Below are 115,343 nucleotides of genomic sequence, written 5' to 3' on the forward strand. Positions count from 1 at the left end.
CCGGGCGGGACTGTCCCGGACACCGGACGTAGCAGGGGAAGTCGCATACGGGGGGCGGCTGCAGATGTTGACATAAGTCCAGTTTGCCACGGCTTCGCGGGATTTTACCCGGCTTCAGGGATTAATCAGGGATAAATCAGGGACAACCCCCATAGCCACAGCGCGACACTGCGACCATGATGGAATCATGAACGAAAATATGGATTCAGAGCATCTCTCAAACTCAGTTCCCCCCGTCGGGGGCGAACCTCGCGATGGTGGCGAACCTGCCGGCACAAACCCTGCTGCCGGCGCGACCCCGCCTGGTGCCACGACGCCAAATGGGACTGGTAACACCGGATTTAGCGCACCTTATCAGGGTGCGCCTAACCCAGACGGTACCAGCTACCGTCCTGCGGGCCACCCCGGTTCCGGCAATTTTTCCAACAACGGCGCAAACTATGGCACCACGGGCGCGGGAGGCTACCCCGGAGGTCCAGATTCCGCCGGATCGGCATGGATGCGGTCCCCCAACCGGGTCATCGGCGGAGTTTGTGCAGGAATTGCCTCACGCCTGAACATCGACCCCGTAATTGTGCGCGGTTTGGCAGTGGTCGGTTTGCTGTTCTTTGGGTTTATTCCCCTGCTCTATGGGACGCTTTGGCTGTGGATGCCCAGCCAAACCACCGGACGCAGCTTGTGGACCGATTGGCGCGCCGGCTTACTCAATCAGGGCGGTGCCGTCACCGGTGCGATTTTGTTGATGTGTTTCGGGGCGATGCGGATGCTGCCCCAGGGCATTTTTCTGTTCAACATATTTGATATCTGGGACAGCGGGGACGGTTTTGACGATTTACTCGCTTTCTTTTTCATAGTTCTGGTTTTGTGCCTGATGCTGGCGCCTCTAGTAGTGATAGTGCTGGTCATCGTTCACGTTGTAAACCAGAGCAAGACCGGCACCTCGCCAGTCACGAACACTTACGTTCCCGGACCGACCGGCTTCGTTCCCACCCCACAGGCACCCACACCTACCATGCCCAACCCCACAGACGGGCTTATGAACACCCCCGTCTCTCCCGCCACGACCGCCGCTGGCTTTACGCAACCAACCACCGGATTTGCGACCCCCAGTGCCGACTTCACCGTCCCCCCGGCTGCTGCCACGCCACCCTTCAACAGCGCCACAACTATGTCTGCGCCACCGTATCCGCGACCGGGCGCTCCCCTCAAGCCGTTGATTCCCGGACCGAGCCGCGCCCTCAGTCTCACGGTTTGCGGACTGGCGCTGCTGTCGATTTTCACCGGCGTCTTGTTGCCTCTGATTGGAGTACTCGATGCGCTCAGTTCCGCGCTTTTGGCAGTCGGGCTGCTGACAATGGTGTTGGGGGGTGGCATGTTGATAGCCGCCCTGCAAAAGCGCCGGACGGGCTGGCTAGCCGTCGTCACCCCGTTGGTGATTTTGTTCGTGACGCTGCCTCTGGCAACAGTGGGAATGTCCGTGATGCCCCAGCTGCGCGTGCTGCGTTCCAGCATGGACTGGGGCGATTTTCCCGAAACGTTTAGCTACCAAAGCAATGAGTTACACCCCGGCGATGAACTCAGCGCCATGCGGGGCGGCGCGGACATCGACCTGCGTGCCACCACTCCAGGGAAACCCATCAAAGTCAATCTGGCGAACGGGGATGTTTCGATTTATACGCTCCCGGAGCAAAACGTTGACTTGAAAATCAACCTGGCACAGGGCAAGGTGCGGACGTCTACCCTCAAAAACAGCAAATGGAACATGAGTGAAGCCTTCCTCAAGTCCTCGTCCAAAGACAAGCACCGCCCGCAATACTTCACGATGGACGGCAATCAGCGAGTGGAATTCATAGATCGAACCAAGGAATATGAGGCTGCCAGTATCAGTCTGGGCAGTTCGGATGTGACGAAACTGAAAATTCGTCACCACGTCCCGCTGTCGGACGGCTCGCGAAACATTAAGACGAAATCCCAAACTATCGAAATCAATCTGGCACAAGGAAGTGTGTCACTCTATGAACGTCCCGCCATGGACTTATGGAACGGTGCGGTACTGCCTGACGGGCATTTCCTGGTCAACTACGTGTTGAACGGTCGGACTTTGATGACTGACGAATTGGAGGAATATAACAGCACTGAAACTGGCGCCGAGGGCGAGAGCGGGGTCGCGCTGCAAGAGTTTCGCCGCCGTGCCGTATCCGGGGACGGAGTTATAGACGTCAAAACTGCAGGCGGAGATGAAAGCGTAGCTCTGGCACTGAACGGAAAAGATGTATCTGAATTAGACCTAAACAACACGCTAACCCTCGCTGACGTGCAGGCAGGCAAGACCGGTCCGTGGAAGGATGTCAACCAAGACGGGTTCAATGACCTGTTCCAGCCCGGCGGCAGCTTGTGGAAACCCGGCGATAACCTGTTCGACCCGGTAAACGGAACCCCGCGTTCCGCGGGAATGTCCAACGGAACACCGAGCATACCTGCGACACCGGTTCCCCCGGATTCATCCACAACGCCTTCCCCGTACCGCACTCCCGACATTGAGAACAACTAACAGGTGACAACTATGGAAAACACGACAGAAACTATCCCCCTCACTGCCAACCTAAAGGAAGAAAACACTGCGGAGACTCCCTCGAAGCCACCCTTGGAACCCCGCCGTGAACATCGCAGCCTGGCAGCCATCGCTTTCAGCGTGGTATTTATCCTGATTGGATTAATCGTTGTCGGGTCTGCCTTGGGCGTCATCGTGTCACTGTGGACGCTAATCCTGCTGATATTTGGAACGTCCGGAATCGCCTTGCTAATCGGCGCCCTGGCGGAATCACGCCGCTAAACCGCGCAGAGGCTAGCGTTGCGCGCGCAACTGGACGGTATCGAAAGAATCACGCCCCTGTGCCTCTAAGGCATCCAGCGGATAATAGTGCTTGAACTTAGACCAATGCCGCTGGGTGGACAGCCACACATAGAGACGCCGCCGCAGGTACCGCAGGGAAAACTGTCTCTCTGCCGGAGCCAGCAGCGGATTAAAGACTTTACCTGCCCGATGCAGCGACTGGACTTGGTGGCGCACCGGACCCGTCGTGTACTTCAAAATCAGGCGGATGGGCAACACGGTATAGAGAATCGTGTCAAAGTGACGCGCCGGCTCCGTAGGCTGGTGATAGATGATGTCATTGATCAAAGCCGGCAGCGGGTTGTTCCCGGCGGCGGTGTTGTAATAGAGATTCCTGCCGATACGGGGGTTCACCTCAAAGAAATAGGCCTGACCGGTGGCACTGTCGACCTTGACATCAAAGTTCGCGAACCCATGCCAGTCGATGCCAATCAGGAAATCGCTGACCTGACGATACAGGTCCGGGTAACTTTCTGTAATCATCGCCGCCGGGTTACCCAAAGCGGTCGGAACGTGGTCTTCCAGCAGTACATGCGCCGACCCGAGGAAGCTGACCCGTTTTTCTGAATCTACATAAGCGGTGATGGACAGGCTGTGCGTGTCGTTTCCAGACACCCGGGGCTGCGCCACGAACCGACGCGCCTCCGGGGTACCAGCAGTGTGTGTTTCCAAATCCTGCAGGATTTCTCTGGCTCGGGTCGGGTTCTCCGCAGTATAAACCTTAGATTTACCAGGCCAGCGCAGTCGCTCATAGCCGTAAGACTGGCAGGGCTTAATAATCAGTGGGTATTTGTCCCGCAGAGTTGCGGTGATGACATCCATCAGCGCGTCCGTGCCGGAATCAAGATGGAGCTCCACAGTCGTGGGCACCCGCAACCCGTACTTTTCGGCAGCCTGAGCAAAATGCGCCTTATCATTGGTGAGCTCGATGGCATCCACGCTGGGGAAAGCAAAGCGATAGTAAGGAGCTAGCCGGGAAGCGTTCTTTTGGATATTCACCACGTGGGTATCTTGGTTCGCCACCAGCACCAGCGGGGTGTCCGGGTAACGCGCCGCCAGTTCGGGACCCATCTCTATGAGTTTTTCAATGAATACACTGAGGTTCGGGTCAATGCTGCTTTCATCTATCGTTATCGCGTCAAGCAGACGGGAGTGGCGAATCGGCCCCAGCACCTGAGGGGTAATTATCAGAGATTTCACATGCCATTGCTCATAAAATGACCGCGCAAACGCATACGTTCCAATGTCGCCGGACAGGATAATTGGCAAAAACGGCGCATCGGACTTTTCAGCTGTGTTCATTGAGACTCTCCTCTAATAGGTGACCCGGCGAGGGAATGTCCCCCGCCGAGCCACCGTAGTTTTCAATAGCGTTACTCTATGAGAAATCGCGATCGTCCTCGCCGCGAGAACGATGCGTCCGTCGGCGGGCCCGCTCCCGTGGACGGCGCGGTTCGCTGCTATCACGAGGGTCACGGTGTTCACGGTCACGCGGGTCCTCCGCACAAGCTGCGCAGGAGGCAGATTCCGAATCTGCTGCGACTTCGCCGTCCTCATCGTCCACCACGGCGTGCAGGGAAAGCTTGCCGCGCTGGTCGATTTCGGCGACCTCGACCTGAACTTGCTGACCGACCTGGAGCACGTCCTCGACGTTTTCCACACGTTTGCCGCCGACCAGGCGACGAATCTGGGAGATGTGCAACAGACCGTCCTTGCCGGGGGTCAAGGAAATGAACGCCCCAAAGGTGGTGGTTTTCACCACGGTGCCCACGAACCGTTCTCCGACCTCAGGCATCTGGGGGTTCGCGATTGCATTCACGGCATCACGAGCGGCTTCTGCCGCCGGACCGTTATCTGCCCCGATGTAGACCGTGCCGTCGTCCTCGATGGTCAGCTCGGCGCCGGTGTCCTCTTGAATCTGGTTAATCATCTTTCCTTTCGGTCCGATAACCTCACCAATCTTGTCCACCGGGATATTCACGGTGAGGATGCGCGGCGCGGTCGGAGCCAGCTCATCGGGTCCGTCGATAGCGGCGTGCATCACGTCCAGAATCTTCAGTCGAGCGTCGCGAGCCTGACCCAGGGCACCCTTCAAGACATCAGCAGGAATGCCATCAAGTTTCGTATCCAGCTGCAGGGCGGTAATGAAGTCCTGGGTACCGGCGACCTTGAAGTCCATGTCACCGAAAGCGTCTTCCGCTCCCAAGATGTCAGTCAGGGTCGCAAACTGGGTGCCATTTTCACCCGGTTCACTCATCAGACCCATAGCGATGCCGGCAATCGGGGCGCGCAGCGGCACGCCCGCATTCAACAGGGACAGTGTAGAGGCACAAACCGAACCCATCGAGGACGAGCCGTTTGAGCCCATAATCTCGCTGACCTGGCGAATCGCGTAGGGGAACTCCTCGCGAGCCGGAATGACCGGCTCCAGAGCCATCTCTGCCAGGTGTCCGTGACCAATCTCGCGGCGTTTAGGCGAACCAACTCGACCCGTCTCACCGGTGCAGTAGGGCGGGAAGTTGTACTGGTGCATGTATCGCTTATGCGTGGCAGGACTCAAGTTGTCCAACTGCTGTTCCATGCGCAGCATATTGAGCGTGGTCACACCCAAAACCTGAGTTTCCCCGCGCTGGAACAGAGCCGAACCGTGAACCCGAGGCAGCACCTCGACCTCGGCGGACAGGGAACGGATGTCTTTCAGCCCGCGTCCGTCGATACGCTTGCCTTCGTGCAGCACCCGGGCGCGCACCAGTTTCTTTTCCAAAGCCTTGAATGCGGCCTTCAGTTCCTTTTCCTGCTCCTCGAACTCGCCACCTTCCACCGCAAGTTTCTCGATAGCGGCATCGCGAATTTCAGTCTCGCGATTCTCTCGAGTCAGCTTGTCAGCAATCTGAATAGCCGCGAGCAAATCCGCTTCTACCTCTGATTTCATCGCCTCGAAGTGGTTGTCTTCATAGTCGGGGAACAGCGGATATTCCTGAGTTTCCTTGGCAGCCTTGGCAGCCACTGCGGATTGGGCGCGGCACAGTTCCTTAATGAAGGGTTTGGCGGCATCCAGCGCGCTGGCCACGACATCCTCGGTCGGAGCCTGTTTGCCCTCTTGAATCAAATCCCAAGCGTATTCACCACCGCCGGCTTCCACCATCATGATAGCGACGTCCTCTTCGGGGGTGCCCTCGTTGACGACACGACCGGCAATGACCATGTTGAATGTGGATTGTTCCATCTCGGGGTAGGTCGGGAATGCCACCCACTGTCCGTCAATCAGGGCCAGGCGGGCGCCACCGATGGGACCGGAGAAAGGCAGCCCAGCCAGCTGGGTCGCCATCGAGGAGGCGTTAATCGCCACTACGTCATAAGCGTGGTCGGGGTGGATTGACAGGACGGTGTCGACGACCTGCACCTCGTTGCGCAGCCCTTTTACGAAAGCCGGGCGCAGCGGACGGTCAATCAGGCGCGCCGCCAGGATTGCCTCGGTACCGGGGCGACCTTCGCGACGGAAAAACGATCCGGGAATACGTCCCGCGGCGTATTGCTTTTCCTCAACGTCTACGGTCAAGGGGAAAAAGTCGAATTGATCTTTCGGTTGCTTGCCAACCGTGGTGGCTGCGAACACAACGGTCTCACCGTCTAGGGTGACCATTGCCGAACCGGCAGCCTGCTGAGCCAAAAGACCCGTCTCAAAGCGCAGGACGCGCTTGCCAAATTTACCATTGTCGATGACGGCTTCAGCCGCCGTGATTTCGGGTCCCTCCAAGGGATCCCCCTCTCTTTGTTCAGCGCGGCGGTCATCGATCGAGGTCCACTGGACTGGTCCTCCGCAAATCTCACCGGGCAGACCGAGACATTCGCGAAAGGTCCAGGAGACCACTACCGAGGACCGATTAACGCTGGGTTCCTACATATACCAGCCGGAAATACCGGCATGAAAAGAAAGCTGACCGGGTATCCGGCCAGCTTAGTTGCTATTTACGCAAACCGAGGCGCTCTTTGAGGCTGCGGTAGCGTTCGATGTCAATGTCCTGCAAGTAGCCCAGCAGACGCTTGCGCTGACCGACCAGCAGCATCAAACCACGACGGGAATGATGGTCATGTTGATGAGTCTTGAAGTGCTCGGTCAAGTCCTTGATTCGCTTGGACAGCAGAGCGATTTGCACTTCGGGGGATCCCGTGTCCCCGGGATGAGTCGCGTATTCGTTGATGATTGCTTGCTTTTCTTCCTTGGTCAGAGCCACAGGTTCTCCTTTTTACTAACTCGTTGCGCGCAGCGCCCAGGCTTTTCCTGGACCATCGGTAGCGCGGCCGACATGACGGCTGTACAAGTCTAGCAAAAACCCGCAACTCCCGCGAATTACACAGATTCTGCACGAACGACTTTTACGGGAGAGACGACAAATTCATCAGACAGGTGGCAGGTTGCCGTCGCGCTCAAATTCCAGCCCCGGAGCCACAGTCGGTTATTGACGAGCCCGCGTTCACGACTCGGTAAAGAGCACTATTTTTCCCAAGGGTCGTGCCGTGGCTTTGGCCAGGTATTTGTGCGCGCGTTTTGCTTTGGAAAATGCCAACGTATGAGCGATAACCGGACGTATCCGTTGCGCCTGAACCAGCGGCCAGACGTGTGTCCCCACGGCACGCACCAACCTGACTTTTGACGCCACATCGAGACCACGAATGGTAGAACCCTGAATCCGCGCCGATTTGGACAAAACTTGACCCAAATCCAGCTGGGCATGACGCCCCTTTTGCAGACCGATAATGTTGAGGATTCCAGATGGGGCGAGCAGTTCCAGATTAGTCTCCAAGCCTCCCGCCCCGGCTACGTCCAAGATTAGGTCAAAGCCACGCCCTGCGGTCAGTTCCTGTTTCATCCGCAACAGTCCCTCCGGGTCGTGATAATCCGCGGCCGCGTCTGCCCCCAAAAGGATCAGTTTGTGGCATCTGTCGGGTTCCCCCGCGGTCGTCCCCACGGTGGCTCCCAAAGCCTTAGCTAACTGCACCGCTACCGTGCCCACTGCCCCCGAACCGCCGTGAATCAGCACGGCACGCCCCGCCCCCGAATCAGCGGGGAATCCGCAGTCCACCAGGTTGTGCCACGCAGTCACCGCCGCTTCCAGCAAGGCAGCCCCCGCAACATAGCCGTTGAGCCGCCCGGAAACAGGTAGAGGCAAAGCCAATTCCGCATTGGCGACACAGAACTGGGCTTGTGCCCCGCCCTCGACCAAAGCCACCGCGGCACGCCCCAGCCACGCCGGGTCAACACCTGGACCAACTTCCACGACAGTGCCAGCAGCCTCCAGACCAAGTGTCTGCGGCGCCCCTGCAGGCGGCGGATAATGACCCTCGACCTGCAGCAAGTCTGCCCGGTTCACGCCCGCCGCCACTACTTCAAGCAGAATCTCACCGGCTCCGACCGGGGGACGTTCGACCTCAACCAGAGCTGGCACGCCGTCAACGCCCTGCACGCTCCACATAAATCCCCCTTCTATTTCGTGTAAAGCCAGTGTAGAACAAGGGTACGCCAACGTGCATTCACCTCGGGCGGGACCGGGAGAGACGGAATCCGGAAGGATAGCGTCATGCTAAGGTTGGGGGGTGCAAATATTTCGTGACAAACCGTCAAATTTCGGACCGAGTATCGTAACCATCGGCACTTTTGACGGGGTTCACACCGGACACAAACGAATCATTGAAAAGGTCGTGACACTGGCTCACCAGCACGAGGTGGCATCCGTCGTGTTGACCTTCGACCCGCTGCCACGCCAGGTTCACCATCCCGACCCAAAGAACAAGTTGATTTGTTCCCTGCCAGATCGCCTGACCCGCATTGAACAGCTGGGGGTGGATGCGACCTGGGTTCAACAGTATGACCTTGATTTTGCCGCCCAATCCCCCGCTGAATTTGTCCACAACTACCTGGTCGCTCCGCTGCGTCCGGAAGTGGTCGTCATCGGGGAAGATATGCGTTTTGGCGCCCAAAACAGCGGAGATGCCCAGACTTTACGGGAACTGGGCGAAGAATTCGGTTTCACTGTCGAAACGGTGTCAAACATTGTCGATCCGATATTTGGACGCCGCTGGTCCTCGTCTTGGGTGCGCGAGCTCCTGGCACAAGGGCGGGTCGACCAGGCAGCTTACGTGTTGGGGCACGCTCACTCGGTGCGAGGCACAGTGGTTCACGGCAAGCGGCGCGGACGCGAACTGGGATTTCCCACCGCTAACCTGGATGCGGATTTTATAGAGGCAATTCCCGCTGACGGGGTTTATGCGGGTTGGTTGCGGATGCCCTACCCTCCCCACTCAAAAACACCAAGTTCCCTAGAGGTGGTGCCCGCCGCGATTTCGGTGGGGACTTCCCCGCATTTCGGCGATGTGGGACGTACCGTGGAAGCTCACGTTTTAGGGCGGGCGGACCTGGATTTGTACGGGGAAGAAGTTGTAATCGAGTTCGTCCATCGGATTCGTGACAACCTGGCTTTTGATTCTTTGGACGCACTGCTGGAACGCATGGATCGTGACCTGTGGGAAACTGCCGTAGTTCTGGGGGTTCCCAAAGCTCAGCGCATCGACCCCGCCGCGGTAACAGCCTGAGCATGATTGAATCGCCGGGGTGTTGATATAAAAGTACCATGGGAAACAGACAGATTACCCGCAAAATTAGCTACGCTGCCGCGACTACCCTGCTGGTGTTGGGCGGCGCCTGGGGGCTGACGGGCTGCGAAGGTGCTGCCGGAAAAACTGCCGCCAAAGATGTACCCACCAAGACTTCCCTGGTGAAGGTCAAACCAAAACCAACCGCCACCCAACCCGCGGAAATGACCTTTACGGTTGCCGCTACGGGCGATGCTCTGACACACGATGCCCTCATGCCAGACGTGTCGCGTGATACCGCGGGGAATACGCACTTCACCAATCTGATGGCAGGGATCAAACCGTTTCTCGAGGGGGCTGACCTGGCGATTTGCCATCAAGAGATTGCTTTCGCCGCAGACGGGGCTGCTTACCAGGGGTTTCCTAACTTCGCCATGCCGACGGGCTGGGCGCAAGACATGAAAGACTTGGGCTACGACGGCTGTTCCACCGCTTCGAACCACACTACTGACCAAGGCATCGAAGGCGTGTATCAGACGCTCAACGTGCTGGAAAAAGCCGGTCTGGGAGCTACCGGTTCACGGCGCAGTGCAACAGAAAAACCCTACCAGATGTATCAGCTGACGAAAGACGGTCGCACCATCAAAATTGCGCACCTGTCCCTAGCGTGGGGGAAACTGGGCGGGATGCCCTACATTAGAGAAAAGCCTTGGTTGGTCAATGTAGACAATATGAGTGAAATCCTCAAGTGGGCGGCCGAAGCTCGTCAAGAAGGCGCTAATGTGATGATTCTGTCCGGTCATAACGGGCTGGAATACGAACTGCAGCCCTCCAGCTGGGCGCGCCAATGGGCACAAGAAGCTGCTGCTAGCGGGCTGATTGACCTCTATATCGGTCATCATCCGCACGTGCCCCAAGGCATTGAGAAACTGCCCGGTGGCGTGGATGGCAAAGGCATGTGGACGTATTGGAGCGTGGGGAATGTCATTTCGGATATGCGTCCCCTGGCTACCATGCACACCGACTCGGAACAAATCGCCTGGGCGACGATTAAGGTTCCCGCGCAGGGCAACGCCGAAGTTATTTCAGCCCAGTGGGTAGGGATTGGTCTGGAACCCGATTCGCATATGGTGGTACCGCTAGCTGCCGCTGCGCGAGGACAAATCCCGCCCGGCAGTGCCATGAGTGCGAGCAAAGCCACAAAATACCGAGAGTTTTTACAGTCCCTGGTGGGTCCCGAAACTCCTGAGCTGACTGAGCCGCCCGCAACTCCCTCCCCTGCCCAGATTAAGGCGCTGCCAAAGCAATAACCGTCCGTGCCTTCCGTCGGGGGGGCACAAGGGCGGGGCGGAAAGTTTACCGGGATTCTCGCAGTTTCGGGTCGCGCTTTAGGTAGGCTCTGGTTTCGTGAGCAATCAGACCCGAAGCGAGAATCAGCCCAATCAAGTTCGGCAGAGCCATCAACCCGTTCGTAATGTCCGCCAGTGTCCACGCCACTTTCAGCTCGGTGATGCAGCCCACGAAAATAACTATGGCAAACAATACGCGGTAGACGGTGACAGCGTTTAAACCAAACAGACGTTCTACACAACGTTCCCCGTAATACGCCCAGCCCAGCACCGTGGAAAATGCGAAAAATACCAGGGAAATTGCGACCACAAAGTGACCCTGTCCGCCGGGGAATCCCAGGTTGAATGCCTCAGCGGTGAGAGGCGAACCGTCTAGCGGGTTACCGTCAGCATCGGTGGCTTTCCAAGCTCCCGTGACCACGATGACCAGTGCCGTCATAGAGACCACGATTATGGTGTCGATGAAGGTTTGCGTCATGGACACCAGACCTTGCCGAACCGGTTCGCGAGTGCGTGCCGCAGCCGCAGCAATCGCAGACGTGCCCATCCCGGACTCGTTTGAGAAGATTCCTCGAGCTACCCCGTACTGAACCACTATCATGAACGTGGAACCCACAAAACCGCCTGTGGCAGCGGTACCCGTAAAGGCATCGTGAAAAATCAGAGCCAGCGCGTCAGGGATTTCCGCCAGGTGCAGCCCCAACACAATCAGTGCGGCTCCCACGTAGAGAATAATCATAATCGGGACAAAAGCCGAAGTCACCCGACCGATGGACTTCACTCCTCCCAGCAGCACAATGCCGGTCAGCGCCGCCATGAACAGCCCTGTCATCCAGGGGTTAATCCCGAAAGAAGCCTGTAGCTGAGTCGCGACCGAGTTTGCTTGGGTCAGGTTACCGGTGCCAAGCGAGGCAATAATCGCAAAGACCGCAAAAGCAACCGCTAAAGTCCGCCCCAGCCACTTCACGTTCGTGACTTTTTCCAGATAATACTGCGGACCGCCGCTCATCTCTCCCTTGGCGTCCTTGGTGCGGAAACGTACCGCCATGAAGGCTTCGGAATACTTCGATGCCATCCCCAACAGCCCCGTAATCCACATCCAGAACACTGCCCCCGGTCCACCAATGTGGATGGCAGTGGCGACACCGGCAATGTTTCCGACCCCAACGGTAGCTGCCAGGGCGGTGGTGAGAGCTTGGTAGTGGGAAATGTCGCCCTCGATAGTGTCATCGAGCGGTTGTTTCCCCGCGGCGCTTTCCCCCGCTCCTTCATCACGTTTCAGCAAGGCGAGGTGCATGGCAGGTCCCAGCTTGCGGAATTGGAGTCCTGCCAGGCGGATAGTAAGCCACAGTCCGGTCCCCAGCAGCAGGGGGATCAGGAAAAACGGACCCCAAACGAAAGAATCTACCGTGCTGAGTACCTCTAAAAACTTGTCCATAGTCTATTGCCTCAATGTTGTCGGAAACGAACTTGGAGCAAGTTTAGCGAGTCAGCCCACGTTATCCATAATTTGACGCCGCTGCTCAAGCTTGGAGACGAGCAACAGACCCCGGTAAAATTCGGGATTTTGTCGGTTACCGTGCCGTCAGCAGGGCGCCAATCTGGTTTGCCACGCCACGAGACACCGCCCCGGCACCACCGACGATGGTATAGGAAGCTTGGGGATGAGCCTGCACGAAACTTTGCAGACTCGAGTCCAGGGTGGCAGGGCGGCTCAGCAGGATAGCTTGGTGATTTGCGTGCGCATAGCCCGAGCCTGCCAAACCGTCAGCAAAAACCATACCGGAAGCAACCAGGTATCCCCCAGCGCTAGGGAAGAAGTTTTGCGCCAACTGGGTGGAGGTCTGGAAACGATTTTGCCCCACGATAGTCTTTACCTCACTGACGGCACCTTTCCACGCCGCGTCCGCGTGAGCGGCTTGAGTGGTAACGGCTGTGGCAGCCCCGCCACCTATACCCCACAAGCGCAGTTTGCCCCCCTGCTGGGTCACGGTGCGCCCCAGGTCAGAAATTGCTTTCTGAGTAGGAGCAGGGATGGTGTTTGCGCGCGTAAAGAGAATGACCCCGTGCGCGTTTGCCACAGCAGGACCGGCAGCAATTGCATCAGGAATGTTCGGGTCGCTGGTGGCATCGACCAGGAACACGTCAAGGACTTTCGTGTGGGCAATCACTGAGGCATTTTCCTGCGCCGCACGGGCAGCGACTCGACCCGCCGTGTCGAAGCGATCGGATCCCGCCAGGTCGGTGATGGTCACTCCCGCCTGTTGTAATTCGGCGCGTTGGGCAGCCGAGAGTTTCACTCCCCCGCCGACCACGTACAGAGTCTTACGCGGGGAAGCCTTAATGGCAGAAATTACCGCCGGTTCCACCGGGCTGGACACGGTGAGCAGCACCGTCGCTCCGCGCGCGCCCACCAAAGCTGCTGAGCTCAACGCATCCGGAGCGAGACGACCGGTGGTCAATACCATCGCGTCCCCACTGGTGCCACTCGCCGCGTGCAACGCCAAAGACGTCGAGACACGATCAGCTCCAGCAATTCGGTTTAATCGCGATTCATAAGGATATTCAGCCGTTTGTGGAGAAGGCGAACCCAAGGTCAAGCCGGTAATATCTTTTAGCCAAGAAGCCAAAGGAATCACGGATCCAAAGTAGGCACCCTGATCATTGCCCCCAATCAACGTACCTATGACTTGATTACCCACCACCAGGGGACCACCGGAGTCACCGTGTTCAGTTTTCACTCCCGGCCAAGAAGTCTTGTAGCTGAGCTGACCGGGGGCGTTTGCGACACCGCAGTTCGCGGAGAATTCACCCTGTCTAGCTCCCTGTACCACCGTGAAACAGGTCGCCACAATCCGCTGCGACGATGACATGAGTGCCTTCGAGGTGCCACCCCAACCATATTCCACTGCCACATCGCCAACTTTGGCTTGACCAGAGGCTAAAGTGATGGGGGTGATTCCATAAACCGGGTCTTTTAGATGCAACAGCGTCGCATCGTACTGGGGATTGATCTTGTAGTCATTGACGGCAGTATTTGCTTGCCGGGTCGGTCCGAAAGTCACGTTGATGTATTTGGGTCCGTTGGCGACACAATGACCCGCGGTCAAAACCCAAGAGGGGTCAATGAGCATGCCGGTACAGATAGCGCCGGTGTTGTCCCGATTGCTGATACTGATATATGCGACCCAATCGGCCTGCGCTGCGCTGGCGGGGGTTCCCCCTCCAATCATCAAATCACCGTAGTCAGAACCCCCGGAGGGCTCACTACCGGCAGACAGTTCGGAGTCGGTGAGAGAAGTGAAGTTCTCAGGAAGTTCAGGAAATTCACCGGTTTCATCCGCAGCCGGAACTGTCGCTGCCGCCGTGCTGGAAACTGCGGGAGTATCCGCCGGCGCAACCGGACTGGCGAGACTCATTTCCGCGGGTCCGGCGAGCAGACCCACAAATCCCAACAAACCGAGTGTAACCATCGGCCACCATGATTTGAGAGACGCGTTTTGTTTCATTTCTTCACTTTCCCAAAATAAAATCGGCTCTTAACTATTTTATGTCTCGACAGCTCAAGATTTTGCAGGTCTCAGCACCCAGATTGGTTTCAGCCTGTCACGATTTCGCTCCGCCAACGCCACGACGCGTTTATCTCCCGCTTCTGGTTCAGTTACTGGTTCGGTTACCGCCAGCAGCGCACCGTCGGACGTATTGGGGCACGAATTTGCGTTCTCAGGGGGGGTGCTTGGGGCAGCGTGGGTCGAGTCCCGCAGCGCTGGTGCTTGTCCGAAAGACAACGCCCGCACCTGGGTTTCGTCTCCGAGAAATTCAGGGAAGATTCCCAATATCGCGGCGTCCAACCCCACGGGGCGCAGCACTCCGTAACGGCGAACTTCGGTCCCCAACTCGGACAGACTGTGTGCTTGGTCCAGCCCGTATGACCCGACCGAGATACGTCGCAATGCAGTCAAATGCGCCCCCACACCCAGGTCCGCGCCGAGATCTCGAGCCAAGGAACGCACGTAGGTTCCTGCCGAGCAGCCCAATACAATGTCCGCATCAGTGACCTGCACCGGAGGGTTAGAATCGTCTCCCGCCACCGTTTCGAGGACTGGCGCACCGCGCAGTTCGAGCCGGTGAATGGTCACCGGGCGGGGCTGAATTTCCACGTTTTTTCCGGCACGTGCCAAGTCATAGGCACGTTTTCCACCAATTTTAATGGCAGAAAACTTGGCTGGAATTTGGTCGACTGCCCCGCGCCACGGTTCCAGCGCTGCCATGATTTCCGCCGTGGATAAGGCAGCTCCCGCACGGGATATAACCTGTCCCAGCGCGTCATCGGTATCTGTAGAGATACCGAATCGTACCCGCGCGGTATAGACCTTGTCATGAGCCGTCAGGTATTGCAGCAGGCGGGTGGCTTTACCGATGGCACAGATCAGGATTCCCGTGGCCAGCGGGTCAAGGGTGCCGGCGTAACCGACTTTCTTTTGACCTGCCAACCGGCGAATCCGTGACGCTACCGCGTTAGAGCTCAACCCCCGTGGCTTATCCACAACGACCAGTCCGGGCGGGCAAATTTCGCCCTGAGGTAAATCCTCAGGGCAGTCAGGCAAAAAGTCTGGCGCGTCAAACATCGTAACCTGCCCCGGAACCCTTGTGAACCAGACATCCCCCACTAACGGTGTCCTCCGGAGCGTGCCCGGCGAAAGTTTCCCCACGGACAGTCCCCTGCCCCGCCAGGTTAGGAGTCCTGGTCATCTTCAGTTTCACGAGGAGTCTTATAAGGATTAGCTTCTCCGGCATACTGGGTGCCTTTGCGCGCTGCCAACTCGGCGTCTGCCGCGCGAGCCTCCGCGAGGGCTGATTCCAAAGCCGCGGCTTGCTGAGGCACCGGATCGGAGACAAATTCCAAGGTCGGAGTCAGGCGGGTGCCTAAATTCTTGCCGACGCGGGAGCGAATCAGTCCTTTGGCAGATTCCAAAGCCGCCCCCGAAGCGGTGCGTTCCGTGTCGCTACCATAAGCTGTGTAATAAACTTTGGCGTGTTGCAAATCACCCGTGACCTCGACCGAAGTAATGGTGACGAAGCCTAATCGCGGATCTTTAATCTTGCCAGCCAACATGCTGGCCACGGTGGTCAAAATGTTTGCGGCGACTTTTTCGCGCCGAGTATCGTCCATTGTTTCTCTCAATCTGCTGTGTTATCACGGCGCCCCAGCCGAGCCCCGGCGGTAAACCGCCGCAGCCCGACCGGGACACCGGGTTGATTAGGAATATTAGTCGCGTGGGATTTCGCGCATTTCCCACGTCTCGATGCGGTCGCCCACCTGGATGTCCTTGAACTCCAGACCGATACCGCACTCGAAGCCTTCGCGGACCTCAGTGACATCGTCCTTTTCGCGACGCAAGGAATGAATCTCCAGCTCTCCGTTGACGACCACACCATCGCGAACCAAGCGGGCTTTGGCGCCGCGTTTGATAGTGCCCGACTTAATCAAGCAGCCCGCGATATTGCCGAACTTGGAGGACTTAAAGACCTGGCGGATCTCGGCGGTACCGAGTTCGTGTTCCTCATAAATCGGCTTTAGCATACCCTTCAAGGAGTTCTCGACATCCTCAATGACCTGGTAGATGACGGAATAGAACTTCATCTCCACGCCTTCGCTATCTGCCAACTCTGCCACGCGCTCGGCAGGACGCACGTTGAATCCGATTATGATGGCGTTGTCCACGGTAGCCAGGTTGACGTCGTTTTGGGTAATCGCACCGACGCCGCGGTGAATGATACGCAAACCGACTTCCTCGCCCACGTCAATCTTTAGCAGGGAGTCTTCCAGAGCTTCGACCGAGCCGGACACGTCACCCTTGATAATCAAGTTCAGCATGTCTACCTTGCCGGCCTTTAGGGCTTCGTCGAAGGATTCCAGCGTCACGCGCTTGCGGCGCTTGGCCAGCAGTGCCGCACGTTCCGCAGCAGCGCGTTTGTCCGCAATTTGGCGTGCCGTCCGGTCGTCTTCAGCGACCAGGAAGTTATCACCAGCTCGCGGCACCGAGGTTAGCCCCAGCACCTGCACCGGTGTGGAGGGGGTGGCCTCTTCTACATTTTGACCACGTTCGTTGAACATGGCACGCACCCTACCGTAGGCAGTTCCCGCCACGATGGCGTCGCCGACGCGCAAAGTACCACGCTGCACCAGCATGGTGGCAACCGTACCGCGCCCCTTGTCGAGGTTCGCTTCAATAGCGACACCGCGGGCAGGCGCATGCGGATTAGCTTGCAAATCCAGCACTGCGTCAGCAGTCAACAGCACCGCGTCCAGCAGGTCCTCAATACCCATCCGCTGCTTAGCCGAAATCGGCACAAACATGGTGTCACCGCCGTATTCTTCGGGCAGCACCCCATATTCAGACATCTGGGCTTTGACCTTATCCGGGTTAGCGGTCGGCTTATCAATCTTGTTGACTGCCACCACAATCGGCACGTTCGCAGCCTTGGCGTGGTTGATTGCCTCTACGGTCTGCGGCATCACGCCGTCATCAGCGGCGACCACAATAATCGCAATGTCGGTGACCTGGGCACCACGGGCACGCATCGCGGTAAAGGCTTCGTGACCCGGCGTATCAATAAAGGTGAGTTTGCGACCCTTATCAGCCTTTTTCAACGTGACCATGTAAGCGCCAATGTGCTGGGTAATCCCGCCATACTCGGTATCAATCACATCAGTATTGCGGATGGCGTCCAACAGCTTGGTCTTACCGTGGTCGACGTGACCCATCACTGTCACCACCGGAGGTCGGGGTTCCATTGCCTCGATGTCATCGAGTTCTTCTGCCTCTAGGTCAATGTCGAAGGATTCCAGCAGTTCGCGGTCTTCATCCTCCGGTGAAACCACCTCAATCTCGTAACCGAGTTCCGCTCCCAGCAGCTTGAAAGTGTCTTCGTCCAAGGACTGATTGGCAGTGACCATCTCGCCCATGTGGAACAGCACCGTCACCAACGCAGCAGGATTGACGTGAATCTTGTCTGCAAAGTCGGCAACCGACGCTCCGGAACGAATCCGAATCTCTTGACCGTTGCCTTTCGGGACGGTGACACCGCCAATGACGGGTGCATTTTGCTCTTCGATTTCCTGACGTTTAGCCCGACGGCTCTTGCCTTTTCGAGACTTGCCATGACCGAAAGCGCCCTGGGTAAAGCCGCGTCCACCGCGACCGCGAGGTGGCGAAGGCGGACCGCCAAAAGCCGGAGCGCCACCAAAACCGCCCCCTGCTAATGCTTCAGGGCTGGGGCGAGAACCACGACCGCCGCGTCCACCGCGACCCGCGGGACCGGAGTCACCACGCAGGGAACCCATACGGTCTCCCGGCTTGGGACGCGGACCGCCGCCCTGACCGGGACGGGGAATCCCTTGGCTCATGCCCTGCGCAGAAGCGAACGGGTTGTTACCCAACCGCCCTCGGCGCGGACCCGGCTTCGCTTTAATCCCACTGGTACCACCGGGACGTGGCATTCCCTGCGCAGAAGCGAACGGGTTGTTGCCCGGACGCGCGCCCGGCTTGGGAATCCCGGCTCCTGGCTTGGGAATATCAGGGTGCGCACTCGGCTTCGCCTGCAGTTTGGCAGGGCTGGGACTCGAGTCTGTTTTTTCCGGGGTCGGTTGAGGGGCTGCGGGAGTCTCCGGCGCTTCGGGTGTTTTTGGAGTTGCGTCATCCGGAGTGACCGCCGTCTCTGGAGCCGTTGGCTCAGCAGGGCTGACGGGTGATGGAGATTCTGTTTCCGCAGGATCCGCATCCGCAGTTTCACTCTTTGTAGTCGTCTTGGCAGCTGGCTTCTTCGCTTTCGCGGTCGCTTTTTCGGCTTTCTCAGCGGCCTCCGGGCTGAACTTGCCCAGTTTTTCCTCTGCAAAGCGTTCCATCATCCGCTTCACTACGGGGCTTTCCACCACGGAGGATGCAGATTTCACGAACTCTCCAGCGTCTTTCAGATACGCCAGCATTTCCTTGGATTCAATACCGAGCTCTTTCGCAAGCTCGTGCACGCGCATTCGTGCCACTTTTCTCCTGTCCTTCGCCACTCCACCCGGCGAAGGGTGAGAATGGATTAATCGTTGGTACTCATCGGGTACTCATCGGGTGCCCAACATCTTCCAACCCGCTCCTAGGTCATTGCGAACACAGTGCCGCCGGATTAATGAAAAACCGCAAGCCGCAAAGTATCCTCAGCTGATAAGTTCCTGTGCCCAAACGCGACTGTTGGAGCCGCGCAAAGCACCACTTTTGATTATACCCGACTTTTCTCTATGCACCTGAATCGAGCCCTCTCATCAGGCAAAACTTAGGGGGTGGAGCCGTCCGTGACAGCTCCACCCCCTAAGTTATAGGCAAAATCAATACCAGCCGCGGGCACAGAATTTCGCCCAAGCTCCAGCGGGACTGCCGTAGCGTCCCTTAATGTAGCTCAAGCCCCAGCGGATTTGGGTAGCCGGGTTCGTAGCCCAGTCCGCACCGGCAGAAGCCATCTTGCGACCGGGGTTAGCCTGCGGGATACCGTAGGGACCGCCACGACGTCCGGCATTCGTACGCCATCCGGATTCCCGATTCCACAAGTTCACCAGGGGCTGCATCTGATCGGGTCCCCAGCCGTACTCGCCCAGCATGTCATAGGCGATACCCTGCGGAGTACCGGCTCCCCACGGATTTGCGGCCCGCGCGGCGGCTTCCCGTGCTGCCTGTTCTGCCGCTGCCTTTTCTGCGGCAGCCTTCGCAGCTGCCGCGGCTTCCTCGGCCGCCTGCTGTTCACAGGTCTTCGCCGCGAAATTGTCGGCAATAGCGCCCGTACCGCCGATGGCGGTGAGATGCTTACCCGCCAGAGCCCCCAGCACGGTTTGCGGAACGCAAGAGGTCTGAATCAACACGACCGAGGCATTATTCCGTTTCGCCAAGGGAGCCAAAGTCAGCGCATCGACCGGATTCTTGCCATTGACCAGCAGGTAGTTGTGCGAACCCATAACCTGCGCGACTGCCAGCGCGGTGGTGTACCGGTTATCTCCCGCAATCCGGGAAACCTTTTTCCCAGTCAGTTCTTCAATCTGGTTTTTAGTTTGTTCATTCACGACCCCGGTCCCCCCGATAATCGTGATATTCTCCGGATTCAACTCGGAGAGAGCTTTTGCAGCGTATTCACCCAGCTGATTCGGCTCGGACAGCAAGAGGTTTGCCTCCAGATTCGCCGCATAGGATGTAGCTGCCAAAATATCTACATCTGAGCGACCGTTGGCGATGACCAAGGGGGCATCCGCGTCGCCTGCCACAGCCACATTTGCGGCGGACTCGTAACGGTTGACGCCTCCCAGAGAGGGCGCCTTCGGACTCATCACCGCAGATTTGTCATCATTAGCAGCCTGCAGGGAAGCAATGAGCCCGTCAGGAGACTTATCACTGACTAACACGGAGTCCAACGAAGTTGCCGCGGACACAGCTTGAGAAGTCTCGTAGCGATCAACACCCGCCAAGCGAACCTTGGCACTGACAGTTTGATTTGTAATGGTTGCGGAGCCCCCATCTTCCGCATTGGCAATCGGAGCAACGCCCGCTACACCGATTCCAGCAATTGCAAATGAACTTGCCATCAGTTTAGAAATACGCATAACTCAAATATTCGACCGGCTCATTTGACCCAGCCAAATGCCCTCCTCATTATTTCAAACGATTCGCGACCCTATGCCGCGACCCTCGATTATAACGTTTTGGTAACAACCATGTCCATTTGGTCACTTTTGAGAGCTACGACCTGCGGATATACCTTCACCAGGGCGGTCCCAGACGTTACCGTGCCACCCCGGAAACGCGTAGTCACCCCTTGTGCAAAAAACACGCAGCCCCCCGAGGGAGCACCTCGGAGGGCTGCACGCACGCCTCGTAAAAGCTGCCAATCTAGGCTGGAGTGCCGCCATTTTCCGTGTCGGAATGAATATCAATACCCCAACCGGTCAGGCGCGAAGCCAAGCGGGCATTTTGACCTTCCTTGCCAATAGCCAGGGACTGCTGGAAGTCCGGGACCACCACGCGTGCCAAACGCTTCGCCTCATCAATGACCCGCACCGAAATAACTTTGGCAGGACTCAAAGCATTTGCCACGTAAACCGTAGGGTCTTCCGCCCAATCCACGATGTCAATCTTTTCTCCGTTCAGCTCGTTCATGACTGCCCGGACCCGGGAACCATTCGGACCGATGCAGGCTCCCTTGGCATTGATACCTTTTTCAGTCGGACGCACAGCTATCTTGGTACGATGTCCCGGTTCGCGAGCCACGGATTCGATGACGACTTCTTCCCGGTCGATTTCGGGAACTTCGCGTTTAAACAAGCCCTGCACCAAACCGGGATGGGTCCGAGACAGTTCAATGTGCGGACCTTTAAAACCACGCGATGCCGCCAGAACATAAACGCTCAGACGCACTCCGTGCTGGTACTTCTCGCCAGGGACCTGTTCTGCCGGCGGAATAATGCCTTCCACATCTCCCAGATTCACAGTCACCAGCTTCGGATCGCGCCCGGCAGTCACCACCCCGGAAACGACTTGACCGACACGATCTTTAAAATCGCCCAGAACAGCTTTGTCTTCTTCCTCTTGGAAACGTTGAATAATTACAGATTTCACCGTAGCCGCGGCGGTGCGCCCAAAATCTTTAGGAGTTATCTCGGATTCGCCCAGCTCAGTGCCGTCCTCGTCCAGCTCCTTTACCAAAACCCGCACCTCGCCGGTCTTGCGATCAACCTCAACCCGTGAATGTTCCTTTTCAGCACCCGGCTGGTTGCGGTATGCCTTCAAAAGCGCTTGCTCGACCGTGTTGATAAGCGAGTTCATATCCATGCCCTTTTCGGCTTCCACCAGGCGCAATGCAGACATGTCAATTTGCATGATTCCTCCGTATTGATTTGTCGCTATTTATTTTTTCGCCCGTTGCTCTGGGACCCCCGAGGCTTCCCAAACAAAATAACGGTACGTACCGATTCTATGTCCTCGAAGGGATAAACCGTAACGTCTCCGTCATCATTTACGCTCAACCCGGTTTCCGTGACTTCAGTCAAGATTCCGGCACGAACCTGCCCGCCAGTGCGCACTTCTACGTCTTTGCCCAAGGCGCGACGTGCCAACCGCAGGTTCGTCAGCTCGTGTTCGGCACCAAGCGTGGAAATCTCAAGTGTATAGGCTCCCGATAACGGATCGGCGGCGTCTAAGGCAGCGCCGATAGCGCGGCTGGCGTCCTCTAGTTGCGCGCTGCCCAGATTGTCTACACCATCAGGTAAATCTAAATTAATCGCCACAACCCGCTGGTGTTTCGGACCGGTCACGGCAATTTTTTCCAGATACAGACCGGCTGCCTCCACGACCGGGTTCACGACCTGGATAATTGCCTCCACACTCGGATCCGTTGAGGTATGCGGTTGGGCCTCTGTTGTTATCTGCAATAGTCTCCCCTTTTTCGTTTTCTCAGAGTTGTCTGAGCGCGTGAATGGAACGGGGGTATGAAACAATGGGTCTATGTTTTTTCGCCCGTCCCATTTCCTGAGACTAAGTCTATGGCTTATGGCGGGTCTCGCGCTGACCGGGTGTGGACTGCGCCTGGACACGCCCCCCGATGCCCTGCCGAAACTGGATGCCGGGCAAGCAGGAATTTCCGCTGTTTCTCGGGCAGAAGCCGCTATCAATGCCGGCAGTGAAAAGATGGCTGACGATGCCTCGCTAGCCCCTGGGCTACGCGCTGCCATAGGGACGGTACGCGACCTTTCCGCCACCCGTTTAGCCGCAATGGGCGGGGTCTGGCAGCCGTGGCCTCAGGGTATGCCGGAGGGGGCGGACCCCGGTCCGCAGCCTTCCCCCGCTCCGGGCAACGTGGAGGATCTGTTACAACTCCTGGTGGATGCCGCGGCGACTTCCTGTCAAGCAGGAGCGCGGGCACCCCAGGCTAAGGACGCGCAACTGCTCACGGCACTGTGTGCCGCGCAACAGCTGGATGCATCCCACCTAGCAGGAGCCTCGGGAAGTCCACTCCCCGAGTCAAAAGTGCCGGTCTACGCACCGGCAGGAACGAACCCGGAAGGCTCCCCCGAACCGATAGCCGACCGGAAAAATCTGCAAGACCTTACCGCAGCGCAAACCGCCCTGGATTTTGCGCGATTCCGGATGGAAGTGGCAGCAGCGCACCTCAACGGTGATAACCGGAAGTGGGCTTTGCAAAGGGCGAGTTCCCTGGCTTGGGACGTACAGTCGCTGGTAGACGGGGGGGTTGAGGATGTGCGAGCCTCTCAATATGCCCTGGATTTTCCACAAATTAAGTCCGCTGCAGACGCAATTCACCTCATCAATCAGGCTGATGCTGACGCATTCGCCGCACACCTCCAGATAGTCGCGATGATTTCGTCTCCCGATGCCGCATCGAAGCAAGCGCCAGACCAGACCCTGTCAGCATTGCGCCAACCCTGGATAAGGGCTGTAAAAGATGACGTCACTTCACAAAACCGTTTCGGCATACCGCCTTCCCAGATTTTCGCGCAACTGTGGCCCTAACCGAATCAGACACAAGTTCTGGTAGGTTTGCCCAGTCTAACGCCGCGGTCACCAGGAAAACTGGACCACTAGAGACTTTTTCACCGGCTCAGGGATGGCTCGGGGTTTTTTCAGGGTAAACCCCTATAGCCGGTGAGTTTCGGGCTGGTTACGCTGGATTACACGTAAGAAATCTAGCGAAAGGTTAGCCATGTCTGCCCCAAATAGCTCCGTTTCCTCAGACGAAACACCGTTTACCCCCGTAACGCCCCCAACCCCGCCAAACGCAACTGCCCCCGGAACTTCCCCTTCCTCCCTTGTGACCAGTGCAGAGACGGACCTGCCGACCGCCCCCGTCGCCGAGCTGCGTGAAGTCACCAAGGTTTACGGCGAAAAAGGCACGCGCGTGGAGGCTCTGCGCGGAGTTAACGTCGACATTAACGCCCGCGAATTCACGGTTATCATGGGTCCCTCCGGTTCCGGCAAATCCACGCTGCTGCACGTCCTAGCCGGTTTGGACGCGGTCACTTCCGGTTCCATCACGGTCAACCGCATAGATATCACCAAGCTGAAAGACAAGCCCCTGACCCTGTGGCGCCGCGACAACGTGGGGTTCGTGTTCCAGTCGTTTAACCTGGTTCCCACTTTGAACGCGCAAGCCAATATCGAACTGCCGCTGCGCCTGGCGAATAAGCCGATAGACCGGCACTGGTTCGACCAAATCGTCACCGGGCTGGACCTCGCCACCCGGCTAAACCACAAGCCTTACGAACTGTCCGGTGGCCAAATGCAGCGCGTCGCGGTCGCTCGGGCTCTGCTGTCCCGCCCCGCCCTGTTGGTGGCTGACGAGCCGACTGGAAACCTGGACACGGCGTCTTCTGCCGAGGTCCTGAATCTGCTGCGCGCGGCAGTTGATAACTTCGGGCAAACCGTGGTGATGGTGACCCACGATCAGCACGCCGCCGCGACCGGAGATCGGGTCTTAATCGTCCGCGACGGGATGATTGTGCAAGATTTGCACCACCCCGAACCCGCAGATATCGCAAAGGTGGCGTGAGCGATGAAAGGAATTCTGCGCGCAGATTTGCGCAAAAATCTGAAAAGCTACACCGCCACCGCCTTGGCGATTGCCCTCGCGGTAGCGTTCCTGTTGACCTGCCTGGGATTGGCAGAGGGGCTCAAGCTGACTTTAGCCCGTAATCTTACCGCGGAAGCCGCCGGCGCTGACCTGATTGTTACGGCGCCGCACGGGGTTCCCTACGACGGTGAGGGACCCGAACCTGACTACCTGCAAAAGATTGCGGATCAAACCCATAAGGTCCACCCGGAGTGGAAAATCCTGACTCGGTCCGCCATGAGCGTGGATTTGTCCAAAAATCGTAAAACGGTGACTGCTGCGCTATTAGGGCTGGCTGATCCGGTGTTCGACCCCAGCTCGGTCGTGGAAGGAAAGCGTCCCGGCTCTGAATCAGAAATCGGTATCGAACAGTCCAACGCCAAGACCCTCGGGGTTAAAGTCGGGGACACCCTCAACGTGGGAATCTACGATTCTGCCACCGATGACACCAAGACGGTGCCACTGAAGGTCAGCGGTATCTACAAAGCGCGCCCCGGCGCGTTCCCCACCAGCTACGTTACCGATTCCCTGGTGAAAACCTGGGCTGGGGACGATTATTTAGCTGATATCTTGCTGATTTCGGGAGTTAGCGCCACACACCTGGACGCGGCCCGCGCCGAACTGCAAAAGTTGTCCTCCGACCTTACCGACGGAGATTACAATGAAGTGTTCACCGCGGATCAATACCTGAATCGTGCCGTGGATAACCTGATGGGCGGACAGGACATTCTGTTGGTCTTAGCTCTGATTTTCCCGGTTATCGCAGGCATTACCGCGATTATTGTGGTGTCGGTGACCTACAACGTGCTGTTTGCCCGCCGGCGACGCCAACTGGCTTTGCTACGGGCGGTCGGCGCCACCTCCAGTCAGCTCCGATCCCTGGTGGCGCGCGAGACCTTACTGGTTGGTGCCGTTTCGGCGATTCTTGGAGTCTTGGCAGGCGTGATTTTTTCAGCCATAGCGTGCCGGATTGCCAACCTCGCCGACACTTGGGGTCACGCTTTCACCGTTTTGAACTGGCAAAGCCTGCTGGCGGGATTCCTCTGTGGTACCGTGATTTCTTTCCTGGCGGGGTTTGCCCCGTCTCGCCGAGTCGCCCAAGTCACCCCGATTGAGGCTCTGGCGACGGAGGACAAGCTCAGCCGGCGGCGCAAGCACCGGACGGTTCGCGCCATTTTTGGTTCCATTCTGTTCTTTGGCGGCACCGCCACCATGGTCTACGCCACCCTAAAGAACCATCAGTTGATGATGAACATCTCGGAGCGGTGGAGCATGGATGCCTACACCTCCAACTACTTCTTGACAGCGATGTTTGCCGGAATGATCTCCTTCCTGGGGCTAATCCTGCTGACTTCCATCGTCTTGCCCTACGTGACTTCCACTTTGGGCATGTTTAGTTCCCCCGCGGCGGTGACGTGGCGTTTAGCAGCGGAAAATACGGGGCGTAACCCGCGGCGTACCGGAGCTACCGGCGCAGCCTTGACCCTCGGTATTACCCTGCTGGTGTTGCTGCTGGTCGGGGCAGCCTCGGTAGACGCTACCGGCAAAAAAGTCATTGACGAACACACACCGATAGACCTGCAACTCGTTTCGGAGGGCGAACCGCTGAGCCAAACCACCATTGCCAATGTGAAAGCCACTTCCGGTTTACAACATACCATCGCCGTAAATGGGCTGTTGGGAAGCGCTGTCCCCTGGGGAGAATACGAAAAAACTCAGAAATTATTATCTCAGCCGGAAAAGCTGACCCATGACGAAAACGGCGGCTGTATCGTTGCCGCAACGAACGAGCCTTGTGACCCCGACGCGGACACTCTGGAACTGCTGTTGGAATCTAAAGATTTCTCGACAGTTTCGCACAGCCGGATTCCCGTGGTTACTCCCGGTCATGTGGGAATCCCACAGCTGAATGAGGAAGAAGTGGGCACGCCTTATGCCGTCCGGAGCGGGGATAAGGTGCTGAAACTCACGGCTGAGAAAACTTCTCTGGATTTTGTGTCCCTGAACCCTCAGGATTTGGCTGGTCTGGTCAGCTCTACCCAGGTGGTCCGTCCGGCACAAACCGACTCCGACCAGGAACTCAAGCGTAATGCCACGGTGCTGGCACCCCGAGTTTTGCTGATGCGGATTTCCTCGGATTGCAGCTTTTCTGACATTGAGCAGCTCGCTTCGGATATTCCGGCTGCCTCTGAGCAGGATGCCCACATCACCGGTTCCGCGCCCGATCGAGCCATGTTTACCCAGATTGCACAAGGGTTGATGTGGGGCGCTTTCGCGATGCTGGGAGTATCAGTGCTGGTTGCGCTGGTTGGGGTGGCGAATACGTTGGCGCTGTCGGTGATGGAACGCCGGCGGGAAAATGGAATGCTGCGCGCCTTGGGCATGACGAAGGGGCGTTTGCAAGGAATGCTCGCCTTCGAAGCCCTGCTGACGGCGCTCGGGGCGCTGATTGTAGGCGTATTAGCCGGTTTAGGTTACGCTATAGCCGGCATCAATGCCCTGCCTGTGACGGAACTAGCGTCCGCACAAATCATTGTGGTACCCCCGTTAGCAATCGTGGCCGCAGCACTCACCATCGTGGTGGCGCTCTTGGCATCCATTGGTCCGGCGCGGGCCGCAGCGCGGGTCACCCCGGTGGAGGCACTGGCTCATGACTAAAGGTGGGGCGGCTAGCCGAAGCTGGACTTCAGCGAAGCCGCCCCGGTAGCGGTGAGTTCGACCTGGGTCAGGGAACTGACGAGTGGGAGCACCAAAGGAATTTTTCCGGTTGCTCGCAGCGTCACCTGCACCCGGGTCGAAGCTACATCTACGTCAACCAGGTCAATTCCATCCAGACCGGAATTTGCGCTTATCGACGCTCCTGATAGGTATTCGGCAGCGCGCTCTGAGGCGTGATACGGTTCGATTTCCAGGGGGACACCGTCAACGATGCCATTTTGGTAATACGCCGTATCCGCCATATTTGCCGCCGCCATAGAGGCGGTCTGATCTGCCAGGCGCTGCAAACGCCGCTGCTCCAGATACACCCCCGATACTGCCATGCTCATCAGGATAATCACACAAAGCAACACGCAAGCAGCGAGTCCCAACAGCATGATGCGACCGTCCTCGTCACCGAGACGCTCGAACCGGGCGACAAACCGACGCGGCGTCGCACCATCCTGGTGCCCTCCCCTAAGCCCCATGATCACCCCACTGAATCGGATGATCCGCATGCAACGTCAAGGACGTCGGAAAGGAGCTCTGCAGGATGGTTCCCACCAGCGGCAGGGGAACCTCCAGGCTAACGTGGACAATACCGCGCGAACCCGCAGCAGGACACGGTCCGGTCACACATTCCAGAGAATACTGCGCCTTCCCCGCCGGTAAACCCTGATCAGCGGCCGCCAGCTGCACCGCCAAACTGGCTGAGTCAACCCCGGTGACGGGGTGTAACGTGAGGATGCGCGCCGCCCCAGCCGCCCCCGCTTCTGCCGCATACAGACCGGATTGAATCTGAAAGAAAGCCAGAATCAAGTACACCAGGGGAATCAGCAGCAGCATGGTAATGCCCACAAACTCCACCGTAGCCTCCCCGGATTCTCCCCGCATCAAGCGAGAAACGAACCTCGACCGATTTCGGCGCAACGGGCACTTCACGGTCCCTCCTCTATCACCGCGTGACCCACTGCGGTCATATCCCCCACTCCGAACAGTCCGATGATGGGCATCGGCGCCTTTACCTGTACCTCCATAACCTCCAGGTCAGAGGTGGCAAAGGAACCCGGCAGCATCGCCAAGCCGACCCGCTGGGCACTGACCGTATGCACATAGCCGGAACCCAGAGTCGAGGCGAGGACGCCACGCACGGTTTCATCGGCGGCGCTCTCCGGCGCCCCCGCCAGAGCTGCCGCATGTGCCCCTGCCCCAGCCGCATCAATCAGAGTCGTGCGCACCCACAGCGCCAAAGACAGCTGCAGCAACCCCAGCACCAAAATCAGCACCAGTGGCATGACGAGGGCGAAACTGGCAGGTTCCGAACCCGACTCTCCACGCCAACGCTGCCCGAGACGATGACGCAGCGAGGCACGGATTTCAGAGAGCCGAGACATGCGTGATGGCGTCATTAAACAGATTCGTGAGGGCGGGCAGAGCTACTGCCGAAAGCGCCACCACCAACCCCGCAGTCATCAGAGTCACCATCACCCAACCGGGGACGTCACCGTCTTCAGCCCCCAGACGAGTGCACACAAAGTTTCGCAAAGCGCGGAATTTTTGCATGTTTTTATCCTTTCGATTTCGATACGAACGATTTACAGCTGCAGAGCCACCAAACCGGGATACAGAGCAAACACCACGGTGAGCGGCAAAATCAAGAACACCACTGGCACCATCATGAGGACTTCTTTCTTTCCACCTTCCGTGAGCAACTGGGTTCGCGCCACCGCTCGTGAATCCGCCACTTGGGACCGCAACACGCCCGCTAAGGGAGAGCCGCGTTCCAACGCGGAGACAATGGCATCAATGAGGTGCGCGAGAATTTCGGAATCATTGCGGGCTCGAGCCGCGGTCAGACTGGGAGCCAAAGAGTCCCCATTATCTGCAGCTGCCAAGATTTTTTCCAGCTCTTGACCGGCGACACCGGCGCAGCGGGCAGAGACACGATGCAAAGCTCCATAGAGAGGTTCTCCGGCTCCCACCGCCAGCGCCAAAAGTTCAATGACATCAGGCAGCTCTTGATTGAGACGCAGTTGGCGACGCCGTGCTGCACCGGTCAGCCGGTAATCGGGAACCAACAGTCCTGCCAACACAAAACAGGTCAGCATCACGAAGGCTCCCGGTATCGGCAAGGTTCTCCCCCAGAATCCGATAATGCTCAAGACCACTGCCAGCATGCCCAGAGACGCTGCCCACCGCAGCTGCGAGCGGCGAAATTCGCACACGTCCCTGGGCAAACCCGCCAGTTCTAGCCGACGCTCAACAGATTCTTTGGAGGGACTGATAAACGTAAGAAACCTGGTCAAGCCATTATGAGAAAAAGAAGTATCCCGCAAGCCCGCGCCTCGGTAAGTCGCCATACCAATGAGATCAGCCTGAACATAAGGGGTAATTCTCCAGGTTGGAAAAGCGCCTTGACGAATCCACGGCCCCAGACACACCCCGATAAACCCGCTCCCGACCAAGACAGCGAGACCACCAACAATCCAGGTCACAGCGTTTTCCACGGTCTACTCCCGCATCGTGCGCGGACTAACTTCCAGGCGCCCCAGCCGCAGCATCATGAGGTAAGCCAGCGCCGACACCAGTGCCCCCACCAGCAAAATCATGGAACCTACCGGGGTGGAATACACCTCTAAGGTACCCGGACGGCTCAATAGCAGCGCCAGGATAATCCACGGGGAGGCAGCCGCCAGACGCGCCCCCGTCACGGTCCAAGATTGGCGCGCCAGCACTTCCCCGCGGGTGCGTTCCTCCGCGCGCAGCATCGCACCCAAGTCCTCCAACAGAATTACCAAGTCGTTGCCCCCCACTTGTGCAGCCAGGCGCAACGCTTCCACAATGCGATCCCCCACTGGATCAGCCAATTCGTGTTTCAGGATTTTTAAGGAGGCGTCGAGATTCCCACCCGCCCGATAATCAGCTGCGAAGTGCGCAAAAGGCACCCGCAGAGACTTCGGGGCTCTCGCGGCAACCTCCAGGAGGGTTTCCCCCAAGCTCAGCCCGGCACGCACCCCGGAAACTAAGTCATCTACCAGGTTTGGCCAGGCTTTGCCGCGTTGCCCCTGCACCGAATGCAGTTTGCCCTGCAGTCCCAAAAATGGCAGATACGCAGCCAGCAGCCCTGCTAACCACCCGACCATCACCAAACCCGTCACCACGGTGAGGCAGATCCCTGCTGACACCCCTGCCAACAGGGACAGCACCAAGAACTGTCCCAACCCGAGGCGCGTTCCACTTACCGCGGTGATGTCGTTGAAGTGAGCAGATTTGTGTGACCAATAGCGTTTCAGGGAGCTTTCACGATGTACCGAGCGCCGTTTCGGGCTCAGCGTCACCAGGAAAATACCGGAAGCGGCACTGAGAGCCGCTGCCCAGGTCAGCCAGAGGCTATTCATGGGGCGCCTCCCGCCAGAGGTCAGACAACTGACCAGCCCGTGAGCCAAAGGCGGACAGGAAATCGAAATTCGCGGAGTTCTTGACCGGTTGCGTACCTTCGGGCGGCACGCTGTAGAGCGGGTGTGCCACGATTTGACCGTCGCGCAGTGTCCCGTCCAAAGCCAACACTTCCGTCACCGCGCGGCTGCCCTGCCACGTTCCGCGCAGCTGCACCACCAGGTCAATGGCACCTGCAACCGTCGGTATCACAAATGCCGCGGTCACATTTTCTCCCGCCAGCAGCGGCAAGGTCGACAGTTTCGTAATCGCCTGCCGGGCGGTGTTCGCGTGAATCGTAGACATACCAGGAATCCCGCAATTCAGGGCAATGAGCATGTCTAGGCTCTCAGCGCCGCGAACCTCCCCGATGATTAGCCGGTCGGGACGCATCCGCAGAGTTTCTCGAACCAAGTCGCGCAGGGTAATCTCACCTTGACCTTCAATCGAGGCGTTGCGAGTCTGCATCGCCACCGTGTCAGGGGCTTTCAGGTTGAGTTCCAACACCTCCTCGCAGGTGATGACACGTTGGTCAGGAGGGATTTCCCCGCACAGGGCCCGCACCGTAGTCGTTTTTCCAGACTGGGTCGGACCTGCCACCACGATGTTCAAGCCGATGCGCACCGCTTCGGACAAGAAACTTGCCAGCCAGGCAGGCATCATCTTGAGTCGGACCAAATCCCGCACTTTCACGGCTTTCGCACTGTGCTTGCGGATGTTTATGGACCAGGTAGCAGTCACGGGCGGGATGACGACATGTAAACGTTCTCCGGTTTCCAAGGTGGCATCCACGCAGGGGTTGACGAAATCCAAATGCCGCCCCGAAGCTCGCAGCATCCGCTCTACCAAGGCTTCTACTTCGTCTTCTGCCAGCAGCAGGTTGGTCAGGCGGGCTTGCCCACCACGGGAACAAAACACCTGGGAAGGACTGTTCAACCAGATTTCTTCCACCGTTGGATCGTCCATCAGTGGCTGCAGTTTCCCGTAGCTTAGGCCCAAGTCAATAACTCCCTCGTACTTGAGAGCCAATAAATTACGGTTAGTTTAAACGCTTTTTTGCTGCTACAGTGCAAAGCCGTAGGCTCCGAAAGAAAAATTCCCATCTAACGTTCATGAAATTCTCAGGTTCTTCTATGATTTTGCCATAGTTTTGCCAAAATTCAGCGCCGACCCCCCTCGATAAATCCATCCCCCTGTCCAAGGCAGACATTTAATGGCGAGATTTCCAGCTTTCCGGAGCGGTCTGGCGGTTTACCTCCCAGGGTGACATAAAATTGAGAGATGAGCGATACCGATTTTCTGACCTTGGCGGCTTTGGCAACCGTGGCAATTCCAGACCTTGAGGTTGAGTCTCTGTGCCCGCCAGTTGGCGAAGACAGCGATTTCCGCTGGACCGGAATCCTCGATAATCACTCCGCCCGGTGGAGCGTCATTGGTGCCAAGCATGCAGATGCGGAAACGGCACTGCACAAGCAGCAAAAGATTTTAACCATGCTGACGAACTACCGCGACGCGCACCGGCTTCCTTTTGATGTGCCCCGGGTCGAAGGCAGCGCCACTTCGAAAGACGGAACTTCGGTGATTGTTTATCGTCAGCTGCCGGGCAATCCCTTGAATCTCAACGAACTGGCAGAGAATCCGGATTTGTTACGCGCCCTGGGTAAAGCCATCGCGGCACTGCACGAGATTCCCGCTAACTTGGTCGCTCATGTTGGCTTCCCCACTCCCAGCGTAGATGATATCCGTGCAGATTTGCGAAAAAATCTGTCCCAAGCGCTCGCTACCGGATTAGTGCCCCCGGTGCTGCAAGCTCGTTGGGAGCAAGCTCTCGACGAAGACGCCTGGTGGCATTTCCATCCTACGTTTGTCCACGGCTCTCTGGATCCTGAGCACGTCCTGGTCGCAGATTCCCGAATCTTGGGAATTTCTGGTTTTGCCGAGGTCAGTGTGGGCGACCCTTCCCAAGATTTATCCTGGGTGGCGTCTGAGCTGACCGATGAGGCGGTAGACCTGGTATTTGACGCTTACCATTTGGGACGCGCGGAAGGCTCAGACCCATTCTTGCGGCAACGTACCGACCTGTATATTGAATTAGCGCTGGTCAATTGGCTCAATTGGGGGGTTACCCAGGGTAGTGCCTCGATAATTGCCGATGCCCAGGACCTGTTGAACGAACAGCTGGAACGATTGGACGGAGACCTGTCGTTAACGGGTCGCCCCCTCTATGAGGATCAGAGCGCAAATGTCCCAGACGACACCGCCGATACGAGTGAAACCTCCACCGAGGGCATCACGGAAATTACCGCAGAAATTGCTGCAGAAATTGCCACCGAATCAGATTCCGAGAGCACTTCCTCGCCTGCGGATGACGCCTCCTAATGACGGGATGATTTCGCGTTTTCCCTGAGAGCACAAGGGTTCTCGCTGAATCTCTCGGTGTTCCTTACGTTTCCTCGCCACACCGACCCCCAAACGCAGACCCCGCGGGGTCTTCCAAAGTCACAGTCCCGCCCCGACCCGCTGTTGTCTCTCCGTATCGGTGCTGAGACGAGGGTCGCGCCACTAAGCCATCACCATGACAACGCGTCCTCTCCCGCTTCTGCAGGGGCATAAAGCCGGGACGGGCAGCGCTGCCAGATCTAAACCCCTTGCACGAAACCACCCGGCACCAGACTGCAGCGCCTAGGGGTAACTTCAATATCCAAATTTTTCTAAAACTGCGTCAACCTCCCCTCCCCGGTCCGTCAGGTTACTCACCAAGAGGCTCCGACTGTATTCGGCTATGCCCAGCTCATCAAGGATGTCCTGCAGGGTGAGCAGTTGTTTCGCCGGATTGTCCTCATTGAGGAATATATAGGCGCAGATAATATCCTCCGCCGGGGTTTCGGGATGCTCCTGCAACCAGTAAAGTCGATAAATTCCCAGCTGGTGCAGCCACTGAGCGTAGTTTTCCGGAGTCGGACGTCGACCGGTTTTCCAGTCAATAATCCAGATTTTTCCAGTTTGCACCTCTTCAAACTGCGCATCTATCCGCAATGGAATCACGGCACCGCCGGCTTCCGCAACGTAGAGTTCACCATCAAATTCGACCTGTGGACCACGCAGTCGCCGCAGCAGTTCTAAATCTTCGTAACGCTGCTGCCACTTGTGCAGCAGTTCACGCTGTTCTGGCGTGAAGCCGTCTTCCGTTCCGGCGTCAAAAATGAAAGTATCTTCATTTTCTAGCTGGCTGGCAATCCAAGCGTGCATGTAGGTTCCCAAACGTGCCGCCACACTGGGCTGTTGGGGCAGGGGACGCAGACGCTGGAGCAAGTATCCCTCGCTGTCTTGCGCCAAATGTGCCATCCCGGTAGCAGAAATTCGTCCCAACAAATCACCGGTGCCCAAACGTGTTTGTGGCTGATGCAGCAGTTGGCTCAAGCGGCGCTCAGTTTCTTCGTCCGCGTCTTGACTGATTCCACCAGAGAATTTGCCACTATCCAAAGCAGCCTCAGTGACTTGCACCGCCTGAGCAAAGTCTAGGCGCGTCTGAGTGAGAGGTAGCGCCGGCCAAATGCCAGCGTCAAACCGGTCTTGATTCGGATTTTCAATTTTGTCAGGAATGGACGTAACTACGGTGTCAGGCCATTCCACGTCGGGAGTCTCAATCCCCAATCGGGCGACCTCCTGCGCAAATGTCTCCGCGTTAAACGGGGTCAACAGGTTTGCTACACCGACCGCACCTCCCTCCGAGGATTCCACCACCGGCACCGTAGACGAGTCAGGTTGGATAATGTCTGCCCCGCCCGATGACGCCAATGAATCAGCATCTGAAAAGATGTGCTGTTGCGGGTCTTGTTCTACCAGGAAAAATTGGCTGGGCGGACGACCTTTCTTGGTCTGTCGTTCGAACCAGCAGTGTCCCAACAGGAGCCGGGACTTGGCGCGAGTGAAAGCCACATATGCCAACCGTGATTCTTCCCGGAGTGCGTAATGCTCGGCATCTTCCTTAAACGTTTCGAGTAACCCTTTTTTCTTTGATACTCTTCCGGTCGCAGTCAGCAGGGTCTGGGTTTTCAGTTCCAGCTCAGGAAGATGATCCCGATCACTGCGCAGCGGATAGGGCAACACATCGCGTTGCGTTACCCAAATTTCACCTCTGACAGAAGGAAAAGTGCTCTTATTTAGGTTTGGGACCGCCACCCAATCCCATTCGAGCCCCTTCGCGGCGTGCATGGTGATAATCTGCACCGCCGCATTGTCCACCTCGAAGTCTAGGTCAGCAAAGCTGGCTTCTTCGTCTTCACCGGCGCTGAGCCAGTTAAGAAATCCGCTCAGCGTAGCTCCGGGAGTCCGTCCAAAATCACGAACCAGGTTTAAGAACTCCACATAGGCCCCAGCTTGGCAGGGGGAACCGGGTAACTGCTGTTCAATATCTAAATCGAGCAGTCGATGTGCTAACCGCGCCAACACCAGGGGGGTCGCAAATGGGGCATTATCCTTTAGCTCCGTCAGAATCCCGCGTAGTTTTTCCAGTCGAGTTTGAGCTTCAGTTGAAACTTGCGCCCCGCCCTCCATCACTATCTGGTAGGGGGTGAAACGGTGCCGATTCTGTCCCACTGCCTGTAAATCGCTCAATCCCAACCGATACCTATCGAGCAAAAGCAGCAGGCTGGCGCTTTTTTCGGGATTGTCGGTGATTTCCAGAGCGGCGCGCACCAAGCGCACTCCCGGATCTTCCAAAATTCCCTGCATACCCCTGGTCTGGTAAGGGATTCCGGCACGGCGCAGGGACTCAACCAAGCCAGGAATAGCATTTTTCGCACGGCACAGTACTGCGGCAGTAGGTAATTTTTCGGCAGGCACCCCTTCACTCTGCAGCTTCACCCGTTGGGCTTGCCACAATCGGAAAAAGTTCACCACCGCTTGACTTTGCTGCAAATCAGTCAACGTCTGGATTCCGTAAACGATGCCGGGATTTGCCCCCGGCCGGGCTTGCAGGGGTTTACTGATTGCCGACTGGACGTCCTGGTTCCGGGGTATGTTCCTCTCCGCAGCCACCGCCGGCGCTCCTGCCAATTCGGCAGAAATCCGGTTCGAGACTGTGAGGATGACGGCATCGTTACGCCATGAAGTCGACAAGGTTCGGGTGAGTAACTGGCGGGGATCCGTGCAAAATATCGAGCCAAAGTCCTCCATTGAGGCTGCCGAAGCCCCCCGCCAACCGTAAATGGCCTGGTTCGGATCCCCCACCGCGGTAACCGCACAATCACGGAAAATTCCTGCCAGGAAACGCATCTGCGCCACCGAAGTGTCTTGGAATTCGTCCAAGAACACCAGCTGGAATCGTTCCCGCTGACTTTCCCCGACTGCCGACAGTTGTTCCACCAAACGAACCGTTTCCCGAGTTTGGTCAGAAAAGTCTGCCATCAGGAGTTCCCGTTTACGTTCGTTGAAAGCCTGGATGACGTTAGTAGCGTTACATCCGAATTCCATGGTGTCGATGATGGTATCCAAATTACGTAACGCCGTGCTGTTAAGGTCGGCGCCTTCGGCATCTTGCAAGCGTTTGGCAGCTGCGAGGTAGGAACGATAGGTCTGTTTCATCTCAGCCAAATCAACGAGATGAGAATTAGTGTCGTTAGCCAGAGACAGCAGAATGTTTACCAGGTTTTCAGCGTTTTCCCCCTCACGTTTTGTCCCTAACGCTCCGGTCCAGCTTTGCACCACATCAGTCATGATTTGATACCTGGCGGCGTCAGTGATGGTGGTGAAACCGGATTCCCGCCCGACTAACGTGCCAAATTCTGTCAAGAGGGTTCCCGCGTAGGAATCATAGGTGGAGACACTGACCGGGTGACGCAGCATTTCCGGAGTCATTCCCCGTTGGACAAGAGTATCGAAACGCTGGCGCAGCTGATTCAGATCAAAGTCCGCAGCTTTTAACACCGCGTTAACCTCCGCGGTTTGCCGTCGTTCCTGCACCGACTCTAAAAGACTCGCGAAGCGATCCAAACGCAACGAAAAACGAGCTGCCATCTCTGCCGCGGCCTTGCGAGTGAAGGTCAGTCCCAAAATTGCTTCGGGGACAATACCGGCATTCACGACCCAATAAACCAGCCGGTTCGCAATGGTTTCTGTCTTGCCACTGCCTGCTCCGGCTACCACCAGGAGCTGTCCTCGTGGCGCCGTAATTACTGCGGATTGTTCCCGAGTTGGCGGATTAGCTCCCGTCAAAATAGCCAGTTCGGACGCGGTAAATATTTCTGTCACTGGTTTCGTCGTAGTCATCGTTGTCTCACTTCCACTCCGAGAGTATTACCGGCGCCCCAAGCTCCGAGGGATTCAATTTGCGCCAAATTCGGTCCACTGAACGCCGCCACCGCTAAATTCACACGGTCTTGCAGATAGTCTCTCAACAGCATGGCTTCCGGATCGGGCGCGCCCGGAGTCTCGCCGCGCAGCCAAGCCAGGGGATCTCGGAGAATCTGACGTTGCTCCCCGGAGAACCGAGTGGGGAGAGTAATCGCCTCCGTTCCCGATTCGAGAGATTGTTGCGCCCAGACTTTCGGTTCCCGAGGCTCCTCAATGCCCTGTGTGGAGTACAGTTTTTTCGAGTCTGGTGGAACCTGCAGTGCCACAATTTCTGCCATGTCACAAGGCTGCTTCTGCCCGTCCGGAGAGGCGTTATAGGCAGCCTGATACAACGCCAACTGCAGATTAGCCGCTACCTTAGCCGCGCTGAAATTAGAAGGATTACCGGTCTTATAGTCCATGATGATGACGCGCCCATGCGCAAACATCACCCGGTCAATTCGGGCGTTGTAGACCAAGGCACCCTTCCCGGAGCTGGCCTCCAATCGGCAGGGATAACGCACTTCAAAACGTGAGGGGTATTGATGATTTACCAGGAAGGTCGCCAGGGGCACCAGACAGGTCTCAATGTGGCGACGGAAGTTAGATTCCACCCACGTCTCACCGGACAAGGGACCAAGCAGACGCCGTACTTCTTGGCGCAGCTCAGTCAGGACTTGCTCAAACTCCAGGTCATCTCGCGGTCCGTGCCCCTCCCACCAGTACCTGCGTCCCAGGATTTCGGCAGCTTCATGAACAATGTTGCCAACTTTATTCGCCGCATATGGGTCATCTTCATCGTTGGAGTAACCGGACCAGCTCAGCACGTAATCCAGAGGATTCTCTAAGGCGCGTTCCAAACCGGATGCGTAAATGCGAATTTCGGCAGATTCTGTCTCGTCTCCGCTGACCGGTAAAGCACCTATCCAATTTTCCGGATGCGCCGAAGGGCAGTCCCCTGCTGCCAATTTTGCGAGCAGACCCGCGGCGATGGGAGCATCTATAGTCGGAGTCCCCCAACTGGTTTCCCCGCCCAGACAAGCCGCGCGTAGATAGGCGACGAAGTCACGCAGATTGGTGGGTAAACGGCGATGCTGTTTCGGTTCGAGCTGCAAAGTCTGCACCAGGGAGGTGAGAAAGGTGGAACGCCCGACACCGTCCTGCGCGGTGGTCCCCAAAATGAGGCGTTGCGTGCAGCGGGTCAGGGCAGTAAAGAAGTGCCGGTATTCGTTTTGCCAATTCCACAGGTAACCAGCACTGCTGGAGTTTGTAGGGTCGCCGTAATTTTCCAGCTCAAACATGGAGGAACCCAAGATTGATCCCGGCCAACGCATCGCCGGCCAGTTTCCGTCAGTGAGTCCCACCACTGCCACCAGGGGCCAGTGCTGGGAGACAGTGGCTGCGGCTGACACTACAGTGACTGCATCCTTCACCAGATGATGAGGAGCCACGGTGCCGGTGGGGAGGTCACGAGCCAACATCCCCTGCGCGAAATCCGCCGCGGTTTTGCCCGGGTTACGAGCCTCAAACCAATCTGCAGCTTTAAACAAGTCCATCACCAAATCCAAGTCAATCTGTAGCGTAGACCGCACCGCGGGGACCAAACCGGGCTGCAAAGCCCGCGCCTGAAGGATTTCGCCACGCCCCAGACCGTCCCATAGTTTCCAGAGCAGCAGCTGTACTGATCCTGAATCGGCTTTCCATTGTTGCCATCCCGATTGGAGAGCCTGTGCCAAGTCGACCAGCTGTGCTGCGTCGGGTAATGCAGAGATAATCTCAGGGACCGAACGACCGGAGAAATCATTCTGTCCAGAGATAACCTGGCGCAAGAACTGCTGAATGTAGGGTAAGTTTCCAACAATTTGGATTCCGCCCTCCTCATCATCGGCAGTGTCAGCGGAATCCATCACCCCAGTGGACCCCGCAGCGTTCTCTGAATCTGCCGGTGGCTGCAACCGCAGGTCGTACAGTGAGGAGTCCATTCGCCGCATTCGCCAGACGTCCCAGCCCACCAGGGCGGAAGAAAGCAATCCGGCTAAATCCAAATCCGATAGTTTCACTTGATCGCAATCTTCCACGCAAACCGCCTGCATCATCTTCAGCAGATAGCGTGTGAGTCGCCCTTCGTTGAGTTGACCGGTGGCTCCCGGAACTACCACCGGAATATCCATGTTTTCCAGCACTTCGGCGACCTGCCGGGCTTCTCGAGAAGAACGGGTCAGAACTGCCATCTGTGAATACTTCAGGGGTCGATCAGAGAAGATATGAGCGTCTTGCAGCAGAGTCCCGATTTCTTGATATTGGGCAGTGTCAGTGGACTTTTCCACCAAAATAATGCGGTCTCGACCGTCTGCATCACAGAGCGAGTCTGTCTCTGTCGATGCCGGAGATGATTCCTGTGCCGAGTTCCACAATCTAGCACTGATGCCGTGCACGCCCAGACGATTCACCGCTATCCGCCACGCTTGACGCAACGGTGCGGGAACGTGTTCTTTGGTAAGCAAAATTTCGATGGCGCCTTTGCCCGGAATTGTCTCTAGCTGTTGCCAGAGTCTCTCACTCAAGTGGGGGGTCGCGCCACGGAAGGTATTCACGCAGGTTTCGGGCAAAGTACAGGCTACCAAGGTGGTTCCATGCGTCGCCCACAGAGAGAGGATATCAATCATCAGTCCGTTGAAGTTTTGCAAATCATCGATGCCTACCAGTTCCGGAACCGGGGCTCCGGCTTTCACCGCCAAAAGATACTCTTCGAACAGAGAAGCCGTGTCCAAAGGCCAGGCAGATTGACGAGCCTGCGACCGTTTTGCTTCCCGGTCGGATTGCATCGCTTTAATCAGCCGGGTCACCAGCGGATGTACCGGGGACGCGGCGGAGTCTGACAAGGCGTCACCAGCAAAAGCCCGGACTCGAAAGATTCCATCCACCAAGTCACGCCGGAAACCTTGAGTTTCCAGAGCCGCGCGCAGTTCTTCTTCCAGAGGCATTTCAGCCAGAAAATCCTGGATTTGGACCATAACCTCGGCATCGGTGGCCAATCTAACTTCTGGCAGACCTTCCGTTTTCCGCCATTGATTGAAGCGCGCAAAAACTTCCGCCACAAAACCCTTACTGACACCCAGGAGACAACCTGGATCTTCCGATTTTGCCCGAATTTCCAAGGCTCGCTCACTCAATCGGCGGGCTGCACCCGCATTGGGACTCAATACCAGCATCCGGGGATTATCCACCAACAGCTGTGCTAAAAGCGTGGTTTTCCCACTCGCCGGAACCCCTGCCAAAAGCACGGATTCACCGACATCGAGCGATTGGCGAACCCGGTCCGCTAACTCATCGAAAATCTCCATAGTTTGAGAGTACCAGTAGCCCCGAATACGAAAATTTGAAACTGTAAAACTCGTCACCTCCTCGGGCATGAAATTCCCCCTCATCGGGCAAAACCCCTAGAATGAGAGGACAGTCGGAAAGGAATGGTAATGGAAATTAAAATCGGAATGAAGTCAGTAGCTCGCGAACTCTCCCTGGACATCGACAAGTCCTTCGAGGAACTGCAAAAACTGCTCACGGACGCCGTCGCTGCTGGAGAAATCATTGATTTAGTGGACAAACGCGAGTCACACACCCTCATCAATGCCGGCAACATCGCCTACGTTGAATTCGCCCCTGAGCGTCAAAACCGGATTGGTTTCGCCATCTGATTTCCCTTAGAAAGCCAGACCTAGGTCTTCCATCCTGCGGGAATGCTGCTTTTGAATTTCTTCCACCGTGTCGTTGACCTCTACCCCAGCGGGCAGCAGCAGCGGATAAGCATCCAGGATGGCTCTGACCCCCGCCACGGCTTCTCCCGCAACGCGACGTCCCCACATGGACAGGCGCGACTCCACCGTCGGGTCAGCAGCAATACCGTCACGCAACCTGGCTCGCACCCACTGGGTCAGTCCTGCAGAGCCGGAAACTCCTAGAATCTCAATCATGTCAGCTCCGACAAACTGGGCTGCCAAGTCCTCCATATCTGCCAAAATTCCCACAAAAATATAGCTTTTCACCATGCGCTCCCACCAGTCACGAGGACGAGTGCGCAGTTCCATATCGTCAAAGAATCCCACATAAGGCTGGGTCAGATTAGCCAGATCTAAACCCCGCCGATTCGCAAACGCTTCCAAATCATCAATGGCAGTCACGAACGAAACCCCCATGCGCGCCAATGCCAGCTGATCCGCGAAATCAGTAGTCTGGGACACGTCCCGAGCCAGCCTAGCGTAAGCCGTAATCCTCGTGAATGCAACCAAACCCAGCATATGCGCCGTACGTTCTTCTGAAATTTCCATAGGTTCATTCTAAGCGCCACGTTGCGGTAGGGAATGTGAAACTCGAGACAGTGCCTGGAAAAGTTGCCAAAATGGAGAGATGCGGATTTCTTCTGTTCTGAATTTTAAACCAGCCGAGTCTCCCGTCCGTCACCCGCCTGTGTTTCGTTTTGCAGGCAAAAGCCGTCTGTGGCGACACGTGGGCGTGACTCTGGCAGCGCTGGGGTTGTCCGCAACCGGGCTGGTTGTTGGAGTACCCGGAGCGAACTCGGTATCGGTTCAGCCCGCCGGCACCCCGGTGACTCTGGGAAATAATGAGGCAACGGCACGAGCCGAGTTTGAAACCTTGTGGAACTCAACAGATCAGGTCACCCCATTTTCTTCCGGGACGGTTATCTCCTCGTGTACCCCCGGCACGGCACAGCCCGAAGCTGTCCAAGCGATGCTCTCTACCTGGAACTATTTGCGGTCTTTGAATCATCTCGCGCCGGTCAGCTTGCCTGCGGGCTATGCTCCGCAAGGTCCGGCACAAGCGGCAGCTCTCACCGCCGCGGCAGGACCGGTGGCTTCCCCCGTGCCCGACTCCGTTCCGGGCGTGGCGTGTCTCAACGAGGACGTGAAACTTGCCTCCCGTTCGGGGGTGATTGCCCGTTTGGATGGCATCGTTACTCCAGCCACGGAAATCTTGCGCTACATCACCGAAGCCTCAACCACAAACACAAATGACAACCTGGGACATCGGCTCCAGATGTTCTCACCCATTCAAGCGAACGCCGCTATCGGGGCGGTCTCAATCGGCACCTCCGGTCCTACGGCAACTTCCATCCAACTTTTTGACACGACTTACCAGGCTGCCGGCAGACCTGCCCACCCCAATTTTTGGAATCCTGCAATTCAGCAGCCCCCGAGCCTCGCGTGGCCGGCAGCGGGGTATTTTCCTTCCCGTATCCTGCCTACCGGAGCGGGCGAAAACGTGTCCCGTTGGTCTTATTCTGGTCGCTGCGCAGACCTGCGTAATGCGGAAGTTCGGGTGACCGGTCCGACGGGAGAGATTCCGCTACAGGTCATTCACCGTGCCGAACCCGGAATCGACCCTAACCAGACACCGTGGCAATACGGCGGGTATGACACGATTTTGTTTAAAGTCCCCCTGGATCAGTTGACCATTCCTAGCTTTTACAACGTAGCCCGCTATACCGTCAGTATTTCTAATATCAACACCGCTCCAAACTGTCAGCCGGTACCTGCCTCGACCAGCTATCAGATAAACTTATTCAACTCCGACTGGCCGGCTGACCCTGACGGAGATGCGGATCAAGACGGAGTCGTGAACTCCCTAGATTCTCGACCGCATATCCCCGACCTGCATACTGACCGGATTGCCGGGGCGGATCGATTCGAAACGTCTGCAGCTATCGCCAAGTCTGCAAGCTCACGCCCGGCAGTGGCATATCTGGCCCGATCCGATGTCTTTGCCGACGCTTTAGTAGGTGGGGTTCTCAAGGACGGTCCGGTCCTGCTGGTTCCTCCCGATTCGTCTCCGGTGCCCGCGGTGATTTCTGAAACTCTGCGCGCCCTGAAACCCAAACAGGTCGCGGCTTTGGGGGGAACAGGAGCAATTTCGGACGCCCGTCTCTATGAACTCGCCGGGGGGCGCGCCGCATTGCGGATTGGCGGGGCAAACCGGGTCGATACGTCTGTGATGGTCGCCCGGAGAGCCTTTACAAAAGCAAATTCTCTCTACATTGCCAATGCCTACGGACCGGGCGGCAGGGTCTCTCCGGATGCGCTAACCGGCGCTGCCTTGGGGGACGGACCTATCGTTCTGGTTGACTCATCCTCCCCCGCTATCGCCACCATTCGCCAACTAGCATCAGACCTGCAGGTGAAACGGGTAGTTGCCCTGGGCGGGCGATCCGCCGTGTCGGATGCAGTTCTCCGCAGCGTAGCTAATGGCAAAGCAGCAACCCGCTTGGGCGGTCGGGATCGCTACGAAACATCGCGGGAAATTGCTTTGGAATCCGCACGTCTGCAACCCTCAACCCACGCCTATCTGGCTCGCGGCGATGTGTTTGCTGACGCGGTTTCGGGAGGGCATCTGCGCAACGGACCAATTTTGCTGGTGCCGCGCGGGTGCGGGCGCCTGGACCAATCTACTCTGCGCACTTTGGCAAAACTCAATGCCTTCCAAGTGACCGCCCTGGGCGGATACGCCGCAATCTGTGAAGAATCCCTCCAGAGCGCTCTGGACTGGCCAGATTATGTCAATCACAACGTCACCGAGTTCTAGGCATAGGTTCGTGAACCGTTGAACCTGACAGGAACACTACATCCCCCAGCCAGCGCGGTTTACAATGAAAGATGTAGGTACACGACTTTTGAATACTGACAACGATAAGGAAGATACATATTGAGAAGCGAAAATACCATGGAAACCGCGGAAACTGATGAGGGAACCGCGGCGGACATCACCGGTATTAACGACTTGGAGGCGAACCAAGACAAGACTTTCGCCGATTTCGATGTGGAACCCGAAATCGTTGCGGCGCTGCGTGACCAGGGCATCATTCACCCCTTTCCAATTCAAGCTTTGACCTTGCCAGTCGCGCTGAATCGTCAGGACATTATCGGTCAGGCAAAGACCGGCACTGGCAAAACCCTCGGATTTGCCATTCCTATCTTGCATGACATCATCGGTCCCGGTGACGAAGGCTGGGATGAGATACCGGATTCCGGATTCCCGCAAGCCCTAGTGATTTTGCCGACACGCGAGCTGGCAAAACAAGTCGCGGCGGAAATCCGAGCCGCAGCGACTCATCGAGTGGCTCGCATCATCGAGATTTATGGTGGCGTTGGGTTTGATTCCCAAGTTGAGGCACTGCGCAAAGGTGTGGAAGTTGTTGTTGGCACTCCGGGACGACTGATTGACCTGATGAATCAAGGCACCTTGAAACTGGGACGAATCCGAACCCTGGTTATGGATGAGGCCGACGAGATGCTGGACATGGGCTTCCTACCTGACGTGGAAAAACTCATCTCCCAGATTCCCCCGCGCCGTCACACCATGCTGTTCTCGGCGACCATGCCCGGTCCGGTAGTAGCTCTCGCGCGTCGGTACATGTACCAACCCACTCATATCCGTGCCACCGATCCGACTGACTCCTCGCAGACCGTGCGACAGGTCAAACAGGTCGTGTATCGGGTACATTCCCTCAACAAGACGGAAGTTATCGCTCGCATTTTGCAAGCCAGAAATCGGGGCTTGACGATTATCTTTACCCGCACGAAACGAACCTGCCAACGGCTGTCCGACGAACTCGCCGAGCGGGGCTTTGCCACCGGCGCTATCCACGGTGATTTGGGTCAAAACGCACGAGAACGGGCTTTACGGGCTTTCCGTCACGGCAAGGTGGACGTGCTGGTCGCCACCGATGTGGCAGCGCGAGGCATCGACGTGGATGACGTGACCCACGTAATCAACTACGAATGCCCCGAGGATGATAAGACCTACATTCACCGAATTGGGCGCACTGCCCGTGCCGGCAACAAGGGCAGCGCCATTACGTTCATCGATTGGGAGGACCTGACGCGGTGGCGAGTCATTAACCGGACTCTCGACTTGGATTTTGCTGACCCGCAAGAGACCTATCACACCTCCCCGCATCTCTATTCCGACCTTGATATTCCCACGGATGCTACCGCAAACTTGCCACGATTCCGCAGGGTTCGCGCCGGATTGGAAGCCGAGGAGCTGGAGGATTTGGGTGGGCGCGACCCGGCACGTCCGGGGAAACGCCGCGCCGGGAAAGGCTCCGGTGCGGGGCGCCGCAAATCTGAGAAGGGTCGCGGACCACGCAAAAACACCAAGAAGAAACACGACTGTAAAGAACGCGAAAAAACCACTAAGCGCGGGGCAGCTGAAGAACCTGCTAAAAAGGAACGTCAACGCAAACGTACCCGCCGTCACAAGTCTGATAAGACTGGAAAAGGTAAGGGAGCCCACTAATGATTGATCACCTCACCCCTTACGAAGGCGTCGTTTTTGGCGCTTTAATCGCATTAGGTCTCCTCTCGATGCTCTCGGCTGAAGAAAATACCCAGATGGTCGGGGCTTGCCTGCTGGCTGCCGGATTTTGGGGCGGGGTCATCGCCTTGGTGCGCGCCCTGCTGCATCGCGAACCCGGCGGTTTGTACGTAATCTCTTTCGTTGCCGCGCTGATTGCTGGCTTGATGAAGTTCTTTGTGTTTTCTGACCTGGGCGAAGACGGCGGAAATCGGGTGATTTGGACTTTCGTTATCGGCATTGGGATAGCCGGGCTGGTTGGAACAGCTTTGAACGCTTTGATTCGACAACCCCCGGAGGATCCGGAGGCAGCTGCCAAGCAGGCTGCCCCGGATCTTGAAGATTCCGCAGGGGTTGCTCCTTTCCCTGAAATGGACGATGACGCGGGAGAGCCCGCCACCGAGACAGACGAAGCTACCCCTGAAGATTCCGCGCCGGACTTGCCCTAAACCTCATATTAGGTTGGTAAACCATTCCTTTCTCCGCGATTTCGGCAGAGACAGTTTCGTGCTGGAGGATAGGAAAATAGTCGCGAGTTGAGGTCGAGCGCGTAGACTTGAAGGCATGAGTGAACAAAAAGATACCCGCGGCAAGAACCGCTCACGTCAACCGCAGTCCAAAGAGTTTAAAAAGTTTATTGGCGAAAACTGGGGTCCCCGTCCTACTGATGGCTACGAACGCTCCGCTGCTGCACCCTACGCGCTGCGCCGTCGCGTGACCTTGGGGGAAAAGTTTAAGGGTGTGCGCCTCGTCATTCCTGCCGGCGCCCTGGTAGTGCGCAACAATGACTGCGACTACCGCTTCCGACCTCACTCTGCTTTTTCTCACTTGACCGGCTTAGGCACTGATCTAATTCCCGATGGCGTGCTGGTTTTGAACCCGGTGCGGGACGGCGAAGTTGGTGAAGGCGAAGGAACACACATCGCCACCGTATTTTTCCGTCCTCGCGCGTCACGGGCTTCTGAAGAGTTTTACGCCGATTCACGTTACGGCGAGCTGTGGGTCGGGGTGCGACCCTCGTTGGAAGAATTCGAGCGCATGTGTGGAATCCCTTGTGCCCACCTGGAGACACTGCCTGATGTCCTAGCGAAAGATGCTGGTCAAGTCCAGATTGCCATGATTTATACCTCTGATTCACAAGCCACGGCACTGGTGAATCAGGTTCGGGAGCAAGCCGGGATCGACCCCGACGATGCCAAACAATTAGACGATACGCTAGAAGAAGCAACTTCGGAATTGCGTTTGATTAAGGACGATTGGGAAATCGAGGAGATGCGCAAAGCTGTCGCCGCCACCAAGGAAGGCTTTGAAGAAGCAATCCGGTCTTTCCCCAGGGCAGTGAAACATTTCCGCGGTGAACGTGTGGTGGAAGGGGCTTTCGGGGCGCGCGCTCGGGAAGTTGGTAACGGTCTGGGATATGACACCATTGCGGCATCCGGGGAACACGCCGCTACCCTGCACTGGATTAACAACGATGGCGTGGTGCGGGACGGTGACCTCATTTTAATTGATGCCGGAGTGGAGCTCGATTCGCTCTACACCGCGGACATCACCCGGACCCTGCCAATTAATGGTCGTTTCAACGAGGTACAGCGTCGGGTTTATCAAGCGGTCTTGGATGCCGCCGACGCGGCTTTTGACCAGGCTAATCAGCCGGGATGTATTTTCTCCGATGTCCATAGCGCTGCGATGCGCGTTATCGCACAGAGGCTCGACGAGTGGGGTCTGCTGCCGGTTTCCTGGGAGAAATCGCTACAGGAGGACGGTCAGTATCACCGCCGGTGGATGGTGCATGGCACTTCCCACCACCTGGGCATTGACGTGCATGATTGCGCCCAGGCGCGCCGCGAGATGTACAACGGGGCCAGGCTGGAACCCGGCATGATTTTCACGATTGAGCCCGGACTGTACTTCCGGAAGGATGACTTGGCGGTTCCCCCGGAATACCGCGGCATTTCCGTGCGTATCGAGGACGACATTCTGGTGGGACCGGGCGGCAAATGCGAGCGTATCTCGCAGCATATCCCCCGCACTGTAGCTGACGTGGAAGCCTGGATTGCCCGCGTGCAGGCGGAATAGCGCCGTGGCTGTCCCGGTTTCGGGCAGCTCCGACTCCCCGCAGTAATTTCTGGCGACTCGAAACGTCACTGCCGGGTCCGCCGGCGAATCGTTAGGATGTGGATATGGCCTTGAAAATAGACCCCCACGTGCATTCCGCGCTCTCCGACGGCACGGACTCGCCACGTGATTTGCTGGAAAAGGCTCGGGCTGCCGGTCTGGATGTAATCGGTGCGGTGGATCACGACACATTCGATCACTGGGAGCCGTTCCGTGTCGCCCACGCCGCGTTGATGTCCGCAGGGGTTAGACCCCCCGCGGTTATTTTGGGTACGGAAATTTCTACAAGTGTGGAGCTATGCCCTGTTCACCTGTTGAATTATCTGCCGGATCCTCGCTGCAGCAACGTCCGGGAGATATTAAAAACTGCCCACCGTGACCGCCGGGAACGGATGCAGCGCATGGTCGCAAAGATTAGCCAGGACTATCCCCTGACGTGGTCAGACGTCGAGGCAGAAATTACTGGATTAACACCGGGGCGACCGCATATCGGCGATGCCTTGGTGCGGAAAGGCTATTTTCAGACCCGCTCTGAGGCGTTCGAAAAAGTGCTCAATCCCGGCTCTCCCTATTACGTGACGCGCCCAGTTGTGGACAGCTTTGCAGTCGTGGAGGCAATTTGCGCTGATGGCGGCGTTCCCGTGCTGGCTCATCCGTTTTCAGTGACCCGCAGCAAACGGAAGCTAGATCCCGGAGCAGTACGCAAGCTTGCGCAAATCGGACTGCGGGGTATTGAAGTCAATCATCGTGAACACGATACCTCCGCTCGCCAGCTGGCTGCCGAATTGGCACAGGAACTCGATTTATTTGTCTCTGGCGCATCGGATTATCACGGAGCGGGCAAACCTAATCAGCTGGGGGAAAACACTATGCCCGCAGCGAGCTTGCGCCAGATACTCGCCATGGGCGCCAGCCCGCTTTTAGGTGAGCTGCCATTGGGCTAGGAATTGCTGCCCGGTTTGGTGGCAAACTGCTGCAGTGCATCGCGGACGGTCGTGGCATAGATGTCCTGCCCAGCTGGTCCGGGGTGGACTTCGTCGCTAGCCAAGAGATCCACATGTCCGGCGATGGCACTGTCCCAGCTGGCGACTTTCACCCGATCAGGGTGGGCTCCAGCCAGGGCATACATGGTTTGGTTCGAGATTGTAATCCACTCCTGGGAGGCCCTGCCGTGACCGGTCACAAACACAAATTTTGTCTGCGGGAACTCGGCAAGCAGAGCTTCACCGTCTCTAACTCTGAACGTCGAATTCGTAGCCAAAGAAAAGACTACGTAGGGGCGCAGCGCGCCTTGTGCCTGGAGGGTGCGCATGATTCCCACGCCAGTCACGGAGCTGCGCGACACTGCCGCGTCTATGTTGGCACCGGGCAGGGCTTCAGCGAGTTTCGGGGCTGCTGCGAGGGTCACTGAGTCCCCAATAATGTCTACCTGGTCCCCGGTGATTGGCACGATATTTTCAGAAGTTTTGGTTGACGCGGTTGACTTTTTCGGGGAGGCGTGTCCGGGTGATTGCGGGGTCGCACCAGCCTTGTGGGGAGAGCTGTCTACTTGCTTTCCCTTATGGATAAAGTGTTCCCCGGTGGCAACGAGTTGTTCGGCAGCGGTTTTTTCCGGGGCTATGGCGATAGAAATGGCCAATGGTAGCACCGCTACCACGGCAGCCGTCCACACCAGGGAGCGCCGCCACCATGCCACCCGCGATTGAGAGGAATCTGCCGGATTCTCACCCTGGGACAGACGTGGCGCAAACCAACGTTTCCAGGTGGCTAACAAACCATTGCGTCGCATGGGATTTTCCACATACTTATAGCTCAGAGATGCTGCCAAAATCGATACTGTGGCAATAACCACCAGTGCCGCCCACTGTGGCAATCCTCGCCACAGGCTGTTGACCAGCATAAACACCGGCCAATGCCACAGGTAGAGGGAATAGGATCGCACCCCCAACCATTGCAGCGGACGCCACGACAATAATTCGACCAGAATCTGACCCGGTCCGCTCACACCGGCGACTTCCTCCAAACACACCTGCATAATGCCGATGGTCAGCACACTTACCGCCAGCACACCCCACGGATAGGTGAAAGGGTCGTTGTCACGCAGCATCAAGAAACTTACGAACACACCTACCATGCCAATCCAAGCCGCCAAGCCGCGCAACTGGACTGTTGACCGATCTAAGTAATGCGGGGTATTTTCCAACGCTAGGGGGAACAGCAAAGCCAAAGTCGCCCCCAGCATCAACCCGAACGCGTGCGTGTCAGTGCCTTCATAGATGCGGGTCAGGTTTCCACCCCCGGCTTTTAACACCGCCATTTCACTGGCAGAAGCCAGCGCCAACAGTGCGGGCACCAACCACCGATGTCGGGTCGGAATCAGGAAAATCAGCAGTAAAATCAGTGGCCAAGCCAGGTAAAACTGCTGCTCCACCGCCAGGGTCCACATGTTCGAGAGGAACTGCGGGTTAGTTCGGTCAAAATAGGATCCCCCGAAAGCCACGTTGACCCAGTTATAGGTGTAGGTCAGGGCTCCCAGGACTTGATACCAGATTCCCACCAGGAAATCCCGGTTGACCACGGCTGCCAGCGGCACGGTCACCAATACGGTCAAAGTTACGGCAGGAACCAGCCGCCGGAAACGCCGCAGCCAAAAGGCAGTCAGATTGATACTCCCGGTGAGACGCTTTTCGCGCGTTAACAGCGCCGTAATCAGGAATCCTGACAGCACGAAGAACACGTCGACACCCAGAAATCCTCCTGGCAGCCAGTTTGGAGCCACGTGGTAAACCAACACTGCCAAAGCTGCCAAGGCTCGAATGCCGTCTAGACCGCGCAGCTGATAGCGAGGCATTTTCGTGTCTGGTAAAGAGGAATTTGGCGAGGACTGCACGGTTGTCTCACTCTGGCGAGATGCGGCGCTGGGCGGGGATAAAAGGGGTGTTTCTCCATTTTCCCCGGAGTCCGTAACACGGGTCTCAAGTGGTGACGCTGCCGACGCTGCCGGGCACGGTGATTGTGTTGGCAACGGGGGCGCAGCAGACCGAGGATGTCCGTTCAACCGAGCCTTACCAAATCTGAAAGCCACCGTACTCCCTTATGACAGCCGCAAATATAACAAGTGTTAAGCCTAGCCCCCTAGTGTGAAAAAACCCAGCGCTAGCATTAGCATGAAGGTATGACATTACCCACTACAGATGAACTGATGAAAGCCCTGGAAAAGGTCATTGATCCCGAGATTCGCCGGTCAATCACCGATTTGGATATGGTCCAGGAACTGAAAATCGACGAATCGGGTCACGTTTTTGCCCGCATCGCCCTGACTATAGCGGGATGCCCCCTGCAGGCTCAGATTGAGCAAGACGCCAAAGCGCGCTTGGCGGAAGTTCCCGGCGTGACTTCCGTAGAAGTGGAAATGGGCGTCATGAGCCGCGAGGAACTCGACCGGGTGAAAGAAAAGCTACAGGGTGCCAGACCGGTCATTCCTTTCACTCAGCCAGACTCCCTGACCCGCGTTTATGCGATTACTTCTGGCAAAGGCGGGGTCGGTAAGTCTTCCGTCACGGCTAACCTGGCTGCCGCAATGGCAGATTCTGGGCTAAAGGTAGCCGTGTTGGACTGCGACATTTATGGGTTCTCGATTCCGCGGATGCTTGGCTTGGAAGACGTGGCTCCAACCCCGGTGGGAGACATGATGATGCCACCCACCGCGCACGGGGTAAAAGTTATTTCTATGGGGATGTTCGTCCCCGACGGGCAACCGGTGGTATGGCGCGGACCGATGCTGCACCGGGCTTTGGAACAGTTCTTGTCTGAAACGTTCTGGGGGGACTTGGACGTGTTACTGCTCGACCTGCCCCCCGGTACCGGTGACGTAGCGATTTCCGTGGCACAGCTGCTGCCGAACTCAGAAATCGTGGTGGTGACCACCCCGCAGCTCGCCGCTGCTGAAGTCGCCGAACGCGCTGGCTCGATTGCATCGGGCACAAATCAAAAAGTCGTCGGCGTCATCGAGAATATGAGCTACCTGACCGGTCCGGACGGTTCTCGTATCGAGGTCTTTGGGTCAGGCGGCGGTGAACAGGTAGCGTCTCGACTGTCCCAGATTTTGGGTTACGAAGTTCCCCTGCTGGCTCAAATTCCGCTGGAAGTCGCCTATCGGGAAGCCTCCGATAGCGGCGTCCCCCTGGCAATCAGCGAGGCAGCCAAGAGCGGACAATCCGTCGCTGGCACAGCTTTGCGTTCCGCTGCCACGACTTTGAGCCAACGAGCACGCAGCTTAAAAGGTCACCGTTTGAACGTCACTGTGAAATAGCTCCCGAGATTAAGGCAGTGCAGGGGCGGCTGTCTGCAATCCGAGACTTGCAGACAGCCGAAATGTCCCTAACAATTCTTGATTGCAACCAGCAGCCCGTCGCCAACCGGCAGCAGGTTCTCCGTCCACTCTGGGGATTCCTGAATGTGGCGCAACACTTCGCGCATCGCCACGGTATCCGGTTCGCGGCGGGCAGGGTCTGCTACCGAATCGTTCCACATGGCGTGGACCAGGATTAACAGCCCTCCCGGGCGCAGTGCCGGGCTTAAAAGGTCAATATAGGCTTGGGTTTCGCCGGGATCTCCGTCCACCACTGCCATGTCGTAGGCTCCCCGACTGAGGCGCGTCAGGACTTGCAGGGCACGTCCCGTAATCATGCGTACTCGCGTGAGTGAGATGCCCGCCGCCGCGAGGATTTCCTTGGCGACCGCGTGGAGCTTTGAATCGAAATCAATGGTGGTCAAGACCCCATCCGCAGGCATTCCAGCCAGCGTCCACAGGGAGGACACCCCAGTTCCGGTGCCGATTTCCAGCACGGACCGAGCTCCGGAAGCCCCCGCCAGCATTCGCAGCGCTGCTCCCACTCCGGGGGATACTGGGACGGAACCGAGTTCTCTGCCCTGGTCTCTGGCAATCGCTATAATTTCAGACTCCGGCAAGAATTCTTCCGCATAGGACCAGCTCGAGGTCTTATCAATAGAAATTTTGGACTCGTTAAAACGCGGCACTATTTCAAAAACTTCTCTAGTTCCTTAGCTAAGGTAGCAACTTCCTCGTCGTTTAGTTCAATCACCAGACGACCGCCCCCATCTGCAGGAATACGCATCACGTTACAGCGCGGTTCTTTAGTGACTTCCAGGGGTCCGTCCCCGGTGCGGGGTTTCATGGCTGCCATTTGTCCCTCTTTTCAAAAACGGCTTTACCTGTCTATTATACGGGAAGTTGCGGTGGGCATAAGGAATTTTCTGATACCGGGATGGGAAATACCCCTCCGAGTCGCGTCTGTAGTTACCGCGTTTTCGGCAGAGTATTCTCAATCGCGGCAAGAGCTTCCGCAGCCGTTTCTACCACCTGAATAATGTCGACCTCGTCGGGACTGACCATACCTTCCGCTACCAAGTGCTGACGCACCCAGCCCAGGAGTCCATCCCAAAAATCGTGCCCGACCAGCACGATTGGGTATTGCTGAATCTTGCTGGTTTGACGCAGCGTAACGCATTCAAAAAGCTCGTCCAGGGTGCCGAAACCGCCCGGCAGAGCTACGAAGGCTTGGGCATATTTGACGAACATGGTCTTGCGCACAAAGAAGTACCGGAACTCAACCCCCAAATCGACGTACTGGTTGATGCCTTGCTCGTGAGGCAGCTCTATACCCAAACCGATAGTAGACCCGTCGTGAGTGTGAGCCCCCTTGCTGACCGCTTCCATCAGACCCGGACCGCCGCCGGTGATTATGGAGAATCCGGCTTCGGCAAAAACTTTCCCGATTTCTTCACCCAGCTGATAGTACTCGGTACCCGGCTCGACACGAGCTGAGCCGAACACCGTGATGGCTTTCCCGACTTCTGCGAGAGATTCGAAACCGTCAACGAACTCCCCCATGATTCGCAACACTCGCCACGGATCTTCTTCAGTCCACTTCGGATCAACTTTCGAGCGCAACAGGGCTTGGTCCGCTAGTTCCCGGTGCAATCTGCTCCGAGCACGCCGGCTATACGAAGTCTTCATAGTTTGTTCCTTATTTTGGTTTTTTCACCCACGGCTTTGAGCCTTGGCTGTCCTGCTGATTTTGCCTTGACTTGGCAACCGTATCACCATTTATCAGCCGCATTGGAAGCAACTTTAACGTTTTGGGCAAATTCTTGGGTCGTTACCAGCAACTGACCTGCAGATTCCACTACCACCGCACCGGGGATACCGATAATTGCGACACCTTTGAGATTTTCTGCCCGCACGAGAGCGGCGGGGGCCGCATCGGTATAGACCGGTATCTGTGGGCTCAGGTTTGCCAGTTCAGAAGCGTTGCTGACGACGTGACGCACCGCCTCCCAGTCTCCCACATCTGACCATCCCAAGTCCGGGCGGGCCGGGACCACCGCAACCCGCCCCTCTTGTGCCAACGGTTCAGCCAAGACGGTATCAATCGGTGCCGCCACTACCCGCTCCCACAGTGCGGTTTTCGCGTCCGGGCTCAACGTTTCCCATGCTGCTGCCAGTTTTCGCACTGCCGTGCCAGACCCCGGTACCCGCGCTTCTAAGACATCGAGCAGCATGTCACTGCGCACCACAAACATCCCCGCATTCCACAGGTAGTTCCCGGTCGCTAACCAAGCGCTAGCAGTAGATTCATCCGGCTTTTCCGTAAATGATTGCGCCCGATGCACCCCGCTCAGAGCTCCATCCAGCGCGGGTCCCACTTCGATATAGCCAAAACCGGTCGCTGGTTCGGTCGGCGCAATCCCGATAGTCGTGAGCCATCCGGCAGCGGCAGCGGGAACAGCCTGGGCAAGTGCTTCCGAAAATGCAACGGTGTTTGTGATGAGATGATCTGCCGCAAAAGACCCGACCACGCAGGTCCCGTAGCGGTGCTCCAGCAGGGCTGCCCCCAAGGCGATAGCTGCCATTGAATCTCGCGGGCTGGGTTCCGCCACGCAACGCACTGGAACTGGCAAGCCCAAAGCAGTGACTTGCGCGACCAACGTCTCTCGGTGCGGGGCGCCGGTGACGAAAGTCAGAGACTGACAAATCGGCGTCAAACGCGTCGCGGTTTGCTGCACCAGACTTTGCGTTCCGTTGATGTTGAGCAGGAACTTTGGCTTCGCCGCTGTCGACCACGGCCACAGCCGCCGCCCATACCCCCCGGCAGGCACTATCGCATGAATTTCCACGTCGCAAATTCTACCGGAGGCAGGGAGATGAGTTTTTCCGTTGAACAGAGTAGGCTTTACCCTGTGTATTTACCTCCGCGTAAAGAAGGTCAGGTTTATCTGGGCATGATTATTCCCGTGCCCGAGCCCTATGCTGGTGAGCTGCAGAAAGTCACAAAGACTGATGGTGTTCCCCCGCATATCACCATCTTGGAACCGCGCGCGGTGGATCGCGAACAGGTCCCAGAAATTCAGGCTCAGGCTGCTGAAATTTGCCGAGCCTTTTCGCCCTTTGTCATTAGTTTCGGCAACATTGGAGATTTCCGCCCCGTGTCCCCAGTGGTTTATATCGAGGTGCAACGCGGGCACGAGGCCTGTAAGGAACTGGCGAAACGACTTCGTTTCGGACCTTTAGATACCGAATCACGCTTTCCCTACTATCCGCACATTACTTTGGGGACTAACGTCACCGATGAAGATTTGGATCGTGTAGCGGCCCTGTCGAAACGTTCACACGGCTTTTTCATGGTTGATGGTATTGATTGTTCCCTGCTCGAACCCAACCATGTCGAACAGTTGGCTATCCTCCAACTAGGTTCAGGAGTACCTGAAAGCGTCACCGGAGAACTGCCCGAAATTTTCGCCCATCCTCAGTTACATCCCTGAAAGTGCTGAAATCCCGTGACGAAACCGCTTGATACCCCCGCAGCCGAGCCCACTACCCCGGTGGGCGTGGTGAAACGGATGAAAGCTGTCATGAAGTGGCTCAACACCACACGATTCATGCGGGCTTATCTGCGCTATCAGAATGCCTCCGCGAACCTTTTGGCAGGAGGTATTTCCTATACCGCACTGTTTTCGATGGCAGGGATAGTGACTCTGATTATCATGACCGCGCAAGTCATGATTTTTGCTTTTCCCCTGACCAGCGACACGATTTTTCGGGATGTAAATCAATGGATTCCCGGCGCGATTCAAGTTGATGGACAGCCGGGTCTGATTGACCCCGCCGCGATTGCATCTCCCAGTTTCACCTGGGGAACCCTGGTGGTTTTGGTTGTGTCTATCATGGCAGGAATTCGGGTGGTTGCGGCACTGCGCGTCAGTATCCAAACCGTTTTCGGACTGCCGCAACGTCCCGGCGCGGGGTGGAAAAATACCCTGCGAGATGTGTGTATGTTCCTGGTTTTGTTCCTCGGTGGAATTTTGGCATCAGTTTTAGGTACAGGTTCCGTAGTGGTGGTACAGACCCTGCAGCGTCGGCTGCCGTTGGCGCTGCCGGCTCCTTCCGAGCTGATTAATGCCGGAGCTTTCCTCCTGACCGGCGTCCTGACAACCTTGATTCTGGCTTTCACGCTGCGCTACCTAGCTTTGGTGCGCGCCCCGCGCCGTGATTTGTGGATAGGGACGGGAACGTTAGGATTTTTGTCCACGGCTCTGCAGATGTCAGGGGTTTACTTAGCGGCAAGTGTGCCCCCCGCCTATGCTCCGTTTACCCTAATTTTGACGATTGTTCTGTGGGTCAATGTCTTGTGCCGCTTGTTCCTGTATATGTCGTGCTGGATTGCGAACCCGCCGGTGGCTCCCGCTCCGGAGAGGGACTTTCCGCAATTTTCCGAGCGCCCAAATTTCGTGACCGTTTCAGCTCCCACCAGCCTGTTTTGGCCTCACGATCCGCTCTCCGGTCGAATCTGGTCGCTTGCCCAGGAAGAAGCCGCTTGGCGTCTGTCTCAGCAGGTCATCTGGAGCCACCAGGACCAGCCTCATCGTTTTGCTACCGCTGCCGAGAAACACCTGTCGGGACGCCCTGTTGCCCCGAGTGTGATGTCTCAGAAACTGAATCGGAGGTAACCCATGAAAGTAACCACAGTTAATGTCAATGGTGTCCGGGCGGCTTTCCGTAAAGGATTTGGGGACTGGCTGGAAAATGACGATTCAGATTTGTTGTGTCTGCAAGAGGTTCGCGCTACTCCCCAAGACACACAAGACTTGTTTGGTCCGGCTTGGGACGTGCACGTGTGGCCCTGCCGGGTGAAAGGTCGTGCCGGGGTGGCGCTGGGGGCACGGCGTGATTCCGACTGGGAGATTGGTCAGCTTACCGAGGGTCTCCCCCCGGATTTGTATGCGGAGGTCGGTGGGGAACCGGATGTGGATTCCGGACGCTGGTTGGAGGCTGCCATTCACGGACCTCAGGGAACAACATTTACCCTGGTAAGCGCCTATTTGCATTCCGGGGAGTTGCGCACGGAAAAGCAGGAACAAAAGATTGCATACCTGCATCGAGTTGGCGAACGGGTGCAGCAGCTGAGCGCGCGTGCTATAGCGGGAGTGGGCTCCGATACTCCACAGGAGGCCCTGATTTGCGGGGATTTCAACATTGTGCGTACTGCCAGGGACATTAAAAACTGGAAACCTAATCACAATAAGACCTCCGGGGTCATGGATGAAGAGATTGCGTTCTTAGACGCATGGATGGCAGACACACTGTCCGGGAGTAAGGGACTGCCTTGCGTAGACGTGGGACGAGCCCTCGTCGGAGACACGGACGGACCCTATACCTGGTGGTCGTGGCGCGGTAAGGCTTATGACAATAACGCGGGCTGGCGTCTGGATTATCACATGGCTACCCCCGGTCTGGCAGGGCAAGCCCAATCGGCTGCGGTGTATCGCGCCCCGGCTTATGATGCCCGCTTCACGGATCATGCCCCCGTCACGGTAACTTACGACTTTCCGGCGTAATTCCCACGCATCCAGCCTGCATTCAGAAATATTCTCTGCATTTCTGAAAAATTTCTAATCTCGCGGGATAACCGACGATAGAATGTATGTAGGTGGTGTTAATCGCCTGGGAAATGCCTAAAGAGCTGCCCGGCGAATGAATTAGAAAGAGATGATTAAGATGAAAATTTTTCAATGTGATTCCCGGTTATTAACTCGTTTCAGTAACCGCGCTTTAGTGATTGGCTCCTCAGCCACTTTGACCCTAGGACTGGGCATGGTCGGTATTGCCCCAGCTGCTTTTGCAACCGAAACAACTATTCCCCCCACGGATGAAATTTCTTCCCAACAATCCGATGCGGCGCCCACTTCGGTTCCAGACCCGACACCCAGCGTCACTGCTACTCCCGTCGATCCAACTACAGAGACTCCGGCAACGCCCGCTCCGGCAGAGCCAAGCGACCCTGCCTTCACGGTCAAAGACGTTGCGGACAGTGAAATTCCACAGCTGGAGTATGGTGACTTCGGATCTAAGAGCATGTATGGCGATGCCCTGGGGAAACTCTCCGTGGACAAAGACTACACGACCCAGCACGATGACACTCTAAAGGTAGACTCCGGGGACACCGTGGATATTAAAAGCAATCTGGATGTCACCGTGGGACTGCAAGCACTGGAAAACTGGCAGGAAAAAGTTAAACGAGTTAAAGTCGAGAATCTGACATACGGTGAAGCCGATTCCAACTTTCAGACGATTATTTTGGTTCCGGAATACCTGGAAATGCCCAGCGACCCGCAGTCTTACAAACTGGAGCCTCAAGGCGGAGACAAACCGTTGTACCGGATTGTCAGCGTGTTACGTTCCGAAAAACGGCTGGCTATTACTTTGGCTTTGAATGAGTTTTATAAAACAGGAGATAGTAAAAAAGGCGCCTACTCGCGTCTGAAGGACGGCTTCAAGGTCTACGCAAATAAACCGCTGGGCTTGGTTATCTCTGGAGTCAAGGTTAAGGACCACGTTGCCTCCGAAAACCAGGCTACGTTGGAGTTCCGCACTACAGGATACCTGTCCATCGGCGGATTTAGCAGCACAAATCGACGTGAAAAAGCGAGGTATTTTGGTGGTTTCATGGGAGGACTGTCTAGGTCTTGGTATACCCTGCAAGGCCAGGAAGAGGGCAATCTCATCGGGAACGGCACCGATTCCACTCGCCCCCAGAGTCAGGGTATTTCCTTAACTATGGACATCAAGCCGAAGCCCGCTCCGCCAAACCCCGTGAATCCAAATTCACCGGTCACTCCGGATACGCCGAGTGTTGACCCAGATCCCATTCCGGGAGGGGCTGTAGTCCCTCCCAATGAGCCTGAGCCTCCGGTCGCAGGGGTTGTCGCTACCCCGACTGAGCCGCAGCCTCCGGTCGCGGGAGTTGTCGCTACCCCGACTGAGCCGCAGCCTCCGGTCGCGGGAGTATTTACTCCGGCTGCGCCCCAACCCCCGGCAGTGCAGAGTCCCCATAAGGCTTTGGCGACTACCGGTTCGTCTGCCGGCACGCTGGCCGGCGGAGCCATGATTGTGTTCCTCACTGGCGGAGCCCTGATGGTCGTGTCTCGGCGCCGGGCACGTCGCTAGCAGCTGACCTCATAAACAGTGTTCCCGGTCGGAAACCGACCGGGAACACTGTTTAAATTATGGGAATAACTACGCCAGTCCGGCTGCGCGTTCCGCCGCTTCGACCACGTTGACCAGCAGTAGCGCCCGGGTCATGGGTCCAACCCCTCCGGGATTTGGAGTCAACCAGGCCGCCACCCGATCCACCCCGTCAGCCACGTCACCATACAGCCGGGATTTGCCGGTATCCGGGTCGAGAACCCGCGATACCCCCACATCAAACACGGCTGCGCCGGGTTTAACCATGTCCGCGGTGATAATGCCCGCGACTCCGGATGCTGCCACGATGACGTCCGCCTGGCGGCACTTTGTCGCCAAATCTTGAGTCCCGGTATGGCACGAAGTGACAGTCGCGTTAACGTCTTTTCGCCCCAGCAGCAGCCCGATGGAACGACCCACCGTAGTGCCACGACCCACTACGCACACGTCCTTACCGTTGAAATCCAAACCGAAACGACGTCCCAGCTCGATGACTGCCCGAGGCGTGCAGGGCAAAGGCGAAGTAATCGGCTCTGACACCCGCAATACCAAGCGTCCCAGGTTCATGGGGTGCAGCCCATCAGCATCTTTTTCCGGGTCGATTGCTTCCAAAATCTGGTTCGTGTCCATGCCTTGAGGCAGCGGCAACTGCACAATGTATCCCGTACACGCTGGATCTTGATTCAACCGCTCCACCGCCGCCATGACTTCGTCTGGGCTGGCAGTGGCAGGTAAATCAATCCGAATGGACTCGATGCCGACCTCCGCGCAGTCCCGGTGTTTGCCTGCAACATAGGTTACAGAACCGGGATCCTCACCGACCAGGATGGTGCCAAGTCCGGGAATGACACCGCTCTCACGCACCGCGGCGACACGAGTCTGCAACTCGGCTTTGATAGCGGCAGCGGTGGCTTTGCCATCCAGAACCTGCGCTGGTCCCTCCCAGGGCGCCCTCATTGCACCAATCCCGGATAGAGCGGGAAAGCTTCGGTCAGTTTCGACACCCGCGCCCGGTACTTGGACGCATCCACTGACTGAACACCATTCTCAGCGCCATCCACCAGCACAGAGGCGATAATGTCGGCGACCTCGCGGAACTCGACCTCGCCAAAACCGCGAGTAGCCAAAGCCGGGGTGCCGATACGCAGACCGGAAGTGACTGCCGGGGGACGCGGATCGAACGGCACCGCGTTGCGGTTTACGGTAATGCCCGCTGCGTGCAGCAGATTTTCAGCCTGCTGCCCGTCCAGGTTCGAGTTAACCAGGTCCACCAGTACCAAATGAACGTCGGTGCCGCCGGTCAACAGGTCGATGCCCGCCGCCTGACAATCAGGCGCCATCAGGCGTTCCGCCAAAATCTGCGCACCTTGGATGACGCGCTGCATCCGTTCTTTAAACTCAGGAGTGCCGGCAATCTTCAGCGCCACCGCCTTCGCCGCGACCACGTGCATCAGGGGACCACCCTGCTGACCGGGGAAAACGGAACTGTTAATCTTCTTGCCGAACTTTTCCCCATCACGGGACAGAATCAGACCCGAACGCGGCCCGCCAATGGTCTTGTGAATGGTCGTGGAGACCACGTCCGCGTAAGGAACCGGGGAGGGGTGCAGACCAGCGGCGACCAGACCCGCAAAATGTGCCATATCGGTCCACAAGTAGGCCCCGACCTCGTCCGCGATGGCACGGAAAGCCGCAAAATCCAGGTGCCGCGGATAGGCGGACCAGCCGGAAATAATCACGTCGGGACGCTCTGCCAACGCGAGTTCACGCACCCGATCCATGTCGATACGCTTGCTGTCCGGTTCCACTCCGTAGGCTGCGACCTGGTAAAGCCGACCACTAAAGTTAATCTTCATCCCGTGAGTGAGGTGACCGCCGTGTGCCAAGCTCAGACCCATAATCTTGGCTCCGGGCTTAATCAGCGCGGAAAGCACCGCCGCGTTCGCTTGGGCACCAGAGTGCGGCTGCACATTCGCAAAATCGGCGCCGAACAGCTTTTTTGCTCGCTCGATAGCTAAGTTTTCAGCTACGTCAACGTTTTCGCAGCCACCGTAATAGCGCTTGCCCGGATAACCCTCAGCGTATTTGTTGGTCAAGACGCTGCCCTGGCATTGCAATACCGCGCGGGGCACAAAGTTTTCCGATGCAATCATCTCCAGAGTGTCGCGCTGACGAATAAGTTCTGCATCCAGCACGGCCTGGATTTCGGGGTCAACCTCAGAAAGAGGCTGGTTCATGACTTCGGTCATAGTTCCTCCATAGTTTTGCGAGCACAACCCAGGCGTACGATTGTGTAAATGCGCTTCCCGGAGGGTTATTCCTCCTGTCTACCAACCCCGCAAAATAGTCCGGGGTTGGATAGGCATCGCCAGTCGCTGCCTGTACAGGTTATCAAAAAATTTATCTCCTCCCACACCACGCTATTCCGAGGGTTTAAGCGGAAACCAGGGTTTCCGGGGCAAACCGGTCTCGCCGGCACTGTCACAGACAAAAGTTTGTTAAAATCCAGTCATGCGTACGTTGCCAGTGCCCGCTTGGGAAATGCTGCTGCCCGCTCAGGTCATTCCCCCAGACAAATGGTCCGCCATGCAAAACCTGGTCTATTGCCTGATTGTGGTGGGCACTATCGTCCTAACTTTGGGCGTCGTGTGGGTAATTCGCCATTTTCACGGTGACCCCGTCATTTCAGTCGCAGCCCCTCATCAAGATGAAATCAAACTAATTTACGAAGAAACGCTTTCAGCCGCAGACCGGGTCGTCGTGCGGGATAACCAAGTCATCGAAGCGGTGCGCTACATCCCAAAGGATCCGAACTTGGTCGCCCCTCTGCAACGGTGGCGCGACGCACGGCGAGAATGGGCTGGAGAGATGGCTTTCCTGGAATCCTTGGGGAAAAACCCCACTCCGGAAACGTTTACTGATGCCAGCAACGCGGAAACGTTGCGCCGCCTGCACGGTCTCGCGCAAGAGCTCGAAGCCTCTCAGCGTGGTCTGCTCCGCGCCATTCGCCAATCCATCGCCACCGGGACCGAAAATCTGCCCCTGGGTACGGACGCCAGTTCCTAAGACCGCGGCGACCTATTTTTCCAACAAAGCCTGCCCCCAATAGGTTTCCGTGCTGGTTCCCGGCACAATCCAATAAACTGCCGAACCTATATGGGAAATAAACTTGTTCAACAAATCGTGCATGTCCAGGCGCTTTTGAATGGCTGTGAACTGACGATCCGGGTTACGTTGGAAAGAAATCCACACCAGACCAGTGTTGGTCAGGTCAGATTGTCCGGGTTCGGGCGCATCATCGTAGGCAAAAGCCCGGCGACGGAGTTTATCGGAGCCGTCATCTTCATGTTCACGGGACAGCGCCAGGTGGGAGCGCCGATTAATCACGAAGTTTCCTGACTCATCCACCGCATCCATGTCCTCTTCATCGAACTCACCGCCGCCGCTCAACGGACCACCATCGGAAAGTTTGCGTCCGATGACCCGCTCTCTGGCGGGGCGATCCAGCAATTCCCACGGATTGAGAAAGTTTTGAATCCGACGCAGCACCATGATGGTGGAACCATCCAGGTAGGCTTGTTCTCCAGTGCCGTCCAACCACACCTGTTCGGAGAAATCCTCCGCGGTGGACGGGTTCACCGTGCCATCAACCTGACCGAATGGATTCCGCGGAGTGGTGCCGCGCGGGGCAGAACCGTAAGCGTAGGTAAATCCCTTTTGCATCCACTGCAACGTGGCTTTCCCTTGGCACTTGACCAGGAGCAGGCGACCTGCTGCGAACAGGGTACCGGGATCGTCGCAGCAAATCTGGAACACCAAATCGGTCTGCCCCCAGCGTTCCTGCAGCTGGTCTAGTTTGAAAGCGGGAATGTCATGCAAGCCTTCGGGTTTCAGTTCTGGTTTGCCCAGGAAGTCAAAAATCCTCTCTCCAAAACCGCAGGTGATGGTCAGGTTGGCGGTGACCGCGACCATTTCCGGAGCCAAGAAGTTCGGAATCGGGTTGCCCTGGGTCAGCTCGCGAGCCGTAGCGGTCAGGTCCTTGAGCATCTCAATGAACGCCGCCTGGTCCAGGCTGGGCTCGAGGTTCATCCCCAGCATTTCAAGATGAGCCTGCGGGGGTTGTTCCACCCCGGACTGCACCCGACCGTCGAAAGGAATAGTAGCTTTTTGCAACGCGGTTTCAGACATTTTCCATAACTCCTCGGTAAAACTAAGCAATAACTCTCATCCTAGCCTGTTGCCACCTCACGATTGAGCCAAACCGGGAAACCCGCAACCCGCCCTTGTGCCCCCTCACGAAGCTAGACCATCTCTGTGCGCGACCCGTCGACCGCTTTAGGCAAGGCAAGACACCGGGCAATCCGCCAGGATCCAGATACCGTGAAGTGAGGCTTCAACCTGCCACGCTCACCTGAGGTTCGCCCGTTTCCAAGCCCAGTTCCTGACCTAAACGATTTGCTTCGGCTATCAGAGTCGGCACTATCTCAGCTTCTGGCACAGTTTTAATGACCTTGCCTTTGATAAAAATCTGACCTTTGCCGTTGCCGGACGCCACCCCCAAGTCAGCTTCCCGCGCTTCACCCGGACCGTTAACGATACAGCCCATCACCGCGACACGCAGGGGGTAAGTGATGTCCTTCAGACCGGCGGTGACCTCATTAGCCAACGTGCAAACATCGACTTGGGAACGCCCACAGGAGGGGCAGGACACAATCTCAAAGTTACGTTTCCGCAAGCCCATCGAGCGCAAAATCTCTAAGCCAACCTTAACTTCCTCCACCGGCGGCGCCGACAGCGAAACTCGAATCGTGTCACCAATCCCTTCGGACAGCAGCGCCCCGAAAGCGGTAGCGGATTTGATAGTGCCTTGGAAAGTCGGACCAGCCTCCGTCACCCCCAAATGCAACGGCCAGTCACCATGTTGAGCCAACAGGCGATATGCCCGAATCATCGTCACCGGGTTGTGGTGTTTCACCGAGATGGCAAAGTCATGGAAATCTACGTCCTCGAACAGCGACGCCTCCCACATGGCTGACTCGGCCAACGCTTCCGCGGTGGCTCCCCCGAATTTTTCGTACAGCCGCTTGTCCAGAGACCCCGCATTGACTCCAATCCGCAGCGCGGTGCCGTGGTCAGTGGCAGCACGGGCGATTTCGCGCACCTGGTCGTCAAAAGACCGGATGTTACCGGGGTTCACGCGCACCGCCCCGCAGCCAGCTTCGATAGCTTGGAACACGTACTTGGGCTGAAAGTGAATGTCTGCGACCACCGGAATGGTGGAACGCTTACAAATTTCCGGCAACGCCGCGGCATCGTCCGCGGAAGGACACGCTACCCGGATGATGTCGCAGCCCGCGGCGGTCAGCTCAGCAATCTGTTGCAGGGTCGCTGCTACGTCAGAAGTCAGGGTGGTGGTCATGGACTGGACGCTCACCGGAGCGTCTCCCCCCACGGCGACACTGCCAACCTGAATTTTACGAGTCTTGTGGCGAGGTGCCAAAGGTTCCGCGGCGGACAAAGACTTGGTGGGCATCCCCAGGTTTACTTCACTCACGTCCTCGATTATTCCACCTTTGCGTGGCACTCGCACCAAGCGGTGCCACCGTGGCAGCGTCACCGGGGGTCAGTTTTCGGGTATCAACCCGCCCGGATTGTAGTTTCGCGTCGTTCCTCAGCGCTGGCAGCGCGGGCACCAATAGAGTTTTCGTCCCCCCGCAATCCGCAGCTTAACAGTGGCGGAACAGCGCAAGCAGGGTCGGTCTTGGCGCTGGTAGACGTAGTATCGGGAGTCAATAGCCCGGGGTTCACGTCCCGCTGCCAGCTCGCGTTCCACGAAAACAGCGTAATCGTCGGGGCTCGTGGTGGTAATTCGTCCCGATTCGACTCCGAGAGGCAGGTATTCTTCCAACCAATCCCAGATTCGGCGCAATTTGCGCGAGCTCACCTCGCGGGCGGGAGTAAACGGATCCAGACGTGCCGCGTACAGCACTTCGGCGCGATAAATATTGCCCACCCCGGCGATAACAGACTGATCCATGAGTGCCTCACCAATACCCTTCTGACGGGTGGCGCAACGTTTCACGAACTCTCCACAGTTGCAGTCGGGACGGAGCGGGTCAGGACCAAGCCGGGCAAACACCGCAGCGACGCCCTCCACGTCCAGCAGTTCGCAGGTATTTGGTCCCGAGAGATCCGCTGCCCCGTGCGCGGTAACCAAGCGCAGACGCACCGTCCCATAGGGTGGGGGCGCGGTGAAAGGCGCGGGGGTCCAAAACCAGCGATCCGCAAAATGTTCGTGGGGCGCAAAAACGGAGTCATCATGGTGAGTATGCACCGGAATCTCTACGATTTCCGCGGTTTGCTGTGTACTCTCAGGGAGGTTCAGGGCGGTGCCGACATGCCGGGAGGTAAACTCGGAGTCCCCATAAAAGCGCCAGGATCCGTAGATTCCTAAGTGAATATGCAGCCACGTCAGAGACGATTTAGAGTCAGGAGTGGTCTGGGCAGTATCGACCTGGCGCGGAGCAAAACCGAGGAACAGGTGTTTCCCATAGGCCTGTACGTCAGTCAAACGCTGCCCGTTCAACACTGCAGCCCCCGCGGTGAAACGTCCCTGTGGAGAGGACGCCGCCACGACCTCACCGCTCATGACTTGGGCAAACTGGGCGGCCAGACGGTGAATAGCATGACCTTCAGGCACGGCACGCAGCTTTCGTAATCTCGCCAGCAACGAGAACACCGCGCAAGACCACTCCAGCGGGGCGCTCCAAAATGCTGAGGTCAGCGCGCGGGTCAGAGTCATACCACACCAGGTCAGCGGGCGCGCCCTCCCACAGAGAGGGAGCACCCAGGAAATCCCGCGCCTTCCAGGTAGCCAAATCAATAATTTCGGGTGCCGAAATCCCCAGGTCCAGCCATTGCTGCAGCTCTTGAGGTAGGGCGTCGTGACGCTGGTAGCCGCCGGCGTCGGTGCCCGGCAGCAGCTGGACCCCCGCTTCATACAGCGCGGCTTGATGAGCCACTCGAGACTGATCCAAAGCGGTCATCGTGGCAGCATACACCGGGTATTTTGTCCCCGCCTGGGCGGCAAAATCGGAAAACCGCGCGATTTGCAGCATGGTCGGAGTCACGCGGATACCGCGGCGTTGCGCTTCGAGGATTTCGTCCGAATCCATGCCGGTGCCATGTTCGATGCAGTCCACACCGGCATCTAACAGACCCTCTATCGTACGGTGAGCGAAAGTGTGTACGGTCACTCGTGCCCCGTTCTGGTGCGCGGCCGCCACCGCATCTCGCAGCACCGCGGTCGACCACAGTGGCTGCAAATCCGAGTCTGCCCCATCAGAACGGTCAATCCAATCTCCCACGATTTTCACCCAGCCGTCGCCACGCTTGGCTTGTTGGGCTACCGCCGCGGGCAAATCGGCTTCGCTTTCCAGCTCCAGCCCGTAGTAGCGCATATAGCGTTTCGGTCGTGCCAGGTGCTGACCGCAGCGGATAATCTTCGGCAGCTCAGCCACCTGGTCAATCCAGCGGGTATCGGAGGGCACCCCGCAATCACGAATCAGCAGCGTGCCTCTACGCAACGCCAGTTCAGCCTGTTCTCGCTGAGTTTCGACGGACACGCTACCCGCGTGAGTCACCCCAACATGGCAATGCACGTCGACCAGTCCGGGAATCGCGTAGCCGCTGACCTTTCGGTAGGTCAACCCCGGTTTTGCCGTTCGGCTCACGATACCGTCGTGAATATACAGTTCGCCGTGTATCCACCGAGATTCACAAGATACTGTCGTCGCCTGACCGGTGTATTCCCCTTCCATGCTGGGGGTTTCCGACCACAGAAAATCCCCGGTAAAGTGCAGGTTTTCCGAGTTTGTTGCCCCCGGCGGAGTCATCACAGACCGCCCAGCATCCGTTTGATGTCGTCAGGCAAATCGTCAGGGGTCAGAGCGGGCGTGGACGGCGCGGACTTCTGCGTCCCTCCGCCAAAACCACCTGTGCCGTTAAGACCGCCCAGACCGGCCGGCAGCGCGCCCGGCAGGTTGGGCATTGCGGGGGTCCCGCCCCTGGAACTGGCGGAAATACCTTCCAGGGCTTCCCGAGCCTGACGGGCTGCCTTCGCGGGATTGCCGGATTTTGCCTTGCGCTGGGCCTTGGTTTTCTTGCCAGACTTTGCTGCCTGTTTCGCTTTTGAATGCTTCCCCATCCCCGGCATCCGACCGAATCCGGGCATCATTCCCATTCCGTCAGCACCGCCGCCCATACCGGGAATGCCGCCACTCATCATCTTTTGCGCCATCTGGAATCGGTCGACTAAACCGTTTACATCCGCGACCGTAGTGCCGGAACCGGCGGCAATCCGAGCGCGACGCGATCCGTTGAGAATCTTTACGTCCTGGCGTTCCGCGGGTGTCATTGAGCGGACGATAGCTTCAATCCGGTCGACTTCCCGCTCGTCAAATTGGTCCAGCTGTTCCCGGATTTTGCCTGCCCCCGGCATCATTCCCAGTAGCTTCTTCATCGAACCGAGTTTGCGAATCTGTTGCAATTGGTTGAGGAAATCTTCCAAAGTCAACTGACCCTGCTGAATCTTGCCAGCCAGTTTTTCGGCCTGCTCCATATCGAATGTTTCTTGAGCCTTTTCAATGAGGCTCAGCAGGTCACCCATATCCAAAATTCGCGAAGCCATCCGGTCAGCATGGAACCGCTCAAAGTCATCCAAGCCCTCCCCCGTGGAGGCAAACAGCACCGGAACCCCGGTCACCCCGCGAACCGATAGCGCCGCACCGCCGCGAGCATCGCCATCCAGCTTGGTCAGGACCACCCCGGTGAAATCCACGCCCTCTTGGAAAGCTCGTGCAGTTCGCACTGCATCCTGACCAATCATCGCGTCCAGGACGAACAGTACCTCGTCGGGCTGCACCTCGTCCCGTATGGACCGGGCTTGTGCCATGAGTTCTTCGTCTACGCCCAATCGACCGGCGGTATCGACAATCATCACGTCATATCCTGAACCGGAGGCCAACGCCAGAGCGCGTCGCGCCACATCGACCGGGTCGCCCACCCCGTTACCGGGTTCGGGAGCGAAAACGGTGACGCCGGCCTGTTCACCCACAATTTGCAGCTGGTTGACCGCGTTGGGACGCTGCAAGTCAGCTGCTACCAGCAGGACTTTCCGGTTTTCTTTCGCCAGCCACTTGCCGAGTTTGCCTGCCAGGGTGGTTTTACCGGCGCCCTGCAGACCCGCCAGCATAAACACGGTCGGACCTTTGCCGGGCTTAGAGAAATGCAGTTCCCGGTCCTCACCGCCCAGAATGTTAATCAACTCATCATTGACGATTTTCACAATCTGTTGGGCTGGGTTCAAAGCCTCAGAACGCGCCGCTCCATAGGCCTTTTCCTTTACGGTGGCGGTGAAATCCTTGACGACCTCCAAGGCCACATCAGCCTCAATCAAGGCGCGACGGATGTCACTGACGGTGGCATCAACGTCGGAGTCCTTCAGCTTGCCCTTCTTGCGAAGGTTCTTAAACGATTCTGTCAGGCGGTCTTGCAGGTTATTAAACACACGTCGATTTTATAATGACGCAAAGTTTTCGGGCAAAAGTGGGGAGGACAGGGCGTGCCGCGCGGCAGGGCAAAGCGAGAAGTTGGCAGCAAACGCCGGAAACCCGCTACAGGTTCCGACTGTCACCAGGAAAAATTAGGCGTCCAGCAGGGCGTCGGCAAAATCGCCGGGCACAAAGGGCGCTAAATCGTCAGGTCCTTCGCCCAAACCAACGAGCTTCACTGGGATGCCCAGTTCCCGTTGCAGGGGCACAATGACCCCGCCTTTGGCAGAACCATCCAGCTTGGTCAAGACGATACCGGTCACGCCCACCGCTTCGGTAAAAATCTTTGCCTGACTCAAAGCATTCTGTCCGGTGGTAGCGTCGATAACCAGCAAGACCTCGGTAATGGGAACCTGTTTTTCAGCCACGCGCTTGATTTTACCCAGCTCGTCCATCAAACCGACTTTGTTTTGGAGGCGTCCGGCGGTATCAATCACTACGACATCGCTACCGGCTTCGCGCGCGGCTTTCGCCGCATCGAAAGCTACTGAAGCAGGGTCGGCCTGATCCTTTTCAGCACGTACCACGGGCACGCCGACGCGGTCGCCCCAAGTCTGCAATTGTTCCCCGGCTGCGGCGCGGAAGGTATCGGCTGCGCCCAACACTACGGTCTTGCGTTCAGCAACCAGTAGTCGCGCCAGCTTACCCACCGTGGTGGTCTTCCCGCCCCCGTTGACGCCAACCAACAGGATTCCGGCAGTCTGGGTGGGAGAGTCCTCGGGAACTTCCAGGTTGAGACGACGTTCGGCTTTCCGGTCGAGCATATCGGTGAGCATCCGCTTCGCCATACGCCGCACCTGCGTGGCATCCTTTTCGCCCGCTACTTTTTGTTTCACTTTTAGTTTGCCGATGAGTTCCACAGTCGGTTCGACACCCAAATCGGCAGCCAGCAATTCGTCCTCGATTGCTTCCCAATCAGATTCTTCCAAATCCGCGTTGGACAGTACGTTGAGAATGGCACGCCCGAATTTGCCCTTGCCGGCGAGACGTTCCTTGAGACGGCGCAGCCGGGAAGTCTTAGATTCCGGCTTTTCAATTTCCTCAACTTCAGGTTCGGTTTCCGGTTCCCGCGGCTCGGAATTGTCCGCAGCTGACGGCTCAGCCTGCGCGGCTGACTCGGGTTCTGTGGTTTCCTCTGGAGTCTCTACAGTTTCGGAGCTATCAGTCGCCTCTGGAGTGACGGGTTCCTCTGGAACCTCAGAGCTTTCAGGTTCCACGGAAACTGCTTCTGCCGATTCTGCCGCTGTCTCCGTTTCGGCGGCGCCGGCGTCTTCGGCTGTATCCGCCGTTAGTGCTGCAGCTGCCGCTTCCATCGCTGCTCGTGCCGCGGCGCGGGCTTCTTCTACGCTCTGACCAGGAAGAGGTCGAAAGCACAGCCCATCCGGGTCACAATAGACCCCGTCGGGCTTGACCACAGCTTCTTCTTCGTCGAAGCTTTCGTCCTCTTCACCCCAATCTTCTGTCTCTGCCAAGTCGTCTTCGTCATCCAAATCGTCAGACGCGAGCTGGAGAGCATCCGGAGACACTTCGGGGACCTCAGTGTCCTCGTCAGAGTGTTCATCTTCGTCGGAACCGGTAGCATGGATAGTTTTTTCAATAATGTTTCTGAGTTCTTTTTCACCTTGCCGCAGCCGGAGTGGCGGAGCCTCGGCAGTGCTTTCTCCGTCCTCACTGCTGTCCTCACGAATCCGCTCTAAGGTGTCCAACAGACGATCCTCGCTGCGAATCTTGCGCTGCTTCGAGTCAATCTGAGAGGCGCTGGCAACGATAACAATAACTATGAAGGCGATAGCCAACGGAATCATAAAAATGAGCGGATCGGTGTAGCCTTCCAGACCCTGCGAATTATTTAGTGTCGTACTCAGGATATTCATTGATTCCATCCAAAACGTCTCTCGTAGCACCGCGCAGAAACGTCTCTTAGCCGCTTGAACATATGGTGTCCCCCATCTTATCTCTAAGTTCCCCAGGTTTGCCTAATTTACGCCGGTGCTTTGCAGTATTGGTCCCTCCCCTTCGCTAGGGCTTTTCACCAGACGTTGTGAAATCACCGCCGTGGTGCCTTCTTTCATCGTTACCCCATACAGTGCATCTGCAATCTCCATGGTACGTTTGTGGTGAGTAATGATGATTAATTGCGAGTTTTCACGCAAAATTTCGAAAACCCCCAGCAGCCGAGACAGGTTAACGTCATCCAAAGCCGCCTCGACCTCGTCGAGGACATAGAACGGTGAGGGTCGGGCTTGGAAAATCGCGAACAGAAAAGCCAGTGCCGCCAGGGAACGTTCCCCACCGGAGAGCAGGGACATCCGTTTCACGTTCTTTCCTGCCGGACGCGCTTCAATTTCGATACCGGTATTCAACAGGTCTTTCGGATTACTCAAAGTCAGCTTGCCTTCCCCACCGGGGAACAGGACCTGGAAAATATCTTTGAAAGCGGCGCAGACGTCTGCGAACGCTTTACCGAATACTTCTTCAACTTGGCGATCCACTTCTGCCACCACGTTCATCAGGTCGTCACGAGACTTTTTCAGGTCAGCCAGCTGGTCAGCCAAGAATTTGTGGCGTGCCTCCAAGGCTTCATGTTCCTGCAAAGCCAGGGGGTTCACTTTCCCAATCCGTTTCAGTTCCGTTTGCGCATGAGCTTTGCGCTCTACCTGTTCCTCCCGGACAAAAGGCACGTGTTCGATAGTTTCACCAGCCTCATCGAATACGGGCACTAGGTTGTGCGGACCGTACTGCGCCAACAGCGTGGTTTCGTCCAAACCGCATTCCTGCTGGGCTTGTTCCAGCAGCCGTGCCAACTTGGAATTGACCTCAGCCAAAGCAACTTCATCGCGCATCGAAGCATCTTTGAGATCAGTACGTTGCCGACTCAGGTCATCCACGGCAGCGCGCAGCGTCTCCATCTCAGTTTGCAACTGTTCCCGGCTGGCGGTACTGGCTTGACGCTGGGCTTGAGCGCGAGCAGCCGCGGCGTGAGCTAGCTGCTGAGCAGATTCAGCCTGTTCCATCACGTAGACAGACCGTTTCCGGCGTCGTTCCCGCACCAGCGCCCGGCTGGCTGCCGCTTGGGCAGCGGCTTTTTCTGCCGCAATGTTACGTTGCAGCGAGGCCGCACGCGATTCCAAGGATTCCAGTTCTTGACGAGCCACATGCGCGGCGATATGAGCATCTGATTTAGCGGTTTGAGCTGCGGACACAGCTTCGATAGCGGCTTGTAGCTCGGCGGAAAAGTCCGGTTCCTCGTCCCCGGTTTCGTCCTGGACTTTCAGACTGGCATCCAAAGTTTCCTGTGCCTGTTTGAGAGACTCCTGGCGCTTCTCCGTTTCCGCACGAGCCTGTTCCAAATGTTTCCCGGCTCGTTCAACTTCCGCCTGGGCCGCCCCGCGTTTCGCCTTCGCGGCGGCCACCGCCGCAGCCGCCGCGGCCGCCGCCGCATCTTGGGCTTTCAACTGTGCGGCTGCCGCGTCGTATTTTTCCTGAGCTGCAACTAGCTCAGTCTTTGCCTGAGCCAACTCACTGTCGGCTTGATCTGCCGCCGCGGCCGCTGCCTCAGACTGAGACACCGCCTCATCGTATTCTGTAGCACGCCGTAAAATTCCCGCCTCAGGATCCCCACCTCCTACAATCCGGGTTGCCGAGAGAAAATCCCCTACCTGAGTCACTGCCGCAGTAACTCCCCCGGTCAAAACCAAATCGCGAGCTTCTGACAAATCTTGGCACGCTGCCACTCCAGCCAATAATGTCGCCACCACCGGGGGCAAAGACTGTCCTTTGCGAGCATGAACCAGTTCCCTCGTCCAACGCGCCCCGGCGGGAAGTTCCGCTTTTTCCAGGCTCTCCGGTTTCTGGGCCCCCGCGAGAGTCCCCGCAGCGTCCGCGACCAGCAGGTGAACCTGACCTGCGGACTGCTGACGGACAAATCGCAGCGCGTCGGCAGCTGATTCCACCCCCGCGGTCAGCAACGCCTTGGACCACTGCCCAAACACTGCCCCAATGGCGTCTTCCCATCCGGATTCGACCAGGATAGTTTCCAAAAGTGCCGCATTAATGCCGCTTAGCTCCGCTTTCGCCACTGCCCCGGCAGCATCTTGGGGTTGCAGGGTTTTTGCCAAGACCTCGCGTTTCGCTTCCCAAATCGCGGCTTCTTCCCTGGCGTCGCCGAGTTCTTGTGCCAACTGGGCGACTTTCTCTTGAATTGTCGCCACGGCTGTAGCAAGCTCTTCCTCTCGCGCCGCCAAGGTTCCGTCTGCTACTCCGGGAGGAAGCTCCGCCTCAACCTTACTCAATTCCTCCGCACAGGCTGATTCTCGTTGCGTAGCGGCTTGGAGGGCTTCTTCCATCCGGTTGAGGTTAGTCACCGCGTCTTCTGCTAACGAAGCAGCGGTGGCTACTGCCCCCCGCAGCCGTTCCAGAGTTTCCCGCCGGTCCGCTTGGGCGCGCTGGAGCTTTTCAATCTGGGAACGCACCGCAAATTCGCGCTCTTTGGCTTGTACTTCCGCGGTTTGGGTCTGGGTCAGCGCTTCCTCAGCTTTCGCTACCGCAGCCTGCTTTTCGCTGATTTCCGCATGCGTCTTTTCGAGTCGTTTTTCCAGTTCGGTAGTGTCGGCAGTCCGGGTCAGTTCCGCGGTTTCTTTGAGGGCGTTGGCGCGTTCCCGAGCCTGATTTGCCAAAGATTCCAAACGCTCCGCTAAAGTGCTCAGTTCAGCCCAAGTCTGGGTGAGCTTCTCCAGCTGAGGGCTAACCTCGTCAAAGCTGGATTTCGTCCCGGTCAGTTTCGTGTTCAGTTCTTGCAGACGGGTTTCTAAATCGGCGAGCTGTGCTGAAATCTGTTCTTTGGAGGCGGTTTGGGAGCCGGCTTTTTCTTTGTTTTGTGCCACCGCATCCGCAATCAAGCGGGCGGTCGCGTCGGCGAGTTCGGCTTGGACCCGTGCGGCTTTACGGGCAGCCTCGGCCTGTTTTCCCAAGGGACCCAGCCGTTTCGCGACTTCATTAGTGAGGTCCTGGACACGGGAGAGGTTAACCGCCAAGTTTTCCAGCTTTTTCAACGCCCGGTCTTTACGCTGCCGGTGCTTCAGCACCCCGGCAGCTTCTTCGATGAAAGCGCGCCGTTCCAATTCGGAGGCACTCAGAATCCGATCGAGCTGACCTTGTCCGACGATGACGTGCATCTCCCGGCCCATTCCGGTATCGGAAAGCAGCTCTTGAATATCTAAGAGGCGTACGGAGGTTCCGTTGATGGCGTACTCGGAGCCACCCGCGCGAAACATGGTGCGCGAAATCGTCACTTCCGAGTACTCGATAGGCAGCGCACCATCGGAGTTATCAATGGTCAACTGGACTTCCGCACGCCCCAGCGGAGCCTTTGTTTTGGTGCCCGCGAAAATGACATCCGACATCTGCGAGCCACGCAGATTCTTGGCACCTTGCTCGCCCATCACCCAAGCCAACGCATCGACCACGTTCGATTTCCCCGAACCGTTGGGACCAACGACACAGGTCACCCCCGGTTCAAGGCTCATGTGAACCGTGTTCGCGAAAGACTTAAAGCCTTTCAGGGTCAGGGATTTTAAATACACACACTTACCCTAGCGCAACCCCCCGAACCCTAAAAAACAGTCCTTCCGACCTTGTCCAACGGAGAGACCCTTCGGGGGGAGCGCCACGATAACAACCTTTAGTCAATCATGTAGGGGAACCACAACGCGATTTCACGATCGGCGCTCTGTACCGAGTCCGAACCGTGAACAATGTTTTGAATCTGCGCGTCCGGACCCCAATCCCGAGCCAAATCCCCACGAATAGTCCCGGGCAGCGCCACCGCTGGGTTGGTATCTCCCATCATGTTACGGAAAGCCTGAATCACTCGAGAGCCTTCGATAACCATGAGCACAATGGGACCGCTCGTCATGTAGCTGACCAAGCTTTCAAAGAAGTGCTTATCTTTGTGCTCAAAATAGTGTTCTTCAAGCTCTTCCCTGGTCGCCGTCTTGGTTTGCAAGCCCACAATCTTAAATCCGCGACGTTCAATCCGGCTAATCACCTCGCCTATGAGTCCGCGCCGGTAGCCATCAGGCTTAATAATGACCAGAGTGTGTTCTTCCTTCGGATCATAAGGGATGTGGCAGTCAGCCATTGACTTTCCTTTCGTCAAAAGTTTCGTTCTACGTCGAGCGAAACATCAAGTTGTGTAAGTACCTGTGCATCCTACCGGATTTCATCAGGGTTTTTCCGAATAGTGCTCAATGCGCGGCGGCTTTTGCCGCCTCTGCCAAAATGAGCGCACTAGAGGTGGCACCGGGATCCTTGTGACCGATGGAACGTTCCCCCAACAGTGACGCCCGCCCTTTTGCAGCGCTCATCGACACCGTATCTTCGGCACCCTTCGCGGCTGCGTCCGCAGCGACGCGCAAGACTTCCTCCAGGGTCGCGCCTTTCGCCACCGCGGCAGCAGCGTTCGTAGCAGCCGGGTACCACGCGTCCAGCATGGTTTTGTCCCCCGGCTGGGCTCCACCGCGTTCCGCAATCCCCTCCGCCGCCTTTACCAGCAGCATCGCCACAGCCTGAGAATCTAGGCTCTCCGTGCTCACCGAACGCGCCGCCCGCAAGAATGCCGTGCCGTACAAAGATCCCGAAGCTCCCCCCACAGCTGCCAACAAAGTATTTGCCGTCACCCGTAATGCCTGCTTCGGGCTCTCTACCACGATTCCAGATAAGCGCTGGTCAACGGCAGAAAACCCGCGTGAAATGTTCTCTCCGTGATCTCCATCTCCAATGACGTCATCTAAATCCCCCAGCATTTCGCGGTTTTGTTCCAGCACTCGAGCGCAGCCATCCATCCAGCGCAGCACCCACTGCTTGTCCAAACTCACAGCTGCTCCTTCCCGACTGCCTGAAATTTCCGCAACTGGCTCCGACCGAGATTCAGTCGATGGGAACCAATAGTGATTAGTTTAGTTTGTCTTTCCGCAACACGTCTTGTGCCATTCCGGCAAGCACGACAGAACCGAAAATCACCACTCCGGTGGAGCCGGGAACGCCACCTTGTAAATCGTCGATTTCTCCGGCTTTCGCAATCGCTTCGGGCAGGGAGCCGATAGCGTAGACCCGCTCGTCTCCAAACACGTCCGCCGCCAGGGTCTGCAAATCCTCCACTTTAGCGGCGCGCTCACCAGGCATCTGGGTCACGATTAACTCCGCGATGGTCGGTTCCATAATTCCCAATACAGTTTCAATGTCTTTGTCCGCCATGGCGGAATAAATCCCCACCGTGTGTTCAAAACGGAAATCATCTTCGATTGCCCGACGCAAGGCTTGAGCCGCGCCCGGATTATGCCCCGCGTCAGCCACAATCATGGGGGTGGAATGCAGCACTTCCAGGCGTCCGGGAGACTTGACCGTCCCCAAAGCCCGCTCCACAGATTCCCCGTGCAGTGGCATACCGCCCAGTTGTGCCTCTACTGCCGTGAGTGCCAGCGCCGCGTTTTCCGCCTGGAATTCCCCATACAGGGGCAGGTAAATATCTTGGTAGACTGCCGCCGGGGTGCGAATGTCGAGGACTTGTCCCCCGACTGCCGGGACCCGTCGCAGCACTTCAAAATCTTCCCCTTCATAGCGCAGCACTACATCCTCGGCAGCGGCAGTGTCACGAATCACCGCGAGAGCCTCGTCGGGTTGTTTTGCCACCACTGCCACCCGCTGTGGTCGCATGATGCCCGCTTTTTCCCGCGCAATATTGGTCAGTCCCTTACCGAGCCACTGTTCGTGCTCCAAGCTGATTGGTCCGATGACAGCTGTATCTGCATCAATGACGTTCGTAGCGTCCCAGCGTCCGCCCATTCCGACCTCAACCACTGCCACATCTATCGGCACGTCTGCAAACAGGGCATACGCCATGACAGTCATGACTTCAAAGAAGGACAGTCGGTGTCCGGGGTGCGCGTGCTCCCACAGCGCCAGCTGCGCCTCGATGTCTTCATAAGCCTGGACGAACTGTTCGGTGGTCAGGGGGGCTTGGTCGATTGAAATACGTTCGCACACGTCGACCAGGTGTGGAGAGGTAAACCGACCGGTCCGATACCCCAGTTCCACCAGCAGCGCCTCAATCATCCGGGCGATGGAAGTTTTGCCGTTGGTTCCGGTGATGTGGATGGAGTGGAACAGCTCCTGGGGATTGCCCAGGTAATCTAGCACTCCCCGCACCGGCTCCAAGCTGGGCTCAATCTGGTGTTCGGCACGGCGTGTCAACAACGTTTCGTAGATAGCACGAGCTTTCGGGTCGTCCATAGTGGAGGGTCCCAGCGTGGCCGCCGGACGTTGCCTGTCGTGCATTTCATCCACAAGCTCGCGCTGTTCGGGGCTCAACGGAGTGCCAAAGCGGTCGAGGGGACCTTTCCGGGGGCTGTCACCGTTTTCTGGGTCACAAGGTTCCCCGGTCGGGTTGTTATGGTCCTCCGGCTCGGCGGGGGTTCGAGCCGCGAACAGGTAGGGAATCAAATCTGGGTCAACTGACAAATCCTCGGGGGTAACCGCCGGGGAGTGATGCTCATGGGCGTGGTGATGGTGGTGCTGGTGCGCTTCTTCATGCTTGTTTTCCACTCCACCATGTTACCGACCTTGGCAAACTCGCGCCGATGAGAGTATCTGACCCAATCGCCTGTTTTATCTGAATTCGGTAGTGACGCGACCGGTTGTTCCCCCAGACCGACAGAATGATTTTATTCAGCAGCCGGCAAAGACTACCCAGCAGGTACGAAACATGAAACAATTGGGATATGTCCAAGCTGTCCTTAGAAGCCCCGTCGACCGATGAGTTGACGGCAACAGAGCCAAAGTCAGAAATTAAGATTGCCTACCGTCCGATAACCCGCGATGACGTGGTGCAGATGTCGCAACTGCACGCGGTTGCCTATCGGGATGCCGGGTCGAGTGCTGCCAGCCAGCTGAATTTGTTTTGGGATGGCGCCTACGGTCCGCTGTTGACTGAAGCCACCCTCGGGGCCTGGCACGAGGACAAACTGGTCGGCGTGGTTATCGTGTTGCACCAGGCTCCTGATGAGTGGTGTACCGCCGACGGAAACAGCGACCAACCCTATATTGCTGATTTGTTTGTAGATCCTGAGTATCGTCGTCAGGGCATTGGTTCGGGGCTGGTGATTAATGCTTCCCGAGCTGTGGACGCGTTGGGGCTTGAAGCTCTGACGCTACAATTGGACATATCCGCCGCTCCCGAAGCGATGCAGCTGTATGACGCTCTAGGGTTCTCAACACGTTGAGTTCTGCGGGGATGTCGTCACCGATACGGTCGCAAAGTCACAAGTTTTGTCGGTGACGTTGCCGGGGTCGCTCGGAAAATTTTGGTGTGGCACGGTAGGGTTGAACCCATGACAAAGAACCCACTGTTGGGGATGCTTGACCCCGCTGATTTTGATGAAACCATCCGCCCCCAAGACGACCTTTACCGTTACGTAAACGGCAAATGGCTGGCGCGCACCGAGATTCCTGCTGACAAGGCGAGTTACGGTTCATTTCACCTCTTGGCTGAAGAAGCGGAAAAGCAGGTCCGTACCATCATTGAAGATTGTGTCGCGGGTCGTATCACCGGGGAACTGAGCGGTCTTGCTGCCAAAGTTGCCTCCCTTTATGGCTCTTTCATGGATGAAGCCACGGTGGAAGCAGACAGCACCGCGAGCTTGCAACAATTACAGGCTCCCCTAGACCACGCCACCACGAAAGCGGAACTGCGTGACTTGTGGGCACAGACTTTTGCGGAAGGCACCTACGAGGGATTCTTTGATACCGGCATCGACATTGATGTGAACGATCCCGAACGTTACGTCAACTATTTCGGGCAAGACGGTTTGGGTTTGCCCGAACGCGCCTACTACTTGGAAGAAAAACACGCCAGCCTATTGAATCAGTATCGCCAGCACATTGCCCGCATGTTCACCCTGGCCGGATATGCTTCACAGTCCGCAGCTGCGGACGCGGCTGCTAGAATCGTCGACTTTGAGACGGAGATTGCGAAACTACATTGGGATAACGTGAAAACTCGCGACACGGACGCTACGAACAACCCAATGACCTGGGACGAACTGGCTGCCAAACTGCCGCGTTTTGACCTGGGAGCCTGGCGAAAGGCTTCGGGATTACCTGACAAAATGTTTACGGAAGTCAACGTGAGCGAACCGGATTTCCTCGAAAACATGGATCAACTCTGGGATTCTACCGACTTTGAGACGCTGAAATGGTGGATGCTGTGGCACGCTTTGAACGGGCATACCTCCCTGCTCTCCAGCGAAATCGTGAATGCGGACTTTGAATTTTACGGGCAAAAGCTGGCAGGCAAGGAGCAGCTGCGGGAACGCTGGAAGCGCGGAGTTTCCCTGGCGTCCTCCGTCATGGGCGAAGCTTTAGGCAAACTTTATGTGCAGCGCCACTTCCCTGCCGAAGCTAAGTCTGCTATGAGCCACCTGGTAGATAACCTCATTCAGGCTTATCAGGATTCCATTGCGGTTTTGGATTGGATGGGACCGGAGACGCGAGACAAGGCGCTACAGAAAATGCGTCAGTTTACCCCCAAAATCGGCTACCCCGACAAGTGGCGGAATTATGAGAAACTCCAGCTCGGCGACGGAACGCTAATGGATAAGGTTCACAATGCCAGCGTATTTGGGACGAATTTTTGGATTGACAAGCTGGGTGGTCCAGTCGATCACACGATTTGGCACATGACTCCGCAAACCGTCAACGCTTACTACAATCCGACCGAAAACGAAATCGTGTTCCCCGCCGCTATCCTGCAGCCCCCGTTCTTTGACAAGGATGCGGATGCAGCGGTGAACTACGGTTCTATCGGGGCAGTTATCGGACATGAAATCGGGCATGGTTTTGATGACCAGGGTGCGAAGTTCGACGGCACCGGCAAAGTCGAAAATTGGTGGACTGACCAGGACCTAGCCGAGTTTGAGAAACGCACCCATGCGCTAATCGACCAATACAACGCTTTCGTCCCCCAGGGGCTGCCTGCAGAATTCCATGTCAACGGCGCGCTGACTATCGGGGAAAACATTGGCGACCTGGGTGGACTCGACATCGCTTGGAAAGCCTACCTGTTAGAGCTCAAGCAGCAGGGCATTGCCGACCCGGCAGATGCTCCGGTTATCGAGGGGCTCAGCGCTGCCGAACGTTTCTTCCTATCCTGGGCACTGTCCTGGCAGACAAAGGTCCGCCCGGAAATGGCCAAACAACTCATTTCTGTTGATCCCCACTCCCCGGCAGAGTTCCGTTGCAACGGTGTGGTCGCGAACCTCGACCTATTCGCGGATACTTTCCAGACCAAGCCCGGAGAAGCCCTGTGGCTGGAGCCGAATCAAAGAGTCAGGATTTGGTAGGTGCGGGGCTTGGTTTCGGCTTGGTGCCTTTCACCGGGTCGTTCCAAGTCCAGGTTTTCAGCACGGAATCAATAATCGGCTGATAGGTCTCCAGCGCGTAATCAGGGACGTCTTGTTTCAAGGCGTAAGCATGATTATTCCCGGAGACCAAGGTCATAAACGCGGTCATTTCGACCTCTTGATAGACGTAGCTCCACTTCATTTCCAGGACGTTCAGTCCCTCTACTTGGGTCGGGTTCAGTACCGTAAACTTCTTGTAATCCTTGTAGATGGGATCCTGTTTCAGGTTCTTTTGCACTTCATCAGGGTCGGAATTCGCTTTGGCGTGATCAATGACCATGACGGGAACGTAGCCGTTGAGGGCTTTGTCAGAAGCGAGCGACAGCACCACCTGTGCGTCTGGCAGCTTGGAACCGCTAATTGCATCGTAAGCATCCAGGTAGGATGACGGAATCTGCACCCGAAAAGCCCCGTCCTTACCGTTAATCCAGCCCTTTGGGGCCGGCGTGGTCACAATGGTGGAGTTCCATTGGGTAGAGGTCTCAGAGTCTTTCTTTGCACAGGCACTCAATCCGGTCAAAGCCACTGCGCTTAAGAGAATTCCCACGAGGACACGCCGCCCCCCGCGGAGTTTCGAGGCTGAAATCTGGAAGTCAAAATCGCCCGCGGTTTTCCGTCTCAACGCAAATACCTCCCCTTGCTGTTCGCGCCCGGACCACAACCTAAGTCTAGTTTAACTGTAATCTGTACGCTGAAACTTCATCAAAAAGGGCTCAGACGTGGAAGAATATATACCGATTGCAAACTCAAAGGAGCGTAAATGCCTGGAACTAACCTAACCCGCGTCGAAGCCGAGCAGCGTTCGGAAATCGTCAGCGACGTTCACTACCGCGTACACCTTGATTTAACTCAAGGAGAGCAAATTTTTCATTCCGTGACCGAAGTTGACTTCGCTGCCCAGCCAGGGGCTTCGACTTTCATCGACCTCATTGCCGATTCCGTCACCGAAGTGATTTTGAACGGGACAGCATTAGACCTCTCGAATTACGCCGATTCCCGAATTTTCCTGCCAGATTTGCAGGAACGCAACAATCTGCGGGTGACGGCGAATTGCGTTTACATGCACACCGGTGAGGGGCTGCACCGTTTCACGGACCCCGAAGACGGCAAATCTTACGTGTACTCTCAGTTCGAGGTGCCGGATTCCCGTCGCGTATATGCAGTTTTTGAGCAACCCGACATCAAAGCAGACTTTACCTTTACTTTCGTGGTTCCCCCCGAGTGGAACGCATTCTCCAACTCGCCCACCCCGGAACCTGAAATCGCCGCTGACGGCGTACGCACGTACCGTTTCACCCCCACCGAAAAAATCTCGTCCTATCTGACCGCCGTTATTGCAGGTCCCTACGTGGGAGAAACTGGCGAAGTAACCTCGTGCGATGGCAGACGCATCCCCTTGGGAGTCTACTGTCGTGCCTCTATGGTGAAGCACTTGGATGCCACTGATGTTATGGACATCACCCGCGCTGGTTTTGAATTCTACGAAACCGCTTTTGAGCGCCCCTATCCGTTCCGTAAATATGACCAAATTTTTGTTCCCGAATATAACGCCGGGGCAATGGAGAACGTGGGCTGCGTGACATTCCGCGACGAGTACGTATTCCGGTCCCGCCCGCTACAGACCAGAGTGGAACGCCGGGTCGTGACCATTTTGCACGAACTGGCTCACATGTGGTTCGGTGACCTGGTCACGATGAAGTGGTGGAACGACTTGTGGCTCAACGAGTCTTTCGCTGAATTTGTCTCCACCAAGGCCACCGCGGAAGCAACTCAGTGGAAGGACATCTGGACGACCTTCTCGTGTTCAGAAAAGATTTGGGCATACCGTCAAGACCAGCTACCCTCCACCCACCCGGTTGTGGCGACCATCAACGACCTGGAAGATGTCCAGGTCAACTTTGACGGCATCACTTATGCAAAAGGTGCCTGTGTGCTGTCCCAGTTGGTGACGTACGTAGGTTGGGATAACTTCCGCCTGGGGATTAAGGAATACTTTGCCAAGCACGAGTGGTCCAATGCCACTCTGACAGACCTGCTGACCGAGCTGGAGGCCACCTCCGGTAAAGACTTGAAAGCCTGGTCGCGCAAGTGGCTGGAAGAAGCCGGTATGACGTGGCTGCGTCCCGAAATCCAGACGGACGACAGCGGAGAGATTACTTTCCTGCGCATTGTCCAAGAGCATTTCAATGCCGATGCCACCCCGCGTCCGCAGCATATGGCAGTATGTGCCTACAACTTGGAACAGCACGATGGCAAGACCGTGTTTGTTCCCGGTCATCGCGAGGAATTCGACATGGAGGCCGAGGAATACATTCTTCCCGGCTTCTATGGTCCGCGCCCCGACGTCATTCTGGTCAACGATGGGGACATGGCTTACGGCAAAGTTCGGTTAGATGAACAATCTTTGCGTACGGCTTGTGAACATATTGACGCCTTCACTGACTCACTGACTCGATCCCAGATTTTGTCGATTCTGTGGGACATGGTGCGTGACGGCGAGGTCGGTGCTTCTCACTATGTTGATACCGCCTTGCAAGCCCTCATGGTAGAAACTCACCCCATGGTGGTTTCGGTCACCTTGCGTAATCTGGATACCTGCGTTGAAAGTTACCTTGCTGCGGAGAACCGCGAAGCTGCGGCTCGAAACGTCTCCTCGCGTCTGCGGATGCTGTCCCGCCTGGCCAAGGCTGATTCGGATACCCAACTGCAGCTGGTTCGGGCTGCCGCTCGTCGAGCACAGTCCCCCGAAGACGTCGCTGCCAGTGCCGCCCTTCTGGATGGCAGCGAGACCCTCACCGGGCTGTTGGTAGACACAGAGTTGCGTTGGAATCTGCTGACTTCTTTGGCAGCAGTGGGACACGTAGACCGTGCCGCTATCGAAGCTGAACTAAGCAATGACGACACCGTGAACGGGCGCGAACGTGTCCTGCAAGCCACGGCTTCTTTGCCCGATTCGGCGGTAAAGGCTGAGTTCTTTGACCGCGCTTACAGCGATACCACTCTCACGAACGACCAGTTGGCGTCCATCATCGCCGGTTTCAATCGGACACCCGACCCGGTGCTGTTGGCTCCTTTTGCTCAGCGTTACTTTGAGATGCTGCGGGAGACTTATGATGGTCGTACTCACGAGATTGGCGAACAGCTCATCGAGGGCATGTATCCAGCCGCGCTGGTGGGATTTGAATCCAGTGGCGTGGATGTCCTGGCACTCACCCAAGAATGGCTCTCGAACAATGCCGACGCGCCTGCGGCTCTGCTGCGGATGATGCGCGAGAACCAGTCCGGCGCCGAACGCATCGCGAAAGCTCAGCAGCGCGACCGCGAAGGGTAAAGTCTGGCGGGTAGCTCTCTGTGCCCGCAAAAGAGCGGAGAGCAAGTCCCCCGTGGACACCAGAATACTTAGGTCCCAGGAGCTATTGGCTCCTGGGACCGCGGTTTTTATTGAAATGCTTCCCGCTCCGCCGGGCAATCTTAACAATCCTGATATACATGCCTCAGGTTAATGCGAACGCGATTGGTGATTAGCCTTCGGGTGAGTCTCTGCCGGGGCGACCGGAACCCGCGGTGGGGGCTGGGGCGCGGAAAAGTTTTGCGCAGTCGGAGTGTTCTGCGGCATTGCCGCGGAGTTGTAAGCGGTGGGATACGCGTAGCCGTTTCCTTGGTATCCATATAGTTGGGGATTATATCCACCGTTGTACTCCGGTCCGTACTCGGGATAAGCCGGATACCCTTCGGGGTAGCTCGGCGCCTGGTATCCATAGGGATTCTGGGCATATCCCTGCTGGGTATAAGCGGGATTTGGCGTGGCAGCGACTTCAGAATAAGGCTCAGCCGAGGGTACCGCAGGCTGCGGAGACTGGGGCGCGGGTCTGATTGCTGGTTCAGTTCGCACCATCCGCGGTTCCCGGGTTGCTTCAGGTTGAGTGATAACGGGTTGAGCGGCAACAGGCTGCGTGGCGACAGGCTCAACGATACCTGGTTGGTTCGGAACCGGTTTTGTCGGAGATACCTTTGCCGGTGTCGATTTTGTCGGTGCTGGTGTTGCCGCGACTGGCTTTGCGGGCATCGGTTGAACCGCTGCCGGTTTTGCCGGAGTGACCTTTGTGGTGGTCGCTTTTGTCACCACTGGCTTTGCCGCAGTCGCCTTTGCAGGAGTTCGCTTTTCCGGAGCCGGAGAAACCGCGGAAGTATCTTCACTAACTGGGGTCGACGCACCGGTCTGTGTGGAGTTATTCACAGCTTCCGATTTCTGACTCACGAGGACCGGAGCGAACTTCGCGTCACCGGAATTGTTGGGGATGCCCATAAACGGTTTCGTAATGTAGGACACACCAAATCCACCCAGGCGCAATCGTTTCCCTTTTGCCTTTACTGTGAAAATAGCAATCATGACGTAAATCGCAGCGTAAATCACTCCCAGGATGAGCAGCACTAAAATGCCTGCACCGGTTCCCATCCAGCGCAGCAAGTCCAGCATGCCGGGACCGCCTGCCCAGCCAATAGTTACGCCGAAAACCGCGGTGAGAGCGTAAGCAAACGCCGAGGCTCCCGCATGTACCAATAACAGACCAGGAGCCGCGAAAAACAACAGATATAGCGCTGGTTTGTCGGCACCTACCACGAACGTGCTGGCAATCAGGAACCAATACATGATGCGCCAGTATTGACGATTGCTGCCCTTCAGCTGCAGCCACAACACCAGGAACAGCGCTGCCAGCCCAAACGCTACGACCGGGTAGCCCCCGGCGAGGAACAGGGCCTGCTGCCCCTCCATCTGCGTACCTCCGTACACAAAGCAGCGGTAGGAACCGTTGAGGGTGTCGCCCTGGGTTGTTTGGCATCTGCCGTAGAGATTAAAGGGCGCAACGTTCAGCAGGGAGCTAAACCCGGCGACCTCCGCAAAAGGATGGAGCAGACCGTAGATTGCAGCTCCTAAAGGACCTGGAGTGGACACCATTGCCGTGCCAACTGCCACGGCAATGAGCAGATAAAGCAGTTGGTAACACACGCCGACCAGAATGCCGAGGACCACTCCCCCAGTCGCGGAAATCATCACCACCAGAGGAATCCCGCTGACCATTCGAGCCCAGGGAGCAATTTTGCGGAATCGGAACTCGCTCCAGCAACCAGCCACCAGGAATCCCACCAAGATTCCACCCATCAGCCCCAAGTCAACAGCGGAAACCTCCCCTTGTGAGGATGCCGCACTGTATCGAGACAAAGCCATTGTGGCACCCAGGTAACCAGCCCAACCGCCCAGCACCGCAAGTCCGATGGCGGCGTTAGCACGTTTAGCGGCCGCGAAAGCCAACAGAAATGCCACGACCAGAGGAAAATAGGACTCTACCGTGGTACCAACATAGTAAAAGATGTCCGCCACAGGCAATATCGCCGGAAACAGTTTGCCGAATCCCTGATCTCCAAGGATATGCCCCTGCCCTAGGCGTAAGGACATTTCAGATGCGCACAGCACCAATATCGCGACAAACAGATACTGCAGGAACCGTTCGTACCACCCTGGTGACAGGAACCTAGCGAAATGTTGCCGCTTACCCGCAGTCTCCGGGGCTTTGGCGTCTTTCGGACGTTTCGCTGATTTCTTTGCCGCAGCGGAATTTTGGGCTTTTTGCTTGGCTTTGCCTGTTCGGCTCTGAGCACCAGAAATGCGATCCGATTCCACATCGGATACCGCGTCGGCTGCTTTGCCTTTGCCCGCCACGCTGGCACTTCCTTTCCTCAGCATCTCCAGGTCAGACTGTAGTCACGGATACCGCAGCCAACAGCTCTCTCAATTTTGCCACAAATTCTGCCCGGAAAATGTCTTTCGACGTGCTATTAAAGGATTGCAAAGTGGCAACCCCAACGCGACGACTTCGCGACAGAGGCTACGGCTTTGAAAATATAATTCCTTTCAGAACATTAGTTTTCAGTGTTTTCCGGATGCTGCGGATTCACCAATTCGCGCATCGCTTCGCAGATTTCGCCTACTCCCACGTAGTATTCCAGCTCCTCCACTTTGACCGAACGTCCCAGAGAATCCGTTAGCGGAATCCGCCAGTTCGGGTATTCGTTATTCGTACCGGGCTGGTTTTGCATCCGCAGGTCTCCCACTGCGTCGACCAAGCTGACTACAGACAGCTTTGCCGGGGTCATGCCAATGAAACGGTGTAGCGCCAAAATGAGCTCGGACTCGGTCGGATATTCATTTTCCAGCAGCCCCATGTTCCGCAGCATTTCCACCAACTTCGAGATGTCGTCATACAGAGCGTCCTTGGCTTGTTCGAGGGGCTGTGGCAGAATCCCCAAACTGTCCTGTACTTCCAGGTGGACGGCACGGAGGAATCCCAAGGTCGGGGGCAAATCGTGAGTATTGACAGCTGCCATGCACATTTCGCGGTATTGATCCGGATATCTGAAATCACTACCGTTGCGTTCAAACCACAGCACCGACGTGCCCAGAATACCGCGATCTTTCAGGTAATCACGGACCCAGTCCTCTACTGTTCCCAAGTCCTCCCCGACCACTACGGCGTTAGCTCTGGCGGCTTCCAACAGCATGATGCCCACGGTAGCTTCGTGGTTGTAACGAACGTAAGTACCCTCGTTGGGGTCAGCTCCTTGCGGAATCCACCACAGGCGAAGCAGCCCCATCACATGATCGATGCGCAAAGCCCCGCAATCGGCTAAGGCACGGTGAATAATCCCTCGCAAAGGTTCCCAATCGTGAGTCGCCATATAACGCGGGTTCATCGGTGGCTGGGACCAGTCTTGACCCAGCTGATTGTACATATCCGGTGGCGCACCCACGCTCATAGTACGCACGAAAGCGTCCGGGATGGACCACACGTCAGCACCGCACTTGTGCACCCCGACCGCAAGGTCGTTCATGATGCCAATCGTCATACCGGAGTTCTTGGCAGATTCTTGAGCCGCGTGAAGCTGCGTGGAGGCAATCCATTGCAGCCAGCAATAGAACTCGACTCGTTCGGCGAGTTCCTCCCGCAGCGCCGCCACACGAGGGCTGGAAACATCGGCAACGTCATCTTCCCAAGGTCCCGGGCCGAAACGGTCATACAGGGCGCACCACAAAGCAAAGTTTTGCAAGTCTTGACCTCGCACTGCCACAAAATCGCTGAACTCTGCTTCGCGGGAGGGGCTGCGTTTTACCTTAAAAATGACTTCCAGGGCTTCACGTTTGGCTTTCCATGAACGATCCCGATCGATGTATTTCACCGCATCAACGGGGAAAATTTCATTAGAGGCTTGAGCGAAAGCGACTTTCACCAGAGATTCAGAAGTGGAATCTAACTGGCTGTATTCCGCAATGTCATCAGGGCGGATGTATAGCGGGTTCAGGAAACGCCGCGACACCGGCAGGTAGGGAGAGGGCGTGAGAGGCACGTTAGGCTCGCCCGCATGCAACGGATTGGTCAGCACGAAGTCTGCGCCTTGGCGCCCGAAAATTTCAGCGATATGACCTAAATCGTGGAAGTCTCCCATCCCCCAGGAACCGCGAGAAGACACTGAATACAGTTGCGTCATCACGCCCCAAGAGCGAGAATGCTCCAGGTTCCCCAAAGGCAGCCGATCCGGAACGACCGCAACCTGTTGGGAAAATTCGCCTTCCACGGTCTTGGCATGCAGGGTATGGTAGCCCCATTCGGTGCCTTCAGGCAGGCGGAACGTGGCCTCACCACGCCTGCCTTCGGGACCAAAGTCACGGGGCGGAACCCAAATATCTAGCTGTTCCAGCGGTCTGGTATCGCCGTTTTCAGTCTCCAGCCAAACTTCCAAACTGGTGCCATCAGGCACGTGAACCGGAATGTTCGCTCCGTGAGACTGCCGTACCACCAGCCCTTTCGGAAGCGTGGAAAACCAGTATTCTCGATCCAGCGACTCATAGGCACGCCCAATGTCATCACAGCTTTGCAGCGTAAAGCCGAGGGCATCAATGACTCGAACCAAAGTCGATTGCGACACCTCATGGTAGTTGCCCGCAAAATCCCAATAGTCCGTGTCCACCCCCAGTCGACGGGCTAAGTCCTGGACTTGGGGCAAATATCCTTCAAGATAGTGCGTTGTTTCGGCCACTGTATCGATTCCTCAAAAATCCGCTCGCTGATTGCCACACGTCGCAACCACTACCGGTACGACACTGGACGGTTTACATTAACTAATTCTAACCGCTCAAACCCGTTAGTGGGCAAGCACACGGGGTGCTATAACGTTTTTCAGTGACTTTTGGGTACGTTTACCCTCACCCGCGGGTCAGTTTCCGATAAACCACCCGATGCGGTCGGGCAGCTTCCGGTCCCAGACGCTGAATTTTGTTGGCTTCGTAGCCCTCAAAGTTGCCTTCAAACCAGAACCATTTAGCCGGATCTTCCTCGGTACCCTCATAAGCCAAAATGTGCGTCGCCACTCGGTCCAGGAACCAGCGGTCGTGGGTGACGACCACGGCACAACCGGGGAACTGCAACAGGGCGTTTTCCAACGATCCCAAGGTTTCAACATCCAAGTCGTTCGTTGGTTCGTCGAGCAGCAGCAGGTTTCCGCCCTCTTTCAAGGTCAGAGCTAGGTTCAGGCGGTTACGTTCCCCGCCGGACAAAACACCCGCAGGCTTCTGCTGGTCAGCTCCCTTGAACCCGAAAGCGGACACGTAGGCACGCGACGGCATCTGGACCTTACCCACCTCAATATAATCTGCCCCGTCGGAGACAACCTCCCACAGTGTCTTTTCCGGGTCAATGCCCGCGCGAGTCTGATCGACATAAGAGATTTTCACGGTTTCCCCGATTTTCAGGTCACCGCCGTCGAGGGGTTCCAGCCCGACGATGGTCTTAAACAGGGTCGTTTTCCCGACCCCGTTAGGTCCGATAACTCCCACTATGCCGTTTCGGGGCAAGCTGAAGCTCAAACCATCAATCAGGGTACGGTCGCCAAAGCCTTTCTTGAGGTTGGTTGCCTCCAGTACCAAAGTGCCCAACCGCGGCCCCGGCGGAATCTGGATTTCTTCGAAATCAAGTTTCCGCGACTTCTCAGCCTCCGCTGCCATCGCTTCATATGCCTGCAAACGAGCCTTTGACTTGGCTTGACGCCCCTTAGCGGATTGGCGCACCCACTCCAGCTCTTCTTTCAATCGTTTTTGGAGTTTGGCGTCTTTACGACCTTGGACTTCCAAACGCTCCTGTTTCTTTTCCAAGTAGGTGGAGTAGTTGCCCTCATAGGGGTACAGATGACCGCGGTCGACCTCCGCAATCCACCCCGCCACGTGATCCAGGAAATACCGGTCGTGAGTGACGGCAATGACCGCTCCCTTGTATTGGCTCAAATGCTGCTCTAGCCACAGCACCGACTCGGCGTCCAAGTGGTTGGTTGGCTCGTCAAGCAGCAGCAAATCAGGGGCTTCCAGCAGCAGCTTGCACAAGGCGACCCGGCGGCGTTCCCCTCCGGAGAGGGTTTTCACGTCCGCGTCTGCCGGCGGGCAGCGCAACGCGTCCATCGCCTGTTCCAACTGGCTGTCGAGGTCCCAGGCATCAGCAGCATCAATAGCTTCTTGGAGCTGACCCATTTCTTCCATCAAGGCATCGAAATCTGCGTCCGGGTCTGCCATTTGGGCTGAAATCTCGTTGTATCGATCCAGCTTGGCTTTGATTTCCCACACGCCTTCCTCGACGTTGCCCAGCACGTCCTTTTCCTCGTTAAGAGGAGGTTCCTGCAAGAGGATACCTACCGTATATCCGGGACTGAGAATGGCTTCACCATTGCTGGGTTCATCCAAACCTGCCATGATTTTCAGGATGGTCGACTTACCGGCACCGTTAGGACCTACCATGCCAATCTTGGCTCCGGGCAGGAATGCCATCGTTACGTCATCCAAAATGAGCTTATCGCCGACTTTCTTGCGGGCCTTTAACATCGAATAAATGTACTCTGACATGCAACTTCCTTACAGTTTCGGTGAGCCGAGCAACATCTGGCCCGGAGGTCTATTGGGGGTGGGGTAAAAACCCGCACCCCCAATATGCTAACGGAAATCGCAAATCTTTTTCAGAATGGTACCGCGTCAGCCCCGACGCTAATCAAAGATTCCTCATCGGCAGCTTCCATTTCAACGTCTAATTCGTCAAGAATATCCGCACTCTCCACGAGGTCTGACTCCGTCTGCGCAAATCCCGTATCCCTCACGGTGTTCAAAGAGTCCGCGGGAATGTCGAACTTGCTCGATTTCGCAGAGTTTTCCTCGGCGCTGGTTTCCTTGGCATATTTGATGTTTATGGAAGGAGTATGTACCAGGTCTACCCCAATATGGGTCAGGTGCAGAGCCAGTTCTGGGCGTTTTTCGACGACGCCAGTCGTTTTATCGGCGTGTTCGTAAGTCCCGGGCACTAAACGTCCCTGCGCAACCACCGGATCGCCCTTGTGCAGCGATTCCGCAATGTTGACGGCGAAAGTCCCCCAAGCTTTGCAGTTGAACCACGTGGTTTCCCCGCTGGTCCAGTTGCCGTTAACATCACGATAACTGGCGTTGCAGGCCAGAGAGAATCGGACCCAGTGCGTACCGGCGGAGGTCTTGCGCAAAAATGGAGTGTTTCCCAAATATCCGCTTACTGTTACTGTCATGGAGCTCATTTTGTTTTCCTTTCCCGAACGCCTCTGCGCTCGTTACTGTCGATAGCTGTCAAGCAAACAGCTCTCAGTTCGAGGGTTTCGCAAAGGTTTGTCATGTCCAACTAAATATTTTTTTGCCTGTGGATAACCCTTTTATGCACAGGGGAAAAAACCGCGGAAATAGGCTAAACTGGTCGAGTTAACAGATTTTGTTTAACCGGTAAGCCTTCGTAGCTCAATGGATAGAGCAACGGCCTTCTAATCCGTAGGTTGTGGGTTCGAGTCCCACCGAGGGCGCCAACCCTCCCGAAATATACCGATACCGGTATTCAGTTTGTGGGGGAGGCTGACCATTGATAGGGAAAAATCACTAAAATGGGGTTCGTGACTATGGAAAACCTTTTAGGCCCCGGCTCCCCCTCGTCTCTGCGCGTAGCGAACCAAAAGCGAGTTTTGTCTGCCATTATTGATGCCGGAGGGATTTCACAGGCCGAGATTAGCCGTCGCACCGGTCTGGCCCCCGCGACCGTTTCTAACATCGTTCGCGAACTGACCGAAGCCGAAATTTTGCGTCTGGCGGAGGCCGCATCAGGTCGACGCGGCAACACGATTGCGTTCGCCCCCGAAATTGGTTACGCCATGGGTGTGTCTCTGGAACGTGAACAGGTACGAGTCGGGATTGTCACTCTGGATCACGAGATTGTGGATACGCAAGTCATCCCCCTTCCCCCAGAGGCTAACGCAACCATTAATAAGGAAATGTCAGTTGCCCTGTTCGACTCGATGATGGCAGCCAAGGGGCTGGAAAACGCTCAGATTGTGGCTGGTTGCATCGTAGTTGCCGATGCGGTGCGTTCGGATGGTCGCATGTCCAACTACACTTCCATGATTCCAGGACTTAACGGAATCAACCTGGAAGACATCGCTCAAGAAGTTTCCCCTTTCCCAATTCTGACCGAAAACGACGCGAATGCCGGGGCTTTAGCTGAGCACATGTGGGGAGTCGCAAAGGACGTCGATGATTTCGTCTATGTTGAAGCCTCGTCCGGGATTGGCGCCGGCATTATGGCAGGTGGCAAAATCTTGTACGGGACCGGCGGGATTTCGGGAGAAATCGGACACTTCCCGATTCCGAGCCATCATGAGTTATGTAAATGTGGAGGCAGTGGCTGTCTGGAGATGATTGCCTCGGTCAGCGCGATTATGGCTTCGCTGCGCAGCTTGGAGATTCCAGTCCACACGCTGAGGGACCTCTATCGACTGATTGAAGAGGGCGACGTGCGGGTCACTCGGCGTATTCAAGAAGCCGGTCGTGCTATCGGTTACGTCTTGGCGCAAGTGTGCAACATTTTGAACCCAAAGATGATTGTTATCGGGGGCGAGCTGTCCTTTGCAGGCGAGAGTTTCTTAAACCAGATTCGGGAGACGATTAACCAATTCGCCCTGCCGGATTGCGCCGCCGACACAACGTTGCGTCTGAGCGCTTTAGGTTCGTCCGCTCCCCTGCGTGGCGCGATGGCGAAAGCAGTTTCGATGGTGGATCTTGACGTGATTTTGCAACGATTCCTGGCTGACGAAAGCAACTAAGCCTTTTGCTGGTTGGCGAAGATTTCGCCACCAGAAACAACTATTGAATGGGAGATGAGTACCGTATGGGAAACAAAAAAACCGACCCGATGGTGTGGATTGATTGCGAGATGACCGGGCTCGATTTGCATGTTGACGAGCTGATTGAGGTCGCTGTGATTGTCACCGATGCCGAACTGAACCCGCTGGATTCCGGTATCGATTTGCTGATTAAGCCCAGCGCGACCGCGATGAATCACATGGGAGAATTTGTCCGCGAAATGCACACTAAGTCAGGGCTGTTGGCGAAACTTGATACCGGTTTGAGCGTGGAGGAAGCCGGTCGTCAAGTTCTGGACTACGTGAAACGCCTGGTCCCTGAACCCGGAAAAGCCCAGCTGGCGGGCAATTCGGTACATTCTGATAAAGCGTTCTTGGCGAAACAGATGCCGGAGCTCATCAACTGGTTGCACTATCGGATTATTGACGTGTCTACTCTGAAAGAACTGGCGATGCGCTGGTATCCAAAGGTGTACGGTTTAGCTCCGGAAAAAACCGGCAATCATCGAGCTTTGGGCGACATCATTGATTCCCTCAACGAACTGCGCTATTACCGTTCGGTACTGCTGCCGGCAGGCGAGGGTCCCAGCACGGAAGAACTGCAGAGTGCAGCCGCCCACATTTTGCAGACTTCGCCTTTCAAGTAAACAGAGGTTTTTTGCACAAGTTCCCCCGGTAAGGCGGTAGGCAAACAACGGTTTCGCAGTAGGCGGGGCACGAGTTTCGCCTGAGCGGCAAAATCCGGTAAGATAGGGGGGTTGCTTTTCGCAAGCGATGGTGGCTGTAGTTCAGTGGTAGAGCACCTGATTGTGGTTCAGGATGTCGCGAGTTCGAATCTCGTCAGCCACCCGACTGAGAGAGCGTCTCAAGCCGAAAGCGAAGCTTTCGAGCTCGAGACGCGAACGAGGGAGGGTATGCAAGGCGAGCGGAGCGAGTCCTTGCTAATACCCGGACGCCGGTCAAGGCATGCGCCTTGACCGGCTTTTTCGTGTCTGCACAGCAGGCGGTGTCTCTCTCGGCAAGCGCGTCGTAAGCTTGCTTACGTAAGCGGCTTGTTGAGAGAGGCGCGCGGCGGGCGAAGCCCGCCACGAAAAAGCCGCAAGGCATTTGCCGCTTCGGCTAAGGGATGCGCAAGCCGACGTGAAAACGGCGGGTTGCGCACCCAGACCTAGTGACAAAACGAGGAAATGGTGCGCAAGCCGCGCAGCAGGTTGAGCACCCAAAGACCGAGAATTTTTCCACTACAAAAGCGAAGCTTTCAAGCTTGAGACGCGAACGACCAATTTCACTTCTCCCGTACGCAATTCTCTATAGCCCGAATCATCCCTACCTGCATCTTTACCAAAGAGCGCATAGGCATGAACACAAATCCCACTTTGAAATCGGTCGTTCATGCACAGCGGGCATAGTTCTGCTGTACCCGAAATCCCCGATAACTCACGACGCATCATGACAGTAATCCATTCGCCCTGCTGCACTGGCACCATCACCGAGGCAACGTGTTCGCTGCAAACCCGGTATAAATCGACCGAAAATGTGTGAGGATAGGAGCGTCCACCCGATACGTTACCCCACGAAAGGACGCGCAATGCTGCACGAAATTACTTTCCCCTCTTTCAACGAACGAGACACCGTTTACGGCTGGATTTACGTTCCGGCGGCGCAGCCGAAAGGCATTGTTCAGCTTGTTCACGGTTTCGGCGAGCATTCCCGCCGCTATCTGCACCTCATCGTCAATCTGTTGGAGGCAGGCTACATCGTGGCAGCTGACGACCACGTTGGCCACGGTAAAACCGCTGTCGAGAACGACCGTTGGGGCGACTGGGGCGACAAGGGCCCGCACACGATGATGGAGGACGAGCACCGCCTGTCCGTGCTTGTGAAAGAAAAATACCCAAACCTGCCACTGTTCTTTTTCGGTCACTCTATGGGCTCGATGATTGGACGAGACTACATGGTGAAATATGGCAACGAACTCGCGGGAATCACCCTGTGCGGCGTGACGGGGCGCTTCCCCGAAACGGACGCGGTGATAGCACGGCTGCAAGAGCTGGTGGCGGCTGGCGAGGGTGAAAACAGCGATCCCGGAATCATCCAGCAGTTCTTCGGCTTTTCTTTTGCCCGCATTCCCGAGGGCGTAAAGATTGGCAACGAGTGGATTTGTGAGGACCCTTACGTGCAAAAGGATCACGCCGAGGACCCTTTTGATGCCTTCACCAAGCCGACGTCGAACCGTTCCATGCTCGATTTCGCCCAGATGCTGAAACAGGTCGAAGGTCCGCAGTGGGCGGAGGCGGTCCCCCAGGACCTGCCTGTTTACCTGATTGCCGGCTCTGAGGATCCCATCGGCATGTTCGGTACCGGGTTCATGGAGGTCGTGAACTGGCTGGAGGATACGGGACACCAGACCCAGGCGCAGCTCTATTTCGGATATCGCCACGAAATCCACAACTACACGGACATAAAAGACGAAGTAGCCTGGGGCATCATCGACTTCTTCGACGATATAGTCGCAGCCTAACTGCATTTAGGAAAAAAATTAATCATCTGGTGGCTAAGCGTCCAGATTGGTTAAACCAACGATTAAAGATATGTAGGCATAGGTTACTCTGAGCACTCACGACATTACACGCCGAAAATAGTGTATTTACACTTGAAATAACCCGCCGTAAAATAGGTATTATATTACTGGTGCGAACCAGAAGGGATATTTCAAATGATTAACGTTCCGCGTCGCCTAATTACCCTGGTCGCAGCGTTTATCCTAGGGTGTTCACTGGGCACATCCAGCACTTTTGCAGATGGTTTCAAGGGTGAGACAGGGCTCACCACCGCCACAACAGCGAAAAATGTAACCTCCACCCAAAACTCCATAGTTTTGCTAAACAACAATGGAAAATACGAGGAGTTATAAACGTGAGCGAAATATTTATTGGATCCAACAATCCGTCGATATACACCCAGCAGATTTCTCACACCAGAATCGATTCTACTTCAGAGTCGAATCTAAGCAATTCTCGTTTACGGGCTATTCTGGGAGACGTTATAGATATTAACAGCGAAGCGCACTTTATCGCTGACGCTTTTAGTAATCTATCTAAAATTGATACTATTCTACACCGTTCAAAGGACTCACTAACTGAACTTGTCACAGATTACAATCATCGCCGGGATTTAATACTTAAAGCCTGCTCAGCAAATGAGGCCTATAAAGCTAACGAACATAAATTGTTAGAAGCTCTCGACTCTGAATTTAGGGAACGCATTTCTAGCTACGCCGACGATTGTGTCGGTCTCATCAACAACGTCGCCACCAAGGCGGCGTCTAGTGACGCCAGCTTGGTGGCTATGGATTGGATTTCCGGATATAAAGGTAGCGAAGGACTATTTCTGCGCGATTCAGAGGCTCACGGCATCAAAACCGATATCATCAGCTTCTTTACTCAGGCTCTCAGCGATTCAAAGGGGAACATCCCCACTGAAAACAACCAACGCTCTGATTATCATGGTCAATATCTCACTGCTGCAGACTTAACCGGATCGTCTTTTTTTCACAAGCTAGAAGTGTTCGCCCGCACAGTTTCATCCAAACAAATGCAGCAAGATAATCTCAGGATTAACGAAGCAAACGAACGTAAGAACCGTCCTCACAATGATGTACTTGCCGCTAAATATGCTTCATCCGATTGGCGCTGGGCTACACGCTTGGATATTAAAGTTTGGCAACATGATTACCAAATCGCCGCAGCACGCCTCGAAGATACTTCTCATTTAGACGGTTTTTCAGATGCGTTAAAACGTATTCTAGGTCGTTTTGACGCCTCCGCCAGTGTATATAACAAATATACCGGTCTTGATCCCGAAGAAGGTCCAAGCCTCGGTCTACAAATCGAAGATGCAGCGAACACCTTGGGTAAAACTACTCTCACGCAAGGTGCAGACACCTTTACAAAATACGTATCTCGCATCGATACAATTGCAAATTCATTGTCTTCAAATCAAAAAGCTCTGTTGGGTGTAATGTATGCAGATGCAGAGTCTATCGGTAACGATAAAGCATTTCTCAAAGTAGATGCTTTTGCTAAAGCATTAGCGACTCATAACTTCCACGGCTTTAAACTTGGCAATATAGGAACCGTCAAAGGAGTACATTTACTCAATCAACTCCGATGGTATCTCGATGATGAATCTAGCACCGGCATTCCTCGGCCCAACTTCTCCAATTCACTCACGCTTAATGAACAGATGGCTATAATTACCAACAAATATTTACCTTGGATGGTGCAGTCAGAACCCACAAAAATGAAACTCGTTGACTCGGCACTACGGAAACTCCATAACCATTAGAGGAACCTATTAGGTACACCCACACCCACCGGCATACCGCGTCGTAGCGAGCATCATCAATCATTGACCGACCGACAAATGCTATTTTAATCAAATTCAAACCTCGTCTTTGGTTTGGTAACACCATCTTTATCTCATATATTGATACAGCTATCCGCTATATGGACAAAACGACTATAGTCGGAGCATGACTACTCAAACAAATACTCGAACTGATAACCAATCCGTAGCGCCAAAAGCGCTTACCCCCGAAGATCGCAGCGCCCTAAAGGCCGTGACGATTTTCCCAGTTCTGATTATTGCGGCAGCCCTGTGGGGATTCTTTTCCCCCGCTACAGCTGGGATGCTTACTCCGCACGTCGCGATTCTTTTGGGTGTCATTATGTTCGGAATGGGTCTGACCCTAACGTTGCCGGATTTTCGTTTGGTATTCACCAGACCGTGGCCCATCCTGCTGGGTGTTGTCGCCCAATACGTCATCATGCCCGCACTAGCGGTATTAATCGTTACTGTGCTACGTCTCCCCGATGCCGTAGCTGTAGGTGTGATCCTGGTCGGATGCGCCCCCGGTGGCACCTCGTCGAACGTGATCTCTTACCTCGCGAAAGCTGACGTAGCTCTTTCCGTCACCATGACCGCGATTTCTACACTGCTAGCTCCCATGATGACCCCGCTGCTGACGCAGTGGCTGGCTGGTAAATATATGCCGTTGGATGCCGGGGCGATGGCGGTGAGCATCGTGAAGATGGTGCTGGTTCCCGTTGTGGCTGGCTTGGTGCTACGACTGGCTTTCCCCAAGTTCATCAACCGAATCCTGCCGGCTCTCCCCTGGATCTCTACCCTGGGTATTTCCGCGGTTTTAGCAGGTGTGGTCAGTGCCTCCGTAGACGCCATCAAGGCAACCGGGCTGCTGGTTTTGGTCGCGGTCATCCTGCATAACATGCTGGGTTACGGCGTGGGATACGGCTTCTCGAAGTTGCTGCGGGCGGATAACCGGGTGTCACGCACGGTCTCGATTGAAGTCGGGATGCAAAACTCTGGCATGGCTGCCACTCTGGCAAAGACCCACTTTGCGATGACTCCCGAAGCTGCCCTGCCCGGCGCTATCTTTTCCATCTGGCACAACCTGTCTGGGGCATTACTCTCGGTCATTTACCGTCGCATGGCTGAACGCGAAGCCGCTCGCAATGCCGAGACATCAACGAATAAATCCCCACAACCTGAGAAAGAGGTTACGACCGCACCCGTAAGTGTGGGCTAAACAACAACCATACAAACAAAATTCTGGATTCAGATAGGGTCGTTCCCACAGAACGACCCTATCTGGCAGTTAAACCGCCCGACCGACCCTTGTGACGTCTCACCGTTCACGCATGGAGACTCACCGCAGGCGGTCCTCAAGCACCGGGGATTCTCGCGGCGCGATTAGCTGCCAGCACCCCATCGGTGCGGGTCAAAGTCAGATGCGCCGTGCCCTTACTGGGAAGCTGCGGCGCGGCGGCAGGAACATTTGGGACATTATGATGCTTCTTTGCGGTCAATCGGTGTATCACCCGAGCCACCACCAGGGGATGACGAGCCTGTACCTTTGCTATCAACATAAGCATCCATTTAGGCAATGACATCGTAATTCCCCTTTTCGGCTATTTCGGCAATAATCTCCTGGACTTCCGCATCCACCCGAGAGGCATCGTCTTTCACCAGCCCCAACCTGGTACGACGCTGCAAAATATCCGCAACATTCATAGCTCCCTCGTGAGTCAGCGCAAAAGCTACCTCGGCACGCGTCACATCGGTACCATCCAAGTATTCCAAAGGTCGGGCAATCTCTGCCTGAGCCACCAGCGGCGCTTCCCTCCCAAACCGACGCACCAGAGGCTTGGGTAAACCCACCAAGGCATCACGCGAAACTCCCCGGAAGTCCGGGTGACGATGCGCCCCGATTATCGGCAAGTCCCTGGTACGGCAAGCTCCGGCGCGAATCCCGCTTGCAGCCAGCACTCGATCCAAGCACTGCTCAGCCATCAGGCGGTACTCCGTGTATTTCCCGCCCACTACAGAAAACGCGCCTTCACAGGAACGAATCAGGGCGTGCTTACGCGATACATCTGCCGTTGCCCCTCCCTCACCGCTATCAATAAGGGGTCTTAGCCCGGTAAACGTCCCGATTACATCATCGCGACTCAAGGGCTGTTCAAGAGCGAGGTTGATGTTACGCAGCAGAAAATCGATATCTGCATCCGGAGTCTCAGGCACGTCAGGAATCGGACCGGGATTATCCTCATCCGTCAATCCCAAATACACCCGATGGTGCGGTGCCGGCAAAATGAACAGATAGCGAGAGATTGACCCCGGCAACGGTACCGTGAGGGAACCTCGCGGATTCCCCAGACGTTCGGCACTGAAAATCAAATGCGTGCCGCGAGAAGGACGGATATGAATATCCGTATCCAGTCCGGCAGCCCACACGCCCGTCGCATTAATGACCGCTCTAGCGGGAATGACCCCCGTCTGACCACGTACCGTGTCGCGGACCTGGACCTCGTGAGCAGACATCCGCAACGCCTCCACGCGGGTCAGAATTTTCGCACCGTAACCGGCAGCGGTCCGCGCGATGGCAGAAACAATACGGGCATCATCCACCATTTGACCATCGTAGTTAACCCAAGCGCCGCGCAATCTGTCTCGTGAAACCGCAGGACACAGCGCCAATGTCTGTTTAGGTGACGCGTAGTGTGAGTGAGGCAAGACTCGACTCGAAGTCCCTGCCGAAATCCGCAGCAAATCCCCGGCGATGAAACCAAGCCGCATCGCGGACTTCTGAAATAAATTCGTATCTGCCCCCAAGGCCGTCACTTGCGGCAAAGAGTGAATCAGGTGTGGCGCCGTACGGGTCATCAAGATTCCTCGTTCCACCGCCGAATTGTGCGCAATCTGAAGATCCATCTTGACCAGGTATCGCAAACCACCATGCGCCAGCTTGGACGACCAGCGCGACGTCCCGAATCCCAAATCATGTTTCTCAATTAATACCGTGTTCAGCCCGCGAGTCACCGCGTCCAAAGCCGTACCTACCCCGGTGATTCCTCCCCCGATTATCACCAAATCCACCGGTTCGTTCGCATTCATCACCTCGTCAAGGTCGTTGCGACGCCTTGACGCATTGAGAGCAGCAGAAAATTTCATGGTAACAAATACTCCTTTAGCAGTACTTCTAGCTGTTTGGTCCACACGTCAGCGTCGTCTCTCACAGCTCGGAAAATATTTTGTTGTACGGCGGCGGTCTGCACTGACACCACCACAATCGCAGCGAGTACACGCGGGTCTTCATCGCGCAACTCAGTGTTACGGGACATCTGTTCCAAAATCTGTGCCAGCAAATCGATAAATCGGGTTTGTACCCGACCTAAGCGTTGGAATTGATAGGTTTGCAACAGTTGCGGATCGCGCTCAATCATGGCAGCGAGCAGCTCATTTTGCTGCAAATCATGAGCGGCTTGTACCAGGATTTTCACCAACTCTTCCACCGTCTGTGGTACCGTTTGCAGCCGCTGCGCCAATGGCAGTAATTCTCGTGTCAGAGTGTCAGCAGCGAGCTGCGTCACATTGTGGTAGCGGGCATACACGGTGGGGCGCGATACCCCAGCTTCGCGGGCGACCTGAGCGATGGTGGTGCGCGAAAACCCATTGCGGATGAGGCTATCTCGAGCAGCTTTTTCAATAGCCTGGTCGATAGCCATTTCATCCGGCTTGTGTTCCCGCTGCGGGGATTTGGAGCTGAAACCTGGCGTCTTCATGAGCGTGGCACCAGGTAGTATCCGGCGTGGGGAACGGCTGTGCACTCGATGGCAGAATCAAAGTAGGCGTCTCCGTCCGCATAAGCGGTGACTGCGGGCATCTCGATGCGGATTACCTTGCCACGTGCGGTCTGTGCTTGGGGTAATCTCCACCAGGTGCCGTTGCTATAGGCACCCGCATGGCGCAACATTCCCAGTTTCGTCAGGTCTCCCAAAATGGAAAGTTCCAACAGTCCGTCTCGAGGATTGGCATGGGGGCACACCTTCAGACCTCCCCCGTATGACTTGGTATTCCCCATTACGCAGGTGGTGATTGGACCGGAACAGACCTCCTGCCCATCGACATATATGCGGGTATTGTGCGGGCGAAACCGTACCCATTCAATCAAAGCTGCCACAACGTAGCGTGTAGCTCCCCGCGGAAAAGAAATCGTGTTGGCACGAGCCGATGACAATGAATCAAACCCCATGCAGGCAATGGTCCCGAAATACTTCTCCCGCCCTTCCTCATCGCGCATCAGACCGAGGTCCGTGCGGGTGGCGTAACCGGAAGTAATGACCTTGACGGCGTGCCGGGGATCGAGCGGAATACGATACTCCCGAGCATGATCGTTTCCAGTTCCAGCTGGGATTATTCCCAACGGCACAGCGGTTTTCGCCTGCGCTTGCAAAGCCAGGCTGACCAGACCATCTCCCCCACACACCACCAGGGCATCCAGAGACCTATCGTCAATGCTGCGCCGAATCAGTTCATCGGACTCCTGGGTGGAGGCTCCCGCCAACACCGTTACTTTCACTCCCGCCTCCGCAAAAGCGCTGTGGGCGAGTTTTGCTGCGGCACTGCTTTTCCCTTTACCCGCAGCCGGGTTCACCAGCAGGGCAATATGCCGAATCTCGTGACGATCAAACGTTTTTTCCATCACTACACCAGCTTCTCTGGGTTCAGTATCCCTACCGGATCAAGTTCGTGTTTAATCGCACGGATAAGCTCCACTGCGGGTGTGCCGATTTCGCCTTTCAGGAACGGACGGTGATCCGTGCCTACCCCGTGGTGGTGTGTAGTTGTCCCTCCCGCATCAATAATTGCCTGGGATGCCGCGTGTTTCACGGGCCACCACTGAGCTTGGGGGTCATCGCCCTTTTGCGCCGCCACCACCGTAAAGTATAGGGAACAGCCTCCCGCATAGACGTGACTGATGTGGCACATAACCACCGAAATCGTGCCGGTTTTAGCAAGCTCCGTAGTTAGGGCTTCTGTCACGGCGGTCTTAAGCCTGGTGATGTTTGACCAGTCAGTAGCGGTCTCCAGGGTTTCGCAGATAGCTCCGTTGTCAATCAATCCGTCACGCAGTACCGGAGCCCCAAAACGTCCCTGTTCCCATTCCCGCACCGGCATTTCGCCCAACGACGTGCCCCCGTGCGCCAGCAGCACTGCCCGCGTTTCTTCATGGCGGGACTTGGTGTGATTTTCGCTGCCCTCAAACATGGTCAAGCACAAGCATCCGACTTTGCTGGTCGCAGCGGAACCCATCGAGTCGGTATTGGACAGGTTCAGTGAGGATTCAATCTCGTCAGAGAGGCGTATCACCGTTGGACCGCAGCCTTCCTGTACTACAGCGCGCACCGCAGCGGCGCCGGCTGCAAAATCTGGGAATCGAAAAGCCTCGTAACGTTTAGTCTGCGGAATCTTGTGCACCTGTAACCGCAGTTTAGTGATAATCCCGAAACTACCCTCGGAACCTAAAAATACGTGACGCAAATCGGGGCCGGCGGCTGACATAGGCGCTTTCCATCCGACTTCCATAATGCCCTTGGGGGTCACCACGGTCAGCGAACGCACCATCTCGTCAAAACGCCCATATCCAGCGGAGCTTTGTCCCGACGACCGCGTCGCCGCGAATCCGCCCAGGGAGGCATAAGGAAAAGACTGCGGATAGTGACCAATCTGCAAACCATACTCGCCCAGCAGCAACTCGGCGTGCGGTCCGGAGAGCCCCGCCCCGAAGGTCGCTTCACAAGACACCGGATCCACGTCCTCAAGCTGGTCAAAGCGGCGCAGGTCAATGCTGATGACTGCCCGCATCCCGCCTTTCTTGGGACTGAGACCACCTACGACAGAGGATCCCCCTCCGAAAGGAACCACCGCAATCTTTTCGCGGCTGCAGAACTTGAGGACCTCCCAGACTTCCGTTTCTGTTCCCGGAGCTACTACCGCGTCGGGAGCTTCAATCACCCGATTCATCCGCCAATCGACCAGGTCAGGGTAGGACTTGCCGCGGGCGCGACGGATGCGTTGCTCTTTGTCGGTGGTGACGTAGCCGGGTCCTACGATTTCCCCAAGCGCTGCAAGGTCAGCATCGCCCAGACGGATTGGGGACAGTTCCGTCTGTGCTGTGGTGCGACGATGCAGCGTCAGCTCCCCTACTCCCAGCAGTTTGTGCAGCAGTTTTTGCACCGAGGCAGACAGCTTTTTGGATTCATCTGGCGTCCCCCACAGGTTGTGCTCCATAGGAGGCAGGGGAACCAAACACTCGGAATTCGTCGAGTCCAAATTAGAATTAAAAGAATCGAAAGAATCAGCGACGTTGCTCATAATCTCAGCTTATCACCTTTACACATTCCGTAAAGGTGATAAGCGATAGATTTTGACGAGTCGCGACTCCGTACCTTTGGTCGCCACTGAACCCTACTCGTGCAACTTTAGTGACCGAGTTTGCCTAGGATTTCTCGAATTATTTGTGGTAGTCCGGGTTGTGTTGTGGTTTTCTGCCCTTTTGGCATTTTGATGGTTAATTTACAAACGAAACAATGCCAATTGGTCCCCGTAAGGATAGCCCCCGACTACATGACCTTCGTTTTTTCAATGGCTTTGGTCATATCGTGAATCCGCCCGGCAATCGTATGCCGCAAGACCAGCCCGAGCACCAGGTTCGGAATCAGGAACAACAGGATTATCACCAAGTTATAAGCAAAGTCCCCCGCATAAATCCCGGCGATAGCTGAACGCATCAGGTTAATCGCATACGTGGCCGGCAGCCAGGGACTGATGTTTTGGAACCACTGCGGTAGCAGTTCCAGCGGATAGGCGCCGCCAGCGGCAGAAATCTGTAACACCAGCAACACCACGGCTAAGGCTTTGCCTGCATTGGAAAGCGCCACGACCAGCGTATAAACAATATTGGTAAAGACGGTGGAAATGATCCATCCCGCCAAAATCAGCAGGAAGGGATGCGCCGGTTCAATCTCCACGAACACAATCAGCCCAATCATCAGCAAGGTGGATTGAGCCATCCCTATTGCCCAAAACATGAAGTAGCGTCCCAGGTACTCCTGAGCCCCGATGAAGACAGGCTTTTTTACTGCGGCTTTCACGACCGATTTCGCAGCTGGAGTCGGTCTTATTTCGCCCGATTTCGTACTTGGTTCTGCTGATCGTGACGATTCCGCAGCATTCGTATCCACGCTAGCGGCTGTATCCGGATGTTTCCGGTCTGCAACGCTGTCCAGGTAGCGTTGACCCACATTCGGAGAAATGTCAGTGCGCAGGAATACCCCCGCCAGGAGCGCCCCAACCCACAGGGCTATGACGGTGAAAAGCGGAGCCATGCCCACCCCGAAAGTGGCGACTGGGAACACAGCATTGCGTTGTACTGCTACGGGGGAAGAAATCAGGCGGGCAAACCCCTTGGGGTCAGCCCCCAACGTCGTTGCGATTTGGCCCAAGTCCACTTCCCCCCGAGTGGACGTTATCTGTTCACGAGCCCGGTCTAGGCGGCTAGCCCCGTCACGCATCTTTTGTGCGGTGTCGACCAGGGTCTTTTGGGAGCGGCGCATACTCTCAATCATTCCGCCCGCACTTCCCGACAGGTCGGCTCGCATCGCCTCTAGGTATGAACGGAAAACTTTCACATTCTTGCCGGCAGAGTCCAGGTTTTCACGCAGGCTTTCAATCTTTGGCTGCAAGTTTTTCTCGTAGTTGGACCGGGTCATGTCAATAGCCTGTTGCGCTTCCGCTATGGCATGGCGAGCCGACTCTCTCAGGTCAGAATCGAGAGGCACCCCCTGGTGCAGGTCAGCAGCGATAGTGCCCAGTTGCTTCGACAGGCTTTGTTGGCGAGCAATCGCCGCGTCCATCTCGGCCAGGAACCGGTCTACAGTCGGATCCTTCCCCAGCAAATCCGCCCCGTCCGAGCCCAGTGACTGCTCGATTACGTCCCGAGTCTTTTGGAATCCACTGATTTGTTTATTCAACAAGGTCTGCAGCTCTTCGATTGCAGCAGCACTGCTTTGTGTGGTGCTATTGGTCGAATCCAGCAAGTTGTCCAACTGATTTTGCAGGTTGGAAATATTGCCTGCGGCCAGGCTCACAGCATCATCGAGCCCAGAGGAAACAACCGCGAAGGGATTATCCGTCCCCCCGGTACTATTGACCCCGGAACCAACTGTGTCGCCAACAGCCTCATCGAAAGAGTCCTGCACCCCCGCAGCCAGCTGCTTAGCCCCTGTGGCCAGGGGCACCGCCGAACCTATCACGGTAGACAGAGAACTGACTGTATTCGCCCCGGAATTCAGTTGTGCACAGAGGGATTCGAGGCGGTTACTCAGCCGATCCAAGGCCGCCTGAGTGTCGGCAGTGCCCAAGTAGGAGGACACGTCCTCGGCAATACCCACGGCGACTTCGGCCAAGGTTCGCGAAAAAGTCGTGTTAATTTGCGCGGTGACACCCTGAGCGCCTTGCGTAGTGAGATTGGCGGACAGTGGGTTCTTCTTTTCGTTGGTGTACAGCGTGATATCCGCCGGGGCGGCCCCGCCGGCATAGAACGTGAACATGGACTGCGAAAAATCCTCCGGCAACACAATTGCCGCGTAATACTCCCCTGAGCGTGCACCTTCCAAAGCCTGATCTTTGCTGGTCAGAACCCAGTCGAACCGGTCATTCACGGCCAGTTCCTTGAGTACCGTATCCCCCACATTAACTTTGACGTTCAGGAGCTTGCTGGTGTAACCCTCATCGGTGCTGGCCACGGCAATCTGCAAACGTCCCGAATTCGAGAAAGGATCCCAGGTCGCCAGTACGTTGAACCAGGTGAAGAACAAGGGCACGGTAATCAACAGAACCATGAAAATCCGAACCATGACGCTGCTGCGAATCTGGCGGAAGTCGTCACGAATGATAAAAAGTACTTTGTTCATCGTGCTGCCTCCCCGGTTACTGAGGCATCGGTTTCGCCCGTCGGCTTCTCGGCACTTTGATCCGCTGCGTCGTTCCGGGCTAAATCCTGGGATTCGTCCGGGATTTCATCAGCAGATTGGTCCACGGTTTCGTTCTGAGTTTCCTCGGGGTTGTTCCCCGCGCTTTCGCCTCCGACTTCATCCAATGTTCCGACGGCGGTCCCCAGAACGGATTCCACCGCGTCGTCTTCCTGCTCCGACGCGGTAATCAGGCGGCGTTCACCGCGGCTCGAGTTATGTCCGCTGTTCAGGCTCTCCGACTGGTTCGTGGTTTTGGTAGCATTTGCATCTCGCTGGCGGGCGAGGCTCTCGAAAAGCTCATCTTCCGTCAGATGCGACAGCCTTTCGGCCCGTTCTATGGAGCTCTTTAGCGCGACCACGTTAACCAGCGCCCCAATAATGACCAGTCCCCAAATCGCTACTATGCCCAGAAGCGCTGGCTTACTGGCGGAGGTGAGCCGGGAAATTATCCCCAGCACAACCAGTCCCAAAATCCCCACGCTGCTCAGTCCATTAATCAAAGCGTGATAACGGGCATTGAACTTTTCTTGACGTCGACTGATACGGGTGGAAAATTCTTTCCGGTTGCCCAGCAGCGCAATGATGTTACTCAACCGGTAACCAGGGCTTTGCAGCTGCACGTTTTCATTCACGACCAGTTCAGTGCGAGCCAAATCGTCATAGAACAGCTGGGTGAAGTAACCCAAGCGACGCCTCCCCACAAACCCCAACAGGAACACCGTGACGCTCATAATCAATAAAACCGCCATAACATGCCAGAAACGCCCCTCATAGAACCCGCCGATAGTTTCTCGCATCGCGTTGATGCCATAGGAAAACGGGAGCATTGGGGAAAGCTGGCGGAAGAATCCGGGCATGAGCTCAATCGGATAGATGCCCGAGGCGCCGGGAATCTGCAACACCACCAGTAAGATTGCCAGGGCTCGACCAACGTGACTGAGAGCGGCCGCTAAAGCATAGATAATTGCCAAATAACACGGCCCAATCAGCATGGATGTAGCAATAAAAGCGGGAGCATTGACCGCTTGAACTCCCATTAGTAAACTGCCCACGCTGACAATCAACCCCTGCCCTATAGACAGCACACCAGAGAGCGTAAATCGTCCCAGATAAGCCGAGCGCAAGCTCAACCAGCCAAAGCCCTCTTTATCGACTTCCACCCGGAAAATAATGACCAGGATAAGCGCACCAATCCACAGGGAAAGATTGATGAACATGGCCGCCATTCCCGAACCATAAGAGTTGATGGGGAAGATCGTTTGTTGGTCAAATTCCACCGGTGAAGTCAGGTAGCGTCCGATATTGGTCGGATCCAAACCAATGACTTTTTCCAAGGTTCCGGTCCGCAGCGCAGTGGCCAGAGTCGCCACATCGGTTTGCGCCCCGCGAGTCGTACTGGCCAGCCCATTCAGGTTGCCCTGCACCTGGCCAAGCACGTTTTGCATGTTCACAATCTGGTCATCAACTCCGTGGGCCAACGCAGAAATTTCCGTAAGGGAAATTCGCGCAACACCCACCGCGGATTTGATGGCTCCCAGCTGTGCCGACAGCTGCGTCACCCGGGCATTTAATGTGGATGCTGCCTGATTGGACTGTTCACGCAGACCAGTGGTAACTCTTTGCACATCGGTCTGAGCCTGATCAAAGGCTTTCATTAGCGCCTGCAAATCCTCGCTGGCATTTGCCGCATCTGATCCGGTTTTCCCGACCTTAGCGAGCAGATTCTGCATGTCGCTCAGCTGGGAATTCAACTTCGCAGCGAGCTTTTGTGTCTGCGGGTAACCTTGCAAAACCGCAATCTGATCACGCATTTTCGCTGTCGAAGCATTCGCCCGCTGAATACCGGATTGCAGCTGCGAGTTCATTTCGGTGAGTTTACTCGCCGCATTCGATACCGCCGAACCCGCGACCGCCGAGGACTCATTGAGCGCTTTTTGGGCGTCAATACTGGCTTGCCCCGCCGTAGCCGTGAATTCGGAAACATCGGAGACAACCGTTCCTAAAATGTCTTGGGAGTTGCTCAAAGCCGCAGAAACATCAGCCAATGCGGGGTCAGCTGCAGCCAGCGCAGCCCGGACTTTTTTCATAGTCTCTAAGGAACCCGTCAGAGACGTACTGGCTGAATCCAAGGCGACTTGCGCATCAGCTAAATCCCGATTGATACCGCTTAAGGCATCTAAAGCACTACCCTGAGCACCGACAACATTTTCGTCAATCTCTAACCCACCATCGCGCAAAGACTGTGCAATGGCTTCGCCAACCTGGCCTCGGAAAGTAGACGTGATTTGAATATCAAGTTCATTTGCTCCGACATCGGTAATTTTTGGCGCAATAGCACCTTTCTTTTCATTCACATAGTATTCGATGGTCGGCTGGTGGCGTTGACCGCTGAAAATATCTACCAAATCTTTACTAAAGGTCTGAGGGATGACGAAAGTCGCATAAACTTCCCCGGCTCTGATTTTGCGATTGGCCGTGTCCTGATCCGTAAACTGCCAGCCGAGCTGTTCATTCTCCGAGAGCTGATCGACTATGAGGTCGCCAACATTGAGCTGACCAGTCAGTGCAGATGCCGCCCCCGCATCGTTATTCACCACCGCTATAGGAAGGTTTTCCGTTGCCTTATAAGGGTTCCAAAAGGCCGCAATATTCAGCCAAGTGTAGAGGGCTGGGGTGACTAAGATGCCAAAGACGATAATCAGGGACCGCGGAACCGCAATAATCCGCTTCACATCACGAGTGAATACCCGCCAGCTATCTTTCACCCCCCCAATCATAACTGCGTGTTGGGATTCTGGCAGTTCACGCAATCTACCACGCGACTTTACAGCCCTAAGAACTCTTTGACCTTTGGGAGTTCACGTTGCATCTGTTCGTATCCGGCAGCAAAATTTTCTTCCAGCTTGGCGGGATTATCTTCGAAATTCGCCACCCCCATATGTTCGGGATAAAACACGTAGGCCTTGCCCTCAGCCTCCAAGCGTTCCAGCTCCGCCCGGGTCCGGTTGTAATTCGCGGGACGGTCTACCAAGGCCTGCGCCGCCCGTGGATAACGCGCCAGCAAAGACCGATAAATCCAATCGGGCAGACGGTTTTCCTTAACATAATCCCGCGGTCGTGTCAGGATGACCAGAAACTTTTCGTAACCATCTGCCTGCGCCACATCTAGAGGAATCCCACCGCTGGGACCTATAGCACCGTCCATGCAAGCCTCCCCGGCGATGTAGGTGACCGGGGTAGCAATCGGCATGGATCCAGAAGCCTTGCACACATGGGTCAGCTTTTGCTCCGTGTCCACCTGGTCTGCACAGAAATAAACATTTTCTCCACGCTCAGCGTTGTACACCCCTACACGCCACAGCGCTGGGTTAGCCGCAAACCGTTCATAATCCAGTTCCAGCATTCCCCCTGGTTCGGTCATGTCGTAGTACATGTGATGGGTATCAAAAATCCCTTTACCTTTGATGGCGGTCTTCCAGCCGCCAAAAGCAGGATCGGTAGAAACATCAACAAAACAGCGCCGGGAGCGTTGCGGCAACCGAGCCAGATAATTCACCAGGCAGGTTGCCCCCGCAGAAATCCCTGCCACGTAGTCCACGTAAACTTCAGCCTCCAACAGGGCGTTTACTGCTCCCCCGCTGTAGCTGCCCCGCATAGCTCCGCCTTCAAACAGCAAAGCCGTGTCAAAGACATTGTTTTCAAACCGTTGCATTTCAAGTCACCTCTGAACCCATCGTAGGGCTTGACCTGGTAATCCGCATCGGGAGAGTCACACGTTTATTCCCACTTAATCGTTACAGAGCCCGTTTCCGCGTAGTCAGCATCATGTCTGAACTGCGATTACTATCACTTTCCAATCGACAAAACAGCGTAGTCACCCTGTGGTCAGTACTGACTACATGGCTGCATACCTATAGTGCGGCAGTCAACCATTAACAAAATCGGAGGGCGCTCGAATTCGCTGCATGTTACCGACGCCGCACCGCTCCGTTAATCTTTACGCAGCCTAAACGTTAAAATATTGACTGCAGTTTATGAAAAACCAGTTTTTATTGCGACAGGCGGGCACAGCTATGAAATTCCCATTCCCTGGCAAGCACGACAGCGACTCCGAACCGGAAGAAGACTGCGAAGGCGACACCATTATCAGGACGGATAGCGCGGAAATCATGCCCACCATCGACAGCGGCGATGTCGACCTTGCTCTGTATGACCACGTCAAGATTGACGCCAAAGCGATTGGTGGGGCGGCATACGCAGACGCCCTTATACCTATGGCGGCAGCAGCGGCAGACGCGACGGCTCCGTGGAACCACGCAATCGTGCGTTTTCCCAAGGGAGCGGGTTGGAACGACCTGCTCAATCGAAAGACTCCCGGCTGGGAAGAGTGGAAGCAGCTCGGCATCCTCAAGAATGGCAAGTTCCAGCCCCAGGCCGCCATCCGACAGGCAAAGCTTCAACCGTTCGCTGTCGCCAACCTGGCTCTGCAAGGGGCGGCGATCGTCGTCGGTCAAGCATACATGGCGGAGATAAGCAAGCAGCTCGAAAGCATCGAGTCCGGTATCACGGCGATTCAACAGGAGATGAGACTCGAGCGTGAGGCTGACATCGAGGCGCGCTTCGAGAGGCTTTGCGAATACATCTCCCAGTATGAGGAAATCTCGACAAACCCAGAGAAAAAGCAAGCCGTGCACAACGCCATAGAAGGAATCTGCGTTGAAACCCTCAAGGCCTGGAAGTTCCAGGTGAAAGCGATGAGGGAGTTCGGTGCGCACATGGAGAGCCCGAAACGAATGAAGGATGACGAGGTACGAGCCAGGCTCAACGAGTTCCAAGGCAGGGAGCGTGATGCCCTAGCGGCATTTCGCCTCTTCTTGGCTGCCGAACAGGCATCCATGCAATACGACGAAGATTTCAGTGCAGCGAGGATAGCACGGGAACGTGAAAAGGTAGAACGGTGCCTCACTGACTACGCTGAGGTGCGCGACAACGCACAGACCCTTCTCACCGAACGGATCAATAACGTCCGCGGGGGTCTGCTTGCCGTGCCAGATGCGGAGAAGGACGACTACGAGCACCAGAACGCGTTATTCGACCTTGGGCATTTTGTCACCCATAACGCACCGCGTATCACCCCGGTTGCCATGCGTAAGGAAGCTCAGAAGCAGGCAGCCATCAATAAGGACTGCTATCGCCAGGCCGCTGGTGTTGCCGACCCGATTGCCCTTATAGGCGAAGAGCGTGAAAACGAACTGGCACGCATGAACTTCATCTACAACGAGGCAGATGCCATGCTCATCGATGGCGATGGCGTCTACTTCTTGAAGACACGCGCTGATAAAACGGAACTTAAAACGGGCGAATCCGAAGCTTCTGAAAACCAGAACGCGGACGAATAATCAGATGCCCGCCCATAGACGCGGCGGGGCGGGCGTCTTCCTTGTTCTATAAAAAATCGATTTTACTCCCATTCGCACGTTACCGGATTCCAGGTCATACCATCTGCAAAACCGGCATACACAAGATTGAAAAGTCTGCCTGCGAGTTCGACTGACGCGTCAATGCTCCGAAGCGAATGGGGCAGACCGGTCTGGGAGCACAGCCTCTCGTACTGCCGCTCATGAGGAGCGCCCCATTCATCTGGGATGCAAAATGTCTCAGGTAGGGCGATGCCGCGCACGGCGCTTTCCTGTAGCACGCGCTCTCGTAGCTTTCCTCCATCTATGGAGCATGTCACCGCATAGACCGCAATATCAACAAGATCCTTCACACGGGAGGAGGCTCTACCGTCGTGCCTTTCAACCAGTGCACAGAGCTTATCCGCCAACGCGCTCTCGACGGGATAGACCAGATAGTCGCATACCGGCAACCCTTCGACCTCAATCCTGTCCGCAGGGGTGATGAGCTCCGCACTTTCTAGTGGAACCTCGTCGACAACGAGGTCGATGGCAATGGGCTGCAGGCTCTTCGAGCCAAGCGTGGGCTGGAAAACAACGCGCAGTCCGCTCCGATATTCGTCCTCTGCCTTTATCGGGTCAGCGGATACAAGCGTGAACCGCATGTAATCGCCAAGGTCCACAAAGGCAAGCCTTTTCAGATCTTCGAGGGCTCGCTCCAGAGAACGCTCATTACAGAGTAGATCGATATCCTTCGTCGCACGCGCGTCCACGGTTCTGGCGAGCATGCTCTGACCGCCTTTAAGCACGAAAGCGCGATGTGGGTCGCTGAAAATACGGCAAAGAAGCCTGTGGAAATAGAACCCGGTCATGGCTCGACCCGTGTCGAGCGCCGATCGTCTGGTTGCCGCCTTTGCGGCCATCTCGAGTGCCGCTGGAGTCTGGTATCTCATCTGGCGCACTCCTTGTCGAGGCGCCGTTCCATGAGTCCGCGAATCGCCGATAACGATTCCTGCACGCTCTTCCTCTCCGGCTGGTCGGCAATTATCTTCACCAGGCGGTCATAGTCGAGATTTCCCGCAGAGTTGAAGGCGTCTTCCACCAAAGACCATTCTTCGTTGTCCAGGCAAAGATCGACGAGCGTTCGTTCGGGAAGCGTAACAGGTAGCCCCTTAATCCAGCCCACGTCGTCCGGGTTGATTCTTCTGATGGCGATACTCGCTGATTTCATGCGGGAATTAATTCTACGCGGTGCGTAGATGCGATACGGTGACAGGTAGAAGTCGCCGAGGTTCTGCAGACTTGCCGCAGTCGCTCCGCCGATGACGATTCCGTCCCAGGCGCCGACCTCTATGCGCTCGTGGGTGAATGCGGCTGGATCAGTTAGCTTCCAGACAGCCGCAAGCTCGTCTGTGAAATCGCTTCGTAATCCGGCAAGCCGGTATGCACCGTGCACTATTCGCTCAGCTCGACCAGAGGTCACGGCTTGGGACAGGGCGTTGCGCGTGATTCCGAGCCGTGCGGCTTGAGCCGTGGTGAAGACACCCTCCGAGGCGGAGAGCTCGTTTAGAGCAGCTATGTGATTCGAATAAGTCACGTTGCAATTGTACGCTTTTAGCAGACATACGCAACCACATCAAGAATAGAAAGGACTTCGTTTCTTTCGCTTCCCAGGTCTACAAATTGGGGTTTGTTAGTCATTCTGACCACCACCGAGCATACGGCGAAGCTCCGCGAGACTCTCAGTCATCTGCCTGTTCAAGTCGGCCAGGTCATCCAGGATTTCCTCGGTGGGCGGATACTCTACGCGCTCGTAGACAGTCTCCGTGTACTTGTTAAAGCTGAAGTCATAGCCGTTCTCTACAATCTCGCTCTTGGACACCAGGAAGCTCTTCTCGGTGCGAGCACGGTCGCGCTCGGCGCCGAGATTGCGCCAACGGCTCAGGATGTCGGGGATGTCATCGTGCTTTTCATCGGGGTCGCGCTTGTCGTCGAGAGTGTAACCGTCGCCCTCCATATTGTAGAGCCACACATCATCGGTGCCACCCGCGTCAGTCTTGGTGAATACCAGAATCGCGGTGCTCACCCCGGAGTAGGGTTTGAAAACGCCGGACGGCATGTAGATTATGGCCTCGAGCTTCTGGTTTTCCACCAGCTCGCGACGCAGCTGCTCGTAGGCCTTCGAGTTACTGCGGAACAGCACGCCGTTCGGCACGATGCAGGCGCGACTCACCGCCCATGCGGCGATGCGGAGCGTTTCGTGTCATCTATATTTGACATTAAGAGAAATATCGTGGATACTTTTCATGTCGGATATATTTGACATTTACCATTGCTTCGCGGAGGAGAAGAGCGTGATTCAGAAACGAAACGAAAGGATGCGCGCCGCGCGCAAGGAGGCGGGACTGTCGCAGGCCGAGCTTGCCAAGGACGTCGGCGCAACCCGCCAGACCATCTGCAGCATCGAGGCCAGCAACTACAATCCCAGCCTCAATCTCTGCAAGCTCATCTGCAAGAAGCTCGGCAAGACGCTTGACGAGCTGTTCTGGGACTAGCCGAAAGGGGCATCATGAAAGACATCATCACATCTCAGAGCGAGGGGAAGGACGAGCGCATGTCGTCGGTCCTCGCCCCAGTCTACCGGGCCGGCTTCTACATCCTGGCCGGCGGGGTGCTGTTCGACATCTCCTCTCGCTTCAACTACCTAGCCAGGACGGGCGGAGGCTCCCTCGGGGAGTCGGTCGAGTTCGCAGCCCTGGTCGCCGCGCTCGCTCTCGTCGCGCTGGCCAAGGCGAGAAGCGGTGCCGTCAGCGACTCTCTCCGCGTTCTGGAGGCCAAGACCTTCGGCGGGACGGGCCTCGTCTGGAAGGGCGCGGGTGTTTCCCTGCTGATAGGGGTCGCGGCGGCACTCGGGAGGCTGTCCAGCGAGGTCGGCCTCGGCGGCTGGACCTCCGTGATGTGGCTCAATGACGTCGCCATCTTCGTCATCGTGTCCGCGCTGTCGGCGGCAGCGGTGCTGGGATACCTCTACTGCTGCTGGCGCAGCTACCGGTCGAGGGAGGACCGGCTTGCCGTGGAGGACGACGCCTAGGGCGGCCGAGCCAGGCACGCGGCCGGCGCCCGGGCTCCCAGAAGGCCGACCGGGCCCTGGAGGCGTGGAAGCGCATGCGCGCTGGCTCTCCGCCAGGGAGATCTCCGAGGAGGACTACGGGGCCTGGAAGGCCCGTTTCAAGGGCTGAGGGCGCACAGATAAAGCTGTCGGGGGCGCGGGCGCCCCCTTCTCTTTCCGCCGGGATTGTCACTCTTCGGCAACTACTGCAATTCGGAAGCGTCCCATAAACGTTCGGAGTAGGGTTCTGGGACGCGCGGCGAGAGTGACTCCAGGGTCTTCGGATGCCGTCAGAACCTGTCGGAAACGCGTCCGAACCCGGTTTCCGGGAGGTTTGTCACTCTTCGCTCCTACCTGCGCATACACGGAATCGGAGCGCCAAAAGGCGGGGTGATTACACGGTGACTACACGCAGGGCCCCAAGATGGCGCCGTGACCGAAAAACGCGATGGAATCATTTCGTTGGCATTGGCACGTTTTCGGGACAAGTCCTGTTTCATGCCAACTAATCTCATCCTGTGCAGGCGTTGAACAGGCGTTAAGAGTATTTCCGCAGTTCAAAGGAGGTAAGAGAAGCCCGAAATCGCTTGATTTCGGGGCTGGTCGGCGAATTCCACTCATCGAAATTTCCGGTGGCTTTGTCCTATTCCTACCACTAGATGCTAGCCACCGCCACTAGACGGGCGGCTTGCAGCTAGATGGAACGAGGGCTAAGTTCACTCCCACTCAATGGTCCCCGGCGGCTTGGACGTGCAGTCCAGTACCACGCGGTTGACCTCGGGGACCTGGTTGGTAATCAAGTTAGAAATCCGCGCCACCAAGTCCCAATCCAAGCGCGACCAGTCCGCAGTCATCGCGTCTTCTGAGGAAACCGGACGCAACACGATCGGGTGCCCGTAGGTCCGCCCATCACCCTGCACCCCTACAGAACGCACATCCGCCAGCAACACCACGGGACACTGCCAAATCTCCGTGTCCAGCCCGGCTGCGGTCAGCTCGTTGCGCACAATCAAATCCGCCGCTCGCAATATCCGCAAGCGTTCTTCGGTAACTTCCCCAATGATGCGGATAGCCAAGCCCGGGCCAGGGAAAGGCTGACGGTTCACGATGACATCGGGCAACCCCAATTCGCGCCCCAGAGCACGAACCT

Annotated in this window: 90 protein-coding genes and 2 tRNA genes (2 of these 92 running past the window's edge); 33 read left to right on the plus strand and 59 right to left on the minus strand. The window is 56.4% G+C overall.

What is annotated here, in order from left to right; translation table 11 throughout:
- Positions 1 to 74, minus strand: the start of a protein-coding gene (locus HMPREF0574_RS07500) for an ATP-binding protein (protein ID WP_236585910.1). The gene continues 1,186 nt to the left of window position 1, outside the view; 74 of the gene's 1,260 nt are visible here — the first part of the coding sequence; it begins with the start codon at positions 72 to 74; the stop codon falls past the left edge of the window.
- 113 nt (positions 75 to 187) lie between these two features.
- Between HMPREF0574_RS07500 and HMPREF0574_RS07505 the strand changes: the two genes are divergently transcribed.
- Both HMPREF0574_RS07505 and HMPREF0574_RS07510 read left to right on the plus strand, forming a co-directional pair.
- Positions 188 to 2,551 carry a PspC domain-containing protein gene (locus HMPREF0574_RS07505; RefSeq protein ID WP_236585911.1) on the plus strand — a complete coding sequence of 788 codons (2,364 nt, stop codon included), beginning with the start codon at positions 188 to 190 and terminating at the stop codon, positions 2,549 to 2,551.
- Between the two features lie 12 nt (positions 2,552 to 2,563).
- A complete protein-coding gene (locus tag HMPREF0574_RS07510) occupies positions 2,564 to 2,833 on the plus strand; it encodes a hypothetical protein (protein WP_004008129.1) in 270 nt (89 codons plus the stop codon).
- 12 nt (positions 2,834 to 2,845) lie between these two features.
- On the opposite strand, the gene HMPREF0574_RS07515 is transcribed toward HMPREF0574_RS07510, so the two are convergent.
- The 4 genes from HMPREF0574_RS07515 to HMPREF0574_RS07530 all read right to left on the minus strand — a co-directional run bounded on the left by HMPREF0574_RS07515 (position 2,846) and on the right by HMPREF0574_RS07530 (position 8,367).
- Positions 2,846 to 4,195 (minus strand): carboxylate--amine ligase, encoded by a 1,350-nt coding sequence (locus tag HMPREF0574_RS07515; RefSeq protein ID WP_004008130.1) that lies wholly within the window; start codon positions 4,193 to 4,195, stop codon positions 2,846 to 2,848.
- Positions 4,196 to 4,271: 76 nt separating this feature from the next.
- Positions 4,272 to 6,650, minus strand: a complete 2,379-nt coding sequence (locus tag HMPREF0574_RS07520) for a polyribonucleotide nucleotidyltransferase (RefSeq protein WP_169761655.1) — start codon at positions 6,648 to 6,650, stop codon at positions 4,272 to 4,274.
- 208 nt (positions 6,651 to 6,858) lie between these two features.
- Positions 6,859 to 7,128, minus strand: a complete 270-nt coding sequence (gene rpsO, locus HMPREF0574_RS07525) for a 30S ribosomal protein S15 (RefSeq protein ID WP_004008132.1) — start codon at positions 7,126 to 7,128, stop codon at positions 6,859 to 6,861.
- 240 nt (positions 7,129 to 7,368) lie between these two features.
- Positions 7,369 to 8,367, minus strand: a complete 999-nt coding sequence (locus tag HMPREF0574_RS07530; protein WP_004008133.1) for an NADH-quinone oxidoreductase — start codon at positions 8,365 to 8,367, stop codon at positions 7,369 to 7,371.
- A gap of 121 nt (positions 8,368 to 8,488) precedes the next feature.
- Here HMPREF0574_RS07530 and HMPREF0574_RS07535 point away from each other — a divergent pair, with 121 nt between their 5' ends.
- The gene (locus tag HMPREF0574_RS07535) at positions 8,489 to 9,484 is read left to right on the plus strand and encodes a bifunctional riboflavin kinase/FAD synthetase (RefSeq protein WP_004008134.1); all 996 of its coding nucleotides are present in this window, start codon (positions 8,489 to 8,491) and stop codon (positions 9,482 to 9,484) included.
- A gap of 38 nt (positions 9,485 to 9,522) precedes the next feature.
- Positions 9,523 to 10,794: a CapA family protein gene (locus tag HMPREF0574_RS07540; RefSeq protein WP_004008135.1), complete on the plus strand. Its 1,272-nt coding sequence runs from the start codon at positions 9,523 to 9,525 to the stop codon at positions 10,792 to 10,794.
- A gap of 46 nt (positions 10,795 to 10,840) precedes the next feature.
- On the opposite strand, the gene HMPREF0574_RS07545 is transcribed toward HMPREF0574_RS07540, so the two are convergent.
- The 9 genes from HMPREF0574_RS07545 to HMPREF0574_RS07580 form a co-directional block, all read right to left on the minus strand.
- Positions 10,841 to 12,271: an alanine/glycine:cation symporter family protein gene (locus HMPREF0574_RS07545; RefSeq protein WP_004008136.1), complete on the minus strand. Its 1,431-nt coding sequence runs from the start codon at positions 12,269 to 12,271 to the stop codon at positions 10,841 to 10,843.
- A 136-nt stretch (positions 12,272 to 12,407) separates the two neighbouring features.
- A complete protein-coding gene (locus tag HMPREF0574_RS07550) occupies positions 12,408 to 14,342 on the minus strand; it encodes a cell wall-binding repeat-containing protein (protein ID WP_004008137.1) in 1,935 nt (644 codons plus the stop codon).
- A 54-nt stretch (positions 14,343 to 14,396) separates the two neighbouring features.
- Positions 14,397 to 15,461 carry a tRNA pseudouridine(55) synthase TruB gene (gene truB / locus HMPREF0574_RS07555; protein WP_004008138.1) on the minus strand — a complete coding sequence of 355 codons (1,065 nt, stop codon included), beginning with the start codon at positions 15,459 to 15,461 and terminating at the stop codon, positions 14,397 to 14,399.
- Complete coding sequence (locus tag HMPREF0574_RS09685) at positions 15,454 to 15,597, minus strand: hypothetical protein (protein ID WP_169303838.1); 144 nt, start codon at positions 15,595 to 15,597, stop codon at positions 15,454 to 15,456. Before HMPREF0574_RS09685 ends, truB begins: the two co-directional genes overlap by 8 nt.
- A complete protein-coding gene (gene rbfA, locus HMPREF0574_RS07560; RefSeq protein WP_004008140.1) occupies positions 15,569 to 16,006 on the minus strand; it encodes a 30S ribosome-binding factor RbfA in 438 nt (145 codons plus the stop codon). The genes HMPREF0574_RS09685 and rbfA overlap by 29 nt, the downstream gene beginning before the upstream one ends.
- A gap of 96 nt (positions 16,007 to 16,102) precedes the next feature.
- Positions 16,103 to 18,871 (minus strand): translation initiation factor IF-2, encoded by a 2,769-nt coding sequence (gene infB, locus HMPREF0574_RS07565; protein WP_004008141.1) that lies wholly within the window; start codon positions 18,869 to 18,871, stop codon positions 16,103 to 16,105.
- 342 nt (positions 18,872 to 19,213) lie between these two features.
- Positions 19,214 to 20,473, minus strand: coding sequence for a cell wall-binding repeat-containing protein (locus tag HMPREF0574_RS07570; protein WP_004008142.1), 1,260 nt, complete (start codon positions 20,471 to 20,473; stop codon positions 19,214 to 19,216).
- A 286-nt stretch (positions 20,474 to 20,759) separates the two neighbouring features.
- On the minus strand, positions 20,760 to 21,746 hold the full coding sequence (nusA, locus tag HMPREF0574_RS07575; RefSeq protein ID WP_004008144.1) for a transcription termination factor NusA: 987 nt from the start codon (positions 21,744 to 21,746) through the stop codon (positions 20,760 to 20,762).
- 23 nt (positions 21,747 to 21,769) lie between these two features.
- The gene (locus HMPREF0574_RS07580; RefSeq protein WP_211576810.1) at positions 21,770 to 22,297 is read right to left on the minus strand and encodes a ribosome maturation factor RimP; all 528 of its coding nucleotides are present in this window, start codon (positions 22,295 to 22,297) and stop codon (positions 21,770 to 21,772) included.
- A gap of 118 nt (positions 22,298 to 22,415) precedes the next feature.
- On the opposite strand from HMPREF0574_RS07580, the gene HMPREF0574_RS07585 reads away from it, so the two are divergent.
- The 3 genes from HMPREF0574_RS07585 (at position 22,416) to HMPREF0574_RS07595 (ending at position 27,150) form a co-directional block, all read left to right on the plus strand.
- Complete coding sequence (locus HMPREF0574_RS07585) at positions 22,416 to 23,396, plus strand: hypothetical protein (protein WP_004008146.1); 981 nt, start codon at positions 22,416 to 22,418, stop codon at positions 23,394 to 23,396.
- A 190-nt stretch (positions 23,397 to 23,586) separates the two neighbouring features.
- Entirely contained in the window at positions 23,587 to 24,432 is an 846-nt protein-coding gene (locus tag HMPREF0574_RS07590; protein WP_004008147.1) for an ABC transporter ATP-binding protein, read from the plus strand.
- 3 nt (positions 24,433 to 24,435) lie between these two features.
- Entirely contained in the window at positions 24,436 to 27,150 is a 2,715-nt protein-coding gene (locus HMPREF0574_RS07595) for an FtsX-like permease family protein (RefSeq protein WP_004008148.1), read from the plus strand.
- A gap of 11 nt (positions 27,151 to 27,161) precedes the next feature.
- On the opposite strand, the gene HMPREF0574_RS07600 is transcribed toward HMPREF0574_RS07595, so the two are convergent.
- The 7 genes from HMPREF0574_RS07600 to HMPREF0574_RS07630 are packed head-to-tail and all read right to left on the minus strand — an operon-like array spanning position 27,162 to position 31,590.
- A complete protein-coding gene (locus HMPREF0574_RS07600; RefSeq protein WP_004008149.1) occupies positions 27,162 to 27,677 on the minus strand; it encodes a pilus assembly protein TadG-related protein in 516 nt (171 codons plus the stop codon).
- Positions 27,667 to 28,083, minus strand: a complete 417-nt coding sequence (locus HMPREF0574_RS07605; protein WP_004008150.1) for a hypothetical protein — start codon at positions 28,081 to 28,083, stop codon at positions 27,667 to 27,669. The genes HMPREF0574_RS07600 and HMPREF0574_RS07605 overlap by 11 nt, the downstream gene beginning before the upstream one ends.
- A 44-nt stretch (positions 28,084 to 28,127) precedes the next feature.
- Positions 28,128 to 28,583: a TadE/TadG family type IV pilus assembly protein gene (locus HMPREF0574_RS07610; RefSeq protein ID WP_004008151.1), complete on the minus strand. Its 456-nt coding sequence runs from the start codon at positions 28,581 to 28,583 to the stop codon at positions 28,128 to 28,130.
- Complete coding sequence (locus tag HMPREF0574_RS07615) at positions 28,567 to 28,752, minus strand: hypothetical protein (RefSeq protein ID WP_004008152.1); 186 nt, start codon at positions 28,750 to 28,752, stop codon at positions 28,567 to 28,569. Before HMPREF0574_RS07615 ends, HMPREF0574_RS07610 begins: the two co-directional genes overlap by 17 nt.
- A 32-nt stretch (positions 28,753 to 28,784) precedes the next feature.
- Entirely contained in the window at positions 28,785 to 29,696 is a 912-nt protein-coding gene (locus tag HMPREF0574_RS07620) for a type II secretion system F family protein (protein WP_004008153.1), read from the minus strand.
- A 3-nt stretch (positions 29,697 to 29,699) separates the two neighbouring features.
- Positions 29,700 to 30,587 carry a type II secretion system F family protein gene (locus tag HMPREF0574_RS07625; RefSeq protein WP_004008154.1) on the minus strand — a complete coding sequence of 296 codons (888 nt, stop codon included), beginning with the start codon at positions 30,585 to 30,587 and terminating at the stop codon, positions 29,700 to 29,702.
- On the minus strand, positions 30,580 to 31,590 hold the full coding sequence (locus HMPREF0574_RS07630) for a TadA family conjugal transfer-associated ATPase (protein WP_370446344.1): 1,011 nt from the start codon (positions 31,588 to 31,590) through the stop codon (positions 30,580 to 30,582). The genes HMPREF0574_RS07625 and HMPREF0574_RS07630 overlap by 8 nt, the downstream gene beginning before the upstream one ends.
- A gap of 315 nt (positions 31,591 to 31,905) precedes the next feature.
- Between HMPREF0574_RS07630 and HMPREF0574_RS07635 the strand changes: the two genes are divergently transcribed.
- Positions 31,906 to 33,003 (plus strand): macrolide 2'-phosphotransferase, encoded by a 1,098-nt coding sequence (locus HMPREF0574_RS07635; RefSeq protein WP_004008157.1) that lies wholly within the window; start codon positions 31,906 to 31,908, stop codon positions 33,001 to 33,003.
- Between the two features lie 315 nt (positions 33,004 to 33,318).
- Here HMPREF0574_RS07635 and HMPREF0574_RS07640 read toward each other — a convergent pair whose 3' ends face one another.
- Both HMPREF0574_RS07640 and HMPREF0574_RS07645 read right to left on the minus strand, forming a co-directional pair.
- Positions 33,319 to 36,894, minus strand: a complete 3,576-nt coding sequence (locus HMPREF0574_RS07640) for an ATP-dependent helicase (RefSeq protein WP_004008158.1) — start codon at positions 36,892 to 36,894, stop codon at positions 33,319 to 33,321.
- Positions 36,891 to 40,301 carry a PD-(D/E)XK nuclease family protein gene (locus HMPREF0574_RS07645; RefSeq protein ID WP_236585913.1) on the minus strand — a complete coding sequence of 1,137 codons (3,411 nt, stop codon included), beginning with the start codon at positions 40,299 to 40,301 and terminating at the stop codon, positions 36,891 to 36,893. The genes HMPREF0574_RS07640 and HMPREF0574_RS07645 overlap by 4 nt, the downstream gene beginning before the upstream one ends.
- A gap of 129 nt (positions 40,302 to 40,430) precedes the next feature.
- On the opposite strand from HMPREF0574_RS07645, the gene HMPREF0574_RS07650 reads away from it, so the two are divergent.
- On the plus strand, positions 40,431 to 40,652 hold the full coding sequence (locus HMPREF0574_RS07650) for a DUF3107 domain-containing protein (RefSeq protein ID WP_236585914.1): 222 nt from the start codon (positions 40,431 to 40,433) through the stop codon (positions 40,650 to 40,652).
- A gap of 6 nt (positions 40,653 to 40,658) precedes the next feature.
- Here HMPREF0574_RS07650 and HMPREF0574_RS07655 read toward each other — a convergent pair whose 3' ends face one another.
- Positions 40,659 to 41,282, minus strand: coding sequence for a ferritin-like fold-containing protein (locus HMPREF0574_RS07655; protein ID WP_004008161.1), 624 nt, complete (start codon positions 41,280 to 41,282; stop codon positions 40,659 to 40,661).
- 79 nt (positions 41,283 to 41,361) lie between these two features.
- Between HMPREF0574_RS07655 and HMPREF0574_RS07660 the strand changes: the two genes are divergently transcribed.
- The 5 genes from HMPREF0574_RS07660 (at position 41,362) to HMPREF0574_RS07680 (ending at position 48,386) form a co-directional block, all read left to right on the plus strand.
- Positions 41,362 to 43,551 carry a cell wall-binding repeat-containing protein gene (locus tag HMPREF0574_RS07660; protein ID WP_211577393.1) on the plus strand — a complete coding sequence of 730 codons (2,190 nt, stop codon included), beginning with the start codon at positions 41,362 to 41,364 and terminating at the stop codon, positions 43,549 to 43,551.
- A 138-nt stretch (positions 43,552 to 43,689) separates the two neighbouring features.
- Positions 43,690 to 45,267: a DEAD/DEAH box helicase gene (locus HMPREF0574_RS07665; protein ID WP_004008163.1), complete on the plus strand. Its 1,578-nt coding sequence runs from the start codon at positions 43,690 to 43,692 to the stop codon at positions 45,265 to 45,267.
- Positions 45,267 to 45,773 carry a transglycosylase gene (locus HMPREF0574_RS07670; RefSeq protein WP_004008164.1) on the plus strand — a complete coding sequence of 169 codons (507 nt, stop codon included), beginning with the start codon at positions 45,267 to 45,269 and terminating at the stop codon, positions 45,771 to 45,773. Before HMPREF0574_RS07665 ends, HMPREF0574_RS07670 begins: the two co-directional genes overlap by 1 nt.
- A 115-nt stretch (positions 45,774 to 45,888) precedes the next feature.
- The gene (locus HMPREF0574_RS07675; RefSeq protein WP_004008165.1) at positions 45,889 to 47,403 is read left to right on the plus strand and encodes an aminopeptidase P family protein; all 1,515 of its coding nucleotides are present in this window, start codon (positions 45,889 to 45,891) and stop codon (positions 47,401 to 47,403) included.
- 104 nt (positions 47,404 to 47,507) lie between these two features.
- Positions 47,508 to 48,386 (plus strand): PHP domain-containing protein, encoded by an 879-nt coding sequence (locus HMPREF0574_RS07680; protein ID WP_004008166.1) that lies wholly within the window; start codon positions 47,508 to 47,510, stop codon positions 48,384 to 48,386.
- Here HMPREF0574_RS07680 and HMPREF0574_RS07685 read toward each other — a convergent pair.
- On the minus strand, positions 48,383 to 50,293 hold the full coding sequence (locus HMPREF0574_RS07685) for an acyltransferase family protein (RefSeq protein ID WP_211575240.1): 1,911 nt from the start codon (positions 50,291 to 50,293) through the stop codon (positions 48,383 to 48,385). The two genes, HMPREF0574_RS07680 and HMPREF0574_RS07685, sit on opposite strands and share 4 nt — an antisense overlap.
- Before the next feature lie 324 nt (positions 50,294 to 50,617).
- On the opposite strand from HMPREF0574_RS07685, the gene HMPREF0574_RS07690 reads away from it, so the two are divergent.
- Complete coding sequence (locus tag HMPREF0574_RS07690) at positions 50,618 to 51,754, plus strand: Mrp/NBP35 family ATP-binding protein (protein WP_004008168.1); 1,137 nt, start codon at positions 50,618 to 50,620, stop codon at positions 51,752 to 51,754.
- A gap of 68 nt (positions 51,755 to 51,822) precedes the next feature.
- Here the strand turns inward: HMPREF0574_RS07690 and HMPREF0574_RS07695 are convergent, their stop codons facing one another.
- The 4 genes from HMPREF0574_RS07695 to HMPREF0574_RS07705 form a co-directional block, all read right to left on the minus strand.
- Entirely contained in the window at positions 51,823 to 52,482 is a 660-nt protein-coding gene (locus HMPREF0574_RS07695) for an O-methyltransferase (protein WP_004008169.1), read from the minus strand.
- A complete protein-coding gene (locus HMPREF0574_RS09555; RefSeq protein ID WP_004008170.1) occupies positions 52,482 to 52,649 on the minus strand; it encodes a DUF3117 domain-containing protein in 168 nt (55 codons plus the stop codon). The genes HMPREF0574_RS07695 and HMPREF0574_RS09555 overlap by 1 nt, the downstream gene beginning before the upstream one ends.
- A gap of 113 nt (positions 52,650 to 52,762) precedes the next feature.
- Positions 52,763 to 53,482, minus strand: a complete 720-nt coding sequence (locus tag HMPREF0574_RS07700) for an LOG family protein (protein ID WP_004008171.1) — start codon at positions 53,480 to 53,482, stop codon at positions 52,763 to 52,765.
- A gap of 83 nt (positions 53,483 to 53,565) precedes the next feature.
- Entirely contained in the window at positions 53,566 to 54,642 is a 1,077-nt protein-coding gene (locus HMPREF0574_RS07705; RefSeq protein ID WP_036324971.1) for a sugar phosphate nucleotidyltransferase, read from the minus strand.
- Between the two features lie 27 nt (positions 54,643 to 54,669).
- Between HMPREF0574_RS07705 and HMPREF0574_RS07710 the strand changes: the two genes are divergently transcribed.
- From HMPREF0574_RS07710 to HMPREF0574_RS07725, 4 genes are all read left to right on the plus strand, one after another.
- Positions 54,670 to 55,287, plus strand: a complete 618-nt coding sequence (locus tag HMPREF0574_RS07710; RefSeq protein ID WP_013188630.1) for a 2'-5' RNA ligase family protein — start codon at positions 54,670 to 54,672, stop codon at positions 55,285 to 55,287.
- A gap of 15 nt (positions 55,288 to 55,302) precedes the next feature.
- Positions 55,303 to 56,472, plus strand: coding sequence for a YihY/virulence factor BrkB family protein (locus tag HMPREF0574_RS07715; protein ID WP_236585915.1), 1,170 nt, complete (start codon positions 55,303 to 55,305; stop codon positions 56,470 to 56,472).
- Positions 56,473 to 56,475: 3 nt separating this feature from the next.
- Positions 56,476 to 57,360 (plus strand): exodeoxyribonuclease III, encoded by an 885-nt coding sequence (locus HMPREF0574_RS07720; protein ID WP_004008175.1) that lies wholly within the window; start codon positions 56,476 to 56,478, stop codon positions 57,358 to 57,360.
- Between the two features lie 160 nt (positions 57,361 to 57,520).
- Positions 57,521 to 58,969, plus strand: coding sequence for a peptidase (locus HMPREF0574_RS07725; RefSeq protein ID WP_236585916.1), 1,449 nt, complete (start codon positions 57,521 to 57,523; stop codon positions 58,967 to 58,969).
- A gap of 69 nt (positions 58,970 to 59,038) precedes the next feature.
- On the opposite strand, the gene HMPREF0574_RS07730 is transcribed toward HMPREF0574_RS07725, so the two are convergent.
- Both HMPREF0574_RS07730 and glyA read right to left on the minus strand, forming a co-directional pair.
- Entirely contained in the window at positions 59,039 to 59,944 is a 906-nt protein-coding gene (locus HMPREF0574_RS07730) for a bifunctional methylenetetrahydrofolate dehydrogenase/methenyltetrahydrofolate cyclohydrolase (RefSeq protein WP_004008177.1), read from the minus strand.
- Complete coding sequence (gene glyA / locus HMPREF0574_RS07735) at positions 59,941 to 61,236, minus strand: serine hydroxymethyltransferase (protein ID WP_004008178.1); 1,296 nt, start codon at positions 61,234 to 61,236, stop codon at positions 59,941 to 59,943. Before glyA ends, HMPREF0574_RS07730 begins: the two co-directional genes overlap by 4 nt.
- 262 nt (positions 61,237 to 61,498) lie before the next feature.
- Between glyA and HMPREF0574_RS07740 the strand changes: the two genes are divergently transcribed.
- Positions 61,499 to 62,053, plus strand: coding sequence for a hypothetical protein (locus tag HMPREF0574_RS07740; protein ID WP_236585917.1), 555 nt, complete (start codon positions 61,499 to 61,501; stop codon positions 62,051 to 62,053).
- Positions 62,054 to 62,065: 12 nt separating this feature from the next.
- On the opposite strand, the gene HMPREF0574_RS07745 is transcribed toward HMPREF0574_RS07740, so the two are convergent.
- From HMPREF0574_RS07745 to HMPREF0574_RS07790, 10 genes are all read right to left on the minus strand, one after another.
- Positions 62,066 to 63,175 (minus strand): Dyp-type peroxidase, encoded by a 1,110-nt coding sequence (locus HMPREF0574_RS07745; RefSeq protein ID WP_004008180.1) that lies wholly within the window; start codon positions 63,173 to 63,175, stop codon positions 62,066 to 62,068.
- Between the two features lie 205 nt (positions 63,176 to 63,380).
- Complete coding sequence (gene ispG / locus HMPREF0574_RS07750) at positions 63,381 to 64,541, minus strand: flavodoxin-dependent (E)-4-hydroxy-3-methylbut-2-enyl-diphosphate synthase (protein WP_370446342.1); 1,161 nt, start codon at positions 64,539 to 64,541, stop codon at positions 63,381 to 63,383.
- Between the two features lie 117 nt (positions 64,542 to 64,658).
- The gene (locus HMPREF0574_RS07755) at positions 64,659 to 65,687 is read right to left on the minus strand and encodes an Fpg/Nei family DNA glycosylase (protein ID WP_004008182.1); all 1,029 of its coding nucleotides are present in this window, start codon (positions 65,685 to 65,687) and stop codon (positions 64,659 to 64,661) included.
- The gene (locus HMPREF0574_RS07760) at positions 65,680 to 66,882 is read right to left on the minus strand and encodes an amidohydrolase family protein (RefSeq protein ID WP_004008183.1); all 1,203 of its coding nucleotides are present in this window, start codon (positions 66,880 to 66,882) and stop codon (positions 65,680 to 65,682) included. Before HMPREF0574_RS07760 ends, HMPREF0574_RS07755 begins: the two co-directional genes overlap by 8 nt.
- Positions 66,882 to 68,555, minus strand: a complete 1,674-nt coding sequence (gene ffh / locus HMPREF0574_RS07765) for a signal recognition particle protein (protein WP_004008184.1) — start codon at positions 68,553 to 68,555, stop codon at positions 66,882 to 66,884. The genes HMPREF0574_RS07760 and ffh overlap by 1 nt, the downstream gene beginning before the upstream one ends.
- A 135-nt stretch (positions 68,556 to 68,690) precedes the next feature.
- Positions 68,691 to 70,481: a signal recognition particle-docking protein FtsY gene (ftsY, locus tag HMPREF0574_RS07770; RefSeq protein WP_004008185.1), complete on the minus strand. Its 1,791-nt coding sequence runs from the start codon at positions 70,479 to 70,481 to the stop codon at positions 68,691 to 68,693.
- Between the two features lie 93 nt (positions 70,482 to 70,574).
- Positions 70,575 to 74,180 (minus strand): chromosome segregation protein SMC, encoded by a 3,606-nt coding sequence (gene smc / locus HMPREF0574_RS07775; RefSeq protein ID WP_004008186.1) that lies wholly within the window; start codon positions 74,178 to 74,180, stop codon positions 70,575 to 70,577.
- 98 nt (positions 74,181 to 74,278) lie between these two features.
- Positions 74,279 to 74,737, minus strand: coding sequence for a nucleoside-diphosphate kinase (gene ndk / locus HMPREF0574_RS07780; protein WP_004008187.1), 459 nt, complete (start codon positions 74,735 to 74,737; stop codon positions 74,279 to 74,281).
- Positions 74,738 to 74,843: 106 nt separating this feature from the next.
- Positions 74,844 to 75,473: a dihydroxyacetone kinase subunit DhaL gene (dhaL, locus tag HMPREF0574_RS07785; protein ID WP_004008188.1), complete on the minus strand. Its 630-nt coding sequence runs from the start codon at positions 75,471 to 75,473 to the stop codon at positions 74,844 to 74,846.
- A gap of 76 nt (positions 75,474 to 75,549) precedes the next feature.
- On the minus strand, positions 75,550 to 77,199 hold the full coding sequence (locus HMPREF0574_RS07790; RefSeq protein ID WP_004008189.1) for a bifunctional folylpolyglutamate synthase/dihydrofolate synthase: 1,650 nt from the start codon (positions 77,197 to 77,199) through the stop codon (positions 75,550 to 75,552).
- Between the two features lie 176 nt (positions 77,200 to 77,375).
- Here HMPREF0574_RS07790 and HMPREF0574_RS07795 point away from each other — a divergent pair, with 176 nt between their 5' ends.
- Positions 77,376 to 77,876 (plus strand): GNAT family N-acetyltransferase, encoded by a 501-nt coding sequence (locus tag HMPREF0574_RS07795; RefSeq protein ID WP_004008190.1) that lies wholly within the window; start codon positions 77,376 to 77,378, stop codon positions 77,874 to 77,876.
- A 108-nt stretch (positions 77,877 to 77,984) separates the two neighbouring features.
- Entirely contained in the window at positions 77,985 to 79,994 is a 2,010-nt protein-coding gene (locus HMPREF0574_RS07800; RefSeq protein WP_036324974.1) for a M13 family metallopeptidase, read from the plus strand.
- On the opposite strand, the gene HMPREF0574_RS07805 is transcribed toward HMPREF0574_RS07800, so the two are convergent.
- Positions 79,981 to 80,676, minus strand: coding sequence for a hypothetical protein (locus HMPREF0574_RS07805; protein ID WP_236585918.1), 696 nt, complete (start codon positions 80,674 to 80,676; stop codon positions 79,981 to 79,983). The two genes, HMPREF0574_RS07800 and HMPREF0574_RS07805, sit on opposite strands and share 14 nt — an antisense overlap.
- Before the next feature lie 138 nt (positions 80,677 to 80,814).
- On the opposite strand from HMPREF0574_RS07805, the gene pepN reads away from it, so the two are divergent.
- Positions 80,815 to 83,385 (plus strand): aminopeptidase N, encoded by a 2,571-nt coding sequence (gene pepN, locus HMPREF0574_RS07810; RefSeq protein WP_004008193.1) that lies wholly within the window; start codon positions 80,815 to 80,817, stop codon positions 83,383 to 83,385.
- A gap of 168 nt (positions 83,386 to 83,553) precedes the next feature.
- Here the strand turns inward: pepN and HMPREF0574_RS07815 are convergent, their stop codons facing one another.
- From HMPREF0574_RS07815 to HMPREF0574_RS07830, 4 genes are all read right to left on the minus strand, one after another.
- Positions 83,554 to 85,773, minus strand: coding sequence for a PTS sugar transporter subunit IIA (locus tag HMPREF0574_RS07815; RefSeq protein ID WP_248612674.1), 2,220 nt, complete (start codon positions 85,771 to 85,773; stop codon positions 83,554 to 83,556).
- A gap of 200 nt (positions 85,774 to 85,973) precedes the next feature.
- Complete coding sequence (malQ, locus tag HMPREF0574_RS07820; protein ID WP_004008195.1) at positions 85,974 to 88,145, minus strand: 4-alpha-glucanotransferase; 2,172 nt, start codon at positions 88,143 to 88,145, stop codon at positions 85,974 to 85,976.
- 166 nt (positions 88,146 to 88,311) lie between these two features.
- Entirely contained in the window at positions 88,312 to 89,994 is a 1,683-nt protein-coding gene (ettA, locus tag HMPREF0574_RS07825; protein WP_004008196.1) for an energy-dependent translational throttle protein EttA, read from the minus strand.
- A 110-nt stretch (positions 89,995 to 90,104) separates the two neighbouring features.
- Positions 90,105 to 90,677 carry a single-stranded DNA-binding protein gene (locus tag HMPREF0574_RS07830; protein WP_236585919.1) on the minus strand — a complete coding sequence of 191 codons (573 nt, stop codon included), beginning with the start codon at positions 90,675 to 90,677 and terminating at the stop codon, positions 90,105 to 90,107.
- Between the two features lie 212 nt (positions 90,678 to 90,889).
- On the opposite strand from HMPREF0574_RS07830, the gene HMPREF0574_RS07835 reads away from it, so the two are divergent.
- From HMPREF0574_RS07835 to HMPREF0574_RS07850, 4 genes are all read left to right on the plus strand, one after another.
- A tRNA-Arg gene (locus tag HMPREF0574_RS07835) sits at positions 90,890 to 90,965 on the plus strand.
- A gap of 75 nt (positions 90,966 to 91,040) precedes the next feature.
- Entirely contained in the window at positions 91,041 to 92,252 is a 1,212-nt protein-coding gene (locus HMPREF0574_RS07840; RefSeq protein ID WP_004008198.1) for an ROK family transcriptional regulator, read from the plus strand.
- 47 nt (positions 92,253 to 92,299) lie between these two features.
- Entirely contained in the window at positions 92,300 to 92,938 is a 639-nt protein-coding gene (gene orn / locus HMPREF0574_RS07845; RefSeq protein WP_004008199.1) for an oligoribonuclease, read from the plus strand.
- A 130-nt stretch (positions 92,939 to 93,068) separates the two neighbouring features.
- A tRNA-His gene (locus HMPREF0574_RS07850) sits at positions 93,069 to 93,140 on the plus strand.
- 392 nt (positions 93,141 to 93,532) lie between these two features.
- Here the strand turns inward: HMPREF0574_RS07850 and HMPREF0574_RS09635 are convergent.
- Positions 93,533 to 93,781, minus strand: coding sequence for a hypothetical protein (locus tag HMPREF0574_RS09635; RefSeq protein WP_146741545.1), 249 nt, complete (start codon positions 93,779 to 93,781; stop codon positions 93,533 to 93,535).
- 98 nt (positions 93,782 to 93,879) lie between these two features.
- Between HMPREF0574_RS09635 and HMPREF0574_RS07855 the strand changes: the two genes are divergently transcribed.
- From HMPREF0574_RS07855 to HMPREF0574_RS07870, 3 genes are all read left to right on the plus strand, one after another.
- Positions 93,880 to 94,812, plus strand: coding sequence for an alpha/beta fold hydrolase (locus HMPREF0574_RS07855; protein WP_004008200.1), 933 nt, complete (start codon positions 93,880 to 93,882; stop codon positions 94,810 to 94,812).
- Between the two features lie 395 nt (positions 94,813 to 95,207).
- On the plus strand, positions 95,208 to 96,638 hold the full coding sequence (locus HMPREF0574_RS07865) for a hypothetical protein (protein ID WP_004008202.1): 1,431 nt from the start codon (positions 95,208 to 95,210) through the stop codon (positions 96,636 to 96,638).
- 187 nt (positions 96,639 to 96,825) lie between these two features.
- Positions 96,826 to 97,899 carry a bile acid:sodium symporter family protein gene (locus tag HMPREF0574_RS07870; protein ID WP_004008203.1) on the plus strand — a complete coding sequence of 358 codons (1,074 nt, stop codon included), beginning with the start codon at positions 96,826 to 96,828 and terminating at the stop codon, positions 97,897 to 97,899.
- 136 nt (positions 97,900 to 98,035) lie between these two features.
- On the opposite strand, the gene HMPREF0574_RS07875 is transcribed toward HMPREF0574_RS07870, so the two are convergent.
- The 8 genes from HMPREF0574_RS07875 to HMPREF0574_RS07910 form a co-directional block, all read right to left on the minus strand.
- Complete coding sequence (locus tag HMPREF0574_RS07875) at positions 98,036 to 98,263, minus strand: LysR family transcriptional regulator (RefSeq protein WP_236585920.1); 228 nt, start codon at positions 98,261 to 98,263, stop codon at positions 98,036 to 98,038.
- Entirely contained in the window at positions 98,250 to 99,824 is a 1,575-nt protein-coding gene (locus HMPREF0574_RS07880) for a glycerol-3-phosphate dehydrogenase/oxidase (RefSeq protein WP_004008205.1), read from the minus strand. Before HMPREF0574_RS07880 ends, HMPREF0574_RS07875 begins: the two co-directional genes overlap by 14 nt.
- Complete coding sequence (locus HMPREF0574_RS07885) at positions 99,821 to 100,435, minus strand: TetR/AcrR family transcriptional regulator (RefSeq protein WP_004008206.1); 615 nt, start codon at positions 100,433 to 100,435, stop codon at positions 99,821 to 99,823. Before HMPREF0574_RS07885 ends, HMPREF0574_RS07880 begins: the two co-directional genes overlap by 4 nt.
- Positions 100,432 to 101,355, minus strand: coding sequence for a diacylglycerol kinase family protein (locus tag HMPREF0574_RS07890; RefSeq protein WP_004008207.1), 924 nt, complete (start codon positions 101,353 to 101,355; stop codon positions 100,432 to 100,434). The genes HMPREF0574_RS07885 and HMPREF0574_RS07890 overlap by 4 nt, the downstream gene beginning before the upstream one ends.
- A gap of 2 nt (positions 101,356 to 101,357) precedes the next feature.
- Entirely contained in the window at positions 101,358 to 103,028 is a 1,671-nt protein-coding gene (locus HMPREF0574_RS07895; protein ID WP_004008208.1) for an FAD-binding oxidoreductase, read from the minus strand.
- Between the two features lie 248 nt (positions 103,029 to 103,276).
- On the minus strand, positions 103,277 to 105,628 hold the full coding sequence (locus tag HMPREF0574_RS07900; RefSeq protein WP_004008209.1) for a YhgE/Pip domain-containing protein: 2,352 nt from the start codon (positions 105,626 to 105,628) through the stop codon (positions 103,277 to 103,279).
- Entirely contained in the window at positions 105,625 to 108,453 is a 2,829-nt protein-coding gene (locus HMPREF0574_RS07905; RefSeq protein ID WP_036325091.1) for a YhgE/Pip domain-containing protein, read from the minus strand. The genes HMPREF0574_RS07900 and HMPREF0574_RS07905 overlap by 4 nt, the downstream gene beginning before the upstream one ends.
- 59 nt (positions 108,454 to 108,512) lie before the next feature.
- Positions 108,513 to 109,400 (minus strand): patatin-like phospholipase family protein, encoded by an 888-nt coding sequence (locus tag HMPREF0574_RS07910; protein ID WP_004008211.1) that lies wholly within the window; start codon positions 109,398 to 109,400, stop codon positions 108,513 to 108,515.
- A 322-nt stretch (positions 109,401 to 109,722) separates the two neighbouring features.
- Between HMPREF0574_RS07910 and HMPREF0574_RS07915 the strand changes: the two genes are divergently transcribed.
- Positions 109,723 to 111,087 (plus strand): hypothetical protein, encoded by a 1,365-nt coding sequence (locus HMPREF0574_RS07915; protein WP_004008212.1) that lies wholly within the window; start codon positions 109,723 to 109,725, stop codon positions 111,085 to 111,087.
- Positions 111,088 to 111,149: 62 nt separating this feature from the next.
- On the opposite strand, the gene HMPREF0574_RS07920 is transcribed toward HMPREF0574_RS07915, so the two are convergent.
- From HMPREF0574_RS07920 to HMPREF0574_RS07930, 3 genes are all read right to left on the minus strand, one after another.
- Entirely contained in the window at positions 111,150 to 112,037 is an 888-nt protein-coding gene (locus tag HMPREF0574_RS07920; protein WP_004008213.1) for a nucleotidyl transferase AbiEii/AbiGii toxin family protein, read from the minus strand.
- Positions 112,034 to 112,681, minus strand: a complete 648-nt coding sequence (locus HMPREF0574_RS07925; RefSeq protein WP_004008214.1) for a type IV toxin-antitoxin system AbiEi family antitoxin domain-containing protein — start codon at positions 112,679 to 112,681, stop codon at positions 112,034 to 112,036. The genes HMPREF0574_RS07920 and HMPREF0574_RS07925 overlap by 4 nt, the downstream gene beginning before the upstream one ends.
- A 96-nt stretch (positions 112,682 to 112,777) precedes the next feature.
- The gene (locus HMPREF0574_RS07930; RefSeq protein WP_004008215.1) at positions 112,778 to 113,317 is read right to left on the minus strand and encodes an N-6 DNA methylase; all 540 of its coding nucleotides are present in this window, start codon (positions 113,315 to 113,317) and stop codon (positions 112,778 to 112,780) included.
- A gap of 121 nt (positions 113,318 to 113,438) precedes the next feature.
- Here HMPREF0574_RS07930 and HMPREF0574_RS09855 point away from each other — a divergent pair, with 121 nt between their 5' ends.
- Together HMPREF0574_RS09855 and HMPREF0574_RS07940 are read left to right on the plus strand one after the other, a co-directional pair.
- Positions 113,439 to 113,639 carry a helix-turn-helix transcriptional regulator gene (locus HMPREF0574_RS09855; protein WP_231294252.1) on the plus strand — a complete coding sequence of 67 codons (201 nt, stop codon included), beginning with the start codon at positions 113,439 to 113,441 and terminating at the stop codon, positions 113,637 to 113,639.
- A 14-nt stretch (positions 113,640 to 113,653) separates the two neighbouring features.
- Entirely contained in the window at positions 113,654 to 114,175 is a 522-nt protein-coding gene (locus tag HMPREF0574_RS07940; protein ID WP_004008217.1) for a hypothetical protein, read from the plus strand.
- Positions 114,176 to 114,909: 734 nt separating this feature from the next.
- Here the strand turns inward: HMPREF0574_RS07940 and guaA are convergent.
- On the minus strand, positions 114,910 to 115,343 hold the 3' end of the coding sequence (guaA, locus tag HMPREF0574_RS07945) for a glutamine-hydrolyzing GMP synthase (protein WP_004008218.1). The gene runs 1,153 nt beyond the window's last position; the window shows 434 of its 1,587 coding nt (coding positions 1,154–1,587); the start codon falls outside the window, past its right edge — the gene reads right to left on this strand; the stop codon is at positions 114,910 to 114,912.

The sequence above is a fragment of the Mobiluncus curtisii subsp. curtisii ATCC 35241 genome, from assembly GCF_000146285.1.
Taxonomy (GTDB): domain Bacteria; phylum Actinomycetota; class Actinomycetes; order Actinomycetales; family Actinomycetaceae; genus Mobiluncus; species Mobiluncus curtisii.

Excerpts from the sequence above, each read along its gene's own strand:
- HMPREF0574_RS07505 (WP_236585911.1), top strand. The coding sequence starts at position 188 with ATGAACGAAAATATGGATTCAGAGCATCTCTCAAACTCAGTTCCCCCC.
- HMPREF0574_RS07510 (WP_004008129.1), top strand. The coding sequence starts at position 2,564 with ATGGAAAACACGACAGAAACTATCCCCCTCACTGCCAACCTAAAGGAA.
- HMPREF0574_RS07515 (WP_004008130.1), bottom strand. The coding sequence starts at position 4,195 with ATGAACACAGCTGAAAAGTCCGATGCGCCGTTTTTGCCAATTATCCTG.
- HMPREF0574_RS07530 (WP_004008133.1), bottom strand. The coding sequence starts at position 8,367 with ATGTGGAGCGTGCAGGGCGTTGACGGCGTGCCAGCTCTGGTTGAGGTC.
- HMPREF0574_RS07540 (WP_004008135.1), top strand. The coding sequence starts at position 9,523 with ATGGGAAACAGACAGATTACCCGCAAAATTAGCTACGCTGCCGCGACT.
- HMPREF0574_RS07545 (WP_004008136.1), bottom strand. The coding sequence starts at position 12,271 with ATGGACAAGTTTTTAGAGGTACTCAGCACGGTAGATTCTTTCGTTTGG.
- HMPREF0574_RS07550 (WP_004008137.1), bottom strand. The coding sequence starts at position 14,342 with ATGAAACAAAACGCGTCTCTCAAATCATGGTGGCCGATGGTTACACTC.
- truB (WP_004008138.1), bottom strand. The coding sequence starts at position 15,461 with ATGTTTGACGCGCCAGACTTTTTGCCTGACTGCCCTGAGGATTTACCT.
- rbfA (WP_004008140.1), bottom strand. The coding sequence starts at position 16,006 with ATGGACGATACTCGGCGCGAAAAAGTCGCCGCAAACATTTTGACCACC.
- infB (WP_004008141.1), bottom strand. The coding sequence starts at position 18,871 with ATGCGCGTGCACGAGCTTGCGAAAGAGCTCGGTATTGAATCCAAGGAA.
- HMPREF0574_RS07570 (WP_004008142.1), bottom strand. The coding sequence starts at position 20,473 with ATGCGTATTTCTAAACTGATGGCAAGTTCATTTGCAATTGCTGGAATC.
- nusA (WP_004008144.1), bottom strand. The coding sequence starts at position 21,746 with ATGCAAATTGACATGTCTGCATTGCGCCTGGTGGAAGCCGAAAAGGGC.
- HMPREF0574_RS07585 (WP_004008146.1), top strand. The coding sequence starts at position 22,416 with ATGGCGGGTCTCGCGCTGACCGGGTGTGGACTGCGCCTGGACACGCCC.
- HMPREF0574_RS07590 (WP_004008147.1), top strand. The coding sequence starts at position 23,587 with ATGTCTGCCCCAAATAGCTCCGTTTCCTCAGACGAAACACCGTTTACC.
- HMPREF0574_RS07595 (WP_004008148.1), top strand. The coding sequence starts at position 24,436 with ATGAAAGGAATTCTGCGCGCAGATTTGCGCAAAAATCTGAAAAGCTAC.
- HMPREF0574_RS07600 (WP_004008149.1), bottom strand. The coding sequence starts at position 27,677 with ATGGGGCTTAGGGGAGGGCACCAGGATGGTGCGACGCCGCGTCGGTTT.
- HMPREF0574_RS07605 (WP_004008150.1), bottom strand. The coding sequence starts at position 28,083 with ATGCGGGGAGAATCCGGGGAGGCTACGGTGGAGTTTGTGGGCATTACC.
- HMPREF0574_RS07610 (WP_004008151.1), bottom strand. The coding sequence starts at position 28,583 with ATGTCTCGGCTCTCTGAAATCCGTGCCTCGCTGCGTCATCGTCTCGGG.
- HMPREF0574_RS07615 (WP_004008152.1), bottom strand. The coding sequence starts at position 28,752 with ATGCAAAAATTCCGCGCTTTGCGAAACTTTGTGTGCACTCGTCTGGGG.
- HMPREF0574_RS07625 (WP_004008154.1), bottom strand. The coding sequence starts at position 30,587 with ATGAATAGCCTCTGGCTGACCTGGGCAGCGGCTCTCAGTGCCGCTTCC.
- HMPREF0574_RS07630 (WP_370446344.1), bottom strand. The coding sequence starts at position 31,590 with ATGGACGATCCAACGGTGGAAGAAATCTGGTTGAACAGTCCTTCCCAG.
- HMPREF0574_RS07635 (WP_004008157.1), top strand. The coding sequence starts at position 31,906 with ATGAGCGATACCGATTTTCTGACCTTGGCGGCTTTGGCAACCGTGGCA.
- HMPREF0574_RS07640 (WP_004008158.1), bottom strand. The coding sequence starts at position 36,894 with ATGACTACGACGAAACCAGTGACAGAAATATTTACCGCGTCCGAACTG.
- HMPREF0574_RS07645 (WP_236585913.1), bottom strand. The coding sequence starts at position 40,301 with ATGGAGATTTTCGATGAGTTAGCGGACCGGGTTCGCCAATCGCTCGAT.
- HMPREF0574_RS07650 (WP_236585914.1), top strand. The coding sequence starts at position 40,431 with ATGGAAATTAAAATCGGAATGAAGTCAGTAGCTCGCGAACTCTCCCTG.
- HMPREF0574_RS07655 (WP_004008161.1), bottom strand. The coding sequence starts at position 41,282 with ATGGAAATTTCAGAAGAACGTACGGCGCATATGCTGGGTTTGGTTGCA.
- HMPREF0574_RS07660 (WP_211577393.1), top strand. The coding sequence starts at position 41,362 with ATGCGGATTTCTTCTGTTCTGAATTTTAAACCAGCCGAGTCTCCCGTC.
- HMPREF0574_RS07665 (WP_004008163.1), top strand. The coding sequence starts at position 43,690 with ATGGAAACCGCGGAAACTGATGAGGGAACCGCGGCGGACATCACCGGT.
- HMPREF0574_RS07670 (WP_004008164.1), top strand. The coding sequence starts at position 45,267 with ATGATTGATCACCTCACCCCTTACGAAGGCGTCGTTTTTGGCGCTTTA.
- HMPREF0574_RS07675 (WP_004008165.1), top strand. The coding sequence starts at position 45,889 with ATGAGTGAACAAAAAGATACCCGCGGCAAGAACCGCTCACGTCAACCG.
- HMPREF0574_RS07680 (WP_004008166.1), top strand. The coding sequence starts at position 47,508 with ATGGCCTTGAAAATAGACCCCCACGTGCATTCCGCGCTCTCCGACGGC.
- HMPREF0574_RS07685 (WP_211575240.1), bottom strand. The coding sequence starts at position 50,293 with ATGCCTCGCTATCAGCTGCGCGGTCTAGACGGCATTCGAGCCTTGGCA.
- HMPREF0574_RS07690 (WP_004008168.1), top strand. The coding sequence starts at position 50,618 with ATGACATTACCCACTACAGATGAACTGATGAAAGCCCTGGAAAAGGTC.
- HMPREF0574_RS09555 (WP_004008170.1), bottom strand. The coding sequence starts at position 52,649 with ATGGCAGCCATGAAACCCCGCACCGGGGACGGACCCCTGGAAGTCACT.
- HMPREF0574_RS07700 (WP_004008171.1), bottom strand. The coding sequence starts at position 53,482 with ATGAAGACTTCGTATAGCCGGCGTGCTCGGAGCAGATTGCACCGGGAA.
- HMPREF0574_RS07710 (WP_013188630.1), top strand. The coding sequence starts at position 54,670 with ATGAGTTTTTCCGTTGAACAGAGTAGGCTTTACCCTGTGTATTTACCT.
- HMPREF0574_RS07720 (WP_004008175.1), top strand. The coding sequence starts at position 56,476 with ATGAAAGTAACCACAGTTAATGTCAATGGTGTCCGGGCGGCTTTCCGT.
- HMPREF0574_RS07725 (WP_236585916.1), top strand. The coding sequence starts at position 57,521 with ATGAAAATTTTTCAATGTGATTCCCGGTTATTAACTCGTTTCAGTAAC.
- HMPREF0574_RS07730 (WP_004008177.1), bottom strand. The coding sequence starts at position 59,944 with ATGAGGGCGCCCTGGGAGGGACCAGCGCAGGTTCTGGATGGCAAAGCC.
- glyA (WP_004008178.1), bottom strand. The coding sequence starts at position 61,236 with ATGACCGAAGTCATGAACCAGCCTCTTTCTGAGGTTGACCCCGAAATC.
- HMPREF0574_RS07740 (WP_236585917.1), top strand. The coding sequence starts at position 61,499 with ATGCGTACGTTGCCAGTGCCCGCTTGGGAAATGCTGCTGCCCGCTCAG.
- HMPREF0574_RS07745 (WP_004008180.1), bottom strand. The coding sequence starts at position 63,175 with ATGTCTGAAACCGCGTTGCAAAAAGCTACTATTCCTTTCGACGGTCGG.
- HMPREF0574_RS07760 (WP_004008183.1), bottom strand. The coding sequence starts at position 66,882 with ATGACTCCGCCGGGGGCAACAAACTCGGAAAACCTGCACTTTACCGGG.
- ftsY (WP_004008185.1), bottom strand. The coding sequence starts at position 70,481 with ATGGAATCAATGAATATCCTGAGTACGACACTAAATAATTCGCAGGGT.
- ndk (WP_004008187.1), bottom strand. The coding sequence starts at position 74,737 with ATGGCTGACTGCCACATCCCTTATGATCCGAAGGAAGAACACACTCTG.
- HMPREF0574_RS07795 (WP_004008190.1), top strand. The coding sequence starts at position 77,376 with ATGTCCAAGCTGTCCTTAGAAGCCCCGTCGACCGATGAGTTGACGGCA.
- HMPREF0574_RS07800 (WP_036324974.1), top strand. The coding sequence starts at position 77,985 with ATGACAAAGAACCCACTGTTGGGGATGCTTGACCCCGCTGATTTTGAT.
- pepN (WP_004008193.1), top strand. The coding sequence starts at position 80,815 with ATGCCTGGAACTAACCTAACCCGCGTCGAAGCCGAGCAGCGTTCGGAA.
- ettA (WP_004008196.1), bottom strand. The coding sequence starts at position 89,994 with ATGTCAGAGTACATTTATTCGATGTTAAAGGCCCGCAAGAAAGTCGGC.
- HMPREF0574_RS07830 (WP_236585919.1), bottom strand. The coding sequence starts at position 90,677 with ATGACAGTAACAGTAAGCGGATATTTGGGAAACACTCCATTTTTGCGC.
- HMPREF0574_RS07840 (WP_004008198.1), top strand. The coding sequence starts at position 91,041 with ATGGGGTTCGTGACTATGGAAAACCTTTTAGGCCCCGGCTCCCCCTCG.
- orn (WP_004008199.1), top strand. The coding sequence starts at position 92,300 with ATGGGAGATGAGTACCGTATGGGAAACAAAAAAACCGACCCGATGGTG.
- HMPREF0574_RS07855 (WP_004008200.1), top strand. The coding sequence starts at position 93,880 with ATGCTGCACGAAATTACTTTCCCCTCTTTCAACGAACGAGACACCGTT.
- HMPREF0574_RS07870 (WP_004008203.1), top strand. The coding sequence starts at position 96,826 with ATGACTACTCAAACAAATACTCGAACTGATAACCAATCCGTAGCGCCA.
- HMPREF0574_RS07875 (WP_236585920.1), bottom strand. The coding sequence starts at position 98,263 with ATGTCATTGCCTAAATGGATGCTTATGTTGATAGCAAAGGTACAGGCT.
- HMPREF0574_RS07880 (WP_004008205.1), bottom strand. The coding sequence starts at position 99,824 with ATGAAATTTTCTGCTGCTCTCAATGCGTCAAGGCGTCGCAACGACCTT.
- HMPREF0574_RS07885 (WP_004008206.1), bottom strand. The coding sequence starts at position 100,435 with ATGAAGACGCCAGGTTTCAGCTCCAAATCCCCGCAGCGGGAACACAAG.
- HMPREF0574_RS07890 (WP_004008207.1), bottom strand. The coding sequence starts at position 101,355 with ATGGAAAAAACGTTTGATCGTCACGAGATTCGGCATATTGCCCTGCTG.
- HMPREF0574_RS07895 (WP_004008208.1), bottom strand. The coding sequence starts at position 103,028 with ATGAGCAACGTCGCTGATTCTTTCGATTCTTTTAATTCTAATTTGGAC.
- HMPREF0574_RS07900 (WP_004008209.1), bottom strand. The coding sequence starts at position 105,628 with ATGAACAAAGTACTTTTTATCATTCGTGACGACTTCCGCCAGATTCGC.
- HMPREF0574_RS07910 (WP_004008211.1), bottom strand. The coding sequence starts at position 109,400 with ATGCAACGGTTTGAAAACAATGTCTTTGACACGGCTTTGCTGTTTGAA.
- HMPREF0574_RS07915 (WP_004008212.1), top strand. The coding sequence starts at position 109,723 with ATGAAAAACCAGTTTTTATTGCGACAGGCGGGCACAGCTATGAAATTC.
- HMPREF0574_RS07920 (WP_004008213.1), bottom strand. The coding sequence starts at position 112,037 with ATGAGATACCAGACTCCAGCGGCACTCGAGATGGCCGCAAAGGCGGCA.
- HMPREF0574_RS07940 (WP_004008217.1), top strand. The coding sequence starts at position 113,654 with ATGAAAGACATCATCACATCTCAGAGCGAGGGGAAGGACGAGCGCATG.